88 protein-coding genes, 1 tRNA gene, 1 pseudogene and 1 riboswitch (1 of these 91 cut by a window edge) are annotated in these 96176 nt (G+C 64.5%); of the genes and pseudogenes, 36 read left to right on the forward strand and 54 right to left on the reverse strand.

The annotated features are described in order from the left end of the window. Nucleotides 1–803 carry the beginning of a heavy metal translocating P-type ATPase gene (locus V1261_RS03380; RefSeq protein ID WP_329770030.1) on the reverse strand. The gene continues 1540 nt to the left of window position 1, outside the view, so only the first 803 of its 2343 coding nucleotides appear in the window; its start codon is at nt 801–803; the stop codon falls past the left edge of the window. Between the two features lie 370 nt (nt 804–1173). Between V1261_RS03380 and V1261_RS03385 the strand changes: the two genes are divergently transcribed. Beyond that, on the forward strand, nt 1174–2370 hold the full coding sequence (locus tag V1261_RS03385; protein WP_329770031.1) for a YbfB/YjiJ family MFS transporter: 1197 nt from the start codon (nt 1174–1176) through the stop codon (nt 2368–2370). A gap of 12 nt (nt 2371–2382) precedes the next feature. On the opposite strand, the gene V1261_RS03390 is transcribed toward V1261_RS03385, so the two are convergent. Continuing rightward, a complete protein-coding gene (locus V1261_RS03390; RefSeq protein WP_329770032.1) occupies nt 2383–2694 on the reverse strand; it encodes a monooxygenase in 312 nt (103 codons plus the stop codon). 145 nt (nt 2695–2839) lie between these two features. On the opposite strand from V1261_RS03390, the gene V1261_RS03395 reads away from it, so the two are divergent. Beyond that, nucleotides 2840–3319 carry a DUF411 domain-containing protein gene (locus V1261_RS03395; protein WP_329770033.1) on the forward strand — a complete coding sequence of 160 codons (480 nt, stop codon included), beginning with the start codon at nt 2840–2842 and terminating at the stop codon, nt 3317–3319. 4 nt (nt 3320–3323) lie between these two features. Here V1261_RS03395 and arsB read toward each other — a convergent pair whose 3' ends face one another. From arsB to V1261_RS03410, 3 genes are all read right to left on the reverse strand, one after another. Beyond that, nucleotides 3324–4346 carry an ACR3 family arsenite efflux transporter gene (arsB, locus tag V1261_RS03400; protein WP_329770034.1) on the reverse strand — a complete coding sequence of 341 codons (1023 nt, stop codon included), beginning with the start codon at nt 4344–4346 and terminating at the stop codon, nt 3324–3326. A gap of 83 nt (nt 4347–4429) precedes the next feature. Next, entirely contained in the window at nt 4430–4960 is a 531-nt protein-coding gene (locus tag V1261_RS03405) for an arsenate reductase ArsC (protein WP_329770035.1), read from the reverse strand. 123 nt (nt 4961–5083) lie between these two features. Beyond that, the gene (locus tag V1261_RS03410; RefSeq protein WP_329770036.1) at nt 5084–5431 is read right to left on the reverse strand and encodes an ArsR/SmtB family transcription factor; all 348 of its coding nucleotides are present in this window, start codon (nt 5429–5431) and stop codon (nt 5084–5086) included. 210 nt (nt 5432–5641) lie between these two features. Between V1261_RS03410 and V1261_RS03415 the strand changes: the two genes are divergently transcribed. Then, entirely contained in the window at nt 5642–8386 is a 2745-nt protein-coding gene (locus V1261_RS03415) for a cation-transporting P-type ATPase (RefSeq protein WP_329770037.1), read from the forward strand. A gap of 23 nt (nt 8387–8409) precedes the next feature. Here V1261_RS03415 and V1261_RS03420 read toward each other — a convergent pair whose 3' ends face one another. From V1261_RS03420 to pilM, 12 genes are all read right to left on the reverse strand, one after another. Beyond that, nucleotides 8410–8682 carry a DUF2789 domain-containing protein gene (locus V1261_RS03420; RefSeq protein WP_329770039.1) on the reverse strand — a complete coding sequence of 91 codons (273 nt, stop codon included), beginning with the start codon at nt 8680–8682 and terminating at the stop codon, nt 8410–8412. 102 nt (nt 8683–8784) lie between these two features. Then, complete coding sequence (locus tag V1261_RS03425) at nt 8785–9645, reverse strand: class I SAM-dependent methyltransferase (protein ID WP_329770127.1); 861 nt, start codon at nt 9643–9645, stop codon at nt 8785–8787. 40 nt (nt 9646–9685) lie between these two features. Beyond that, nucleotides 9686–10360, reverse strand: coding sequence for a DUF1415 domain-containing protein (locus tag V1261_RS03430; protein ID WP_405198024.1), 675 nt, complete (start codon nt 10358–10360; stop codon nt 9686–9688). Nucleotides 10361–10376: 16 nt separating this feature from the next. After that, nucleotides 10377–11582: an MFS transporter gene (locus V1261_RS03435; RefSeq protein ID WP_329770041.1), complete on the reverse strand. Its 1206-nt coding sequence runs from the start codon at nt 11580–11582 to the stop codon at nt 10377–10379. Continuing rightward, a complete protein-coding gene (locus tag V1261_RS03440) occupies nt 11582–12760 on the reverse strand; it encodes a deoxyguanosinetriphosphate triphosphohydrolase (RefSeq protein WP_329770042.1) in 1179 nt (392 codons plus the stop codon). Before V1261_RS03440 ends, V1261_RS03435 begins: the two co-directional genes overlap by 1 nt. 1 nt (nt 12761) lies before the next feature. Further along, nucleotides 12762–13937: a 3-dehydroquinate synthase gene (aroB, locus tag V1261_RS03445; RefSeq protein ID WP_329770043.1), complete on the reverse strand. Its 1176-nt coding sequence runs from the start codon at nt 13935–13937 to the stop codon at nt 12762–12764. A gap of 62 nt (nt 13938–13999) precedes the next feature. Next, nucleotides 14000–14581: a shikimate kinase gene (locus tag V1261_RS03450; protein WP_329770044.1), complete on the reverse strand. Its 582-nt coding sequence runs from the start codon at nt 14579–14581 to the stop codon at nt 14000–14002. Between the two features lie 19 nt (nt 14582–14600). Continuing rightward, nucleotides 14601–16151 carry a type IV pilus secretin PilQ gene (locus V1261_RS03455; protein ID WP_329770045.1) on the reverse strand — a complete coding sequence of 517 codons (1551 nt, stop codon included), beginning with the start codon at nt 16149–16151 and terminating at the stop codon, nt 14601–14603. Continuing rightward, nucleotides 16148–16642 carry a pilus assembly protein PilP gene (locus V1261_RS03460; protein WP_329770046.1) on the reverse strand — a complete coding sequence of 165 codons (495 nt, stop codon included), beginning with the start codon at nt 16640–16642 and terminating at the stop codon, nt 16148–16150. The genes V1261_RS03455 and V1261_RS03460 overlap by 4 nt, the downstream gene beginning before the upstream one ends. Next, nucleotides 16639–17295 carry a type 4a pilus biogenesis protein PilO gene (pilO, locus tag V1261_RS03465; RefSeq protein ID WP_329770047.1) on the reverse strand — a complete coding sequence of 219 codons (657 nt, stop codon included), beginning with the start codon at nt 17293–17295 and terminating at the stop codon, nt 16639–16641. Before pilO ends, V1261_RS03460 begins: the two co-directional genes overlap by 4 nt. Next, nucleotides 17292–17909, reverse strand: a complete 618-nt coding sequence (locus tag V1261_RS03470) for a hypothetical protein (protein ID WP_329770048.1) — start codon at nt 17907–17909, stop codon at nt 17292–17294. Before V1261_RS03470 ends, pilO begins: the two co-directional genes overlap by 4 nt. Continuing rightward, nucleotides 17897–18817, reverse strand: a complete 921-nt coding sequence (gene pilM / locus V1261_RS03475) for a pilus assembly protein PilM (protein WP_329770049.1) — start codon at nt 18815–18817, stop codon at nt 17897–17899. Before pilM ends, V1261_RS03470 begins: the two co-directional genes overlap by 13 nt. Nucleotides 18818–19009: 192 nt before the next feature. Here pilM and V1261_RS03480 point away from each other — a divergent pair, with 192 nt between their 5' ends. Further along, a complete protein-coding gene (locus tag V1261_RS03480) occupies nt 19010–21409 on the forward strand; it encodes a penicillin-binding protein 1A (protein ID WP_329770128.1) in 2400 nt (799 codons plus the stop codon). Between the two features lie 45 nt (nt 21410–21454). On the opposite strand, the gene cyaY is transcribed toward V1261_RS03480, so the two are convergent. Beyond that, on the reverse strand, nt 21455–21781 hold the full coding sequence (gene cyaY / locus V1261_RS03485) for an iron donor protein CyaY (protein ID WP_329770050.1): 327 nt from the start codon (nt 21779–21781) through the stop codon (nt 21455–21457). Nucleotides 21782–21794: 13 nt separating this feature from the next. Between cyaY and lptM the strand changes: the two genes are divergently transcribed. Beyond that, nucleotides 21795–22058: an LPS translocon maturation chaperone LptM gene (gene lptM / locus V1261_RS03490; RefSeq protein ID WP_329770051.1), complete on the forward strand. Its 264-nt coding sequence runs from the start codon at nt 21795–21797 to the stop codon at nt 22056–22058. Nucleotides 22059–22078: 20 nt separating this feature from the next. Next, on the forward strand, nt 22079–23356 hold the full coding sequence (lysA, locus tag V1261_RS03495; RefSeq protein WP_436231782.1) for a diaminopimelate decarboxylase: 1278 nt from the start codon (nt 22079–22081) through the stop codon (nt 23354–23356). Between the two features lie 66 nt (nt 23357–23422). Here lysA and V1261_RS03500 read toward each other — a convergent pair whose 3' ends face one another. The 5 genes from V1261_RS03500 to V1261_RS03520 all read right to left on the reverse strand — a co-directional run bounded on the left by V1261_RS03500 (nt 23423) and on the right by V1261_RS03520 (nt 29558). Further along, nucleotides 23423–24049 carry a protein-methionine-sulfoxide reductase heme-binding subunit MsrQ gene (locus V1261_RS03500; RefSeq protein ID WP_329770053.1) on the reverse strand — a complete coding sequence of 209 codons (627 nt, stop codon included), beginning with the start codon at nt 24047–24049 and terminating at the stop codon, nt 23423–23425. A 33-nt stretch (nt 24050–24082) separates the two neighbouring features. Next, nucleotides 24083–25078 (reverse strand): protein-methionine-sulfoxide reductase catalytic subunit MsrP, encoded by a 996-nt coding sequence (gene msrP / locus V1261_RS03505; RefSeq protein ID WP_329770054.1) that lies wholly within the window; start codon nt 25076–25078, stop codon nt 24083–24085. A 140-nt stretch (nt 25079–25218) separates the two neighbouring features. Then, nucleotides 25219–26580 carry a c-type cytochrome biogenesis protein CcsB gene (gene ccsB / locus V1261_RS03510; protein WP_442877944.1) on the reverse strand — a complete coding sequence of 454 codons (1362 nt, stop codon included), beginning with the start codon at nt 26578–26580 and terminating at the stop codon, nt 25219–25221. An 8-nt stretch (nt 26581–26588) separates the two neighbouring features. After that, on the reverse strand, nt 26589–28751 hold the full coding sequence (locus tag V1261_RS03515; protein ID WP_329770056.1) for a cytochrome c biogenesis protein ResB: 2163 nt from the start codon (nt 28749–28751) through the stop codon (nt 26589–26591). Nucleotides 28752–28922: 171 nt separating this feature from the next. Continuing rightward, complete coding sequence (locus V1261_RS03520; RefSeq protein ID WP_329770057.1) at nt 28923–29558, reverse strand: c-type cytochrome; 636 nt, start codon at nt 29556–29558, stop codon at nt 28923–28925. Nucleotides 29559–29751: 193 nt separating this feature from the next. Between V1261_RS03520 and yihA the strand changes: the two genes are divergently transcribed. Further along, the gene (gene yihA, locus V1261_RS03525) at nt 29752–30510 is read left to right on the forward strand and encodes a ribosome biogenesis GTP-binding protein YihA/YsxC (protein WP_442877945.1); all 759 of its coding nucleotides are present in this window, start codon (nt 29752–29754) and stop codon (nt 30508–30510) included. On the opposite strand, the gene V1261_RS03530 is transcribed toward yihA, so the two are convergent. Both V1261_RS03530 and V1261_RS03535 read right to left on the reverse strand, forming a co-directional pair. Next, the gene (locus V1261_RS03530; protein WP_329770130.1) at nt 30473–31309 is read right to left on the reverse strand and encodes a lysophospholipid acyltransferase family protein; all 837 of its coding nucleotides are present in this window, start codon (nt 31307–31309) and stop codon (nt 30473–30475) included. The two genes, yihA and V1261_RS03530, sit on opposite strands and share 38 nt — an antisense overlap. Before the next feature lie 83 nt (nt 31310–31392). Continuing rightward, complete coding sequence (locus V1261_RS03535; protein WP_329770058.1) at nt 31393–32265, reverse strand: lysophospholipid acyltransferase family protein; 873 nt, start codon at nt 32263–32265, stop codon at nt 31393–31395. A gap of 250 nt (nt 32266–32515) precedes the next feature. On the opposite strand from V1261_RS03535, the gene metK reads away from it, so the two are divergent. After that, nucleotides 32516–33697 carry a methionine adenosyltransferase gene (gene metK / locus V1261_RS03540; RefSeq protein ID WP_329770059.1) on the forward strand — a complete coding sequence of 394 codons (1182 nt, stop codon included), beginning with the start codon at nt 32516–32518 and terminating at the stop codon, nt 33695–33697. Between the two features lie 125 nt (nt 33698–33822). On the opposite strand, the gene V1261_RS03545 is transcribed toward metK, so the two are convergent. Next, nucleotides 33823–35223, reverse strand: a complete 1401-nt coding sequence (locus V1261_RS03545) for an OmpP1/FadL family transporter (RefSeq protein WP_329770060.1) — start codon at nt 35221–35223, stop codon at nt 33823–33825. Nucleotides 35224–35533: 310 nt separating this feature from the next. Continuing rightward, nucleotides 35534–36550: a porin gene (locus tag V1261_RS03550; protein ID WP_329770061.1), complete on the reverse strand. Its 1017-nt coding sequence runs from the start codon at nt 36548–36550 to the stop codon at nt 35534–35536. Nucleotides 36551–37093: 543 nt separating this feature from the next. On the opposite strand from V1261_RS03550, the gene coq7 reads away from it, so the two are divergent. After that, nucleotides 37094–37750 (forward strand): 2-polyprenyl-3-methyl-6-methoxy-1,4-benzoquinone monooxygenase, encoded by a 657-nt coding sequence (gene coq7 / locus V1261_RS03555; RefSeq protein WP_329770062.1) that lies wholly within the window; start codon nt 37094–37096, stop codon nt 37748–37750. A gap of 102 nt (nt 37751–37852) precedes the next feature. Here coq7 and V1261_RS03560 read toward each other — a convergent pair whose 3' ends face one another. The 7 genes from V1261_RS03560 to V1261_RS03590 form a co-directional block, all read right to left on the reverse strand. After that, on the reverse strand, nt 37853–39049 hold the full coding sequence (locus tag V1261_RS03560) for an acetyl-CoA C-acyltransferase (protein ID WP_329770063.1): 1197 nt from the start codon (nt 39047–39049) through the stop codon (nt 37853–37855). A 20-nt stretch (nt 39050–39069) separates the two neighbouring features. Further along, nucleotides 39070–41469, reverse strand: a complete 2400-nt coding sequence (locus V1261_RS03565; RefSeq protein ID WP_329770064.1) for a 3-hydroxyacyl-CoA dehydrogenase/enoyl-CoA hydratase family protein — start codon at nt 41467–41469, stop codon at nt 39070–39072. A 54-nt stretch (nt 41470–41523) separates the two neighbouring features. Further along, nucleotides 41524–41964, reverse strand: coding sequence for a DUF2147 domain-containing protein (locus V1261_RS03570; RefSeq protein ID WP_329770065.1), 441 nt, complete (start codon nt 41962–41964; stop codon nt 41524–41526). Between the two features lie 33 nt (nt 41965–41997). Continuing rightward, nucleotides 41998–43791 (reverse strand): acyl-CoA dehydrogenase C-terminal domain-containing protein, encoded by a 1794-nt coding sequence (locus V1261_RS03575; protein ID WP_329770066.1) that lies wholly within the window; start codon nt 43789–43791, stop codon nt 41998–42000. Nucleotides 43792–43847: 56 nt separating this feature from the next. Next, nucleotides 43848–44525 (reverse strand): TetR/AcrR family transcriptional regulator, encoded by a 678-nt coding sequence (locus V1261_RS03580; RefSeq protein WP_329770067.1) that lies wholly within the window; start codon nt 44523–44525, stop codon nt 43848–43850. A gap of 195 nt (nt 44526–44720) precedes the next feature. After that, nucleotides 44721–46391, reverse strand: coding sequence for a sensor histidine kinase (locus tag V1261_RS03585; RefSeq protein WP_329770068.1), 1671 nt, complete (start codon nt 46389–46391; stop codon nt 44721–44723). Next, nucleotides 46388–47062: a response regulator gene (locus V1261_RS03590; protein ID WP_329770069.1), complete on the reverse strand. Its 675-nt coding sequence runs from the start codon at nt 47060–47062 to the stop codon at nt 46388–46390. Before V1261_RS03590 ends, V1261_RS03585 begins: the two co-directional genes overlap by 4 nt. Nucleotides 47063–47191: 129 nt before the next feature. On the opposite strand from V1261_RS03590, the gene V1261_RS03595 reads away from it, so the two are divergent. Continuing rightward, nucleotides 47192–47644 carry an OsmC family protein gene (locus V1261_RS03595; protein ID WP_329770070.1) on the forward strand — a complete coding sequence of 151 codons (453 nt, stop codon included), beginning with the start codon at nt 47192–47194 and terminating at the stop codon, nt 47642–47644. Between the two features lie 271 nt (nt 47645–47915). On the opposite strand, the gene V1261_RS03600 is transcribed toward V1261_RS03595, so the two are convergent. From V1261_RS03600 to clpS, 4 genes are all read right to left on the reverse strand, one after another. Beyond that, nucleotides 47916–48215 carry an addiction module antidote protein gene (locus V1261_RS03600; protein WP_329770071.1) on the reverse strand — a complete coding sequence of 100 codons (300 nt, stop codon included), beginning with the start codon at nt 48213–48215 and terminating at the stop codon, nt 47916–47918. Next, nucleotides 48212–48451: a type II toxin-antitoxin system RelE/ParE family toxin gene (locus V1261_RS03605; protein ID WP_329770072.1), complete on the reverse strand. Its 240-nt coding sequence runs from the start codon at nt 48449–48451 to the stop codon at nt 48212–48214. The genes V1261_RS03600 and V1261_RS03605 overlap by 4 nt, the downstream gene beginning before the upstream one ends. Nucleotides 48452–48747: 296 nt before the next feature. After that, entirely contained in the window at nt 48748–51087 is a 2340-nt protein-coding gene (gene clpA / locus V1261_RS03610) for an ATP-dependent Clp protease ATP-binding subunit ClpA (protein ID WP_329770073.1), read from the reverse strand. Between the two features lie 89 nt (nt 51088–51176). Next, nucleotides 51177–51533 (reverse strand): ATP-dependent Clp protease adapter ClpS, encoded by a 357-nt coding sequence (clpS, locus tag V1261_RS03615; protein ID WP_329770074.1) that lies wholly within the window; start codon nt 51531–51533, stop codon nt 51177–51179. Between the two features lie 240 nt (nt 51534–51773). On the opposite strand from clpS, the gene V1261_RS03620 reads away from it, so the two are divergent. Next, nucleotides 51774–52109 (forward strand): cold-shock protein, encoded by a 336-nt coding sequence (locus V1261_RS03620; protein WP_329770075.1) that lies wholly within the window; start codon nt 51774–51776, stop codon nt 52107–52109. 121 nt (nt 52110–52230) lie between these two features. On the opposite strand, the gene icd is transcribed toward V1261_RS03620, so the two are convergent. Beyond that, nucleotides 52231–53487 (reverse strand): NADP-dependent isocitrate dehydrogenase, encoded by a 1257-nt coding sequence (gene icd, locus V1261_RS03625; RefSeq protein WP_329770076.1) that lies wholly within the window; start codon nt 53485–53487, stop codon nt 52231–52233. Nucleotides 53488–53676: 189 nt separating this feature from the next. Here icd and V1261_RS03630 point away from each other — a divergent pair, with 189 nt between their 5' ends. Next, nucleotides 53677–54165 (forward strand): DUF192 domain-containing protein, encoded by a 489-nt coding sequence (locus V1261_RS03630; RefSeq protein WP_329770077.1) that lies wholly within the window; start codon nt 53677–53679, stop codon nt 54163–54165. 96 nt (nt 54166–54261) lie between these two features. Here the strand turns inward: V1261_RS03630 and V1261_RS03635 are convergent, their stop codons facing one another. Together V1261_RS03635 and xseA are read right to left on the reverse strand one after the other, a co-directional pair. Beyond that, the gene (locus V1261_RS03635) at nt 54262–54843 is read right to left on the reverse strand and encodes a superoxide dismutase (RefSeq protein WP_329770078.1); all 582 of its coding nucleotides are present in this window, start codon (nt 54841–54843) and stop codon (nt 54262–54264) included. A 185-nt stretch (nt 54844–55028) separates the two neighbouring features. After that, nucleotides 55029–56474, reverse strand: a complete 1446-nt coding sequence (gene xseA / locus V1261_RS03640) for an exodeoxyribonuclease VII large subunit (RefSeq protein WP_329770079.1) — start codon at nt 56472–56474, stop codon at nt 55029–55031. A gap of 405 nt (nt 56475–56879) precedes the next feature. Between xseA and lpxK the strand changes: the two genes are divergently transcribed. Genes lpxK through kdsB form a run of 3 tightly spaced genes read left to right on the forward strand, consistent with a single transcriptional unit; the run spans nt 56880 to nt 59025 of the window. Next, nucleotides 56880–57992 carry a tetraacyldisaccharide 4'-kinase gene (gene lpxK, locus V1261_RS03645; RefSeq protein WP_329770080.1) on the forward strand — a complete coding sequence of 371 codons (1113 nt, stop codon included), beginning with the start codon at nt 56880–56882 and terminating at the stop codon, nt 57990–57992. A gap of 47 nt (nt 57993–58039) precedes the next feature. Further along, a complete protein-coding gene (locus V1261_RS03650) occupies nt 58040–58252 on the forward strand; it encodes a Trm112 family protein (RefSeq protein WP_329770081.1) in 213 nt (70 codons plus the stop codon). Beyond that, nucleotides 58249–59025 carry a 3-deoxy-manno-octulosonate cytidylyltransferase gene (gene kdsB / locus V1261_RS03655; RefSeq protein ID WP_329770082.1) on the forward strand — a complete coding sequence of 259 codons (777 nt, stop codon included), beginning with the start codon at nt 58249–58251 and terminating at the stop codon, nt 59023–59025. Before V1261_RS03650 ends, kdsB begins: the two co-directional genes overlap by 4 nt. A 4-nt stretch (nt 59026–59029) precedes the next feature. On the opposite strand, the gene V1261_RS03660 is transcribed toward kdsB, so the two are convergent. Both V1261_RS03660 and alaS read right to left on the reverse strand, forming a co-directional pair. Continuing rightward, on the reverse strand, nt 59030–59758 hold the full coding sequence (locus tag V1261_RS03660) for a hypothetical protein (protein ID WP_329770083.1): 729 nt from the start codon (nt 59756–59758) through the stop codon (nt 59030–59032). Nucleotides 59759–59886: 128 nt separating this feature from the next. Beyond that, the gene (alaS, locus tag V1261_RS03665; RefSeq protein WP_442877947.1) at nt 59887–62520 is read right to left on the reverse strand and encodes an alanine--tRNA ligase; all 2634 of its coding nucleotides are present in this window, start codon (nt 62518–62520) and stop codon (nt 59887–59889) included. 119 nt (nt 62521–62639) lie between these two features. Continuing rightward, nucleotides 62640–62851: riboswitch (cobalamin riboswitch) on the forward strand. Nucleotides 62852–63000: 149 nt separating this feature from the next. Between alaS and V1261_RS03670 the strand changes: the two genes are divergently transcribed. The 14 genes from V1261_RS03670 to V1261_RS03735 all read left to right on the forward strand — a co-directional run bounded on the left by V1261_RS03670 (nt 63001) and on the right by V1261_RS03735 (nt 75089). Further along, a complete protein-coding gene (locus V1261_RS03670; RefSeq protein WP_329770085.1) occupies nt 63001–63642 on the forward strand; it encodes an energy-coupling factor ABC transporter permease in 642 nt (213 codons plus the stop codon). A gap of 76 nt (nt 63643–63718) precedes the next feature. Continuing rightward, nucleotides 63719–64543, forward strand: coding sequence for a precorrin-4 C(11)-methyltransferase (cobM, locus tag V1261_RS03675; protein ID WP_329770086.1), 825 nt, complete (start codon nt 63719–63721; stop codon nt 64541–64543). Next, nucleotides 64540–65439: a sirohydrochlorin chelatase gene (locus V1261_RS03680; RefSeq protein ID WP_329770087.1), complete on the forward strand. Its 900-nt coding sequence runs from the start codon at nt 64540–64542 to the stop codon at nt 65437–65439. Before cobM ends, V1261_RS03680 begins: the two co-directional genes overlap by 4 nt. Nucleotides 65440–65442: 3 nt before the next feature. Then, nucleotides 65443–66117 carry a precorrin-8X methylmutase gene (locus V1261_RS03685; RefSeq protein ID WP_329770088.1) on the forward strand — a complete coding sequence of 225 codons (675 nt, stop codon included), beginning with the start codon at nt 65443–65445 and terminating at the stop codon, nt 66115–66117. A 3-nt stretch (nt 66118–66120) separates the two neighbouring features. Continuing rightward, nucleotides 66121–67332 (forward strand): cobalt-precorrin-5B (C(1))-methyltransferase, encoded by a 1212-nt coding sequence (locus V1261_RS03690; protein ID WP_442877946.1) that lies wholly within the window; start codon nt 66121–66123, stop codon nt 67330–67332. A 2-nt stretch (nt 67333–67334) separates the two neighbouring features. Continuing rightward, nucleotides 67335–68639 (forward strand): precorrin-6y C5,15-methyltransferase (decarboxylating) subunit CbiE, encoded by a 1305-nt coding sequence (gene cbiE / locus V1261_RS03695; RefSeq protein WP_329770090.1) that lies wholly within the window; start codon nt 67335–67337, stop codon nt 68637–68639. Next, nucleotides 68636–69433, forward strand: a complete 798-nt coding sequence (gene cobI, locus V1261_RS03700; protein WP_329770091.1) for a precorrin-2 C(20)-methyltransferase — start codon at nt 68636–68638, stop codon at nt 69431–69433. The genes cbiE and cobI overlap by 4 nt, the downstream gene beginning before the upstream one ends. After that, complete coding sequence (locus V1261_RS03705) at nt 69426–70235, forward strand: cobalamin biosynthesis central domain-containing protein (RefSeq protein ID WP_329770092.1); 810 nt, start codon at nt 69426–69428, stop codon at nt 70233–70235. Before cobI ends, V1261_RS03705 begins: the two co-directional genes overlap by 8 nt. After that, a complete protein-coding gene (locus V1261_RS03710; RefSeq protein WP_329770093.1) occupies nt 70228–70662 on the forward strand; it encodes a cobalamin biosynthesis protein in 435 nt (144 codons plus the stop codon). The genes V1261_RS03705 and V1261_RS03710 overlap by 8 nt, the downstream gene beginning before the upstream one ends. Nucleotides 70663–70683: 21 nt before the next feature. Next, a complete protein-coding gene (gene cobJ / locus V1261_RS03715) occupies nt 70684–71712 on the forward strand; it encodes a precorrin-3B C(17)-methyltransferase (protein ID WP_329770094.1) in 1029 nt (342 codons plus the stop codon). Next, nucleotides 71709–72077, forward strand: a complete 369-nt coding sequence (locus tag V1261_RS03720; protein WP_329770095.1) for a (2Fe-2S) ferredoxin domain-containing protein — start codon at nt 71709–71711, stop codon at nt 72075–72077. The genes cobJ and V1261_RS03720 overlap by 4 nt, the downstream gene beginning before the upstream one ends. Then, nucleotides 72074–73411 (forward strand): cobyrinate a,c-diamide synthase, encoded by a 1338-nt coding sequence (locus V1261_RS03725; protein ID WP_329770096.1) that lies wholly within the window; start codon nt 72074–72076, stop codon nt 73409–73411. The genes V1261_RS03720 and V1261_RS03725 overlap by 4 nt, the downstream gene beginning before the upstream one ends. A 112-nt stretch (nt 73412–73523) precedes the next feature. After that, nucleotides 73524–74990, forward strand: a complete 1467-nt coding sequence (locus V1261_RS03730; RefSeq protein WP_329770097.1) for an NAD-dependent succinate-semialdehyde dehydrogenase — start codon at nt 73524–73526, stop codon at nt 74988–74990. 25 nt (nt 74991–75015) lie between these two features. Continuing rightward, nucleotides 75016–75089, forward strand: a tRNA-Gly gene (locus tag V1261_RS03735). Between the two features lie 49 nt (nt 75090–75138). Here the strand turns inward: V1261_RS03735 and V1261_RS03740 are convergent. The 5 genes from V1261_RS03740 to V1261_RS03760 form a co-directional block, all read right to left on the reverse strand. Then, entirely contained in the window at nt 75139–76095 is a 957-nt protein-coding gene (locus tag V1261_RS03740) for an alpha/beta hydrolase family protein (RefSeq protein WP_329770098.1), read from the reverse strand. Nucleotides 76096–76213: 118 nt separating this feature from the next. Further along, entirely contained in the window at nt 76214–77530 is a 1317-nt protein-coding gene (locus V1261_RS03745; protein ID WP_329770099.1) for an MFS transporter, read from the reverse strand. Nucleotides 77531–77872: 342 nt separating this feature from the next. Further along, nucleotides 77873–79378: an efflux transporter outer membrane subunit gene (locus V1261_RS03750; protein ID WP_329770100.1), complete on the reverse strand. Its 1506-nt coding sequence runs from the start codon at nt 79376–79378 to the stop codon at nt 77873–77875. Then, nucleotides 79371–82625 carry an efflux RND transporter permease subunit gene (locus tag V1261_RS03755; protein ID WP_329770101.1) on the reverse strand — a complete coding sequence of 1085 codons (3255 nt, stop codon included), beginning with the start codon at nt 82623–82625 and terminating at the stop codon, nt 79371–79373. The genes V1261_RS03750 and V1261_RS03755 overlap by 8 nt, the downstream gene beginning before the upstream one ends. Before the next feature lie 12 nt (nt 82626–82637). Further along, nucleotides 82638–83927: an efflux RND transporter periplasmic adaptor subunit gene (locus V1261_RS03760; protein WP_329770102.1), complete on the reverse strand. Its 1290-nt coding sequence runs from the start codon at nt 83925–83927 to the stop codon at nt 82638–82640. Between the two features lie 308 nt (nt 83928–84235). On the opposite strand from V1261_RS03760, the gene V1261_RS03765 reads away from it, so the two are divergent. The 3 genes from V1261_RS03765 to panC all read left to right on the forward strand — a co-directional run bounded on the left by V1261_RS03765 (nt 84236) and on the right by panC (nt 86623). After that, complete coding sequence (locus V1261_RS03765) at nt 84236–84865, forward strand: TetR family transcriptional regulator (protein WP_329770103.1); 630 nt, start codon at nt 84236–84238, stop codon at nt 84863–84865. Between the two features lie 99 nt (nt 84866–84964). After that, a complete protein-coding gene (panB, locus tag V1261_RS03770; protein WP_329770104.1) occupies nt 84965–85753 on the forward strand; it encodes a 3-methyl-2-oxobutanoate hydroxymethyltransferase in 789 nt (262 codons plus the stop codon). Between the two features lie 21 nt (nt 85754–85774). Next, nucleotides 85775–86623 carry a pantoate--beta-alanine ligase gene (gene panC / locus V1261_RS03775; protein WP_018715396.1) on the forward strand — a complete coding sequence of 283 codons (849 nt, stop codon included), beginning with the start codon at nt 85775–85777 and terminating at the stop codon, nt 86621–86623. 84 nt (nt 86624–86707) lie between these two features. Here the strand turns inward: panC and V1261_RS03780 are convergent, their stop codons facing one another. From V1261_RS03780 to V1261_RS03800, 5 genes are all read right to left on the reverse strand, one after another. Continuing rightward, a complete protein-coding gene (locus V1261_RS03780) occupies nt 86708–86866 on the reverse strand; it encodes a hypothetical protein (protein WP_018715397.1) in 159 nt (52 codons plus the stop codon). An 85-nt stretch (nt 86867–86951) separates the two neighbouring features. Next, a complete protein-coding gene (locus V1261_RS03785) occupies nt 86952–87941 on the reverse strand; it encodes a DedA family protein/thiosulfate sulfurtransferase GlpE (protein ID WP_329770105.1) in 990 nt (329 codons plus the stop codon). 123 nt (nt 87942–88064) lie between these two features. Then, nucleotides 88065–89597 carry a catalase gene (locus V1261_RS03790; RefSeq protein ID WP_329770106.1) on the reverse strand — a complete coding sequence of 511 codons (1533 nt, stop codon included), beginning with the start codon at nt 89595–89597 and terminating at the stop codon, nt 88065–88067. A 203-nt stretch (nt 89598–89800) separates the two neighbouring features. Then, entirely contained in the window at nt 89801–90442 is a 642-nt protein-coding gene (locus V1261_RS03795) for a CoA transferase subunit B (protein WP_329770107.1), read from the reverse strand. Nucleotides 90443–90463: 21 nt separating this feature from the next. Continuing rightward, nucleotides 90464–91165 carry a CoA transferase subunit A gene (locus V1261_RS03800; protein ID WP_329770108.1) on the reverse strand — a complete coding sequence of 234 codons (702 nt, stop codon included), beginning with the start codon at nt 91163–91165 and terminating at the stop codon, nt 90464–90466. 81 nt (nt 91166–91246) lie between these two features. Between V1261_RS03800 and V1261_RS03805 the strand changes: the two genes are divergently transcribed. Together V1261_RS03805 and V1261_RS03810 are read left to right on the forward strand one after the other, a co-directional pair. Beyond that, entirely contained in the window at nt 91247–91849 is a 603-nt protein-coding gene (locus V1261_RS03805; RefSeq protein WP_329770109.1) for a PAS and helix-turn-helix domain-containing protein, read from the forward strand. An 86-nt stretch (nt 91850–91935) separates the two neighbouring features. Beyond that, nucleotides 91936–92532, forward strand: a complete 597-nt coding sequence (locus V1261_RS03810; RefSeq protein WP_329770110.1) for a peroxidase-related enzyme — start codon at nt 91936–91938, stop codon at nt 92530–92532. Between the two features lie 13 nt (nt 92533–92545). Here the strand turns inward: V1261_RS03810 and V1261_RS03815 are convergent, their stop codons facing one another. After that, a complete protein-coding gene (locus V1261_RS03815; RefSeq protein WP_329770111.1) occupies nt 92546–92983 on the reverse strand; it encodes an acyl-CoA thioesterase in 438 nt (145 codons plus the stop codon). Between the two features lie 176 nt (nt 92984–93159). On the opposite strand from V1261_RS03815, the gene V1261_RS03820 reads away from it, so the two are divergent. Then, on the forward strand, nt 93160–94851 hold the full coding sequence (locus tag V1261_RS03820) for an electron transfer flavoprotein-ubiquinone oxidoreductase (protein WP_329770112.1): 1692 nt from the start codon (nt 93160–93162) through the stop codon (nt 94849–94851). Nucleotides 94852–95195: 344 nt separating this feature from the next. Beyond that, nucleotides 95196–96176 (forward strand): annotated as a pseudogene (locus tag V1261_RS03825) (IS3 family transposase); the annotation flags it as partial.

Raw genomic sequence — 96176 nt, forward strand, 5'->3', positions numbered from 1 at the left:
TCGAGCAGGCTCTTGATAGCGTTGCGCGCCCGGTCTACCGCACGCACCTCGATCAGCTCGGCCATCGCATACAGCGCCATCACCATCGCGGCTTCCGCCCACTGGCCGATAAGGAAGGCGCCGGTCACGGCCACCGTCATCAACGCCGTGATGTTGAGCTGGCCACGCAGCAGCGATGCCAGCCCCTTGCGGTAGACGGCAAAGCCGGACAGCGCAATCGCCAGCGCCGCCACGGCCATGCTGGCGATCTCCCAGGTCAGCGTCTCCGGCGCGAAGAAGTGGATCAGCTCGGCCCCCAGGGCCAGCACCAGCGCCGCGCCCAGCTTGACCATCTCGCGCTGCTGGCGCTGCTGCGTGTGCTCAGCCGGGATAGCCTGGCTCAGACGCTCGGTCTTCAGCCCCGCCGCCTGGATCGCCTGCTCGATTCCGTCCCAGGCGCTTTCTGCGGCCTGCACCGTCACCGTGCGTGCCGACAGGTCAAAACGCAGGCTGCCTACCGCCATGCCATCGAGCGCGCGGCGGATCATCGCTTCCTCGCTCGGGCAATCCATGTCCGGTACACGCAGCAGGAGACCGCCTTGCGCCACGCGCTCGGTCTTCAGGCCGGCGGCTTCGATCGCCTGCACGATGGCCGCATGGGCACTGTCATCGGCCTGCAACGTCAGCGTGCGCCCGCCCAGGTCAAAGCGCATACTGCCCACCGCCATGCCCTCAAGCGCACGGCGGATCATCGCTTCCTCGCTCGGGCAATCCATATCGGGAATGCGCAGCTGCAAGGTGCTGGCTGCACTGCCCAGCGGCATCGGGCTTGCGCAGGCGCTGCTACCGCAGCTGCTGTCAGGCGCCTCTTGCGGGATGCAGCCGCCACAGCAGTCACTTCCGGACTGCGCTGGCACCTCAGGAGTGGCATCGCAGCAGCTGTCCTTGTCAGCCGAAGCCGCCGGACCGCAGCAGCCACTTGCTGCCTTCACCGGCGCTTGCGGCACCGATGCTGAACAGCCACAGCCGTGGCTCTGGCCGTCTTCAACAACATCATGGGAATGGGAATCGTGCTTCATGTCTGTCATGATGAACCCTGAAGTCACTACAAGGTCAAACCCCTGTGATCATCAGGGTTGTCATACCGGCCCTGGCGTCTGGCATGATCGTTGCGATTCCGTTTCAGGAGACCCCATGCCCCGCAGTTCCCGGCCCGCTTCCACCCTGCCCGATTGGCTTATTCTCGTGCTCGGCGCGATGGCGCTGGCGCTGGCCATGGGCATTGGGCGATTCGCCTTTACCCCGCTGATGCCGCTGATGCTCCGCGACGGCACCCTGACTGCCGCCCAGGGAGCGGAATGGGCCACGCTCAACTATGTCGGCTACCTGTTGGGCGCGCTGACGGCGGCCTGGTTTTCGGCGCAGCCCTTGCGCGGCCTGCGGCTGGCGCTGTATGGCGTGGCGGCTACCACGCTGGCGGTAGCCTGGGTCGGTGACGGCCTGCCAGCCTGGTCTGGCGCGCTGCTGCGCACCGTGGCTGGCGTGTTCAGCGCCTGGGCGCTGGTCTGCACCAGCAGCTGGTGCCTGGGTGAAATGGCGCGACGGCACCTGTCGCACCGCGGTGCCTGGATTTATGTCGGCGTCGGCAAGGGCATTGCACTGGCCGGCGTGGTCGCCTGGATCGGCGGCCACCAGAGCGCGCAGGCGCTGTGGCTGGAGTTTGGCGTGGTGACGCTGATCGGAGCGTTGCTGCTGCATGTGCTGGCCCAACCCGGTCCTGCGACAGCCGCTGCCAGCAGCACGCCGGCCGGCCAGCAGCCAGACGCGCCTCCCAGGACGCTGGGCCTGATCGTCTGCTACGGCATTTTCGGCTTTGGCTACATCATGCCGGCCACCTTTCTGCCCACCCTGGCGCGCCAGCAGATCAGCGATCCCATGGTATTCGGCCTGACCTGGCCGCTATTCGGGGCGGCTGCCGCCGTCTCGGTGGCGGCAGCCGCGCTGTGGATGTCCAACTGGAGCCGGCATCGCCTGTGGGCAGTGGCACAAGGCATCATGGCAATCGGCACGCTGATGCCGCTGCTGAACCCGGCGCTGTGGTCGCTGGCGCTATCGGCGGTGCTGGTGGGTGGCACCTTCCTGCTCACCACCATGGGCGGCCTGCAGCTGGCGCGCGCCTACGCGCCCGACAATCCGACGCCGCTGCTGGCGCGCATGACGGTGGCCTTTGCCGCCGGCCAGATCCTCGGCCCCTTGCTGGTACGCGCGATTGGCGACCAGCGCTGGCTCGGCTGGGACGCCCTGGCCTGGGGCCATGCCTCGGCGACCGTGCTGCTGCTGATCACCGCCGCCTGGCTGTGGCAGGCCTCGCGCAAGCCGGGTGCGGCCTGATCGTGCAATGGCTCAGTCGGTCTCGATCTGCCCAGTCAGGTTGTTGACCGATACCGGTACCTCGTAGAACTGGATTTCTGGCGGCGCGCCATACTTGGCCGTGACCATCGCCTTCCAGTCATCGGTGTAGCAGGCATCGGCCGCGGCGCGGCTGTCCCAGAAATAGATGCCTCCTGCGCGATCGCCCTGCTCGGACACGTAGTAGTGCTTGCGCTTCAGGCCGGCCAGGCCAACATACTTGGGCGCGGTGGACTGGAACACGGCAGCGGCCTGCTCCACACTCCAGGGTTCGGACAGTCGGAAAGTGACGATGGACACCAGCATGGCTTTCTCCTCGGATCAGTTCGGTGGTGCTGCCATCCTAGCGCGCCTGTGGCTGCGGCAGCCGTCATTTGCAAAATACCGCAGTTGATAGGCTATTCGACTCATGGCAATGTAGCGCCTTCCTTGCGAACCAGAAGATACCACCATGACCGCACCAGCCTCCCGTCGTCACCTCCTGCGCCTGCTGTCTGCCGGCGCTGCCGCCAGCCTGGCCAGCCCGCTATGGGCGCGCCCCGCCGCCAACGCTACCCCGGTCACGGTCTGGAAAGACGCCAGCTGCGGCTGCTGCAAGGACTGGATCGCACACATGGAAGCCAACGGCTTCCGCGTTACCAGCTACGACACCGGCAACAACGCGGTGCGCGCCCGCCTCGGCCTGGCCCAGCGCTACGCCTCCTGCCACACCGCAGTGGTCGGCAGCTACGTGATCGAGGGCCATGTGCATGCCAACGAGATCCGCCGCCTGCTGCGCGACAAGCCGAAGGCGCTCGGTCTGGCCGTGCCCGGCATGCCGATCGGCTCCCCGGGCATGGACGGCCCGGTCTATGGTGGCCGCCGCGACCGCTACGCCACGCTGCTGGTGCAGCGCGATGGCAGCAGCAGCGTGTTCCAGCGTCACGGCTAAACCATCAAGCCGCCGCCAGCCGCTTCTGCTCCATGCGGTTCAGCATGGCGCACAGCGACAGCATCACCGGCACTTCCACGAGCACGCCAACCACCGTGGCCAGTGCCGCACCTGACTGCAGACCAAACAGCGAAATCGCCACAGCCACCGCCAGTTCGAAGAAGTTGGAGGTGCCGATCAGGCAGGCCGGTCCGGCCACGTTGTGCGGCAGCTTGAGCAGGCGCGCACCCAGCAGGCTGATAAAAAAGATGCCGTAGGTCTGCAGCAGCAGCGGAATCGCGATCAGCACGATCACCAGCGGCTTGGCCACAATCGTCTGCGCCTGGAATCCGAACAGCAGCACCACGGTGCCAATCAGGCCGAACATGGACCAGGGCTTGAGCCGCGCCGTGAATTCCGCCACCGCGGCAGGCGAGCGGCGCAGCAGCGCACGGCGCGTCAGCACGCCGGCGATCAGCGGCAGCACCACGTACAGCACGGTCGACAGCAGCAGTGTTTCCCACGGCACCGTCACATTCGTCACGCCGAGCAGAAAGGCGGCAATCGGCGCAAACGCCACGATCATGATCAGGTCGTTCACCGATACCTGCACCAGCGTATAGCTGGCATCGCCCTTGACCAGCTGGCTCCAGACAAACACCATGGCGGTACACGGTGCCACGCCGAGCAGGATCATGCCGGCGATGTATTCGGTCGCCGACTGTGGATCCACCCAGGGCGCAAAAATGTAGTGGAAGAACAGCACGCCCAGCGCTGCCATGGTGAAGGGCTTGATCAGCCAGTTCACCACCAGCGTCAGCAACAGGCCCCTGGGCCGCTTGCCCACGTCCTTGACCGAGCTCCAGTCCACCTGGATCATCATCGGGTAGATCATCACCCAGATCAGCACGGCCACCACCAGGTTCACGTGCGCCAGTTCCAGTGCCGCAATTGCCTCGAACACGCCGGGCATGGCCAGCCCCAGCGCCACGCCGGCGGCAATGCCCAGCCCTACCCATACCGTCAGGTAACGTTCAAATAATCCCATGATGCTGCTTTCTGTACTGTCGTGAAGTGATGAAAAATCGCGCTGCCCACCCCCTTGGTGGTGCAGCGCGACAGGGGCCGGATTCAGGCCTGGCCGCGGCGGTCGGTCGGGTCGATCGTCTGCTGGCCGATCTTGTCCAGCTCGTGCTTCAGCGCCAGCGCATCCAGCGAGGCCAGCGGCAGGCTGGAAAACTCGCGGATGCGGTTGGCCAGGCCATGCAGCGTGTTGTTGAAGGCACGGCGCTTGTCGGCCTCGCTGCCCTCTACCGCAGCCGGGTCCGGAAAGCCCCAGTGGGCGCTCACCGGCGAACCGGGCCAGTACGGGCAGACTTCGCCCGCGGCCTGGTCGCACACGGTGATGATGAAATCCATCTTCGGTGCATCTGCGCCGGCAAACTCGTCCCAGCTCTTGCTGCGCAGGCCATCTACCGGCAGGTGCGAGGCCTGCAGCAGCTCCAGCGCAAACGGGTTGACCTGGCCAGCCGGGTGGCTGCCGGCGCTGTAGGCCTTGAACTTGCCCTTGCCGATAAAGTTGAACAGTGCCTCGCCCATGATGCTGCGGGCCGAGTTGCCGGTGCACAGCACCAGCACATTGAAAACACGGTTGTTGTCCATTGTTCTACCCTCCTGTTTGCTGGGAACATCAGGCCAGTCTGGCCACCACGGTCACCGGTTCGTCATTAATTTGACATTAAATGAATGATTCAAATATCAGCACAAAAAAAGCCGCCCTGCTGCTCACGCCTGATCGGCGGGTGACGCACCCACAGGCACGTCACACAGGCCGGCACATTGTTCCGGATGCCCGTCACAACATTCTTTCACAAGGTAGTCGATCAGGTCCAGCATCAGCGGCATATGGGCACGGTAACGCTGGAAACGCCCTTCCTGCTCCACCGTCAGCAGGCCCGATTGCACCAGCGCCTTGAAATGGAAGGACAGGTTGGCTGGCGGCAGCTGCAGCTCCGTGGCGATTTCCCCCGCCACCATGCCTTCTGCGCCACGCTTGACCAGCAGCCGGTAGATATCCAGGCGCACGGCAGACGAGAGCGATTCGAAGATGGCCAGGGCGGCAGTCTGTTGCATGATTTGATTCTACAACAAAACTTCAAATGTCACGCGGCAGTCAGATTACGTGGATATTTCCTGCCAACCCCATCTGGCTGTCCAACCGGCAGGACACGCCGGCCTGTCTGGCTAGAATGCAGTGATCCCCTCGCCCCCTGCGGGCCATTCCCCCTACCTGTACCCACCCGCTGCGGACTCCCGCCAGCGGGCGGCGCAGCCTGCACCGGCATGACAGAGACACCCTCCCAGGCCCCCTCCCCCGCTCCCCGTGCCCACTGGCACACCCTTTCCACCGACCAGACCGGCACCCGGCTCGACAGCAGCACGCAAGGTCTGGACAGCCAGCAGGCCGATCAGCGCCTGCAGCTGTACGGCCCCAACCGCCTTGCCGCCGCCCGAAAGCGCAGTGCGCTGCAGCGCTTCCTGCTGCAGTTCCACAACATCCTGCTCTACGTGATGATGGGATCGGCCGTGATCACCGCCAGCCTGGGCTACTGGGTCGATACCGGCGTATTGATGGGGGCCGTGCTGATCAACGCCATCATTGGCTACCTGCAGGAAGGCAAGGCAGAAAAGGCGCTGGACGCAATCCGCAACATGCTGTCTCCGCGCTGCATCGTGTTGCGTGACGGCAGCTACCGCGAGCTCGATGCCGACCAGCTGGTACCCGGCGATGTGGTGCTACTGGCCTCCGGCGACCGGGTGCCGGCCGACCTGCGCCTGCTGTCAGTGCACGAGCTGCGCGTGGAAGAAGCCGCGCTCACCGGCGAATCGCTGCCAGTCGACAAGGGCATCGATCCGGTGGCGCACGATGCGCCACTCGGCGACCGCTTCTGCATGGCCTATGCCGGCACGCTGGTGCTCTACGGCCAGGCCACCGGCATGGTGGTCGCCACCGCTGGCCAGACCGAACTGGGCCGCATCAACCAGCTGCTGGGCAGCATGGCCGCCCAGACCACGCCGCTGCTGCGCCAGATCGACCGCTTTGGCAAGACACTGGCGATCGGCGTACTGTCGATTTCGGCGCTGACCTTTGCCATGGGCACGCTGTGGCGCGGCCATCCGGCTGCCGACATGTTCATGATGGTGGTGGCGCTCACCGCCTCGGCGATTCCCGAAGGCCTGCCAGCCATCATCACCGTGGCGCTGGCGCTCGGCGTGCAGCGCATGGCGCGGCGCAAGGCCATCGTGCGCCGCTTGCCGGCGGTCGAGGCGCTGGGCGCGGTCAGCGTGATCTGCTCCGACAAGACCGGCACCCTGACGCGCAACGAGATGACGGTGCAGCGCGTGGTCTGCGCCAACCACGAGGTGATCGAGGTCAGCGGCATCGGCTATGCCCCGGTCGGCGAGCTGCTGCTGAACCGCGAGCGTGTGCAGCAGGCGGACTATCCGGCCCTGCAACTGGCGATACGCGCCAGCGTGCTGTGCAACGATGCCAGCCTGCACCAGGAGGATGGCCAGTGGCTGGTCAGCGGCGACCCGACCGAGGGCGCGCTGCTGGCGCTGGGCGGCAAGACCGGCCTCACGCAGCTGGCTGCACGCGCTGATTGGCCGCGCATGGATGCCATCCCCTTTGAATCGGAACACCGCTACATGGCCAGCTACCACGAGGACGCCCAGGGCAAACCGTGGATCTTCGTCAAGGGCGCGCCCGAACGCATTCTCGACATGTGCGGCCAGCAGATGCGCCTGGACGGCGGTCTGGAGCCGCTGGACGTGGACAACTGGCGCCGCATGGCTACCGATACCGCCGCCCACGGCCTGCGCCTGCTGGCGCTGGCCGTACGCCGCCAGCGGCCGCGACAGGAGCGCCTGGCACACGCCGATCTGGCCGATGGCGACTTCGTCATGCTGGCACTGGTCGGCATCATTGATCCGCCGCGCGAGGAAGCGATCCGCGCCGTGGCGCAATGCCACCAGGCCGGCATCCGCGTCAAGATGATCACCGGCGACCATGCCGAAACCGCCCGCGCCATCGGCGCGCAACTGGCAATCGGCATCGGCAAGCCCACGCTCACCGGCAACGAGGTCGCGCTGCTGGACGACCGGGAACTGCGCCGCGTGGTGCAGGAAGTGGATATCTTTGCGCGCGCCAGCCCGGAACACAAGCTGCGACTGGTGCAGGCGCTGCAGGACTGCGGCGAAGTCGTGGCCATGACTGGCGACGGTGTGAACGATGCGCCGGCACTCAAGCGCGCCGATGTCGGCGTTGCCATGGGCCTGAAAGGCACCGAAGCCGCCAAGGACGCCTCCGACATGGTGCTGGCCGACGACCACTTTGCCACCATTGCAGCTGCCGTGCGCGAAGGCCGCGCCGTCTACGACAACATCCGCAAATTCATCCTGTTCATGCTGCCAACCAATGGTGGCGAGGCGCTGGTGGTCATCGCCGCCATCCTGTTCCAGCTCGCCCTGCCGCTGACACCGGCACAGGTACTGTGGATCAATATGGTGACCTCGAGTGCACTTGGCATGGCACTGGCCTTCGAGCCGGCCGAGCCCGGCATCATGCAGCGGCCACCGCGCCGCGCGCATGAAGCCTTGCTGTCCGGCTTCTTCATCTGGCGCCTGCTGCTGGTCTCGCTGCTGTTCATGCTGTCCACGCTTGGCCTGTTCCTGTGGGAGTTGCGCTCGGGCACCAGCCTGGAGGTGGCACGCACCATGGCAGTCAATACCGTGGTCGCCTGCGAGGTGTTCTACCTGCTCAACAGCCGGCATATCCTGAAGCCGGTGCTGACGCGCGAGGGACTGACCGGCAACTGGTATGTGCCGGCGGCCATGCTGGCCTGCGTGCCGCTGCAACTGGCCTATACCTACCTGCCGTGGATGCAGGAGCTGTTCGGCTCTGCCGGCCTGAGCCTGTACGAATGGCTCAAGGTGCTGGCGGCCGGCCTGCTGGTATTCGTGGTGGCGGAAATCGAGAAATGGGTACTGCGTGCCAGCGGGCTGGCACGCCGTTTCAGGCTGGGCTGACTTCCCTCAGCCCAGGATCGGGATCAGTTCGAGACCGGGCAAACCTCCGGCGGCTCACCCTGCAGGCGTGCGGCCAGGTCATCGACCACCACCGCCCAGTTGGCATCGCGCTCCAGTTCTTCCTTCAGGAAGCGTGCCTGGCTCTCGTTCCAGAACGGTGCATCGCACAGATTGACGCAACTGGCATCCAGACGGTTGTTCTGCACAAAATCCCGGATCGCCTGCTCGTCGCTGGGCAGGCCGAGCTGGCTGAACAGGTCCTCCATGGTGTAGCCGGAAGTGGGGTACATGGACATGGCATTCTCCTTATGGTCTGGCGCAAGCGGGAGGCCTGCACATCAATACCCATTGTCGAGTCTGCCAGCGGGCCCGTCTGTAGGACTAAACCCGGACCGGCCTCACCCGGCGCGCTCGGCCATATCGGCCACCAGTGGATAGCGCAGCGCCAGCAGCTCCTGCAGGCCAAACTCCTCGGCCATGGCGTGCATGCGCTGGGCCGCGCTGCGCTTCTTCTGGCCGGTGTACTGCGCCAGGATCAGCTCGTTCTTCATGCTGTGTTCCCAGCCCACCAACTCGGTCACGGTCACACTGTAACCCTGCGATTCCAGGTACAGGCAGCGCAGCACGTTGGTGATCTGGCTGCCCATCTCGCGCGTGTGCAGCGGGTGGCGCCACAGTTCGGCCAGCGGCGTGCGCGACAGGTTGAAGGCCTTGTTCTGGCGCAGGAAACTGGCCGTCTCGGCCTGGCAGCATGGCACCAGCACCATGTGGCCGGCCTGCTTCTGCAGGCCAAAGGCGATCGCATCGTCGGTGGCGGTATCGCAGGCGTGCAGCGCCGTCACCACGTCGATGCGCTCCGGCAGCTCCGTGCTGCTGGCCGACTGCTGCACCGTCAGCGGCAGAAAGCGCATGCGCGCAAAACCGAGCTGCTGCGCCAGCGCACGCGAGCGCTGCACCAGTTCCTCGCGCGTCTCGATGCCGTAAATCGTGCCGCCCTCGCGCTGCTGGAAGAACAGGTCGTAGATGATGAAGCCCAGGTAGGACTTGCCGGCACCGTGGTCGGCCAGCGTGATCGCGCTGTTGCCAGCAGCTTCCAGCTCCAGCAGGATCTTCTCGATAAAGCCGAACAGGTGGTAGACCTGCTTGAGCTTGCGGCGCGAATCCTGGTTCAGTGCGCCATCGCGCGTCAGGATATGCAGCTCCTTCAGCAACTCGACCGACTGGCCGGGACGGATCGCTTCCTGCACCTGCTGTGCCATCAGCTCGGCCTTGGACGGGCCGCGTGCCGGCTTGCGCGGCTTATTCGCCGCCGTCGCCATCGCCACCCTCGTCATCACGCTGGTCACCGTCACCGGGCGGCTGCTTGCGCTGGCCGTGCGCCGGGCAGGCACGCACCCAGTCATCGCCGCTGACGCGGGTCTGGATGCCGAGCTTTTCCCAACCGCTGCGGCCCATGGCCTCGAGGCGCTCGATGTTGTTGGCGGGGATATCGTCCACATCCGGGTAGTTCTCGACGGCACGGTCGATGCTGGCTTCGCGCAGCAGGTGCAGCGTCGGGTACGGCGCCCAGTTGGTGGCATTGCTGATGTCGTCCGGCTCGGTATCGGCAAACTGGTAGCGCGGGTGGAAGCTGGCAATCTGCAGCTCGCCTTCCAGGCCCAGGTCGGCCAGGATGTCCTCCGCGGCACCGGCAAAATCGTTGAAGTAGAGGAAATCGTCAAACATCGCCGGGAACAGCAGCAGCGTGGTCTCGCGCTCGTCCATCGGCAGTTCGGCCAGCGCCACCAGCTCGTCATGCACGGCCTGCAGCGCCTCGTCTTCGGTCAGCGCACCGGACACCGCATAGTGGACCAGTTCCTTGGTGTAGGTCGCCTTGGCAAACGGGCACAGGTTGAGGCCGATCACGGCCTGTTCCAGCCAGTGGCGGGTATCGGCCACAACGGTATTTTGGAGATCGGTAGTCATGCGCGCCATTGTGCCACGCAGCGTCTCAGCGGGCTACGGCGGGCGGGGTGCGCAGGCGCGCAAATTGCAGCGCCAGCAGGCAGCCCAGCACGCAGGCACTGCCGGTGGCCGCCCAGGTCCAGTGCCAGCCGCCGACCACGCCCGATAGCCAGGCCACGGCCGGCGGACCGGCAAACTGCCCCAGCGAGGAGCCCTGCAACATCCAGCCCACGGTGCTGGCAATCAGGCTGCTGTCCGGCGCCAGCCGCGGCACCAGCGCAAACAGCGTGCCCGGAATCAGGCCACCAAACAGCGAGAACAGCAGCATGCCGACATAGCGCACCGCCGGCGGCAGTTCCAATCCGGTAAACGCCAGCCAGGACCCCAGCGCCATCACGACAAAACCGATGATCAGCAGCGTGCCCGGCTCCGTGCCGCGGTGCAGGCGCTGGCCTGCCACCACGTTGCCGATGATGTTCATCGCCGGCACCAGCGCCATCAGCAGGCCCAGCGTCCAGCCGCTCACGCCGGCCTGCGCATAAATCGTCGGCAGAAAGCCGATCACCGCCATCCACTGGGAGGAGTAGACGCAAAAGGTCAGGAACAGCAGCCAGGGTCCGCGGCTGGACAGCGTCAGGTGCAACTGGCCGGTCCAGCCACCGGCCACGGCCGCTGCCGGGCGTGGCGGATCGGCCGGCACCCAGCGTCGCACGGCCAGCAAGCAGAGCGCGCACAGCAAGCCAATCAACCACCACCAGCCGGCCCAGCCGACTGCCAGGATCACGGCCGGCCCGAGCAGCATCGCCAGCGCCGTGCCAAACGGCACATAAGCCCCCCAGACGCCCATCACCTGCGTCACCCGCTGCGGCGGCACCAGCCGGCGCAGCACCGCCGGCGCCGACAGCGAGGTCAGCAAGAAGCCGAGTCCTTCAAAGGCGCGCAATACCAGCAGCGCGGTCACGCTCTCGACCCAGCCGCCGGCAAAACTGGCCAGACTCATCAGCGCCAGGCCAGCCAGCATGGAGCGGCGCAGGCCAATACGCTCGCTCGCCAGCCCGAGAAACAGGCCCAAACTGAGCGATGCCACCTGCACCAGTGACAGCAGAAAGCCGGCCTGCACCAGCGTCACGCCCAGCTCCTGCTGCAGCGCGGGTACCGCCGGCGGCAGCTTGCCAATGATCATGGCCGCACACACACCCGTGACCAGCACGACCCAGATGGCGCGCATGCCGCCCTGCTTGTCCGGAGCCATCACATCAAGACCTGCTGGCCAGTCAGGCGTACATGCTCACGCAAGGCGAAGCGGTCGGTCATGCCGGCAATATAGTCGGCCACGGCGCGCTCGGTATCGGCACGCGTGGCGAAATCGGGTTTCATCTGCTGCGGCTGCTGCAGGTAGATGGCAAACAATTCGCGTACCACCTGCTGCGCCACGTCCATCGTCTGCATCACCTGCGGATGGCGGTAGAGCGCCTTCAGCAGCAGCTGCTTGAGTTGCAGCGATTCATCGCGCATGGTGGCGCTGAAACCGACCAGCGGCGGGCACTGGCGCACCGCGTCCACGCTGTCCGGCCGGTGCTGTTCCAGCGCGGCGCGCGTGGCAGCGATCACGTCGTAGACCTGCTCGCTCAGCATGCGGCGGATGGTTTCGTAGATCACGCGGCGGCCGCTGAGCTGTGGCCAGTCACGCAGCGTGCTGGCATGGTGGCGCGCCACCAGCGGCACGCTCAGCACCTGCTCCCACTGCAGCAGGCCGGAGCGCAAGCCGTCATCGATATCGTGCGCGTTGTAGGCAATCTCGTCGGCGATATTGCACAGCTGCGCCTCCAGGCCCGGCTGCTGCCCGAGCAGGAAGCGCTGGCCCACACCGCCCGGCTCCTGCTGTTCCAGCCAGCGCGCGTTGCGCGCCGAACAGTGCTTGAGGATGCCCTCACGCGTCTCGAAACACAGGTTCAGGCCGTCAAACGCCGGATAACGCTGCTCCAGCACATCCACCACGCGCAGGCTCTGCAGGTTGTGCTCGAAACCGCCATGCTGCTGCATGCAGCCGTTGAGCGCATCCTGCCCGGCATGGCCAAACGGCGTGTGACCCAGATCGTGCGCCAGCGCAATCGCTTCCACCAGATCCTCGTCCAGCCCCAGCGCACGCGCCACGCTGCAACCGAGCTGCGCCACTTCCAGCGAATGCGTCAGCCGGGTGCGGTACAAATCCCCCTCGTGGTTCAGGAACACCTGCGTCTTGTAGACCAGCCGGCGGAACGCCGAGCTGTGCACGATGCGGTCACGGTCGCGCTGGAAGGCGCCGCGCGTTGGCGCATCGGCTTCTGCATGGCGGCGCCCGCGCGACTGCCAGGGCAAGGCAGCCCAGGCGGCATGGCTGTGCTGGCCGCTGTCCGGAACGCCTGGCAGCGGCGCGCTGTAGATCGCCATCTCAGGCCTGGCTGCAGACGTGGATCACGTCGGCCACCAGGCTGTCCGGCGCCTTGGCCAGCGCCGCCTCGCCCGGCTGTGCGATCACGACAAAACGGATCTCGCCGGCCTCGGCCTTCTTGTCCACGCGCATATGGTGCAGCCATTCCTCGACGTTGGCAGCATCCTCCTCGGCCAGACGCGGTGCCACCACCGGCAGGCCGGCGCGCTGCACCAGCGTGCGCACGCGCTGCACGAAAGCCGCATCCACCAGGCCAAGCCGCGCCGACAGCTCGGACGCCATCACCATGCCGCAACCCACTGCCTCGCCGTGCAGCCAGGTGCCAAAGCCCAGGCCAGCCTCAATCGCGTGACCAAAGGTATGGCCATAGTTCAGGATCGCGCGCATGCCGCTTTCCTGCTCGTCCTGGCCCACCACCCAGGCCTTGATCTGGCAACTGCGGCGCACCGCCACTGCCAGCGCCTGCGGGTCACGCGCACGCAAGGCATCGATATGCTGCTCCAGCCAATCAAAAAAGCCCATGTCGGCAATCGGACCGTACTTGATCACCTCGGCCAGACCGGCACTGAGTTCGCGATCCGGCAGCGTGGCAAAGGTGTCCATGTCGCAAATCACGCGGCGCGGCTGGTAGAAGGCGCCGATCATGTTCTTGCCCAGCGGGTGGTTGATGGCAGTCTTGCCGCCGACCGAGGAGTCGACCTGCGCCAGCAGCGTGGTCGGCACCTGTACAAAAGGCACGCCACGCATGTAGCAGGCCGCGGCAAAACCGGTCATGTCACCGATCACGCCGCCCCCCAGCGCATACAGCACCGTCTTGCGGTCGCACTGCTGGCCCAGCAGGCCATCAAAAATCAGGTTCAGCGATTCCCAGGTCTTGTATTCCTCGCCATCGGGCAAGGCCACCACATGCACCTTCGGGTACAGCGGCTGCAGCGCCTGCAGCAACTGCGCGGCATACAGCGGCTGCACCGTGGTGTTGGTCACGATCACGGCACTACGCGCGGCCGGCAGGCCCTGCCAGCTGGCCGCCTTTGCCAGCAAGCCACTGCCGATATGGATGTCGTAGCTGCGCGTATCTAGCGCAATGGAAACGCGCTCCTCGCCGGCCGCAGGCACGGCATCGAACGGCGTCAGGGGAGCGGTGATATCGAATCGGGTCAGGGCTGTGGCGTTCATGCCCCTATTGTCGCGCAAGTCGAAAACCCGAACCGGCTGCAGGCCCGCTTGCCGGCCCGGTTTCAGCCGCGTGAGCGTCGACCCTGCGGCCCCGGTGCTCTGGGTGGCCTGGGCGGCGTTTCGCCCTGCGGCACCAGACCGGCCATTTCCAGCTGCATCGCGATATGGCTGACCAGCATCTGGATCGAGGAACGGCCGGTATCGATCACGTAATGCGCGGTTTTCAGGTAGAGCGGATCACGCGCCTGGAACAGCTCCTGCAGCTTCTGGCGCGGATCGGCCACCTGCAGCAGCGGGCGCTTGGTGTCGTGGCGCAGGCGGCGGTAGATTTCTTCGGGCGAAGCGCGCAGGTAGAGCACGGTGCCGTGCTGGCGCAAGATGTCACGGTTTTCCTCGCGCAGCAGCGCACCGCCACCGGTCGAGAGCACGATCTGCTCGCTGCTTTCAGCGACGCGGCGCAACAGCGCCGTTTCCAGGTCACGGAAGGCCTGTTCGCCCTGCGTCTCGAAGTATTCGCGGATGCTCATGCCGATCTGCTGCTCGATCTCGTGGTCACTGTCCACGAAGGGCAAGCCGAAACGGCGCGCCACCTGCCGCCCTGCCGACGATTTGCCCGAACCGGGCATGCCTACCAATACGATCACCTTGCTGTCTCCTGTCTGCTCAGCGCCGGGCCAGGCGCTGGCTTTCCACGATTGTAGGCGTGATGAAGACCAGCATCTCCTTCTTTTCCGTCACCTGGCTGCGCGAGCGGAACAGCCCACCCAGATACGGGATGTCGCCAAGCAGTGGCACCTTGGTCACATCCTCGCGCTCGCTGATCTCGAAAATCCCGCCAATCACCAGCGTGCCGCCGTTTTCCACCAGCACATTGGTCTGGATATGCTTGGTGTCAATGGCAAAGCCGTTCAGCGTGGTGCGGCCGACCGAATCCTTGTTCACGTCCAGATCCAGCACGATCTGGCCTTCGGGCGTGATCTGCGGCGTCACCTCCAGCTTCAGGTTGGCCTTGCGGAACGCTAGCGAGGTCGCGCCACTGGCCGTCGCCACCTGGTAGGGCAGCTCGGTACCCTGCTCGATCAGCGCGCGCGTCTGGTCTGCCGTCACCACGCGCGGGCTGGACACCAGCTTACCCTTGCCATCGGCCTGCAGCGCCGAGATTTCCAGCGTGACAAAACGCGAGGCACCGGCACTGAACAGCGACAGGCCCAGCGCGGCCGGGGCAAAGCCGTTCTGCCCCAGCGCCGGCAACTGGTACAGCGGTGTCGCCGCCTGCCCCGGCACCGAGGCCACGCCGAGCCGGCGGCCATCGCCCAGGTCCATGCCCGAGGCCCCATTCGGCTGCCCCAGCACCGACAGCCGCGCGCCCAGCGACTGACCCCAGTTCTCGCCCGCCTCGACAATGCGCGCCTCGATCATCACCTGCCGCACCGGGATATCCAGCTGTTCGATCAGCTGCTGGATCTGCGCCTGCACCGCCGCCACATCCTGCACCACCAGCTGGTTGGTGCGCGCATCGGCAAAGGCCGAACCACGCGCACTCAGCAGGCGCGCGGCCTGGCCACCCCCGCCATGCACCTGCTGCGCCAGCTCACCGGCGCGCGCATAGTTGAGCCGGTAGCTGCGCGATTCCAGCACGCCGTCAGCCGGTGCGGATTGCGCCTGCTGTTGCAAACTGGCCAGTTCCTGCTGCGGCGCCACCCAGATCACCTGGCCATTGCGCTGCATCGCCAGCCCGCGCGTCTGCAGGATCACCTCCAGCGCCTGCTCCCAGGGCACCTCCTTCAGCCGCAGGCTCATGCGCCCCTGCACGCTATCGGCCGCAACGATATTGATGCCGGTGAAATCGGCCAGCACCTGCAGCAGCGCACGCACCTCGATGTCCTGGAACTGCAGCGACAGGCGCTTGCCCCGGTAGCGTGCCGGGTTGCGCGGGACAGGCGCTCCCGGCTGGGCGTAGCGGCTGGCCCCGCTGCCAGCCTGCACCGCTGTCGGCTTCAACGACTCGGCAGAAGTCACCGCTGCTGCTGTCGCCGTTCCCGGCAGCACGGTGGCCAGACGCTGCGGCGGAATCACGGCATCACCCGCCGTCGCTACCAGTGCGCCAGTCTGCGGGGGCGGCATGGCCGGTGCCGGTTGCAGGGCCTGTGCCCCCACCAGCGCCGGCCAGAGCAGCCATGCCAGCGGCCAGCCACGGATCAGGTGCACGCTCATGGCTGGCCCTCCTGCAACGCCAGCCGCTGTACGCCAGTGGCATCCGGCAGGCGCAGCAACAGCTGCGTATCGTCCATGGACAGCACCCGGCCCCGCTCCGCGCCCAGCGCTTCGCCTGAGTGCACCAGCAACAGCTGGCCGCCTGCCCGCACCAGCGCCACCCGCTGCGCCTCCTGCTGCATCCAGCCCTGGTAGCGCATCTGCTCCAGCGGCATCTGTTGCGGATCAACGGATAGCGCCGCCGCACTGCCCGCCAGCGGCTGAAACGGATCGCGCCCGGCTATCGGGTGCATGGCCTCCGGCTCCGTCGTGGCCGGCCCGGCCTGCAGCAATTCGGCATATTGCTGCTCCGGCTCCTGCGCCGCCAAGCCACCCGCCACCATGCCTGTGCTGGCCGGCAACTGTGGCAACTCCCCGGCCACCGGTTCGCCACAGCCCTGCAGGCACAACACCAGCAGCGCCCCACTCCATCCTGTCTGCATCACTTTCATGCTGCCTCTCCCTGGCTGCGCCTGCCTTTGCCGCGCTTGCCTTGTGCCTGTTCCTGCGCATTGGCCAGCCGGTAGCCGACAATGCGCGCCTTCAGCCGCAACTCGCCTGTGACTGATTTCCCCTTGCGCGTCTCCGCGGTCAGCTGCCAGCGCCGCACCAGCGTGACCGGCTCCAGTTGCGACAGCGCCACCGCCAGCGCCTGCATCGCGGCAAAACTGCCGCTGCACTCCAGCTCCACCGGCTGTTCCATCAGACCGCCCTCGAGCCGTTTCGGCTTCATCGGCTTGAAGCGCCGCACCTGCAACCCCGGCACGGCAAATTGCAGCCGCGCCTGCCAGACCGGTTCCTGCCAGTCCTGCGGCAGCTCGCGCTGCAACTGTTCCTGCAGCCCGGCCAGCTGCTGCCGGATCCGGACGAGCTCGGGCTGGCGCTGCAATTGCTGCTGCAAGAGCGCCTGCTGCTGCCGCACGCTGGCCTGCTGCTGCAGCGCTTCCTGTCGCTGCTGTTCCAGCGGCTGCAACAGCAGCAGCCAGGCCAGTCCACCCGCCAGCATCGCCGCCAGCAGGCAGGACAGCAGACGCAGCTGCCAGGGCCAGTCCTGTGGCGCACGCGAGCGCAAGCCGGCCCAATCGATGACCCTCAGGCGGCTCATGGCGCATCCTCCACGGCAGCCGAGGCCGCTGCACCGGCAGGCATCGCCGCCGGCAGTGGTCGCAGATCAGGCACCATGCTGGCACCCCACTCCCAGCGCAACAGCAAGGCACCGGTGGCGGCCTGCCCCGGCATCAGCGCATGCTCTTTCTGCAGCAGACGCCCGTCGAGCCCGGCTTCAGTCACGGCATCGGTCAACGCCATTACGGCATCGGCGCTGGCGGCCTGGCCCTGCAGCGTCCAGCCCGCCTCCTGCCATTCCAGCTGTTGCAGCTGCACGCCAGCAGGGAAGCCGCTTGCCAGCCATTGCATCAGCGTCGCCGGCCAGTCCCGCAACGGCTGCAAGGCCTGGCTCCAGCGCCATTGCTGCTGCAGCTGCCGCAGCGCCGCCTCCTCGGTACGTAGCTGCTGCATCGCCGCCTGTGCCTGCTGCAATTGTTGCCGCTCTTGCGCCAGACGCGCCTGTTCGGCCTGCACCTCCTGCTGCAGTCCCAGATACACCACGCCACTCGCCACCAGCGCGCCCAGCACGGCCACCGCCAGTCCCAGCTGCCAATGGCGCAAGCGCCGCTGCCGTGCCTGTGCACGCCAGGGCAGGAAATTCAGCGCGTCCATGCACCCTCCTGCTGCCAGGCCAGACCACAGGCAACCAGCATGCCGGCCGTCATGCCGGGCGCAGGCTCCAGGCAGCGCCATGGCCGGCCAGTCTGTGCCTGCAAGGTCGCCGATACCAGTTCCGCATCCGCTCCCACGCCTGCGACCCAGGCCTCCGCCGCCAGCAGCCAACCCGGATCGGGCAGCGCCGACAACAATTCCGGCACCAGCGCCAGCCAGTCCTGGCCAGCCGCCGCACGCTTTTCCGGCAGCTGATACCGCCACCACGGCCGCCCCTGCTGCAGGATCTGCAGGCATAGCTGGCCCGATCCCGCATGCAGCACCAGCAATTGCAGCCCGGCTGGCTGCCGCTGCAGGCAGCGCAAGGCCGCCCGGTGCGCCGCGTGCAAGGCCGCATCGACCGATAACAGTTGCAATCCCGCCACACGCACCGCCTGTTGCAGCTGCTCCAGCCGCTGCCCATCTGCCGCCACCGCCAGCACCTCCTGCCGCGTCGCACCCGGCTCCGCCGGCAGGCAGCGGAAATCCAGTGCCGGCAGCGCCATCGCATCGGCACCGGCCTGGCGCTGCCACTCGGCCTGCACCAGTGCTTCCAGTTCGGCCTCATCCAGACCGGCCGGCAGGCGCAGGCTGCGTCGCTGCAACATGCTCTCCGGCAGGGCAGCACGTACCCGGCGCTGTCTCACGCCCGCCTGCTGCCAGAGCTGCTGCAGGCTTTCTGCCAGCAGCTGCACGCCATCACCGTCCAGTGGCACACCAGTGCTCGGCCACGCCAGCTGCGCCTGAACTAGCGCTCCATCGGCGCTCAGCTGTATCAGCCGTAGGCCATCATCGGCCCAGTCGAGTCCGACATCAGCCGCTGCACGACGACCTGCCAAAGGCCAGGAAAAGAAAAAGGAATGTCGCATGATTGAGTATTTTAGTATTAATTCATGCATTTCCATCGCCCTATGGCACGATCCCGCCATACAGCCTTGTTACAGCCTTTGCCACACCGGATGTACCCGCAGGCACCGCCTTGATGCACAATGCGGGATGACTTTTTTGGGGCAAGGGGGTGCTGCGCCTGCAGTCCGTCCATGTCCGCAACCGTGTACGCCATGAGCCAATCCAACGATTCTTCCCAGACCCCTGCCCAGCCGCCCAGGCAGAAACGCCACTGGCTGGTCCGCCTGTTCCTGTGGCTGATCGGCCTGATCGTCGCCGGTGCCGCCACCGTCGCCCTGCTGGCCGCCGTGGCCTTGTCGGTGGCCTATCCCAATCTGCCAGACGTCTCCAGCCTGCAGAACTACCAGCCCAAGCTGCCGCTGCGCATCTATTCGTCCGAAGGTAATCTGATCAACGAATTCGGTGAAGAACGCCGCAGTTACGTGCCGTTCGACGAAATTCCGGCCATCATGAAGAATGCCGTGCTGGCCATCGAGGATGCGCGCTTCTACGAGCACAACGGCATCGACTATGTCGGCGTGATGCGCGCCGGCATGGCCAACTTCAGCAAGGCGCGCAGCCAGGGTGCTTCCACCATCACCATGCAGGTGGCGCGCAACGTCTATCTGTCGTCCGAAAAGACCTTCACGCGCAAGATCTACGAGATGATGCTGGCGTTCAAGCTGGAGCGGAACCTGAGCAAGGACCAGATCCTCGAGATCTACATGAACCAGATCTTCCTGGGCAACCGCGCCTATGGCTTTGCCGCCGCCTCCGAAGCCTATTTCGGCAAGCCGCTGCAACAGATCAACCTGGCCGAAGCCGCCATGCTGGCCGGCCTGCCCAAGGCCCCCTCGCTCTACAACCCGATCGTGAACCCGAGCCGGGCCCGCGTGCGCCAGCTCTACATCCTGGACCGCATGGTCGAGACCGGCTTCATCACGCAGCAACAGGCTGACGAAGCCAAAAACACCGAACTCGTGCTGCAGCGCGCCACCTACGGTGACAACGTGCACGCCGAATACGTGGGTGAAATGGTGCGCCAGCTGATTTATGACCAGTACGGTGCCGATACCTACACGCGCGGCCTGAACGTCTATACCACCATCTCCACCGAAGAGCAGCACGCCGCCTACAAGGCGGTGCGCACCGGCATCCTGAACTACGATACACGCCGCAGCTACCGTGGCCCCGAGCACTTCATCACCCTGCCGACCGATCCGGACCTGCTCGAGGAAGCGATTTCCGATGCGCTGATCGAATACCCGGATGCCGGTGAAATGAAGGCCGCCGTCGTCACCGAGGCCTCGCCTCGCAAGGTCGTGGTACGCCGCAGCGACAACGATCCCATCAGCATCACCGGCAACGGCCTGCGCTTCGTCAGCTTCTCGCTGTCGAACAAGGCCAACGACAAGCAGAAGATCCGCCCCGGTGCCATCGTGCGCGTGGTCGAGAACAAGGGCGCCTGGAGCATCCGCCAACTGCCTGAAGTGGAAGCCGCGCTGGTGTCCCTGGATCCGCAAAGCGGTGCCATCAAGGCCCTGGTCGGCGGTTTCGACTTCAACAAGAGCAAGTTCAACCACGTGACGCAGGCCTTCCGCCAGCCGGGCTCCAGCTTCAAGCCCTTCATCTACTCGGCCGGTCTGGAAGAAGGCATCATGCCGAGCACCGTGGTGAGCGACTCCGAGCTGGTGTTCGATTCCAGCGTCACCGGTGGCAAGCCCTGGTCGCCGAAAAACTATGATGGCCGCTTCGGCCCGCCGCTGACGGTACGCCAGGCCCTGGCCAAGTCGCGCAACATGGTCTCGATCCGCATCCTGCAGTCGGTCGGCACCCAGAAGACCCAGGACTGGGTGGGCCGCTTCGGCTTCCCGGCAGACCGCACACCGCCCTATCTGACGATGGCGCTCGGCGCCAACTCCACCACACCGCTGGAAATGGCGGTCGGCATGTCGGTGTTCGCCAATGGCGGTCATGGTGTCAGCCCCTACGTGATCTCGATGATCAAGGACCAGCGCGGCAACGTGCTGTCCGAGGTGCAGCCGGCCGAGCTGACCGAGCAGCGCCGCGTGATCCCGGCGCGCAACGCCTTCATCATGAACAGCCTGCTGAACGAGGTCACCACCACCGGTACCGCGGCCAAGGCCAGTGGCCAGCTCGGCCGCCGTGACCTGTTCGGCAAGACCGGTACCACCAACGACTCCAAGGACGCCTGGTTCGCCGGCTACCAGCCGACCCGCACCGCCGTGGCCTGGATGGGCTTCGACAACCCGCGCAACCTGGGCGACCGCGAAACCGGTGGCGGCCTGAGCCTGCCGATCTGGATCGATTACATGAAGGTCGCACTCAAGGGCGTGCCGCTGGCCAAGGCGCCCAACCCGCCGGAAGGCGTGACGCGCCAGGGCGACTGGGTCTACACCGAATATGCCGGTGGTCGCGGCATTGCACGCATTGGCGTGGCCAGCAACTACAGCGCGGCACCGGCAGCACGCAGGAACGGCGGCAGCGACAGCGCTCCGCCACCTGCCGACAATGTCGGCGCACACTCCACCGATCCGTTCGGCGGCAACTAAACGTCATCAGCGGCAGGCATCCCCTGCCGCTGCCGGTTTTCAGGGTCAGGCAAACTGCAGTGGCAGACCGGACTGCTCGCTGGCCAGCTGGCTCAGGTGGGCAAAGAACTCGCCATGGCCCTTGGTGTCCTGCCAGACCTGGCCATCAAAGGTATAGTGGTAACCACCCGCCTTGGCCGCCATCCAGATTTCGTGCAGGGGTTTTTGCAGGTTGATCACGATCTGGCTGCGGTTCGGAAACACCAGCGTGATCATGCCGCCCACGCGCTGGTTGTCGATATCGGCATCGGTCTCGTCATTGATACGGTCGCAGCAGGCCTCGACGCGGCGCAATACCTGCTCGGCAGCCTCAAGATATTCCAGGTCAGTCATTACAATTCCAGCTATGGTGAAAGTCCGAAACATTGTACGCATCGCCCTGTTGCCCTTGACTGCAGCAGTGCTATCGGCCTGCGGCCAGACCGGCGATCTCTACCTGCCCACGGAACCCGGGGCAGCGCAGCGCGCACGCCTGCATGAGCTGATCATTCCGGGCCTGAAACGCGCCCCGGCAGACAGTGCCCCTGACGCCACGCCGCCTGCACCGCCACCGGTTCCTGCCGCTGACGCCCGCATCCGCAACACCATTCCCTCCACTCCCGGCCTGTAAAGCGGCTGGCAACGTCTCTCCTGACCATGACCTCCCTCCCCGGATCCCCTTTCCTGGCCCGTGATGCGGCCGGCGCCCTGACGGTTGACGGCGTCTCCGTTGCCGATCTGGCACGCGAACACGCGACCCCGCTGTTCGTCTACTCCAAGGCCGCCATGCTGCATGCACTGGCCGCCTACCAGCGCGGCTTCGCCGGCCGCAACGCCCAGATCTGCTACGCCATGAAGGCCAACTCCACGCTGGCCGTGCTGCAGGTGTTTGCCCAGGCCGGCTGCGGTTTCGACATCGTCTCCGGCGGCGAGCTGGAACGCGCGCTGGCCGCTGGCGGCGATCCGGCCAAGATCATCTTCTCCGGCGTCGGCAAGACACGCGCCGAAATGCGCCAGGCGCTGCAGGCCGGCATCGGCTGCTTCAACGTCGAAAGCCTGCCCGAACTCGATGTATTGTCGGAAGTCGCTGCCGGCATGGGCCTGCGCGCCCCGATCAGCATCCGCGTCAATCCCAACGTCGACGCCAGGACCCATCCGTACATCTCCACCGGTCTCAAGGGCAACAAGTTCGGCATCGCGCACGAGCAGGCGCTGCAGGCCTACCAGCACGCTGCCAGCCTGCCCGGCCTGCGCGTGGTCGGCATCGACTGCCATATCGGCTCGCAGATCACCGAGATCGATCCCTACCTGGATGCCATGGAACGCATGCTGGACCTGTTCCAGCAGATCGAGGCCGCCGGCATCCCGCTGGAGCATTTCGATTTCGGCGGTGGCCTGGGCATCACCTACACCGACGAGCAACCGCCGTCTGCCGATGCGCTCTGGCAGCAGCTGCTGGCGCGCATGGACGCCCGCGGCCTGGGCCAGCGCAAGCTGATGATCGAACCGGGTCGCTCGCTGGTCGGCAACGCCGGCATCTGCCTGACCGAGGTGCTCTACCTGAAAGATGGCGAAGAAAAGAACTTCTGCATCGTCGATGCCGCCATGAATGACCTGCCACGTCCCGCCATGTACGAGGCCTTCCACCAGATCGTACCGGTGCAGCAATCCGATGCCAGCCCGGCCAGCTATGACGTGGTCGGCCCGATCTGCGAAAGCGGTGACTGGCTGGGCCGCGACCGCGAACTTGCCGTGCAGCCCGGTGACCTGCTCGCCGTGCTGTCTGCCGGTGCCTACTGCATGAGCATGTCCAGCACCTACAACAGCCGCGGCCGCGCCGCCGAAGTGCTGATCGCCGACGGCCAGCCGCACCTGGTGGCACCACGCGAATCGGTCAAGGAGATCTACCAGCGCGAGCGCCTGCTGTAAGCACCGCCCTGCCTGGCTCCCAGGCAAAGGAAAGGGCTGCCGATGGGCAGCCCTTTGCATCTGCGCTCAGTGGCTACAAGAGCCTCCCGATGAGCCCCGGTTCCAGTGCCAGAGTCGCCAGGCCATCAACGCGGTCAGGATCAGCGCGTAGATCCAGACCTCCAGCACATCGTTCTTGGTGCCGCGCATCCAGAGAAAGTGCACGATGGCAAATCCGGCCACCAGGTACACCAGCCGGTGCAAGGCCTGCCAGTTGGCCCCCCGCATGCGGCGGATCGCGGCATTGTTCGAGGTCAGGGCCAGCGGCAGCAGCAAGGCATAGGCCAGCACGCCCATCAGGATGAAGGCGCGGTCCGCCACATCGGCCAGCAGCTCGGACAGGTTGAAGCCCATCTGCAGCCAGACATAGAGCAGCAGGTGCACGCTGGCATAGAGGAACACCGACAGGCCCAACACGCGGCGGAAGCGCAGCAGCTGCGGCAATTGGAAGGTCACGCGCACCGGTGTCACCGCCAGCGTCAGGCACAGCATGCGCAAGGCCCAGTCTCCGGCGCCGCGTACCAGCGCCTCTTCCGGGTTCACGTACGCGCCGGTACTGGCCTGCCACCAGAGCCAGGCCAGCGGCAACAGGCACAATAGCCACACCAGCGGTTTCATCCAGGCTTGTACCAGCAGTCGTTTCAGCGATTCCATCGTGTTTCCCGTTGCGCCCCACTGGGCGGATTATCAGTAATGCGTAGCCAGATCCATGCCCTGGTACAGGCTGGCCACCTGTTCGCCATAGCCGTTGAACAGCTCCGTCGGACGACGCGGGCTGCGCAGGCTGTCACCGATGCGGCGCTCGTTCGCCTGGCTCCAGCGCGGGTGCGCCACCTGCGGGTTGACGTTGGCATAAAAGCCGTATTCGCGCGGCACTGCCCGCATCCAGGCCGATACCGGCATCGCTTCGGTCAGGCGAATACGCACCAGTGACTTGGCGCTCTTGAAACCGTATTTCCACGGCACCACCAGGCGCAGCGGTGCGCCGCTCTGCTTCGGCAAAACCTCGTCGTACATGCCAAAGGCCAGCAGCGTCAGCGGGTGCATCGCCTCATCCAGCCGCAGGCCTTCCACATAGGGCCAGTCCAGCATCTGGCTGCGCACGCCGCGCATCTGTTCCGCATCGGCCAGCGTCGTGAACTCGACAAAACGGGCGCTGCCGGTCGGCTCCACCTGCTTCAGCAGCGCCGACAGCGAATAGCCGATCCACGGAATCACCATGCTCCAGCCTTCGACGCAGCGCAGCCGGTAGATGCGCTGCTCCAGCGGGGCCAGTTGCAGCAGCTCTTCCAGTCCCAGCGTCAGCGGCTTGTGGACCGCGCCTTCGATGCGAACCGTCCACGGCGTGGTCTGCAGCGCACCTGCATACTCGACCGGATCACTCTTGCCCGGACCAAATTCGTAGAAGTTGTTGTAATGGGTGGCGTCGTGCTGCGTCGTCAGCGCCTCGCGGCTGATGGCACCGGGCACGCTGGATGGCACGGAGGCCAGCGCCACACCCGCCTGCGCCGGCGCTGGGGGCTGCTGCCAGCGCCGGTACAGCGGCAGCGCGGCCGCCCCCGCTGCGCCCACCGCAGCCAACCCCATCAGCTGCAGCCAGCGCCGCCGTGCCGCATAGGCCTGCGGCGGCGTGATCTCGCTCGGGGTCGGATGCTGGTATCCGCGATCGCGGTGGTAATGCATGGCACTTGTCTCTGCTGGCGAATGCCAGCGTCTGCAACGATCCTAACGCAAAGTGCATACCCGTATCCCGCCAGGTGCCACCCACGAAAAAGGCGCAGGGCCGCTGGGCCATGCGCCTTCTGATGCCGATCTGCCGGGGATCAGAGCGTGCCGTAGCTGTGCAGGCCGCTCAGGAACATGTTCACGCCGATAAAGGCGAAGGTGGTGATGGCCAGGCCAACCAGCGCCCACCAGGCCGACACGGTGCCGCGCAGGCCCTTCATCAGGCGCATGTGCAGCCAGGCCGCGTAGTTCAGCCAGACGATCAGCGCCCAGGTCTCCTTCGGGTCCCAGCTCCAGTAGCCACCCCAGGCCTCGGCCGCCCACAGCGCGCCCAGCACGGTGGCAATGGTAAAGAAGGCAAAGCCGACAGCGATCGACTTGTACATCACGTCATCCAGCACCTCAAGCGCCGGCAGGCGCGCCGCAATCGTCTTGCGGCCCAGGATAATGGCCGCCACGATCAGCGCCGACACGCCAAAGTAGACCGCCCAGTAGCTGCTCATGCCGCTGACGCTGCTGCGGAACACGATCGGCTCAAAGCACAGCACGATGCCCAGCAGCCACAGCGGCGCCAGCTTGTACCATTTGGTCTCGGCAGCCTGCTTCTTGATCAGGTAGGCAAAGGCCACCATCGCCGCCAGCGCAAACGTGCCGTAGCCAATGAAGTTGGCTGGCACGTGCAGCTTCATCCACCAGCTCTGCAGCGCCGGCACCAGCGGCTGGATTGCCTGCGCCTCGCGCACCAGCGTGTACCAGAGCAGGAAGCCGACTGCCGCGCTCACCACCAGCATCACGAAGGCACCCAGCGCACGCGTGCGGTACTGCATCTCGTAGTAGAGGTAGAACAGCGCCGTCATCCAGCAGAACATGACGAACACTTCGTACAGGTTGCTGACCGGGATATGGCCAATGCCAGCGCCAATGTGGTGGCTCTCGTACCAGCGCACCATGGTGCCGATCAACGCCAGCGCCACGCCAGCCCAGGCCATGCGCGAGCCCAGCAGCTCCAGCGCGTTGCTGCTGTAGCGGTCCGTCTCGCCCTTGCCGCCGGTAAACATGCCGATCCAGTAGAACAGCGTGCTCATGAAGAACAGCATGCACATCCACAGGATGGCCGACTGGCTCGAGATGAAATACTTGAGCAGGAACACCTCGTCAGCACGTTTCAGGTCACCGCCATAGAGCCAGAGCGCCAGCAGCGATACCGCTGCCACCACCAGCATCAGGCGTGCCGCCGGTCGCCAGAACCAGCCCAGCCAGATCACGGCGGGAATGGTGCCGATCAGGATCGCCTTTTCGTAGACGTCCATGGCGTGGTCGTAATACAGGAAGGCGTAAATCCCGCCAGCCACGGCCAGCAGCGCAAACAGCCAGTCAAACAGGTTACGGCGGCTGAAAAAGCCCCCGTTCAGGGTAATCGTCTGCACCTCTTGCGGGGGCAGCTTGGTGGTGGAACTCATGGAGGTGCTCATGACTGGTGCTCTCCCAGCAGGTACTGCTTCAATGTGTCAAATTCCTTGTCGCTGTCCAGGTTGCGACGATTGCTCGAAAGCGCCATGGTAGCGCCCGAGGCGGCTTCCTGTCCATCCTGGGCGGCCGGACGCACCCAGACCCAGACACGGCGCTCGGTGATGTACAGCATGGCAAACACGCCCAGGATCAGGAACAGGCAGCCCAGGTAGACCACCCACTTGCCCGGCGCGCGCGTTACCTGGAACACGCTGGCCTGCACCTGGGTGAAATTCTCGAGCTGGAACAGCACCGGCTCCGGATAGAGCGGTGCATCGCTCAGCGCCACCACCGCCTGGGCCAGCCAGGCGCGGTGCTTCTGCTCGTTCATGTCCAGTGCCGGCAACTTGGCGCGCTCGCGCGACAGCTGCAGCAGCTCGACCATGGAGCCATTCAGCATGCGCAGCAGCACATCGCCAAAGCGCTGCTGGTCTTCAGCGGGAATCGTCTGCTCGATGAAACGGGCGATGGCCTGCAGGCCGAAGCTGCGTGCTGCCTCGCTGTTGCTGTCGCGGCGCGCGGCGTCCAGATTCGCCGGGTCACCGGCAAACAGGTCCATGACGCGGCTGGCCGACAGCGCCAGCTGCTCCTGCACCTGCTGGTTCTGCACGCCGGTGGACTGCGCCACATAGCGGCGTACCGCCTCGGCGCGCAGCGCCGGATCATTCAGGGCGTGGCGCAGGCGCTGGAATTCCTCCAGGGAATTGTTGTCATCGGCCGGAATGCGCAGGTAGCGGAAATTCTCTGCCGTGTCATTGCGCACGCCAAACAGGAATTCGGGCGGGCCGCCTTCGCCAGTCATCACCGGCAGCATGTAGTTGGAAAACTCGCGCGCCTGTCCGGCACTGTCACGCAGCTTGTAGATCACGCTCGGACCGACGTTGCGCAGCTCGTGGTCCTTGCGGTTCTGGGCCGAGCCCAGGTTGTCCTGCAGCGTCTGGCGCAGATCCACGCTGCGCACATCGACCGGGCCGGAGCTCATGTTGCCAAAGTTTTCGACGTTGATGGTGCGCAGATCCGTCACTTCCAGCGTGCGCTTGTCCTCGCCATTGGTGATCTCCACCGCACGGCCCACGGCGGTATCGACCGAGAACGGCGCCACCTCGCTGCCCATGCCCACCGCCTTCAGCTTGACCGGCGAGCCGCCATCCTCGAAGCTGGACTGGTAGATCTGGATGCCCTTGTAGCTGGCCGGATGGTTGACCTCGATGCGCTGCGGAATCGCCTCGCCGGTCTCGCGGTCGTGGATCACCACCTCGCTGGCAAACACGCGCGGCATGCCGGTGGGGTAATACTCGACGATGAACTTCTTCAGCTCCAGGGCAAACGGCAGCTCCTGGATCAGCACGCCGTCCTTCTGCAGCAGGATGGCGGTATCGACCGTGCTGCCTTCGGGCACGAACAGGTTGCCCCGGAAGGTCGGGTTGCTGGTGCTCAGGCGGTGCTGCGGCGGCACGTCGGCAATCATGCCGGCGCCATTGAAGGGCTGCTTGCCATTGAACCAGGTCTGCATGCGCACCATCAGGTCGCCATCCAGCAGGCCTCCCAGACAGATCAGCACGATGGCGCTGTGCGCTGCCAGGTAGCCGATCTTGTTGGCACCGCCCTTCTTGGCCGCCACCATCCAGCCGCCCCGGTCGCCTTGGCGCTGTTGCAGTTTTACTTTCCAGCCCTTGCCAGCCAGTTTTTCACCCAGGCTGCGCGCCGCCTGTGCCGGTTCCTGCGGCAGCACGGCTTCGGCCTTGTAGCCAAAGGCCTGCAGCGCACGCACGTGGATGTTTTCCTTGTAGCTTTTCAGGTCCGCCAGGATCTTGGGTGTATGGCGCGCAATGCACAGCGAGGTACTGATCACCAGGAACGCCAAGATCAGCAGAAACCACCAGGCACTGTAGACCGAATAGAGGTTCAGCGTCTCGAACACGCGCGCCCAGAACGGCCCGAACTGGTTGACGTAGTTGTTGAACGGCTGATGCTGGGTGATGACCGTGCCGATCACCGAGGCAATGCAGATGACTGTCAGCAGCGCAATGGCAAAGCGCATGGAAGACAGCAGTTCGATGGCGGAGCGCAACCAGCGGCTGCCCTGGCGAACCTCGTAACCTTGTGTGGAAATTGTTGTCATGCAGGATGTGCCCGTCCTAGGGGTGACTGATGCGGAGGCGTGATCGACCAGGCATCTGGAAACAGGTGTGCGCCATCATAACGCGCACAAAAAAGGCGGGTACGCAACCCGCCTTTTCTGGTACCGTCCGGGCGGCAGCGCAAACTGGCAAGCTGCAGCCCGGTGGCAGGATCAGCGCAGACCCTGGATGAAATCAGACACGGCCTTGATCTGGGCGTCGTTCATGCCGTTGACGACATGCGGCATGACCAGATCATTCTTGCGGACGCCGTCACGGAAATCCTTGAGCTGCAGCTCGGTGTAGTCGGCCTTCTGGCCAGCCAGACGCGGGTACTTGACCGGCATGCCGGCACCGTTGGGTGCGTGGCAGGCGGCACAGGCCGGCACGGCACGGCTGGCAATGCCACCACGCCAGATCTTCTCGCCCAGCGCCAGGGTTTCCTGGTTGGTAGCGGCCAGCTTGTTGGCCTTCTGGGAAGCGAAGTAGTAGGAAACGTCCACCATGTCCTGGTCGCTCAGGGCGGCAGCGTAGCCGTTCATGACAGTACCCTTGCGGGCATTGCTCTTGAAGTCCTTGAGCTGCTTGATCATGTATTCGGGATGCTGCTGCGCCACCACCGGATAACCGGCGATCACGGAGTTGCCATCGGCGTTGTGACAGGCGATACACACGCTGTTGACGATGGCCTTGCCCTTGTTCAGGTCAGGAACCGGCTTGGCTGCCGGCGTGGCCGCTACGGCAGAACCTGCTGCCGTGAACAGCAGAGCGGAAATCAGGGAAGCGGCAAGAGTGGATACAGGCTTCATAGTCGGCATCAGTCTGGAGTGAACGGGACAACCGGTGCTGTGCAATCCGGGTAAACTTGACCATTCTACATCGACCCGTAACCAAAATTGACAGATTCACCGTAACTGTCGCGGATCGTAGTCAACAATTGGCCGGATTTCCCCTGCACTGGCTGCTGCCACGGCAAGAACCGGCCCCTGCCCGAGACCCGCCATGGCCGCGTCCAAACGCCCTCCCCGCAAGCCTGCTGCCGCACCGGCCAAGCCGCCCAAGACCCCGACGCCACTCGGCTGGATGCACACCGCCCGCTTTCTGACCACCGCCGCCCAGCTCGACCAGCTGCCGGCGCTGGACGTACCGGAAATCGCCTTTGTCGGCCGCTCCAACGCCGGCAAGTCCACCTGCATCAACACCCTGACGCAGCAGCGCCAACTGGCCTTTGCCTCCAAGACACCGGGCCGAACCCAGCACATCAACCTGTTTGCCCTGGGTCGCCAGAACCAGACCGATGCCGTGCTGGCCGACCTGCCCGGCTACGGTTACGCCCAGGTGCCGCTGGCCGACAAGCTGCGCTGGCAGCGCGTCATGGCCAACTACCTGATGACGCGCGAGAACCTGGTCGGCGTGGTGCTGCTGTGCGACCCGCGCCACGGCCTCACCGAGCTGGATGAACTGCTGTTGGAAGCGATCCGCCCACGCGTGGAAGACGGCCTGGAGTTCCTGCTGCTGCTGACCAAGTCCGACAAGCTGACGCGCGCCGAGGGCGCCAAGGCGCTGTCCATCGCACGGCTGAATGCCGGCGGCGGCGAAGCCATGCTGTTCTCGGCGCTCAAGAAACAGGGCATGGAACAGGTGGCGCAACTCCTGTGGGACTGGACCCACCCGCCGCAGGAAGACACTGCTGCAGACGATGCCGAAGCGGCAGACGACGGCCTCAGTACACCTCCGGCAAGCCCTCCGGACGCGTCTTGAAGCGCTTGTGCACCCAGAAATACTCCTCGGGGCGGCGCGCCACCCAGCCTTCGAGGTAGTCGTTCATGCGCTGGGTGTCGGCCACCACATCCTCGGTCGGGAAATCCTGCCACGGGCCTTCCACATGCAGGGTGTAGCCATGCGATTCCATATAGGTGATGGTGGTCACCACCTGCGCGCGACCCAGTCGGGCAAAGCGTGACAGCGAGGGCACGGTGGCTGCCGGCACACCAAAAAAGGTGACAAAAATCGATTCCTGCGGGCCAAAGTTCATGTCCGGCAGCAGGTAGAGCAGGCCCTGCTTGCGCAGCTTGGCAATGATGGGCTTGACGCCATCGCGCCGCCACACCACCTGCGCGTTCGGAAAGCGCGTACGGCCACGGCGCACCCAGGCATCAATCGTCTTGTTGCTCTGCGGCGTGTAAATGGAAATGAAGATGCGCTCCAGCAATTGGCCAGACAAGGCCATGCCGCCGGCATCGAGTCCGACAAAGTGCGGTGCAAACAGGATGGTCGACTTGCCGTCCCGGAGCGCATCAACATCGCCCACCATGCGCAGGCGCTTGCGCAACAGCGCCGGGCTGCCATGCCAGATCCAGATGCGATCCAGGAAAGTCTGCATGAAACGCACGAAATGCAGGCGCGCGATGCGCTCGCGCTCGGCCTCGGTCTTGTCCGGGAAGCACAGCCGCAGGTTGACCAGCGCCACATGGCGACGACGCGGCACCAGCTGCCAGGCCAGCTTGCCCAGCAGCCAGCCCAGGCCACGCCAGACCCACAGCGGCAGCCAGGCCAGCATGCCAAACACGAGGTTGATCAGGCGCACCTGCCAGCTCCATGCCTCATCCGCATGTGCTGTCGTGTTGTCCGGGGTGTTCTCGCTCACGGTGCCGATTCCTCCTGTGCCGCCTGTTTGGCCACGTAATCTTTCCAGCCATACGGCTCACGGTAGCGCGCATAGCCCCACATGTACTGCTGCGGACAGCTCAGGATCACGCGCTCCATCTCGCGGTTGATTTGCGCCACGGCGGGTTCCAGCTCTGGCGGTAGCGGCGCACTTAGCGGACTGCAGTGCAGCCGGTAGCCACGGCCCCAGGACAGGCGCTCGCCCCAGATCACGATCACGGTTGCCTGCGTCTGGTGCATCAGCTTGGCCGCCAGCGTCATGGTGTAGGCGTCCTTGCCGAAGAACGGCACCCAGACGCCCTGCCCCGGTGGCGGCACATGGTCGGGCAGCAGGCCAACGGCCTCGTTGTTGCGCAAGGCCTTGATCATCTGGCGAATGCCGCTGATATTGGTGGGCACGGAGCGCAGGCCGGGGCGCTCACGCACGGTCTCCATCATCTCGGCCAGCCAGGGCTGGCTGGCGGGACGGTAGAGCACGGTCAGGTTGCCATACTGCTGGTGAAAGCGCTCCGCCATGGCCTGTGCCGTGATCTCGAAACAGCCCATGTGCGGCGTCAGGAAGATGATGCCCTTGCCCGCGCCATAAGCCTGCTCCACGTGCTCCAGGCCGCGCCACTCGCAATGCACCGGCTTGCCCAGCCACAGGCGTGGCAGCTCGGACAGCATGCGGCCATTGTGGGCGATGGACGGGCGCACATCGGCCAGCGTCAGACCGGCCAGCGCAGCGTTGTCACGCACGCGGCGGCGATAGGACGCAGCAGCGAACCAGCCCAGCCAGCCCAGCACGGCACCCATGCCATGCAGCAGCCAGAGCGGGAACCAGGAAAGGATTCGGAACAGGAATGCCATTGACACAAGGTAAATGGTGTCTCTCGGCCCGGCTTGGGCAGATTTGACAGAATTGCTACAATGTACGAATCGCCGAGTTAAACGAGCAACTTGCAGGGCGATACCTTCATGCGATTGTCGCATGGATGTGGCGTATTCACCACGAATACCCGGACGGGCCGCCTTTCTGGCACACCGGCTCCACTGCTAAAGCGTTCGCCATCGTTCTTTTGGCAACGCGTTCCGTGCCACTACAAGGACTTTTACAAGCATGGCGAACGATTACCTCTTCACCTCCGAATCCGTTTCCGAAGGCCACCCCGACAAGGTGTCCGACCAGATCTCCGATGCCATCCTGGACGCCTGCCTGGCGCAGGATCCGCTCAGCCGTGTGGCCGCCGAAACCCTGACCAACACCGGTCTGGTGGTGCTGGCCGGCGAGATCACCTCCAATGCCACGGTGGATTACATCGACGTGGCGCGCGAGACCATCAAGCGCATCGGCTACGACAATTCCGAGTTCGGCATTGACCACAAGGGTTGTGCCGTGCTGGTGGCCTACGACAAGCAGAGCCAGGATATTGCCCAGGGCGTGGATGCCGCCTTTGACGACCCGCTGAACATCGGTGCCGGCGACCAGGGCCTGATGTTCGGCTTTGCCTGCGACGAAACGCCCGAGCTGATGCCCGCCCCAATCCACTACGCGCACCGCCTGATGGAGCGCCAGGCCCAGCTGCGCAAGAGCGGCAAGCTGCCCTTTCTGCGCCCGGACGCCAAGGCCCAGGTCACCATGCGCTATGTGGACGGCAAGCCGACCACGGTGCAGACCGTGGTCGTATCCAGCCAGCACAGCCCCGAGATGAGCCTGGACGAGAAGACCATGAAGCCGGCCTTTATCGAGGCGGTGATCGAGGAAATCATCAAGCCGGTGATTCCGGCCGAGCTGCTGCAGGGCACCGAGTACCTGATCAACCCGACCGGCCGCTTTGTCGTGGGTGGCCCGCAGGGCGACTGCGGCCTGACCGGCCGCAAGATCATTGTCGATACCTACGGCGGCGCCTGCCCGCACGGCGGCGGCGCCTTCAGCGGCAAGGACCCGACCAAGGTCGACCGCTCTGCCGCCTACGCGGCACGCTACGTGGCCAAGAACATCGTGGCGGCTGGCCTGGCCAGCACCTGCGAGGTGCAAGTGTCCTACGCGATTGGCGTAGCACGCCCGATCAACATCACGGTCTACACCAAGGGCACCGGCGTGATCGACGACCACCGCATCGAGGCACTGGTGCAGGAGCACTTTGACCTGCGTCCGCGCGGCATCATCCAGATGCTGGACCTGCAGCGCCCGATCTACGCCAAGACCGCCGCCTACGGCCACTTTGGCCGCAATGAGCCGGAGTTCAGCTGGGAGCAGACTGATCGCGCGGCGGTGCTGCGTGCGGCGGCTGGGCTGTAAGCTGACGGGCTAACCCAACAAGACAGAGGAGCGCTGCGGCGCTCCTTTTTTGTGGGTCCATTGCCTGTCGCACAACAACAAGGGGGCGCCGAAGCGCCCCCTGCTGACTCACACTGACTTGACGATCAGAAGCGGTAGCCCACTTTCACGCCGACGGCCACGGCGTTGTTATCCTTGAAGTCGCCGTCATAGTCGGGGGTGCCCATCTTGGAGCTGACCTGGGCCTTGGCATCACCCAGCCACAGGTACTTGGCACCAGCGGACACGTAGAAGTTCTTGGTCGGGCTGTACTGCACACCGGCACCGATGTTCCAGTTGCCATCGACCGGACCCAGGGTAGTGGCGTATTCGCCGGTACCACTATCCCAGCCCAGGGACACGTTGCCGGCCCACTTGTCGTTGAACTTGCGGCCCACACCTACGGTAGCACTGTACTGGTCCTTGTTGTAGCTGACCAGATCAAAGCCATTGGGCTTGCCGACTAACGGCCCCACGTCCTTGGCGATGGCACCGAACTGGCCCGGACGAATGGCGAATTCGGACCAGTCCACCCAGCGCAGGTTGGCAAAGGCCAGCGTGTTGGGCGCAATACCGCTTTGCACATCCAGGTTGATCGACTGCGGCGTCTTGATCTTGGTCGTTCCATCGGTGCCTGCAGCACCGCCCATGGCCTGGTACTTGGCAAAGTTCTCCGTTGTCTTGACATCATGCGTGATGGCCGAACGGTAGGTCAACGCAGCGCGGAAAGCAATATCGGGAATCTGATAGGCCGCGCCGGCCAACAAGCCCCAGTCGCCGGTCGTATGGAACTGGGCATCATAGCCATTGAATACAGAGTAAGCCGAGCCACGCAGATGGACATCGCCCTTGATCGTCTGGTATACCGGGCCGCCGTAGACCGTCCATTGTTCAGTAGGCTGATACGCTGCCAGCAAGGAGAAACTTTGAGACGTCACGGTTACGTTGGTTCCCAGGGAAGCATCTGGCGTAGCGGTATATTTTTGAATCGCACCCTGCCCTTGCGGGGTAGCTGCTGCCTGCTGGATGGCCCCGGGCAATACCGTTGGCAGCGCAGCAGCAATCTGCGCATCCGTCATGCCGGCCTGCTTCATATTGGCGGTTACCACTGCCCTTGTCTGTGCAGCCAGGGGAATCATGCGTGCCTGCTGCAGCTCAGCGGCATTGGTCGTGAAATTGTTGTTGCCACTATACTGGGCGGCAGCACCAAACGGGTGGTCATACAACAGTGCAAACGACAGCTTGTCATTGGCCTGGTACTTGATCGCCGCAGACGGGAAGTCGTAGCTGCTGCCCATGTCCGGAATGTGGCGACCTGCTGTACCGGCAGCCGTGCGCTCGGTGCCTTCCATCGTAGGGCTGATCCAGGTATAGCCAAATTCCACCAGATTGCCTGGCTGAAACAGGGGCGATACGGGCTGGCCGGAACGGTCCAGGGCTGCAGCAAAAGCGCCAGTGGCCGGCAGCATGGCCAGAAGCACGGCAGTGCTGATCAGTTTGCGTTTCATCTTGTCTCCTGAAATTATGCGAATGGCGCATCGGGCGATACGTTCTTGCTGATTGTAAAAAGTGCTTCAGCATCCCACATAGGGACAATCCCGAACGGTCGTTCTATTTGTCGTATTCCTGCATCACATCCACTGAAATTCGTTTGTTTGTCACAGCCTGCATGCAGGCACTGTTGCCGTAGAGCAACACAAGCATGCGCCAATGGTGCTGCCACCACCACCCCGCCTCCGTGCAACAGACGCAAAAAAGCCACCCCGAAGGGTGGCTTTGCTTAAGTACTAAGCCGTACTGGCAGATGCCAGCGCCGGATTAGAACTTGTGACGCAGACCAACAGCGTACTTGGTGGTCTCAGCATCATTGCCAGCATCGTAATCGAAGCTGTTCACGCGAGCAGCGCGGACATAGGCGTCAGTGCGCTTGCTGAAAGCGTAGTTGGCGCCGACGTTGTAGTCGATACCGTCGTAGTTGTCGCCGTCGTTGTAGCCAACTTCAGCCACCAGGGAAGCAGCACCGAACGGCACCTTCACGCCCAGGTTAGCTTCCTTGTCCTTGGAGTTCTTCAGGTCATTGTCAGACACCATGTAGTTGGCGAACACCTTGGCAGCGGTGAAGTCGTAGGTACCACCGATACCGTAGCTGGTCACATCCTTGGTCTTCACGCCGTTAGCCGGAGTCTTCTCAACCTGATCTTGCTCACCAGCGATGCCAACCATGAACGGACCGGTAGCGTAGCTCAGGCCCAGGCCGTAAGTGGTTTTTTGCTGATCATGCCCACCGGCGGTCGGGTAATCTTCACGGTCGTAACCAGCGGCTGCGGAGATGCCCACGCCGCCGAAGTTACCGGCGTAATGCACACCATTGGTGCGCTTGGCACCCTGCAGGTTGGTGGTGGAGAAGTCGGAGATGCTGTCAGCAGACGTATCTTCAGCCAGGCGATACAGCGGCAGCTTGTCGCGGCCCAGCAGCACGGAGCCGAAGCCACCCTGCAGACCCACCACGGCGCGGCGAGCTTCACCACCGGCGAAAGCGCCGTTGGCAGAGTTGAAGCCGTGCTCGTAGTTGAACACTGCCTTCAGGCCGTTGCCCAGGTCTTCAGAACCCTTGATACCCACGCGGGATTGCTGCAGGTTGGCCTTGTTGAAGCCGGTAGAGCGCTGATTACCATAGCTGGTGATATTGCCAGCGCTATCTTTAACATCCGCGTAGCCTTCACGCTCAACAACACCAGCGGAGATGTCAGCGATACCGTACAGGGTCACGGAAGATTGAGCGGAAGCAGCACCCACAGCAGCCAGAGCGGCCAGTGCGATCAGAGATTTTTTCATTGCAAGTTTCTCCAAGGTTAAACATGGGGCGCCGGTGAGTGGGTTGGCGTCGGCTTTGAGCCTTGTTGTGCCAGCCCCCGGTTCCCCGGGCCAACCTCCTTTTCGGAAGTTGTCTCTATTGCACCAGAGCTTGGACCGGTCTGCAAAGGGAAAGCGGTTTTTATCTTGGTTTTGTAGCGCATTCGCCACAAACCTGTTGCGATCAGGCCACAAAACCACGGACCCTCCCCCTGCCAGGGCCCGCTGGTGCGCCTGCTGCCAACTGGCTGGCAACGCGTTGGCCAAGTCCAGTTGTCAGCGCTTGCCGGGTGCAGTTGAGAAACTACTTGAAGTTGTACCGGCTGTTGCATGGCAGCTACAGGCCCGATGCATCTGTTGCATGCACACCACTCCAGCCCTGCCAACCGCGCTGGCCAGACCGATTCAGACGATGCCGGCGAAGGCCGCAACTTCTGCGCTGGCGCAAGGCCGGCAAAATGCGGCTGGCTACAATGCCCCATGGCCCTGCTGCCGCCTGGCGCAGGGAACTTGTCAGGAGAAACTATGCGTACCCCTTCCCTGCTGGACGCCTGGATCGAGGCGGCCGACAACACCTTGCGCACGCTGTTTGCGCCCACGCATGCGAGCCAGCCCTCGCCGGCGAGCCGCCTGGGCCACGCGCAAATCGCCATCGATGATGCGGCCCTGACGGCAGAAGAAAAGAAACTGTCGGGCGCGCTGATGCGCGTGAACCATGTGGGCGAGATTTGCGCCCAGGCGCTGTACCAGTCGCAGGCGCTGGCCACGCGCGATGCGCAGCTGCGCGCCCATTTCGAGGAAGCTGCGCGCGAGGAAATCGATCATCTGGCCTGGACCGCCGAGCGCCTGAAGGAGCTGGGGGACCGGACTTCGCTGCTGAACCCGTTCTGGTATGCCGGTTCGTTTGCGCTGGGCCTGGCCATGGGCCGCGTGAGCGACAGCAATAGCCTGGGCTTTGTGGTGGAAACCGAGCGCCAGGTCGAATCGCACCTGCAAGAGCATCTGGGCCGGCTGCCGCTGGCGGATCAGGCATCGCGCCTGATCGTGGCACAGATGAAGGCGGATGAAGACCGCCATGCCAACAACGCGCTGGAAGCCGGTGCCACGCCGCTGCCGCCGCCGGTACAGGGCCTGATGCGCCTGATGGCGAAGGTGATGACCACGGTGGCGCACCGGATTTGACGCGCCTTGGTGCACGACAAACGTGAAACAGGGGCCATAGCGGCCCCTGTTCTGTTTTTGCACGTTACGCCTGCCTGGACAGGCGTAGCCGTTCCGAAACGCTCAGACGCGCTCGAAAATGCCCGCAGCGCCCTGCCCCATGCCCACGCACATGGTGACCATGCCGTATTTCAGGTTGTGGCGGCGCAATGCATGCACCACGGTGGCGGAACGGATGGCACCGGTAGCGCCCAGCGGGTGGCCCAGCGCAATCGCACCGCCCATCGGGTTGATCTTGCTCTGGTCCAGGCCCAGCGTATTGACCACGGCGAGTGATTGCGCGGCAAAGGCCTCGTTCAGCTCGTACCAGTCGATATCTTCCTGCTTCAGGCCGGCGTAACGCAGCGCGGCCGGAATCGCCTCGATCGGGCCGATGCCCATGATGGCCGGCGGTACGCCCTTGCTGGCGAAGCTGACGAAGCGCGCCAGCGGCTGCAGGTTGTACTTCTTGATCGCGGCTTCGCTGGCCAGGATCAGCGCACCGGCGCCATCACTGGTCTGCGAGCTGTTGCCGGCGGTGACGGAGCCACGCGCGGCAAACACGGTGCGCAGCCTGGCCAGGCCTTCCATGGTGGTGTCCGGGCGGGCACCCTCGTCCAGATCGACGATGCGCTTGCTGATGTTGACCTTGCCGGTCTCCAGGTCCAGCTGGCGTTCCTCGATCTCGACCGGGGTGATCTCGTCCTTGAACTCGCCGGCCTGCATGGCGGCAATGGCGCGGCGGTGCGATTCGACGGCGAAAGCATCTTGCGCCTCGCGGCTGACCTTCCACTGCTGCGCGACCTTTTCGGCGGTCAGGCCCATGCCGTAGGCGATGCCCACGTCCTGGTTGCCGCTGAAGATGTCGGGGTGCAGCGAGGGATTGTTGCCCATCATGGGCACCATGCTCATGCTTTCCACGCCGGCGGCGATCATGATGTCGGCTTCACCGACACGGATGCGGTCTGCTGCCATGGCGACCGCGCTGATGCCGGAGGCACAGAAGCGGTTGACGGTGATGCCGCCGACGCTGTTGGGCAGGCCGGCCAGCACGGCACCAATGCGCGCCACGTTCAGGCCCTGCTGGGCCTCAGGGATGGCACAGCCACAGATCACGTCCTCGATCGCCTGCGGATCCAGGCCGGGAGCCTGGGCCATGGCCGACTGGATCGCCTTGACCAGCAGGGTCTCGGGGCGGGTGTGCTTGAAAAAGCCCTTGTGCGAGCGCCCGATCGGGGTGCGGGTCGCGGCAACAATGTAGGCGTCTTGCAGTTGTTTCATGAATCGGTGTCCTTCCGTCCTCAGTTGCGCAGCGGCTTGCCGGTGTTCATCATGTGCAGCAGGCGATCCTGCGTCTTGGGATGCGCGACCAGCGCGGTGAAGGCTTCACGTTCCAGCTGCATCAGGTACTCTTCGCTGACCAGCGTGCCGGGATCGACATCACCGCCACAGGCAATGTGGGCGATATGGCTGGCAATATCAAAGTCGTGCGCGCTGATGAAGCCGCCATCGCGCATGTTCACCAGCGAACCCTGGATGGTGGCCTTGCCGTCACGGCCGGCCACCGGGAACAGGCGGCGCAGCGGCGGACGGTAGCCGCACTGGAACATGGCACGGGCGCGCTGGATGGCGACATACAGCAACTCGTCCTTGTTGGCGACGATGGTGTCGCTGTGCAGGATGTAGTCCAGGTCACGGCTTTCCAGTGCGCTGGTGCCGACCTTGGCCATGGCCGCGGCGGTAAAGCCTTCGGTCAGGAAAGGCAGCAGATCGGTACCGGTGCTGTAGGAAGCCTTTTCGGCAGCGCGACGGGCGATGTAGGTCATGCCGCCGCCGCCGGGGATCACGCCCACACCCATTTCGACCAGGCCGATATAGCTTTCCATGGCTGCCACGCGGGCGCTGCAGTAGACCGACAGCTCGCAGCCACCGCCGAGTGCCAGGCCACGGATGGCGGCAATCGTCGGCACCTGGGCGTAGCGCAGGCGCAGCATCAGCATCTGCAATTCTTCTTCCATGCCGCCCACAGTGATGGCACCGCCTGCGACAAAGCCCTGCATCACGGTCTGCAGATCGGCACCAGCGCTGAACCACTCGTCGTTGGACCAGATCACCAGGCCCTGGAAATCGCGCTCGGCCAGATCGACCGCGTGCATCAGGCCCTCACCCACGGCCGGGCTGATGGTGTGCATCTTGGTCTTGATGCTGGCGATCAGCACCTCGTTGTCCAGCGTCCACAGGCGCACGCCGTCGTCTTCGTAGACGGTGGTGCCAGCGGTGGCGGGATCGGGAGCCTGGCTGCCCAGCACATCCTCGCGGAAGTACTGGCGCTGGTAGACCGGCAGATTGGACAGTGCCTCGAACTGGCCGGTGGTCGGGTTGAACGAGCCCTGCGGCGTGTGCACGCCACCGGCTTCGGCCACCGGGCCGTTGAAGACCCAATCGGGCAGCGGTGCGCTGCTCAGGGCTTCGCCCTTGTCGATGTCTTCCTGGATCATCTTCGCCACGTCGAGCCAGCCGGCTTCCTGCCACAGCTCGAACGGGCCCTGCTTGCTGCCGTAGCCCCAGCGCATGGCAAAGTCCACGTCGCGGGCGGTATGGGCAATGTCCTTCAGGTGGACGGCAGCATAGTGCATCTGGTCACGCAGCACCGCCCAGACGAAGCGGCCCTGCGCGCCCTGGCTGTCGCGCAGCAGGCGCAGGCGCTCGGCGGCGGGACGCTTGAGCATGCGGCCGTAGACGTCGTCGGACTTCTGGCCGGCCGGCACGTACTCGTCGCTTTCCAGCTCGTAGCGCATGATGTCGCGGCCCACCTTCTTGTAGAAGCCGGCCTTGGTCTTCTGGCCGAGTTGACCTTTCTCGATCAGGCGTGCCACCACCGGCGGCGTGGCAAAGTGCGGGTAGAACGGATCGGTCTCGACCGACAGGTTCTCCTGCATGGTGCGGATCACGTGGGCCATGGTGTCCAGGCCCACCACATCGGCGGTGCGGAAGGTGCCGGAGCTGGCACGGCCCAGCTTCTTGCCGGTCAGGTCATCGACCACATCGAAAGTCAGGCCGAACTTGTCGGCTTCGACCATGGTCGCCAGCATGCCGGCAATGCCGATGCGGTTGGCGATGAAGTTCGGCGTGTCCTTGGCGCGCACCACGCCCTTGCCCAGCACGCTGACGGCAAAGGTTTCGAGGTCGTCCAGGATCTGCGGCTGCGTTGCCGGCGTGGCAATCAGCTCCACCAGATACATGTAGCGCGGCGGATTGAAGAAGTGGATGCCGCAGAAGCGCGGGCGCAGCTGCTCGGGCAGCGCTTCGCTGAGCTTGGTGATGCTCAGGCCGGAGGTGTTGGAGGCCAGGATGGCGTGCGGCGCCACGTGAGCGGCGATCTTGTGGTACAGATCGGATTTCCAGTCCATGCGCTCGGCAATGGCCTCGATCACCAGATCGCACTCCTTGAGCAGATGCAGGTGTTCTTCGTAGTTGGCCGGCTGGATCAGCTCGGCGTCACGCGTGGTGCCCAGCGGCGAGGGCTTGAGCTTTTTCAGGTTGTCGATGGCCTTGAGCGCGATACCGCTCTTGGGGCCTTCTTTCGCCGGCAGGTCGAACAATACGACCGGCACCTTGACGTTCACCAGATGCGCGGCAATCTGCGCACCCATGACGCCAGCGCCCAGCACGGCGACTTTCTTCACTTGGAATCGGGACATGGTGGTCTCTATGCAGGGCTGGCCCGCAGGCCAGCCGGGTTGGAGAGGATGTGCTTACTGCACGCGGACCCAGGTCTGGGTGCGGCCAATGCCCATGACAGAACCGCGCACTTCCAGCTTGCTGCCGTTGGCGACCGGCGTCAGGCGCAGGGTGTAGTTGCGGCCGCTCTCGGGATCGAGAATCTTGCCGCCCTCCCAGACGTCCTTGCCGTCCACCTTCTTGGCGCCACGGATGATTTCCAGGCCGACCATCGGCTTGCCCTTGCGGTCATCGGAACACTTGTCGCAGACGGCGGCCGGATCGGCGCCCTTGCGCAGCAGCTTCTCGATGCGGCCGTTCAAGGCACCACCGCGTTCGCTGATGACGATCTGCGCCTTGGCCTGGCCAGTCGCGTCGTCGATGCTGCGCCAGGTACCTACCGGGCTCATGTTGGCAGCCAGCGTGCTGCCCGCCATCAGCAGGCCCAGACCCAGGATGCTCAGTTGCTTGTTCATGGGATTGTCTCCTCGTCAGGTGGGGTTGTGGAATCAGGCCAGGGCGGCGTCGGTGTCCAGCAGGACCTTGACACCGTTGCGCGCCGTCTTCATCAGCGTCAGGGTTTCGGGGAACAGCTTGGCAAAGTAGAAGCGCGCGGTCTGCAGCTTGCCCAGGTAGAACGGGTCATTGCTGCCTTCGGCGATCTTCTGCTGCGCCACTTGCGCCATGCGGGCGAACATGTAGGCAAACACCAGATGGCCGGCGACCTTCATGTAGTCGAAGGCGGCAGCGCCGACTTCATCCGGGTTCTGGAAGCCGCGGAAGCCGAGTTCGGTGGTGAACTTGGTCATCTGGTCGGCCAGCATCGCCAGCGGGTTGATGAATTCGGCCATCTGCTCGTTCACGCCTTCGGCGGCGATGAAGGTGGCGATTTCCTTGCCGAACTTTTTCAGCGTGGCACCCTGGTTGCCCAGCACCTTGCGGCCCAGCAGGTCCAGCGCCTGCACCGTGTTGGTGCCTTCGTAAATCATGTTGATGCGGGCATCGCGCACGAACTGCTCCATGCCCCATTCCTTGATGTAGCCGTGGCCACCAAACACCTGCTGGCACTCGACCGTGGCCTTGAAGCCGTTTTCGGTCAGGAAGGCCTTCACGATCGGGGTCAGCAGCGCCAGGATCTCGCCGGATTCCTTGCGCACCTGCTCGTCCGGGTGGTTGTGTTCCTTGTCCAGCAGCAGGCCGGCGTAGACGCTCAGCGCGCGACCGCCTTCGGCATAGGCCTTGGCCGTCAGCAGCATGCGGCGCACGTCCGGGTGCACGATGATCGGATCGGCCGGCTTGTCCTTGGCCTTGACGCCGGACAGGCTGCGCATCTGCAGGCGTTCCTTGGCGTAGGCCAGCGCGTTCTGATAGGCCACTTCGGTCAGGCCGAGCGACTGGTTGCCGACGCCCAGGCGGGCGGCGTTCATCATCACGAACATCGCCTGCAGGCCCTTGTTCGGCTGGCCGATCAGGGTGCCGCGCGCCTTGTCCAGCACCAGCTGGGCGGTGGCGTTGGAGTGGATACCCATCTTGTGCTCGAGGCCACCGCAGTAGATGCCGTTGCGCTCGCCAATGTTGCCGTCGGCATCGACATTGAACTTGGGCACGGCAAACAGGCTGATGCCCTTGCTGCCGGCCGGTGCGTCAGGCAGGCGTGCCAGCACCAGGTGCACGATGTTGTCCACCATGTTGTGCTCGCCGGCGCTGATGAAGATCTTCTCGCCGCTGATCAGGTAACTGTCGCCGTCCGGCTCGGCCTTGCTGCGCAGCAGGCCCAGGTCGGTACCGCAGTGCGGCTCGGTCAGGCACATGGTGCCGGTCCATTCACCGCTCACCAGCTTGGGCAGATAGACCTTCTTCTGCCAGTCGGTGCCGTGAGCCGCCAGGGCCTCGTAGGCGCCATGGCTCAGGCCGGGGTACATGGTCCAGGCCTGGTTGGCAGCGTTCAGCATTTCGTAGAAGCAGCCGTTGATGGTGGCGGGCAGGCCCTGGCCACCAAACTCGGGATCGCAGCTCAGCGCCGGCCAGCCGCCTTCGATGTACTGCTGGTAGGCTTCCTTGTAGCCCTTGGGCGGGGTCACCTCGTGCGTGCTCTTGTCCAGCGTGCAGCCCTCGGTATCACCGCTGACGTTCAGCGGCTGGATCACCTCGGCGGCGAACTTGCCGCCCTCTTCCAGGATCGCGTCGATGGTGGCGCGATCCACATCGGCATGGGCCGGCATCTGGCTGAAAGCGCTGGTCACATCGAACACTTCGTGCAGCACGAACTGCATGTCGCGCAGCGGCGGGGTGTAGCTGGGCATGAAACGTCTCCTAGGTTATTGCCGGCGGCTCGGGCCGCACAAGGTTTGGCGGGGGTTCAGGAAGCGCCCGGCGTGCTGCCGGACGGGGTCTTGTAAAACGAGAGCACGCGCTCGAAGCTGGTATGGATGCGTTCGATCGCCTGCGGCTTGTGCAGGAAGCGCGCCTCGTAGTGCACGGACAGGATCAGTCCGTGGATCTCGAAAATCATCTGGTGGGCATCGGTGCCGGGCTCGAGATGCCCTTCCGCACGCGCCTGCTCCACGGCCCGCTCCAGCGCTGCCATCCAGGTCTGGATCGCCTTGCGCAGGGCGTCGCTGACCGGGCCTTCCCGGTCGTCGTATTCGACCGCGCCACTGATGAAGATGCAGCCCGAGTGGACTTCCTCTTCGGTGACACGGCGAATCCAGTTTTCGAACATGGCGCGCAGGCGCGGCAGGCCGCGCGGCTGCGCCAGCGCCGGGTGGAACACCTCGCGCTCGAAACGCTGGTAGTACTCGTCAATGATGGCAATCTGCAGGTCTTCACGCGAGCCGAAATGGGCAAACACGCCGGACTTGCTCATGCTGACGATGTCGGCCAGGGCACCAATGGTGATACCCTCCAGCCCGAAACGGCTGGCCAGCCCCAGACCAGCATCCAGCAGGACGGCACGCGTGTGCTGTCCCTTGTGCAGGTTGCGGCGACCCTTGCCGGCAGGGGCGTTGGCGGAGGATGGGCTGGTGGTGGCAGACATGGTGCGGACTATAGCAAAATATATCGAACGGTCGTTCTATTTTTTCAATAAAACGGGAAAGATTCCGGGTAAATCCCGATAAGCGTCGCCTGGATGACAAGCGTAACAAGACCCGGATGCTCGCATGGTAACGTCCGAACGTGCGTGCAGATACTGGTGCATACCCATAACACCAGTTCCAGGGATCAGGCTACTTCAGAGCGAGACGTCGGGTGCGGGAGCGTCCCTGACGGCGCTGCTGCGCCAGGGCGATGGCGCACTGCCGGGTTGCAGCAGCAGTTGCGGCGCCAGCAGCAGCGTCACGCGCAGGCCACAGCCCTGGCCATCGGCATGCGGCACGCCATCAGACAGGATCAGCTGGCTCTGGTGGCGGTGCGCGATTTCGCGTGCAATCGCCAGCCCCAGGCCGGTGCCCTCGCCCTTGGTGCCGGGCATGCGGTAGAAGCGCTCGAACACCTGCTCACGATGGTCAGGCGCAATACCGGGGCCGTTGTCCTCGACTTCGACAAAGGCCTGTGGCAAGGCCCGATCGGCACCGCTGGCCGGCCAGCGTGGGCGTGGCGGCTGGCGGATGCCGCAGCGCAGCGTGATCTCGCCGCCTTCGGGCGTGTAGTGCAGCGCATTGCCGATCAGGTTGGCCAGCAGCTCGCGCAGCCAGAGCGCATGCGCCTGCACCGTGACCGGCTGCTGCAGGTCCAGCCCCAGATCGATATGGCGATCCAGCGCGGCATCGATGTATTGCTCGAGCAGGCTTTCACACAGGTCCTGCAGGTCCACCGGTGCCAGATGGCTGGCATCCATCGCATCGGAATCGGCACGCGACAGGGACAGCAGCTGGTGCACCAGCTGCGAAGTGCGGCGCGTGGCGGCGCGCAGGCGGTAGAAATCGTGCAAGGGCAGTTGCACCATCTCCTTTTGCAGCGCCTCGTTCCAGACCAGTTGCGCGTGGTTACCGGACAGCACATCGGCCGGTTGCAGTGCGCCCTGCCCGGCCGCCAGCGGCTTGCCAGCGGACGGTGACGGCCTGATCGATTCGCTCCAGGCATCGATCTGCGCCTGCAGGCCGGCCAGCGGCGTACGCAGCTGGTGCGCGGCATCGGCGATAAAGCGGCGCTGCGTTTCGGCCTGCGTGTTGACCAGCCCGAACAGGCGGTTGAGCGCCTTCACCAATGGGCGGATTTCCTCGGGCGTGCTGCGCACATCGATGCTGCTGAGGTCACGCGGGGAACGCTTCTCGACCGCCATGATGAGCAGGCGCAGCGGCCGGAAGGCGCGCCGTACCGCCCAGCTGATCAGTAGCGAGAACAGCACGATCAGCACCAGGTTGGGAAACACCACCTTGAAGAACACCTGCGACAGCCAGCGCCGGAACGGGTTGGAGGCATCGGCCACCTCGACGATGACGTCACCGGCCACGCTGGGCACACGCTGTGCCACGATGCGGTAGCTGATGCCGTTGACTTCCTGGTTGAAGAACTCGGGCGCCTGCGTCAGCGGCATGACGGACGGCAGATTGTCATTGCCGTGCAGCAGCCGGCGCTGCGGCGTGAAGATCTTGTAGGTCACCAGGCCTTCGCGCTCGCGCAGGAACTCCTCGACCGGCGCCGCCAGCACCAGCACCGGCGGGTCATCGGAATGCACGCCCACGGCAATGATGGAGTCAGCCAGCAGCGGCACCAGCCGCAACAGCTGCTGGTCCTGCTCGCCGGCCAGGCTGTCGGCCGAGCGGTAATCGACCCAGGCGTTGAGCAGCCCGAGCAGCACCAGCGGCACGATCAGCATGTAGAGCAGACGGCGCTGGATGCGGACGGTATCGACCTTGACCAGTCCTTCCTGCGCCGGCAGCCAGCGGGTTTTCCAGTTCATTCAGGGCGCTGTTCGATGCGGTAGCCAAAACCCCGGATGGAGCGCAAGGCGATGCCATAGGGATCGAGCTTGGCACGCAGGCGCGAGATATAGACCTCGACCGCGTTGAGCGTGATTTCCTTGTCCCAGCCGGTGAGCGCCTGCAACAGCTTGTCCTTGCTGACCGGCTTGGGCGCGTGCAGCATCAGATACTGCAGCACGGTCCATTCGCGCGGACCGACATCGAGCGGCTGCTCGTCGGCCATGACCTGGCGCGCGGCGGTGTCAAGCGAGATGCGGCCGAGTGTCAGCACCGAGCTGGTCGCTGCCTGCGAACGGCGCAGCAGTGCGCGCAGGCGCGCCAGCAATTCGGGCAGCTCGAAGGGCTTGACCATGTAGTCGTCAGCGCCGGCATCCAGGCCCTGCACCCGGTCGTCGAGCGAATCACGCGCCGTCAGCATCAGCACCGGAATCGACAGGCCGCGTTCGCGCATGCGCTCGGTCAGCGCCATGCCGTCCATCTGTGGCAGGCCAACGTCGATGATGGCGGCATCAAAGGTATCGGAGGTGAGCGCGTCCAGCGCCGATTCGGCACTGCCCACGGCATCGACCACATAGCCGCCAGCCGAGGTCAGGCCCTGCTTGATGCCGTCGGCCAGCATCTGATCATCTTCTACCAGTAACAATCGCATGGGGATGGGCTCCGTATGGCTGCAGGAACAGGCTTCCATTGTGCCTGCACCCGGAAAGACCGGCACCGGCAGCAAGGAGATGTATTCTGCTCCTACAATCTGCCAGATTTACCCAGGGGAGGCAAGACTATGGAATGTACCGTCAGCTGGACCGGCGGACTCGATACCCGCTCAAGCATGGGCTTTGTGGCCGAAACCGGCAGTGGCCATGTGGTGATGATGGATGGTGCGCCTGACGCCGCCAAGCCGGAAAACGGCGGCCGCAACCTGGCACCGCGCCCGATGGAACTGCTGCTGAGCGGTCTGGGCGGCTGTGCCGCCTACGATGTAGTGCTGATCCTGAAACGCGGCCGCCACCAGGTGGAAGGCTGCAGCGTGGCGATCGAGGCCGAACGCGCCGAGACCGATCCCAAGGTGTTCACGCGCATCCACATGCAGTTCACCATTCGTGGCAAGGACATTCCGGCCAGCGCCGCCGAGCGCGCGATTGCCATGAGCCACGACAAGTACTGCTCGGCCAGCCAGATGCTGGGCAAGACCGCGACTATCACGACCGGCCTGACGCTAGCCGAAAGCGCATGAATTCGCCATGACAAAATAGTGAAAAACGCGACTTTTTAACGTTACATGGCGTCAATACGTTGCCATTTGCAGACAAAACCCTGCGAATCGTGATTTTTTGACGCATTGCAGCAAACTTCTTGCGAACGCCCGTGCACAAAACTGCAATTGTGGCTACACTCGAGTCGTTGCATATTCAGTTTCATGCAATAGTTGTCTCCTCCACCCTCTTATCAGGTGGATTCACCCCAAGTCTTCGGACTTGGGGTTTTTTTGGTCTGGCAAAGCTTGATCAGCTGGCGCGCTGCGCCGGTTCAATCGTCAATCTGAGCCCCAGTGCCGCGATTACCTTGAACAGGGTCTCGGAGCTGGGTGCACGCTCTCCACTCAGGCTCTTGTACAGGCTTTCGCGAGACAAGCCGGTTGCCTTGGCCAGTTGCGTCATTCCGCGTGCACGCGCCACGTCTCCCAAAGCTGCAGCCAGCTCCAGCGGATCATTGTCTTCCAGCACCTGTCGCAGGTATTCGGCCACCTCGTCATCGTTGGTGAGGTAGTTGGCCATGTCAAAGGGCCGGGTCTTGCTGTTGCTCATGAGGTGATCTCCCTGGCCATGGCTTGTGCCGCGGCGATATCCAGCGCCTGGCTGGACTTGTCACCACCGCCCAGCATGATGATCAGCACGTTGCCGCGCTGCGTGTAGTACATGCGCCAGCCGGGACCGAAGAATTCGCGCATCTCCCAGACGCCGTCTCCAACCGGTTTCACGTCACCGAGATTGCCATTCTTGGCACGGTTGACGCGCCGGCGCAGGCGGATACGTGTGGACATATCGCGAATGGAGTCTACCCAACTGGCGAACGCCTCGGTTTCCAGGACGGTGTACATGGATGATTGTATCCCTGAGGCTACATGTGCACAAGAAGCCATTCCTTTTCACTTGCTTCTTTGTGTGACTACGGATGAGGAAAGATGCTGCTCACGTCACCTTCTTCTACGTCTTTACTAGAATAATTTTAATACCTTTTTATTATTTTGTTTTCAGATATCAACGAGTCGCTGACGAAAAAAAAGCCAGCCCCTTTCAGGACTGGCCCCTGCGCGTTCAAACGCTGGTTAGCAGGCTATCAGTTCGCCTCAGCCGGCTCTGCCTTGCCAGCCTTGGGTTCCTTCTTCAGCGGCGGCTGGATGTCCAGCACGATGCCGCTGTTCTCTTCCTGCTTTTCGTCGTAGTCCACCGTCAGGCGGCCAGCTTCGGTCAGGCGGCCGAACAGCAGTTCGTCAGCCAGCGCCTTGCGGATGGTGTCCTGGATCAGGCGCTGCATCGGGCGCGCGCCCATCAGCGGATCAAAGCCCTTCTTGGCGAGGTGCTTGCGCAGCACGTCGGTGAAGGTGGCCTCGACCTTCTTCTCCATCAGCTGCTGTTCCAGCTGCAGCAGGAACTTGTCCACCACGCGCAGGATGACCTGCTCGTCCAGCGGCTTGAAGCTGACCATGGCGTCCAGCCGGTTGCGGAACTCGGGTGTGAACAGGCGCTTGATGTCGGCCATTTCATCCCCGCTCTCGCGCTTGGTGGTAAAGCCGATGGTGCTCTTGTTCATGGCCTCGGCGCCGGCGTTGGTAGTCATGATGATCACCACGTTGCGGAAGTCGGCCTTGCGCCCGTTGTTGTCGGTCAGCGTACCGTGGTCCATCACCTGCAGCAGCACGTTGAAGATGTCCGGGTGTGCCTTCTCGATCTCGTCGAGTAGCAGCACGCAGTGCGGTTTCTTGCTGATCTGTTCGGTCAGCAGGCCACCCTGGTCAAAGCCGACGTAGCCCGGCGGCGCACCGATCAGGCGACTGACCGCGTGGCGCTCCATGTACTCGGACATGTCAAAACGCACCAGATCCACGCCCATGATGTAGGCGAGCTGCTTGGCGGCTTCGGTCTTGCCGACACCGGTGGGGCCGCTGAACAGGAAGGCACCAATCGGCTTGTCCTGCTTGCCCAGGCCGGAGCGTGCCATCTTGACACTGGCGGCCAGCACCTCGAGCGCCTTGTCCTGGCCGAACACCACACTCTTCAGGTCACGCTCCAGCGTGGCCAGCTTGCTGCGGTCATCGCTGCTGACGCTGGCCGGCGGGATGCGCGCGATCTTGGCCACGATGTCCTCGATCTCGTTCTTGCCGATGGTCTTCTTGCGCTTGCTGGCCACCAGCACACGCTGGGCCGCACCGGCTTCGTCGATCACGTCGATCGCCTTGTCGGGCAGCTGGCGGTCGTTGATGTACTTGGCCGACAGCTCGGCCGCCGCCTGCAGCGCCGCTTGCGCGTACTTGACGTTGTGGTGCTCCTCGAAGCGCGACTTCAGGCCCTTGAGGATGTCCACCGTCTGCTCCACGGTCGGCTCCACCACTTCCACCTTCTGGAAACGGCGTGACAGCGCCGCATCCTTCTCGAAGATGCCGCGGTACTCGGTAAAGGTGGTCGCGCCGATGCACTTGAGCTGGCCGCTGGACAACGCCGGCTTGAGCAGGTTGGAGGCATCCATGGTGCCACCGGAAGCGGCACCGGCACCGATCAGGGTGTGGATCTCGTCGATGAACAGGATCGCGTCCGGCTTTTCCTTCAGCGACTTGAGCACGCCCTTGAGGCGCTGCTCGAAATCGCCGCGGTACTTGGTGCCGGCCAGCAGCGCGCCCATGTCGAGCGCGTAGACTTCGCCATTTGCCAGCACCTCGGGCACCGTGCCCTGGGTGATGCGCCAGGCCAGGCCTTCGGCGATGGCCGTCTTGCCGACGCCAGCCTCGCCGACCAGCAACGGGTTGTTCTTGCGGCGGCGGCACAGGATCTGGATCACGCGCTCGACTTCAAAGTCGCGGCCGATCAGCGGATCGATCTTGCCTTCCTTGGCAGCCTGGTTCAGGTTGTTGGTGAACTGGTCCAGCGGCGAGCCTTTTTCGCCGCGCTCGCTGGAGGCCGGCTCTTCGCCAGCGCCTTCGCCCGGGCTGCCCTCATCGGGCTTGTGCGATTCCTCGGATTCGCCACTTTTGCGGATGCCGTGCGCGATGTAGTTGACGACGTCGAGACGCGTCACGCCCTGCTGGTGCAGGTAGTACACGGCATGCGAATCCTTTTCGCCGAAGATGGCGACCAGCACGTTGGCGCCGGTGACTTCCTTCTTGCCATTGCCGGTGCTTTGCACGTGCATGATGGCGCGCTGGATGACGCGCTGGAAGCCCAGCGTCGGCTGGGTGTCGACCTCATCGGTGCCCGGCAGCTGCGGGCTGTGGTCCTGGATGAAGTTGGCGAGCGAAGTGCGCAAGTCGTCCACGTTGGCGGCGCAGGCGTGCAGTACTTCGGAGGCACTCGGGTTGTCCAGCAGTGCCAGCAGCAGATGTTCCACGGTGAGGAATTCGTGCCGCTGTTGCCGTGCCTCGACAAACGCCATGTGCAGTGTCACTTCAAGTTCTTGAGCGATCATTTCGGGTTCCTTTCACACAGCATTCGGAAGCCCCATGTTAACCGGAATCTCCCATGCTGCCTTGGGCAGAACATGGGGCTTTCCAGCAGTTATTCAACCGGCTCGCTCACACATTGCAACGGATGGCCAGAGGAGCGCGCCGCCTCCATCACCTGCTCGACCTTGGTCTGGGCGATATCGCGCGTGTAGACGCCGCAGATGCCGCGACCTTCCATGTGCACCTTCAGCATGATGCTGGTGGCCGTCTCGCGGTCCTTGTTGAAGAACTCCTGCAGCACCAGCACCACGAACTCCATCGGCGTGAAGTCGTCATTGAGCAGCACCACCTGGTGCATGGCAGGCGGCCTGGTCGGCTGCAGGCGCGGCTTGGCGACCACGACGGCATCGCCCTGGCGTTGCGGGGTGGCGGGAGGCTGGTTGGGTTGCTTGGGAGTCTTGCTGGCCATAGTAGGGAGATTGTCGCCGAATCGCCGCCGGCTTGCAGCAGGTCGACTCGGAGACGCGTCAATCCGATTGGCTTTGCCGGACTGGCGGACGCCTGCAGTTGCGCCGGACGCACATCGGCAGAACAACCCATTGACACGGCCGCTTGTCTATTCGTAACATTCCGCTCCAAATGCTGCATCCATTCGGATAGTACGCAGGTAACAAGAAAACCAACATCCCGGATACGGGGAGACAGGCATATGGCAACAGGGACAGTCAAGTGGTTTAGCGACGCCAAGGGCTACGGCTTTATCGAGCCGGACGGTGAAGCCGGCAAGGATATCTTTGCGCACTTTTCCGCGATCCAGATGGAGGGCTTTCGCACCCTGCGCATGGGCTCGCGCGTGAGCTACGAGTTGCATGATGGTCCCAAGGGGCCGCACGCCCTGAACATTGCCCCGCTGCCCGGCGAAGAGCAGCCAGAACCCCCGGCCAGTACGCGCGAGGACAGCGGCCCGGTGGTACTGGATCCCGCCGGCGACCGCCCGGCCATGCGCGATCCCGTGGAAGAAGGCGTGAAACCGCTGCAGTTCTGATGTCGGTCGACCGGGACTGACCTGCTCATCCATTCCCGCAGGCACAAAAAACCCGGCGCCTCCAAAGAAGCGCCGGGCATCATGCTGTCTGCCTGGGCCGCAGCGACGGCCCGGATGCAGATTACATGTTGTCGATCATCACCTGGCCAAAGCCGGAGCAACTGACCTGGGTTGCACCTTCCATCAGGCGGGCGAAGTCGTAGGTCACCTTCTTGCTCTTGATGGACTTGCCCATGGAGCTGATGATCAGGTCGGCGGCTTCGGTCCAGCCCATGTGGCGCAGCATCATTTCGGCGGACAGGATTTCGGAACCGGGGTTCACGTAGTCCTTGCCGGCGTACTTGGGCGCGGTGCCGTGGGTGGCTTCGAACATGGCCACGCTGTCAGACAGGTTGGCACCCGGAGCGATACCGATACCGCCGACCTGGGCTGCCAGGGCGTCGGACACGTAGTCGCCGTTCAGGTTCAGGGTGGCGATCACGCTGTACTCTGCGGGGCGCAGCAGGATCTGCTGCAGGAAGGCGTCAGCAATGCTGTCCTTGATGACGATCTCGTTGCCGTTCTTCGGGTTCTTGATCTTCATCCACGGACCGCCGTCGATCAGCTCGCCGCCGAATTCGGTCTGGGCCAGTTCGTAGGACCAGTCACGGAAGCCACCTTCGGTGAACTTCATGATGTTGCCCTTGTGCACGATGGTGACGGAGGGCTTGTCGTTGTCGATGGCATACTGGATGGCCTTGCGCACCAGACGCTGCGTGCCTTCCTTGGACACCGGCTTGACACCGATACCGGAAGTTTCCGGGAAGCGGATCTTGGTCACGCCGAATTCTTCCTGCAGGATCTTGATCAGCTTCTTGGCCTTGTCGGACTGGGCTTCGAATTCGATGCCGGCGTAGATGTCTTCGCTGTTCTCGCGGAAGATCACCATGTTGGTCTTCTGCGGCTCTTTCACCGGAGACGGCACGCCTTCAAAGTACTGGATCGGGCGCAGGCAGACGTACAGGTCCAGCTCCTGGCGCAGGGCCACGTTCAGGGAGCGGATACCACCGCCAACGGGGGTAGTCAGCGGGCCCTTGATGGACACCACGTAGTCCTTGATGGCGTGCAGGGTTTCTTCCGGCAGCCAGACGTCGGGGCCGTACACCTTGGTGGACTTTTCACCGGCGTAGACTTCCATCCAGTGGATCTTGCGCTTGCCGCCGTAGGCCTTGGCCACGGCAGCGTCAACCACCTTCAGCATCACGGGCGTGATGTCAAAACCAGTACCGTCGCCCTCGATGTAGGGAATGATGGGCTGATCCGGCACGTTCAGGGACATGTCGGCGTTGACGGTAATTTTCTCGCCCTCGGTGGGCACCTTGATATGCTGGTAAGACATAGTCGCTCCGTATTGGTTATTCGCAATGTGAGACACATACCGGTTCGTCGGGGCATGGGTCATGCCACGCCTGCACGGTGTGTGGCTCCATTTTAAGGCCAAATGTCACACATGAGGTCCTGCGGGGTTTCCATGGGAACTTCGGCGCTGCCTACAATTCCAAACTGGATCATCCCGAGAAAAGCCACCATGAAACTGCGTCCCCTGCTGCTGTCCTGCGCCCTGCTGCTGCCCCTGTCCTTGCCCATGGCACAGGCGCAAAGCCCGTTCCTGAACCAGCCCCAGCTGGACCTGCCGCGCGCCACGCTGCAGGCCGGCCGCCAGCAGATCAGCGTACAGCTGGCGGAAACACCGCTGCAGCGCCAGATCGGCCTGATGCACCGCCGCCAGATGCCGAAGCACGAGGGCATGCTGTTCGTGTTCGAGCAGCCCGGCGTGCAGTGCTTCTGGATGAAGAACACGCTGTTGCCGCTGACCGCCGCCTTTCTTGACGATGCCGGCCGCATCGTGAACCTGGCCGACATGCAGCCGCAATCCGAACAGCAGCATTGCTCGGCCAAGCCGGTGCGCTATGTGCTGGAGATGAACCAGGGCTGGTTCCGCCAGCAGGGACTGCGTGCCGGCATGCGGCTGAAGCACCCAGTGTTTGATGCCGCGCTGACACCCGCCAGGCGCTGATCCTTTTCATGCGCCCATGAAAAACGGCCTGCCGGAAATTCCGGTCAGGCCGTTATTGCTGGTGCCAGCCTGTCAGATAACAGGCAGCTCAGGGCATCAGGCGAAGTTTTCTTCGGCGAACTTCCAGTTGGCCAGCTTGTTCAGGAAGGCTTCCACGAACTTGGGGCGGGCGTTGCGGTAGTCGATGTAGTAGGCGTGCTCCCAGACGTCAACCGTCAGCAGGGCCTTGTCGTCGGTCGTCAGCGGCGTGCCGGCCGGGCCGGTGTTGACGATGTCCACGCTGCCATCAGCCTTCTTCACCAGCCAGGTCCAGCCGGAACCGAAGTTGCCCACGGCAGACTTGGTGAAGGCTTCCTTGAAGGCATCGAAGCTGCCCCACTTGGCGTTGATGGCATCCGCCAGGGCGCCGGACGGCTGGCCGCCGCCGTTGGGCGTCAGGCAGTTCCAGAAGAAGGTGTGGTTCCAGATCTGGGCAGCGTTGTTGTAGATGCCACCGGAAGACTTCTTCACGATCTCTTCGAGTTCCATGTTCTCGAACTCGGTGCCCTTTTGCAGGTTGTTCAGGTTGTCCACATAGGCCTTGTGGTGCTTGCCGTGGTGGTATTCCAGGGTTTCCTTGGAATAGTCAGGCTCCAGGGCGTCAATGGCAAACGGCAGGGCGGGCAGTTGGTGTTCCATGCTAGTGTCCTTGTCAGATGTGGTGTGGGTATTCGCTGTCTCCTGCCGCGCAGCCGGGGCAGGAGCCGGCACGCCAGACTGGCAGCCGGGTACCGCTGCCTGCCGCAAGACGGCTGGTCAGTGGTCCGGATCATTGTCGCACAAAGGCCGGATTCCATTTCCGGCACAAGGGATATGGATTTGCCCTAGTCGGCAGTGGCCGGACGCAGCTCGACCTGGCCATCGTGCATCGTGGCGCGGATGCGGTCGGCCTGGCGCAGCTGCTGTGCGCTGCCGAGCACCTGGCCGGCCTCGTCCTGCAGCAGGGCGTAGCCGCGCTGCAGCACCAGCGCGGGATCGAGCAGGCGCAGCGCCTGGTCGGCGCGGGCCAGCCGGCTGGCGGATTGCTGCAGCGCCTGCTGGCTCCCCTGGTGCAGATCCTGCTGCAGGCCTTGCAGCTGCTGGCCGGCATCGCGCAGATCGCGCTGCGCCAGCGCCTGTAGCCGCTGTTGCAGTTGCTGCAGCCGGGCCGACTGTTCGCCCACCGTGCCCTGGCGGTGCACCACCAGATGCAGGCACTGCTGCAGTTGTTGCAAGCGGCTGCGGCGCTGCTCCTGGCCGCGCTGGCGCTGCTGTTGCAGGCGCAGGCCGAGCGCCTGCAGGTGCAGCTGCTGCGCATGCGCACGCTGGCCGCTGCGCGCCAGCCCCCAGCCCAGGCGATCGAGCCGCTGCGCGGCACCATCGAGCTGGCGCTGCACCAGCTGTTGCAGGCGTTGCCTGCGTGCCAGCGCCAGCTGCCAGGCGTCTTCGGCCGGCAGCGCCGCCAGCTCTGCGGCGGCGGTCGGCGTGGGCGCGCGCAGATCGGCACAGAAATCGGCAATCGTGACATCGGTTTCGTGGCCGATACCGCTGATCAGCGGCACCGGGCTTTGCACGATGGTATGCGCCAGCCGCTCGTCGTTGAAGGCCCACAGGTCTTCCAGCGAACCGCCGCCGCGCACCAGCAGGATGGTGTCGATCGGCGGTGCCAGCGTGGCCTCGCCAGCCTGCTGGCGGCGCACCAGGGCGTAGAGCGATTCCAGCGCGTCCACCAGCGTGGCCGGCGCCGCCGCACCCTGCACCAGCGCCGGCACCAGCAGCACCGGCACTTGCGGCGCACGCCGCTGCAGCGCGATTGCCACGTCACGCAGTGCCGCGGCGCCGAGCGAGGTGACCAGGCCGATGCCGCGCGGAAATGCGGTCGGCGTGCGCTTGCGCGCCGGATCGAACAGGCCTTGCGCCTCCAGCGCCGCCTTGCGCCGCAGGAAGTCCTCGTACAACGCGCCCTGGCCGGCACGCTGCATGCGCTCGACGATCAGCTGCAGGTCGCCACGGCCTTCGTACACCGTGATGCGCGCCTGCACCTCGACCAGCTCGCCATCGCGCGGCATCCAGCTCAGCTGGCTGGCAGCGCGGCGGAACAAGGCGCAGCGCAGCTGGCCAGTGCTGTCCTTCAGGCTGAAGTAGCAGTGGCCACTGGCGGCGCGGCTGAAGCCGCTGAGCTCGCCGCGCACCGTGACATAGCCAAAGCGCGCTTCCAGCGTATCAGCCACCGCACGGCATAACGCACCGACCTGCCAGACGCGCTGGCGCGGGATCTCAGCGTGCTCCATGGCACCCCTCCGGCTGCAGGTAGTCCACAGTGTTGCCTGATGTCACGAAGCCTGAACATCCGCCCGCAAGTGCCAATGAGTTCGTCATAACTTGTTGATTTTTATGGAAATTAAACCTGCTCAAAATGTAGTCAACCTGTCACACACACGATGAATCGCGGGTTTGGAGCATTTGTTGGGCCACTATCCACAAAGTTATCCACAGCTTGCGTGGACAATTCCACAGGCCCTGGCGGAGCGCTGCAAATGAAGCGTTTAGCCGGCAATGCTTCAGTGCTACACCCTGCCGTGACACACAGATCGCTACAACCCCGGATGATACCGGCCGCCCCGCCAGCTGCCGGGCAGGTGATAATAGCCGTTGACCTTTTACCCGCTGCCGTACTCCCGCCCTCCTCCCCTGCCATGTGGTCTGATTCCGCCTTTCTGCACCGTACCCTGCCGCGTATCTGGCAGCAACGCGGTCTGGCCTCCATGCTGTTGCGCCCGTTGTCGGCGCTGTACGGCCTGGTCTGGCGCTGGCAGCGCCGGCGCGCCGTGCGCAGCAACCGCACCCGGCTGCCGGTCCCGGTGCTGGTGATCGGCAACGTGGTGGCCGGCGGGGCCGGCAAGACACCGACCACCATCGCCACGGTGCAGCACTTCCAGTCGCTCGGCATTCCGCTGGGCGTCATTTCGCGCGGCTATGGCCGCAGCGCCGATGCCCCGGACTGCGTCTGCATCACGCCCGATATCGATGCCGCCATTGGTGGTGACGAGCCGGTGCTGATTCACCTGCGTACCGGCGTGCCGGTAGTCGTCTGCGCTGACCGCACCCGTGCGGCGCAACAGCTGCTCAAGCTCTACCCGCAGACGCGGCTGATCCTGTGCGATGACGGCCTGCAGCACCATGCGCTGCTGCGCGATGGCGAGATCTGCGTGATCGACGAGCGCGGCATCGGCAACGGCCTGCTGCTGCCGGCCGGTCCGCTGCGCGAGCCCTGGCCGCGCGCGGTCGATATCGTGCTGCTCACCGGCCAGCCTGATCCGCCACTGACGATACCGCCGGGCCAAGCCGCCTACCAGGCCAGCCGTACCTTGCACGACCACGCCATGCGCGCCGATGGCCGCCAGCATGCCCTGGCCGAGTGGGTGCGCCTGCAGCAACCCGTGATCGCGCTGGCCGGCATCGCCCAGCCGGAACGCTTCTTCAGCATGCTCGAAGGCCTGGGCCTGACCGTGGCCGAACGCCATGCGCTGCCCGATCACGCCAACCACGACACCCTGGCCGGCCTGGCACGCGAGCTGCTGTCGCGCCGCATGCCGGTGCTGTGCACCGAAAAGGACGCCGTCAAGCTCTGGGACATGCTGCCGCAGGCCTGGGCGGTGCCGCTGGTGCTGACCCCCGAACGCGCCTACTACGCCGCGCTGTCGGCCTGGTGGCTGCGCCAGGCACGTTTCAACGGCCATCCGGCGGCGATGCATCCGGCACCGGCCGAGCCCGCATTGGCAGAAGCCGGCAGCGCGCCTGCCTCCTGAATCGGCAGCCGTACAATGGCTGCATTCCTACCGAGAAGAGAAATCCCATGGATCCCAAAATGCTGGAACTGCTGGTCTGCCCCGTAACCAAAGGCCCCCTCACCTACCAGGCTGCCACGCAGGAGCTGGTATCGCTCAGCGCGCGCCTGGCCTATCCGGTGCGTGACGGCATCCCGGTGCTGCTGGAGAACGAGGCGCGCACCCTGAGCGACGACGAGATCGACGCCGGCCGCAAGCCCCAGCCCGACACGGCCGCATGAGCGCTCTGCCCTTCACCATCCTGATTCCGGCGCGCATGCAGAGCACGCGTCTGCCGGGCAAGCCGCTGGCCGATATTGCCGGCGTGCCGATGGTGGTGCGCGTGGCGCAGCGTGTGCAGGGCATCAGCGAGCAGGTGCAGGTCGTGGTTGCCGCCGACGATGTGCGCGTGCTGCAGGCCTGCGAGGCGCATGGCGTACAGGCGCTGCTGACGCGCGATGACCATCCCTCCGGCAGCGACCGGCTGGCCGAGGCCGTGACGCTGCTGAACCTGTCTGACGATGCCATCGTCGTCAACGTGCAGGGCGATGAGCCGCTGATCGACCCGGCCTTGCCGGCCGCGATTGCCGCGCTGCTGGCCGCCTCGCCGCAGGCCAGCATGTCCACCGCCGCCCATCCGATCACCGACTGGGCCGACATGCGCAACCCGAACGTGGTCAAGGTGGTCTGCGACGCGCAGCAGCTGGCGCTGTATTTCAGCCGCGCACCGATTCCGTGGTGGCGTGATGGCTATGCCGATGGCGACATACCGGCCGTCCTGTCGGTCGAGCCGCAGCCGCTGCGCCATATCGGCATCTACGCCTATCGCGCCGGCTTCCTGCGCCAGTTCCCGACGCTACCGCAGGCCCCGATCGAGACCTGCGAATCGCTGGAGCAGCTGCGTGCGCTCTGGCACGGCCACCGCATTGCCGTGCACATCACGCCCGATGCGCCCGGTACCGGTGTCGATACGCCGGAAGACCTGGAGCGCGTGCGCGCCCTGCTGGCGGGCTGAGGCCTCAGCGGTCCTCGCGGCCGCCCATGGCCATCCCCATGCCCATGCCGGCACCACCGCCGGCTGCCGCGCCGCCTGCGCCACCTCCTCCGCCGCCACCGCCACGGGCATTGCCCGCTCCGGCACCAGCGCGACCGCCACCCGGGCCACTGCCCGGACGTACCGGCCCCTGATCGGGCACCCGCACATCGGCCGGAATATCTTCCAGATACAGTGCCGATCGGATAAAGGTACGCAGCGAATGCACCAGCGCAGCCAGCCGCACTGGCCGGCCATCGACCATGTCCTGCGCCGCCTTGGCCGCCAGCCGCACCTGTTCTTCCGTGCCCAGCAGGATGATGTCGGACAGCGCCGCCTCGACCGCATCACGCGTGCGACGCCGGCGTTCGGCAATCGTGTCCGGCACCGGGCCCCACTCGTGATCTTGCAGCTCCTCGACCAGATCCAGCTCGCTGCGGACGGCCTGCGGCGCAGCTGCCTGCACCGCATCCTGTTCGCGTTTGTGGCGCGGATCGACCGTCAGGTCACCGGTAAACGAGCCGCCCAGCGTCTTGTAGGCGGCAATCAGGGTGCGCAAGCGTTCGTTGATCTGGCGGTTCTCGCGTTCGCGCTTGCGCTGGATGGTCTGCATGAACACCAGCCGGATGCCGATCATCAGCAGCGTCATCACCAGCAGGCTGATGATGGTGCCGAGAAAGCCCTGCCAGGAACTGAAGTCGATAAAGCTGCGCATGCACGATCCCCGAGTGACAAACGAAAAAGGCGACCGGAAACCGGTCGCCCCCGTGTGCAGGCATCATGCCATGCACGGCGCAGTCAGGCTGTCAGACCAGGCCGCAGCCTGTGCCTGACGCCGCAGGGTCAGGCGCGCTCGCCGACCCAGCCGGCCACGCTCTCCAGCGCTGCCTGCAGGCCAGCCGGGTTGGTACCGCCGGCCATCGCCATGTCGGGCTTGCCGCCCCCCTTGCCACCGACCTGGCTGGCGACAAAGTTGACCAGCTCGCCGGCCTTGATCTTGCCGATGCTGTCCTTGGTGACACCGGCGGCCAACTGCACCTTGTCGCCATCGACCGCGGCCAGCACGATGGCGGCGGTCTTCAGCTTGTCCTTGAGCTTGTCCATGGTCTCGCGCAGGGTCTTGGCATCGGCACCATCGAGCTGGGCGGCCAGCACGCGGATGCCCTTGACCTCGACCGCGCTGTTGGCCAGCTCGTCGCCCTGGCTGGAGGCCAGCTTGCCCTTGAGCGCGGCGATTTCCTTCTCCAGCGTCTTGACCTGGTCTTGCACCTGGCTGATGCGGCCCAGCAGCTCGGCCGGCGGCGTCTTCAGCGCTCCGGCAGCGTGTTCGACAGTCCTTTCCAGATCCTGCAGGTAGGCCAGCGCGTTCTGGCCGGTGACGGCCTCGACGCGGCGCACGCCGGAGGCGACACCGCCTTCAGCGACGATCTTGAACAGGCCGATATCGCCGGTGCGGTGCACATGGGTGCCGCCGCACAGCTCGACCGAGCTGCCGATATCCAGCACGCGGACTTCATCGCCATATTTTTCGCCGAACAGCATCATGGCGCCGGTCTCGCGTGCAGCGTCCATGTCCATCAGGCGCGCCTGGGTGTCGGTGTTGGTCAGGATCTCGGCGTTGACCTTGGCCTCGATAGCGGCGATCTGCTCGTCAGTCAGCGGCGCGTTGTGGGCAAAGTCGAAGCGGGTGCGCTCGGCGTTGACCAGCGAACCCTTCTGCTGCACGTGGCTGCCCAGCACTTCGCGCAGCGCCTTGTGCATGATGTGGGTGACGCTGTGGTTGCGCATGGTGGCTTCACGCAGCGCCGGGTTGACCTGTGCCAGCACGCGGTCGCCAACCTGCAGCTTGCCTTCGGTCATGACGCCGTGGTGGCCGGGCACATCGGTCTTGACCTTCAGCGTGTCCTCGACACGGAAGGCGCCGCGGAAATCGGCTTCGCCAGCGGTGTTAACGGTAGCGAGCACGCCCTGGTCACCGACCTGGCCGCCGCTTTCGGCGTAGAACGGGGTGACGTCGAGTACCACCACGCCGGCCTGGCCTTCTTCCAGCTGCTGCACCGGTTCGCCATCGGCGTAGAGCGCCTGCACCGTGGCCTGGCCCGTCAGGGTGTCGTAACCGGTAAAGGTGCTGGCCGCACCCTGGTAATCCAGCAGCTTGCCCATCTTGAACTTGCCGGCAGCGCGCGCAGTGTCCTTCTGCTCCTGCATGGCTTCGTCAAAGCCGGCTTCATCGACCGTGACGCCGCGCTCGCGGCAGACGTCCTGCGTCAGATCCAGCGGGAAGCCGTAGGTATCGTGCAGCTTGAAGGCGACATGGCCGGGCAGTTCGCGGCGGCCGGCGATCAGGGCGTCGTCCAGGATCTCCATGCCTTTTTCCAGCGTCTCGAAGAAGCGCTCTTCCTCGGTACGCAGCGCATCGGTGATCAGCCGCTGCTGTTCGCGCAGGCGCGGGTAGGCATCGCCCATGAGCTCGACCAGCACCGGCACCAGCTTGTGGAAGAACGGCGTCTTCTGGCCCAGCTTGTAGCCGTGGCGGATGGCGCGGCGGATGATGCGGCGCTGCACGTAGCTGCGGCCCTCGTTGCCGGGCAGCACACCATCGCTGACCAGGAAGGCGGTGGCGCGGATGTGGTCGGCAATGACCTTGAGCGAGGGGTTGGCCAGGTCAGCGCAGCCGGTTTCGCGCGCGGCGGCGCGGATCAGGGCATCGAACAGGTCGATCTCGTAGTTGCTGTGCACGTGCTGCATGATGGCGGCGATGCGCTCCAGGCCCATGCCGGTATCGACGCAGGGAGCCGGCAGCGGCGTCAGGCTGCCGTCCTCGTGCATCTCGAACTGCATGAACACGTGGTTCCAGATCTCGATGAAACGGTCGCCGTCCTCGTCCGGGCTGCCCGGAGGGCCGCCGGGGATATGGTCGCCGTGGTCGTAGAAGATCTCGGAGCACGGGCCGCAGGGACCGGTATCAGCCATCATCCAGAAGTTGTCCGACTTGTACTTGCCACCCTTGTTGTCACCGATGCGGATGATGCGCTCTGCCGGCAGGCCGATGACGTTCTTCCAGATGTCGTAGGCTTCATCGTCGTCCTGGTAGACGGTGGCCAGCAGGCGTTCTGCCGGCAGGCCGTAGACCTGCGTCAGCAGCTCCCAGCCCCACTGGATGCTTTCCTTCTTGAAGTAGTCGCCAAACGACCAGTTGCCCAGCATCTCGAAGAAGGTGTGGTGGCGTGCGGTGTAGCCGACGTTTTCCAGGTCGTTGTGCTTGCCACCGGCACGCAGGCAGGCCTGTACGCTGGCCGCGCGCACGTAGGGGCGCTTGTCCGTGCCCAGGAACACCTCCTTGAACTGCACCATGCCAGAGTTGGTGAACATCAGCGTCGGGTCATTGCCCGGCACCAGCGGGCTGGAAGGCACTACCGTGTGGCCCTTGCTGGCAAAGAAGTCGAGGAAGCTCTTGCGGATTTCCGCAACCGTCATTTTCTGGGGGGAAGTCATGCTTGCGTGCCACCCGGCTGGGGCGGCTGGTAAAAGTGAAAAAATCGCTGTCCAGATTATAGGTGTCGCTGCATTCTGTTGCATGCCGCGGGAGCAGCCTATAATGCCAGTCACGCACAGGTGTCCTGCGGCTGCAATGCCACAGGATGAAACGGGAAACTGGTACGGCTTCGGCCCAGTCCAGTGCTGCCCCCGCAACGGTATGTCAGCCAAGCCTGCCGCAACACGCCACTGGTCCTTGAACCGGGAAGGTGCTGCAGGCCGTCACACGACACTGACAAGCCCGGAGACCGGCCTGCGCGATCCAGGTTTGTCAGCGTTGCGGTGGGCGATGCGGGCGGCAGTGCACGTGCGCGTCCCCGCGTCTTGCGTGCCTCTCTCCCCTCCTTCATCACGACTGTGACAGACAGTCTGCCAGCCCCGCTGGCAACTCTCGTCAAGGCGATGCATCAGGAGGAAACCATGCACATCGAACCCGGCATTCTTGCCGCCACCAAGCTCTCTTTTGCCACCATTGCCGCCAGCGGCATGCTGCTGGCCTACGCCCCGCGCCTGCTGAAGCAGCCCACGCTGCTGCTGCGCACCCTGCTGGCCGCCAGCTTCTTCTCGCTGTTCATGCAGCTGTTCCACATGCCGGTCGGGGCCTCCGAGTTGCACTTTGTCGGCGCCATGCCGATCTACCTGCTGCTGGGTTTCGTGCCGACGCTGTTCGGCTTTGCCTTTGGCCTGCTGCTGCAGGGTCTGCTGTTTGATCCGCAGGATCTGGTGCACCTGGCAGTGAACGCGCTGTCGCTGATGGTGCCGCTGGCCGTGGTGCACTACGGCATTGGCCAGCGCATTGGCCGCCAGTTCAGCGTGGCCAATATCGTCAAGCTGGATGCGCTGTTCTACGCCGGCGTGACGCTGATGGTCGGCTTCTGGCTGCTGCTGGGCGAGCAAGCCACGCCGCTCGCCCACTGGGCGCAGTTTGCCGCCTCCTACATGGCGCTGGTGCTGCTGGAGCCGCTGGTGACGCTGGCCGTGCTGCGCCTGGCCAGCCTGTTCCGTGACAGCAACTGGGCACGCCTGTGCCTGGACGAACGCGTCACCACCACTACCGCCTGATTCCCTGATTGCCGCTTTCTGGCCGGCCTGTTGCTACAGGCCGGGCTGCGGCATGCCCTGTTGACGGATATTTCCCATGCCAACTCCCCCTACCCCGGGCCAGGTCTGCTTCGTCGGTGCCGGCCCTGGCGACCCGGAACTGCTCACGATCAAGGGCCGCGACCTGATCGCCCGGGCCGGCGCCATTCTCTATGCCGGCTCGCTGGTCAGCGAAGCTGCCACGCGCTGGGCACCGCCCGGCTGCACGATTGCCGACAGCAAGGACATGACGCTGGAGCAGATCTGCGCCTGGCTGATCGCGCAGGCCCGGCAGCACGCCACCGTGGTGCGCTTGCAGACCGGCGATCCTTCACTCTACGGCACGCTGATCGAGATGGTGCAGCCCCTCGATACCGCCGGCGTGCCGGTACTGGTGGTACCGGGCGTGACCTCGGCCATGGCGAGCGCGGCCACGGCGGTGGAGAGTTTCACCCTGCCCGAAGTCACGCAGACCGTGATCCTGACCCGCATTGCCGGCCGCACGCCGATGCCCGAGGGCGAAAGCCTGCGCGAGCTGGCGGCGCACCGCTGCACGCTTTGCATCTACCTGTCGATCACGCTGCTGCACACCTTGCAATCCGAGCTGCGCGCCGCCGGCTGGCCGGAAGACGCGCCGATGCTGGTGGTGCACAAGGCGAGCTGGCCAGGCGAGGAAAAAATCCTGCGCGGTACGCTGGCCACGATCAAGGACATCTGCCGCGAGGCCGGTGTCGTCAGCCAGAGCATGGTCATTGCCAGCCCGGCACTGGGTGCGCGCCACTGGCCGGAACTGGCCAAGTCGAAGCTGTACGACGCCAGCTTCAGCCACCGTTTTCGCCGCGCCAGTGCGCCGGCACCCGCTTCCCCGGAGACCCCGACATGACAACCACCCTGCTGCTGGTCGGCCACGGCTCGCGCGATGCCGATGGCAATGCCGAAATCGAACAATTTGCACAACAGTGGCGGCAACGCCAGCCCGGCTGGCACATCGAACTGTGCTTTATCGAGTTTGCCGAGGTGCTGCTGGACACCGGGCTGGACCGCGCGGCCCGGCTGGCACAGGCCGGTAACGGCAAACTGCTGGTGCTGCCGCTGATCCTCAACGCCGCCGGCCATGTGAAAGGCGATATCCCCTACGCCATTGAGCAGGCTCGGCTGCGCCATCCACAGGTGCAGTTCGATTACGCACCGCATCTGGGTGCCGGCGAGGCGGCGTTGGCCATGCTGCAGCGCCAGCTGCGCCAATGCATGCAACGGCTGGACATGCCGGATCCGCGCAACACCGGCGTGATCCTGCTGGGGCGCGGCTCCAGCGACTGCCGGGCCAACGGTGAAGTCGCCAAGCTGGCGCGCTGGCTCTGGGAAAGCGCGCAGCACGAGCTGGTGGACGTGGCCTTTACCGGCATCACCCATCCGCGGCTGGAGCGTGCGGTGCAGCGCCAGGTCATTCTGGGCATGACGCAGGTCGTGATCCTGCCCTACTACCTCTACACCGGCACGCTGGTCAAGCGCATCCAGCGCCAGCTGCAGCACCTGCGTGTGCAGTACCCGCAGATCCGTTTCGCGCTGGGCCATTACCTGGGCTTCGAGCCGGAGATCTTTGCGCTGCTGGAACAGCGCGTGGAGCGCTGGCAGCGCGGTGCACCGCATGCCACGGTGCGCTACGACGTCAGCGGCCATGTGCCGCACCACCATCACGGGCACGACCATGCGCACGAACACGCCCATCACGATCACCACCACGGGCATGCGCATGCTCACGCCGAAACCGCGCACTGAACCATGTCTACCGTCAACACCATCACCGAACAGCTGACGCGCGCCGGCCAGGCGATCGAGCACGACAGCTTTGCCATCATCGACCAGGAAGTCGGCCCGCATGGCTACACGCCGCAGCAGTGGCCGATCGTGCGGCGCATGATCCACGCCAACGCGGATTTCGATTTCAACGGCCTGACGCGTTTCCATCCCGATGCGGTGCGCGCCGGCCTGCAGGCCATGCTGCGCGGCGGCACGCCCATCGTGGCCGATGTGGAGATGATCTGCGTCGGTCTGTCGAAGCCGCGACTGGCGCACTTCGGCATGATGACCCACCAGTTCATCAGCGATGCCGACGTGATCGCGCAGGCGCGCGCCGAGGACACGACGCGTGCGGTGCAGGCGATGCGCAAGGCGCAGCGGCTCGGCCTGCTGGATGGCGCGATCATCGGCATCGGCAATGCGCCGACGGCGCTGATCGAGCTGGTGCGGCTGATCCGCGAGGACGGCGTGCGTCCGGCGCTGGTGGTCGGCATGCCGGTCGGTTTTGTCAGCGCCGCCGAAAGCAAGGCGCTGATGGCCGGGCTGGATAGCGTGCCCTGGATCGTGATCGATGGCCGCAAGGGTGGCTCGACGCTGGTGGTAGCCGCACTGCATGCGCTGCTGGCGCTGGCCGAAGCGCAACAAAAGCAAGGCTGACCGATGGCCATGGCCGACAAGCCCGCCAAGGGCACCCGTACCGGCTTTACCACCGGCGCCTGCTCGGCGGCCGCAGCGCGCGCCTGCGCCATTGGTCTGCTCGACGGCCAGGTGCCGGGCCAGGTCTGCAGCCTGCTGCCGAATGGCGATCGCGTGCGCTTTGCCGTAGGCGATGGCCGGGTCGGCGGCGACGGCCTGCAACGCACGGCACACGCCTACGTCGAGAAGTTTGCCGGCGACGATCCGGACTGCACCGACCGGGCACACCTCACGGTGGATCTGCGCATCCTGCCCGGCTGCGCCGGTGAAGTGCGTTTTCATGCCGGCGCGGGTGTCGGCACCGTCACCATGCCCGGCCTGGGCCTGGACGTGGGCGGCCCGGCGATCAATCCGGTGCCGCGCCAGAACATCGCCGACAACCTGCGCGAAGTGGCCGCGCCGCTGCTGGCGGAGCACGGGCTGGACGTGACGATCAGCGTGCCGGATGGCGAGCAGATGGCGAAAAAGACCACCAATGCGCGACTCGGCATCCTCGGCGGCATCAGCATTCTGGGCACGACCGGCATCGTCAAGCCCTACTCCACCAGCGCCTGGCGTGCCAGCGTGGTGCAGGGCATCCAGGTGGCAGCCACGCTGGACCACGGCGTGGTGGCACTGACCACCGGCGGCCGCACCGAGAGCTTTGCCATGCAGACCTTGCGTCAGGACCAGCCGGATCTGCCGGCGGCCTGCTTTGTGCAGATGGGCGACTTCCTGCGCTATGCACTCGATGAAGTGGTGGCGCAAGGCATTCCGCTGGTGGTACTGGGCGTGATGGTAGGCAAGCTGACCAAGATCGCGCAGGGCGAAACCATCACCCACGCCAATCGCAATGTGGTCGATACCGATCTGGTGGCCGAGATTGGCCGCCGCATCGGTGCCAGCGCCGCTGATTGCGCCGCGATGGCGGCATCGCCCACAGCGCGCTTTGGCGCCGAACTGATGGTGGAACGCGGCCTGGGCGATGCCTTCCACGCCGCACTGGCCCAGGCCGCGATCGACACGCTGACCGCGCCGGAGCGCTACGGCAATGCCTTCCAGCTGCGCGTGCTGGTCTGCGACTTTGCCGGCCAGCAGGTCGCCGACGTGCTGTCGCCGCCCGGCCAGCCGCGCCCGACGGCACGCGGCCGCACCGGCATCGGCCATACCCATTCGGCAGATTTCGATACGGAGTGAGCATGAACAGCCAAGACCCCAACCCCTGCCGCATCATTGGCGTGCTGGATGATGGCGCAGCCAGCCTGAGCGCGACCGCGCTGGCCTATATCCGCAACGCCGATGTACTGATCGGCGGCACACGCACGCTGGCCCTGCTGGCGCATCACGCCAGGGACACGGCCGTGCAGCATGACCTGACTGGCGCACTGGCACAAGTGCCTGGCTGGATCGCGCAGGCACGCGAGGCCGACCAGAGCTGCGTGGTACTGGCCACCGGCGACCCGCTCTGCCACGGCATTGCGCCCTGGCTGGCGCAGCAGCTGTGCATCGAGTCGCTGGAGATCCTGCCCAACCTGAGCACGCTGCAACTGGCCTGCGCCCGCATCGGCCTGGCCTGGCAGGAGGCGAAGATCGTCTCGGTGCACGGCAAGGATGCCGGTGAATGGCAGCGCGGCAGTTTACCCGGCCACGGCCTGTACGCGCTGGCGCAGGCCGTTCGCGCACACGACCGCCTGCTGTTGCTGACCAGCCCGGCCAACACGCCGGCACGCATTGCCCGGCTGCTGCTGGCCGAAGGTCTGGGCGAGGCGTTCCAGCTGGCCGTGGCAGAAAACCTGCTGCAGCCCGATGAGCGCGTCTACGCCCAACTGACTCCGGCCGAAGCCGCGGCGATGGACTTTGCGCCACTCAACGTGGTGCTGCTGTGGCGCAGCCAGCCGCGTCCGAATCCGGTGCTGCTCGGCCGGCCCGACAGCAGCTACCAGCAGCGCCAGCCGGACAAGGGCCTGATCACCAAGCAGGAAGTGCGTGCCGTCTCGCTGGCACGGCTGCAGCTGCGTGCCGACAGCGTGGTCTGGGATATCGGCGCTGGCAGCGGCTCGGTCGGGCTGGAAGCCGCGCGGCTGTGCCAGCAAGGCCATGTCTGCGCGATCGAGAAAAACGCCGCCGATATCGCCATCGTGCAGGCGAATCATGCGGCAGCCGGCATCAGCAACTACAGCCTGTTCCACGGCAAGGCGCCGGAACAGCTGGAGCACTGGCCTGATCCCGATGCCGTCTTCATCGGCGGCAGCGGCGGCGAACTGCCGCAGCTGATCCGCATCGTGCTGCAGCGGCTGCGCCCGGGTGGCCGGCTGGTGATGAATTTCGTCACGCTGGAAAACCTGGCCACGGCCACCGCCACCCTGAGCGAACTGCAGGCCGACTGGGATGTGCTGCAACTCCAGGCAGCGCGCAGCAAGCCCATCCTGCACATGCACCGCATGGCGGCAGAAAACCCGGTCTGGCTGGTCTGCGCCCGCCAGCACGACAAGGAGCATCCATGAACACCCGCACTGGACGCCTGATCGGCGTTTCCCTCGGCCCCGGCGATCCGGGCCTGATCACGCGCGCCGCCTGGGACGCGCTGCAATGCCGCGATGCGGTCTGGACCTACCCGGCACGCAGCGGCAAGACGCCGAGCTACGCGCTCGATATCACCCGCCGTGCCGGCCTGACGCCGCCAGAGCAGCACGCGCTGCTGCTGTTTCCGATGACGCATGACGGCGACAAGCTGGCACGCGCCTGGCTGAAAGCTGCCGACACCGTGCTGCCCTGGCTGCAGGCCGGCCAGGACGTGCTGTTCCTGGTCGAAGGCGATGCCAGCACCTACGCCACCTTCGGCCATCTGGCGCGCACCGTGCGCAGCCTCGATGCACGTATCGCCACGCCGGTGATTGCCGGCGTCAACTCCTTCAGCGCCGCCTGCGCCGATGTCGGCGTGCCGCTGTCCGAACAGGACGACACCATTGCCATCGTGCCTGCCGCCTACGGCGTCAGCGCGATCGACCGGCTGCTGCCCGACTTCGACACGCTGGTGCTGATGAAAATCAAGCCAATCCTGGACGAACTGCTGGACTGGCTGCAGCAGCGCGATCTGCTCGCCAGCAGCCATTTCATCGAGCGCGTCGGTGCCGAGGACGAGCGCACGCTGGGCGGCCAGGATCTGCTGCAGCTGCGCGGCAGCACGGTGAGCTACCTGTCACTGCTGGTGGTGAAGCACCCGCACCGCATCCGTGGCGAACGCATCAAGGGCTGCCTAAAGAAATCCAGCCCGGTACCGGAGGCCAGCCATGTCTGAGGTCAAGCTCTCTGCCGCCGCCGTGCCCGACGAGCAGGTACGCGTCTGCCTGGTAGCGATCACGAAGCACGGTGCCGCGCAGGCGCGCCAGCTGGCCGAATGCTGGCCGCAGCAGCTAGCGCTGCCGCATATCTGCACCAGCCACAAGTTCGGTTCCGTATTCGACGGCCTGGCCAGCACCGTGCACGTCTACCACGGCGCGCTCAAGGACGAGATCGGCCCGCTGTTCGCCAGTTACGACCAGCTGGTCTGCCTGATCTCGCTCGGTGCCGTGGTGCGCCTGATCGCACCGCACCTGAAAGGCAAGGACGAGGATCCCGGCATCATCGTGGTGGACGATGCCGGCCAGTATGTGATTCCGGTGCTGTCCGGCCATGTCGGCGGCGCCAATGCCTGGAGCGAGCGCGTTGCCGATCTGCTCGGCGCCACGCCGGTGCTGACCACGGCGTCCGACGTGGGCCGCACGATTCCGGTCGATATCCTGGGCCGGCACCTCGGCTGGCGTGTGGAAGCGCCCAAGATCAACATCACGCGCGTCTCCGCCGATGTGGTCAATGGCGAGCCGGTCGCGCTGGTGCAGGAGGCCGGCAGCCGCCACTGGTGGACGCGCAGCACGCCGCCGCCAGCCAACGTGGAGCTGCTGGATCGCTTCGACCAGGTACAGCCGGAGCGCCACCGCTCGGTGCTCTGGGTCACGCATGCCGAGCTGGACGATGCCTTCTGGCAGCAATGGACCGAGCGGCTGGTGGTGTATCGCCCGCCGGCCGGCCAGCAGCCGGACGACAGGAGCCACCATGCCTGAGATCCGCATCGCGCTTGGCCTGGGCTGTGACCGCAACACGCCGCTGGAGACGCTGCAGCAGGCCATCGACCAGGCGCTGGCGCAATCCGGCCACACGCGGGCGCAGGTCGCTGCCGTGGCCAGCATCACGCTCAAGGCCGATGAGGCCTGCATGCAGCAACTGGCGGCGCTGCAGGGCTGGCCGATGCGCTTTTTCACGCCGCCACAGCTGGCCGCGGTGCCGGTGCCAAATCCGAGCGACACCGTGCGCCGGTACACCGGCACGCCCTCGGTCAGCGAGGCGGCCGCCCTGCTGGCTGGCGGCCTGTATCTGGGCCGTACGCAAGCCCTGCCCATGCACGCGCTGTGCGTGGAAAAACACAAGTACCGCGGCGCCGATGGCAGGAACGCCACGGTGTCGATCGCGCTGCTGCCCGGCAGCCGCTAACCCTTTTTCTGGAGATTTTTCATGGACATGCCCACTTCTTCCGCTGCCGGCAACGGCAAGATCATGCTGGTCGGCATCGGCCCCGGCGATGCCGGCAACATGACGGCGCGTGCGCGCGCCGCGATTCAGGCAGCCGACACCATCATCGGCTACGTCACCTACATCAAGCTGGTAGCCGACCTGATCGAGGGCAAGGAGATCGTGCGCAAGAGCATGACCGAGGAGCTGGACCGCGCCATCGAGGCACTGGAGCGCGCACGCCAGGGCAAGAAGGTGGCGCTGGTGTCGTCGGGCGATGCCGGCGTCTACGGCATGGCCGGGCCCACGTTCGAGGTGCTGCTGCAGGCCGGCTGGGTGCCGCCGGCACAGCGCGAAGACGGCAGTTACGAGGACGGCATCCAGGTCGAGATCATTCCCGGCGCCTCGGCCATCAACGCCTGCGCGGCGCTGGTCGGCGCGCCGTTGACACATGATTTCTGCGCGATCTCACTGTCGGATCTGCTCACGCCCTGGCCGACGATTGCACGCCGGCTTGATGCCGCTGCTGCCGCCGATTTCGTCGTCGCGCTCTACAACCCCAAGAGCGGCCGCCGCACCCAGCAGATCCTGGAAGCGCAGCGCCTGTTCCTGCGCCACCGCGCACCGGAGACGCCGGTCGCCATCGTCAAGTCCGGCTACCGCCGCCGCCAGCAGATCACCCACACCACGCTGGCCGAGATGACCGATTGCGAGATCGGCATGCTCAGCACCGTGCTGATCGGCAACAGCAACACCTTTGTGCAACACGGCCTGATGGTGACGCCGCGCGGCTACGCCAACAAGTACGCGGTCGAAGGCAGCAAGCAGGCGCTGGCCGGAGAAAAGGCCGGCCGCTCGCTGAGCAGCGGCCTGAACGGCTGGCTGGACACGTTGCAGCAGGCGCATGCCGCCGGCAGCAGCATCGATCAACTGGCACAGGACTGGCGCCTGCCCGCCGACTACATCCGCCAGACGCTGGAACAGCCGCTGCAGGCACCTGCCAGCACCACCACCGAGGAGACCGAGGCATGAGCGACATCGTCCAGCCGAAAATCGGCAACTACCACCGCCACCTGCTGATCTGCACCGGTTCACGCTGCACCGCCGATGGCCAGTCACAGGCGCTGTACGACAGCCTGGGCGAGCGCTTCAAGGCCGCCGGCATCCAGGACGGCGCGCTGCGCGTCAAGCGCAGCCGCGTCAGCTGCTTTGCCGCCTGCAAGGGCGGCCCGATTGTCTGCGTGCAGCCCGATGGCACCTGGTACTACAACGTCACCTCCGACAATATGGACCGCATCATCGAGCAGCATCTGGTTGGCGGCCAGGTGGTGCAGGACCTGGTCTTCCACCAGGGTCCGGGCACTGGCTGCGAGCTGGGTGAGGACGATCCGGCATGAGCCGCTGCGTCGCCCTGCTGGTCGCCGCGCCGGCATCGCGCCAGGGCAAGACCACGCTCACCGCCGCCCTGGCGCGGCTGCACCGGCGCCAGGGCCGGCGCGTGCAAGTGTTCAAGTGCGGGCCGGATTTTCTCGATCCGCACTGGCACCAGCTTGCCAGCGGCCAGCCAGTCTACCAGCTGGACCTGTGGATCAATGGCGAGCCCGATGTGTGCGCGCGCCTGCATCGTGCCGCACAGCACAACGACATCCTGCTGATCGAAGGCGTGATGGGCCTGTACGACGGCCAGCCAAGCGCCGCCGATATCGCCCGCCTGCTCGGCATTCCGGTGCTGTGCATCGTCAGCGCCGCCGCCATGGCTGGCACCTTTGGCGCGCTGGCCCATGGCCTGCAGCACTACCCCGCTACCGATGGCAGCGCATTGCCCTGGGCCGGCGTCATCGCCAACCATGTCGGCAGCGCACGCCACGCGCAGATGCTGGCCGACAGCGTGCCGGACGGCAGTTTCTGGGGCCACCTGCCGCGCGATGCCGGCTTTGCCCTGCCGGAGCGCCACCTGGGCCTGGTGCCGGCGCAGGAACTGGCCGATGCCGACCAGCGCCTCGATGCCGTCGCCGATGCCCTGGCGCGCACGCGGCTCGGCCAGCTGCCCTGGTCAGCCGATGCCGGCTCGCCCAGCTGGCAGGATTGGGCCGTCGACTTTGCCGATCCGCAACTGCCTGCAGCGCCGCCCCTGCTGCAAGGCCAGACCATCGCCATCGCGCGCGATGCCGCGCTGTGCTTTGTCTACCAGGCCAATCTGGACACGCTGCAAGCGATGGGCGCAGAGCTGCGCTTCTTCAGCCCGCTGGCTGACGAGCCCCTGCCCGCCTGCGATGCGCTCTGGCTGCCCGGCGGCTACCCGGAGCTGCATGCCGACACGCTGGCCCGCGCCACGCGCACGCGCGACAGCGTGGCCGCGCATATCGCCGCCGGCAAGCCGGTCTGGGCCGAATGCGGCGGCATGCTGCTGCTGATGGAATCGGTCACGCTGAAGGATGGCAGCCGGCACCCGCTCTGGGGCCTGCTGCCGGGATCGGTCGCCTTGCAGCCACGGCTGGTGGCACTGGGCAGCCAGCAGCTGGACTGGGGCCATGGGATATTGCGCGGCCACACCTTTCACTATTCGCGCTGCGACACGCCGCTGCCGGTGCTGGCGTACAGCACCCGGCCCGACAGCACCGAACCGGTCGAGGCGCTGTATGGCCAGGGCAGCGTACTGGCAAGTTACTACCACGCCTGGTTCGCGTCCTGCCCGCAAGCCACAGCAACCCTGTTCCGGAGTAAGACATAGGACGGATTAGCGGCAAATTATCTTCATTTGCAACAAGTCATGCTAAAAAGCAGACTCCAGCCGGAACTATCGGCTTCATGCCTTGTCCAGCCCCACTTTTATCCGATACACCATGACTGCATCTCCCCTGGACCTGCTGAAAGACTCCTCCCTGCTCAAGACCCAAGGCCACATTGGCGGCCAATGGATAGAGACCAGCCACCACTTCGACGTGACCGATCCCGCTACCGGCGCCACCCTGGCGCGCGTGAGTGATCTTGGCACGGAGCACGCGCAGCAGGCGATTGCCGCCGCCGAAGCCGCCCTGCCCGGCTGGCGCAGCACCTCCGAGAAAAAACGTGCCCAATTGCTGCGCACCTGGTTCGAGCTGATCCTGGCCAACCAGGAAGATCTGGCCCGCATCATGACCGCCGAACAGGGCAAGCCGCTGGCCGAAGCGCGCGGCGAGGTCGCCTACGGGGCCAGCTTCATCGAATGGTATGCCGAAGAAGCCAAGCGCATCAACGGCGAACTGCTGGCCTCTTTCGACGCCAACAAGCGCATGGTCGTGATGCGCCAGCCAATCGGCGTCTGCGCGGCGATCACGCCCTGGAACTTCCCCAACGCCATGATCACGCGCAAGCTGGCTCCGGCGCTGGCCGCCGGCTGCACCGTGGTGCTCAAGCCGGCCGAGCTGACACCGCTGAGCGCGCTGGCCCTGGTCGAACTGGCGCAGCGTGCTGGCATCCCCGCCGGCGTGATCAACATCCTGCCCAGCTCCGACAGCAGCGCCATCGGCAAGGTGCTGTGCGAAAGCCCGGTGGTGCGCCATCTGAGCTTTACCGGTTCCACCGAGGTCGGCCGCATCCTGATGGAGCAGTGCGCCCCCACCATCAAGAAGCTGGCGCTGGAACTGGGTGGCAACGCCCCCTTCATCGTGTTTGACGATGCCGATCTGGGCAGTGCCGTCGATGGCGCCATGGCCAGCAAGTACCGCAACGCCGGCCAGACCTGCGTCTGCGCCAACCGCATCTATGTGCAATCCGGCATCTACGACAGCTTTGTCGAGCGCCTGGCAGAGCGCGTCAAGGCGCTGCAGGTCGGCAACGGCTTCGACGAAGGCGTGCAACAGGGCCCGCTGATCGAGCCGGCCGCGCTGGACAAGGTACGCGAGCATATCGCCGATGCCGTCAGCAAGGGCGGCCGCATCGTGGTGGGCGGCGAAGCGCTGCAGGGCCAGTTCTTCCAGCCGACGCTGATCGCCGACGCCACGCACGACATGCTGTGCGCCCGCGAGGAAACCTTTGGTCCGCTGGCGCCGGTGTTCCGTTTCGAGTCCGAGGATGAGGTCATCCAGCTGGCCAACGCCACGGAGTTTGGCCTGGCCAGCTATTTCTACAGCCGTGACATCGGCCGCGTGTTCCGCGTCAGCGAAGCGCTGGAATACGGCATTGTCGGCGTCAACACCGGCATCATCAGCACTGAACAGGCACCGTTTGGCGGCGTCAAGCAATCCGGCCTCGGCCGCGAAGGCTCGCGCCATGGCCTGGACGAGTATCTGGAGCTGAAGTATGTCTGTCTGGGGGATGCGGATCGCTGAGGCAGGCGTACAATCCGCTTCCAGTGCGGGCGTCGTTCAATGGCAGGACCTGAGCTTCCCAAGCTCAAGACGTGGGTTCGATCCCCATCGCCCGCTCCAGCCTGCAAGCCGTTGATCAACAACGGCTTTTTCTTTTCCCAAGACCGCCTCAGCGCGCCCCCTGCCCCGCCAGAAAGGTCCAGCGCTGCCCCGGCACCGCTTCCACCAGCGTGCCCTCCTGCAGCCACTGCAAGGCCACCGGCCAGAGCGAATCGGCATAACGCGCATGGAAATAGGCAAAGTGGCCAATGCCCTGCCCGTCCAGCTGCGCCGGGTCCAGCCGCAGGTGCTGGCGATTGCTGCCGCGGTAATAGTCCAGCAGCCGGTGCGTGGCCACCTCGGTGCCAAAAGGATCATCGGTCACGGTGAACGCCAGCCAGTCGGCAGCAACACGCCCATACTGCGCCACCAGCGCCTGCTGCTGCTCCGGCGTGCGCAGGCGTGCATCGTTCTTCCAGGTCTGCTCCAGCCGCTCGGTAGCGGCATTCCAGTCCTGCACGATGCCCGTCGGCGTATCTTCCAGCCAGCCGAGGCGCTTGCCCGGAAAATAGCCGAACAGCGCGGTGATGATCGGCATCACGATATGCCAGCGCAGGTACATCGGCACGCGCCGGTTGGCGGCATAGTCCGGCCAGTAGGCAAACTGCGAGCCCATGGCAAACACGCGCTCGATGCGGTGGCTGGACGGTGCCAGGCCCACCAGCAGGCCACCCACGCTGTGCGCCACCAGCTGGATCGGGCTGTCCGGAAACGCCCCGATCACATAGCGCAGCACGCCTTCAAAATCCTGCCCGCCCCAATCCAGCCAGTTGGCCTGGAAATGGCGCAGCTGCTGCGGCCGCGAATCGCCGATACCGCGGTAGTCATAGCAGACGACATGGAAGCCGTGGCTGTGCAGATAGCTGGCAAAGCGGCTGTAGTAGCGGCTCAGCACCGAGGTCGCCGGGTTGATGATCACCACCGGCGCTGCCGCTTCCGACTGCCGCCAGATGCGCGCATGCAGCGGATAGCCGTCCACCGCCGGGATCGTCAGGGTCTGGGAATCGGGGCGCTTGCCCTGGGTCATGCTGAAAAGCTCCTGTCACAACGTGGCAACGCGCATGCGGACCAGCGGTGCCTGCATGGGCGTCTGGGTCCGGTGCAGGACCTGCCTGCACCGCAACCGGTTTCGTCTGCCGATTACATCACGGCATCATCGCGGCGGAACGGCTCTTGTTGGTAAACGCCAGGGCAATCGCACCAATCAGGCCGGCAGCGCCAATCACCAGGAAGTTCTGCTGCAGCGGCAGGTTCATAGACACGATCAGGCCGATCAGCAGCGGCGCGGCAATGGCACCCAGACGGCCGATACCGCCGGACATGCCGATACCGGTGGAGCGGATCGCCGCCGGGTAGTACTGGCCGCAGTAGGCGTAGGCCACGATCTGTGCACCCGTAGTACAGGCACCGACACCAGCCACCACCAGGTACAGCAGGTTGGTCGACAGCTTGAAGGTCATGGCGTACAGGAAGGCGGCACCCAGTGCATACATGATCACCAGCACCCACTTGATGTCGAACTTGTCCGCCAGGCGGCCACCACCCACGGCACCCACGATGGCACCCAGGTTCAGCGCCATGAAGAAGGTCAGCGCGGAACCCAGCGAATAACCGGACATGGCCATCAGCTTGGTCAGCCAGGTGCTCAGGGCATAGACCATGAACAGGCCGGTAAAGAAGGCGATCCAGAACATCACGGTGGTCAGGCCACGGCCGTCCTGGAACAGCTGGCCAACAGAGGCACCGGCCTGCTTCGCATGCTGCGGCACTACCAGCTCATCCTGATCCGTCAGCTTCAGGCTCGGATCCATCGCGCCAACCACCTTGCGCAGTTCCTTGTCCTTGTTCTGGTTGTGCAGCACGGCCATGGATTCCGGCATGAACTTCAGGATAAAGGGAATCAGCAACACCGGCACACCAGCGGCAAAGAACACGATCTGCCAGCCAAAGTCGGCAATGAACTGCTTGCCGATCAGCGCCGCCAGAATGCCGCCAATGGCGTAGCCGGAGAACATGGCGGTGGTCATGAAGCTGCGGATGCGCTTGGGTGCAAACTCGGTCATCTGCGCCACGATGTTGGGCATCACGCCGCCAATGCCGAGGCCGGCAATGAAGCGCATCACGCTGAAGGAATACGGATCGTTGGTCAGGCCGGCAGCGGCAGTGAACACGCTGAACAGGAAAACGCACAGCGCAATCGTCCAGCGACGGCCAATGCGGTCAGCCAGCGCGCCCAGGAAAATGGCACCGAACATCATGCCGAACAAGGCCGAACTGGCCATGAAGCCAGCGGTGGTGGCATCCACGCCCATCTCGCTCATGATGGACGGCAGCGCGGCACCGGAAATGGCGATGTCATAGCCATCGATCACGATGACCAGAAAACACCAGAACAGGACATTGGCATGGAAGCCGTTGAAGCGGGCGCTGTCCGCCACCTGGTTGATATGAATTTGTCGCACGGGAAGAGTCTCCTGATCAAGTTGTCTGTGACGGTTTGTCTTGCGGTCAACCCCCACAGGCCGATGCGGCAAGGGCAGCCTCCAGGCAGTTCCGGTCTGCTACTGGTGCCGTGATTTTTGATTACGTTAACGTCAACGTCAATGATTTGACGTGGGTCAAAATGCATTTCTAGGGATCACCCTGATATGTTGCATGGCTTATCAACCACACACCAGCCCTCAGCGCAGCTCACTTTATCTTCAGGCAAATCAATGACATGGCTGATTTATGCTGCGCCGCACACAAAAAAGCCCTGTCATTGCTGACAGGGCTGGCTGCTCCGGAAATGGATCAGGAATGCATCAGTTGGCGCTGCTGCCGGCCGGCGCCGCTACCGGCACCGAGCCACCGGTGGCCGTGGTCGACGGCACGCCGGTCTGCTCCAGCAGGCCGCCACCCAGCACCTTGTACAGGTCGATGCGGTTGTTCATCACCTGCTGCTGCACGTTGACTAGCTGCTGCTGCTGGGCATAGCTCTGGCGCTGCGCGTCCAGCAGGTCCAGCGAGCTGGAAATGCCGTTCTCGTAGCGCATCGTCACCAGGCGCAGGCGCTCGGATTCGGCACGGTAGCTGCGCTGTTGCGAGGCCAGCTGGTCGGCCAGCGTGCTGCGTGCCACCAGGCCATCGGCCACTTCGCGGAAGGCGTTCTGGATCGACTTTTCGTACTGTGACACGGAGATATGCTTGCGTGCCTCGGCCAGATCCAGGTTCGACTGGTTGCGGCCCCAGTCGAAGATCGGCAGGTAGATCTGCGGCAGGAAGCTCCAGGCGCGGTTCGGGCCATCAAACAGGTTGTCCACCTCGCGGCTGACGCCACCGATATTGCCAGTCAGCGTGATGCGCGGGAAGAACGCGGCACGCGCCGCACCGATGTTGGCGTTGGCGGCCAGTAGCTGGTACTCGCTCTGGCGGATGTCCGGACGGCGCAGCAGCACCTCGGACGCCAGACCGACCGGCAGCGCATTGCGCGCTACCTGCTGGCCCAGCGGCAGTGCCTTGGGCAGGTTGGCCGGAACCGGCTGGCCGATCAGCAGCGCCAGCGCATTGCCGGCCTGCTCGCGCAAGCGCGTCTGCATGGCGTAATCGGCCTTGGCGGCCTCGATCAGCGTCTCGTTCTGGCGCAGGTCAATCGCCGAGGTAACGCCCGCACGGAAACGCAGTTGGGCCAGCTCGTAGGTCTTTTCGCGTGACTTCAGCGCCAGGCTGGAAATGCGCATTTGCTCGCTCGCCGCCTGCTGTGCCACGTAGGCACGCGCCACTTCGGCCACCAGCGCGATATGCGCGGAATCGCGCGCTTCACGCGTGCCCAGGTAGTTGCTCAGCGCCGACGAGGTCAGGTTACGCACGCGACCGAAGAAGTCCAGCTCGTAGCTCGGGATGGTGAGCATGCCGCCGTAAACGCTGCCAGTCACCGCCGCGCCGGTCGGCGATACATCCGCCGAGGTGCGCGAGCGGTTCATTTCCGCACCGGCACCCACGCCAGGCAGCAGATCGGCCCGCTGCAGGCCATACTGCGCGCGCGCTGCCTCGATATTCATCGCCGCCACGCGCAGGTCGCGGTTGTTTTCCAGCGCGATGCCGATCAGTGCCTTCAGGCGCGGGTCGGCGTAGTAGTTCTGCCAGCCGACGTCAGCAGCCGGGGTCTGGTCAATCGCCGCGGCGTTAGCGCTGGCCGCGCCCTGGATCGTCTGCGGCACCGGTGCCGCCGGACGCTCGTAGGTCGGCGCCAGGCTGCAGCCAGCCAAGGCCAGGGCGGCCGCGCCGGCCAGGGCGCTGCTGCGCAGCGCGGGGAAAGTCAGCTTAGTCATGCGAATCACCCTTCTTGTTCGGATTGTCCCTGGAGACGGAATGGGAGGCCGTCCAGGCTTCCTCCAGGGCATGCACGCGCTGGATTTCAGCTTCACCCACGGTGTGCAGCTTCTTCGCCGTCAGCGTTTCGCTGCGCGATGTGTCCTTGAACAGCTTGCGCACCACGATGAAGAAGATCGGCACCAGGAAGATCGACAGGAAGGTACCGATCAGCATGCCCCAGACCACGCCCGTGCCAATGGCACGCTGGCTGGCAGAGCTGGCACCGGAGGCAAAGTACAGCGGCACCACGCCCAGGATAAAGGCCAGCGAGGTCATCAGGATCGGGCGGAAGCGCAGGCGCGCCGCCACCAGGGCCGATTGCACCACGTTCTTGCCAGACGCCTCCAGATCCTTGGCGAATTCCACGATCAGAATCGCGTTCTTCGCTGACAGGCCAATCACCGTGATCAGGCCGACCTGGAAGTAGATGTCGTTCGGCATGCCACGCATCCAGACACCGAACAGCGTACCCAGCACGCCCAGCGGCACCACCAGAATCACCGACAGCGGGATCGTCCAGCTCTCGTACAGCGCTGCCAGGCACAGGAACACCGCCAGGATCGAGAAGGCATACAGGATCATCGAGGAGGAACCGGCCTTCTGCTCGTCCAGCGACTGGCCGGTCCATTCAAAGCCGATACCCTGCTGCAGCTGGCCGGCCATCTTTTCCATTTCGGCCATGGCATCGCCCGAGCTGTAGCCCGGTGCCGCCATGCCGGTGATCTTCATCGCCGGATAGCCGTTGTAGCGCGTCACCTGCATCGGACCGGTAATCCACTCGGCATTCACCAGGTTGGACAGCGGCACCAGTTCACCCCGGTTGTTCGGCACCGTCAGGCGCAGCACGTCGTCGGTGGACATGCGCATGGCAGCATCGGCCTGGATCGTGATGCGCGACAGGAAACCCTTGTTCGGGAAGTCATTCACGTAGCTGGAACCCAGCGACGAGGACAACGTGCTGGCAATCGAGGCCACGCTCACGCCCTGGGCGTAGGCAGCGTCGCGGTCAATCGTCAGCTGCCACTGCGGTGCGTCTTCCACGCCTTCAGGGCGCACACCGGCCAGCATCGGGTTTTGTGCGGCCATGCCGAGCAGCTGGTTGCGCGCCTGCAGCAGGGCATCATGGCCCAGCGCGGCACGGTCCTGCAGACGGAACACGAAACCGTTCGACGAGCCCAGTTCGGGAATCGCCGGCGGCGTCACGGCAATCATGAAGCCATCGCGCACCGCGCTCAGCGCGCCTGTAATGCGACCCGACAGCGACATCGCATCTTCACCCTTGCCGGAGCGCTCGCCCCAGTCCTTCAGCGTGGCAAACGCCAGCGCCATGTTCTGGCCCTGTCCGGAGAAGCTGAAGCCCTGGATCGACACCAGGTCGCTCACTTCCGGCTGCTGCATCACGAACTCGCCCGCCTGGGCCATCACGGCCTGCGTACGCTCCTGGGTCGCACCGGGCGGCAGCTGCGTGTTCAGGATCACCACGCCCTGGTCTTCCACCGGCAGGAAGGAAGTCGGCAGGCGCATGAACAGCAGTGCCACGCAGGCAATCACCGCCACATAAACGCCAACCGAGGCACCAATCTTGCGCACCACGCGCAGCAAGCCCGATTCATAGACCTTGGTGGTCTTGCGGAAGTTGCGGTTGAACCAGTTGAAGAAGGGACCGAACAGGCCGGTCTTGGGCGCATAGCCATGGCCCTTGGGAATCGGCTTGAGCATGGTGCCGCACAAGGCCGGCGTCAGCGTCAGCGCAAAGAAGCCCGAGAACGCGATCGATACCGCCATCACGATGGAGAACTGGCGGTAGATGTTGCCGGTCGCGCCGCTGAAGAAGGCCAGCGGAATGAACACCGACACCAGTACCACGGTAATACCGACCACAGCGCCGGAAATCTGGCTCATCGCCTTGATCGTGGCCTGCATGGGCGGCAAGCCCTCTTCGGCCATGATGCGCTCCACGTTCTCCACCACCACGATGGCGTCGTCCACCACGATACCGATCACCAGCACCATGGCAAACATGCTCAGGATGTTGATCGAGAAGCCGGCGGCCAGCATCACGGCAAAGGTGCCGAGCAGCGCCACGGGCACCACGATGGTCGGGATCAGCGTGTAGCGGAAGTTCTGCAGGAAGATGAACATCACCAGGAACACCAGGCCAATCGCCTCCAGCAGCGTCATCACCACCTTCTGGATGGAGATCTTGACGAAAGTCGAGGTGTCATACGGAATTTTCCACTCCACGCCTTGCGGGAAGAACGGCTGCATCTCGGCCATGCGTTCGCGCACCGCTGTCGCCGTCGCCAGCGCGTTGCCCGACGAGGTCAGCTGCACGCCGATCGCCACCGACGGCTTGCCGTTCATGTTGGAAGAGAAGCTGTAGGTCTCGATACCCACTTCGACGCGGCCGACATCCTTCATGCGCACGGTCGAGCCATCCGGATTGGCGCGCAGCACCATGTTCGCCAGTTCGTCGGCGTTCGTGATCTGGCCCGGCACCACGATGGTGGCGGTCATGGTCTGGCCCGGCGTTGCCGGCAGACCAGCCAGGTCACCACCGGAAATCTGGATGTTCTGGCTCTGGATCGCGTTGCTCACGTCCTGCATCGACAGGCCGTATCCCTGCAGCTTGCCCGGATCGGTCCAGACGCGCAGCGCCCGGCCGGAGGCAAACAGCTGGGCGCTACCCACGCCCTCGATACGCTGCACTTCCGGCAGCACGTTGCGGTTCACGTAGTCGGCCACGTCGTCACGCGTCACGCTCTCCGAGGTCGACTGGAACGCCAGGATCATCAGGAAGTTGGAGCTTGCCTTGTCGACGCGTACGCCAATCTGCTTGACCACCGCCGGCAGCTTGGGCTCGACGCGCGCCAGGCGGTTCTGTACGTCCACCTGGGCCAGGTTCGGGTCAGTGCCCGGCTCGAAGGTGACGTTCAACTCGCCACTGCCGTTGGACTGGGCCGTGTACTCAGTGTACATCAGGCCTTCGGCACCGTTCATTTCGCGCTCGATCACGGCGAGCACGTTCTCGTCCAGCGTCTGCGCCGTGGCACCCGGATAGGTCGCGCTCACACGGATGGTGGGCGGTGCCACCGAGGGGTACTGCGAGATCGGCAGTTGCGTGATCGACACGATTCCCGCCAGCATCACGAAAATCGCGATCACCCACGCGAAAATCGGACGCTCGATAAAAAACTTGGGCATGGAGAGCGCTCCTTAGTTGGCCGATGCGGCAGAGGCGGGCTGGCTGGCTGCAGTGGCGGCCGGCGCTGCAGAAGCGCCAGAGGCGGCCGGCGCAGCGCCGGATGCGGCAGCAGCCGGAGCCGCACCCGGCCCGCTCTTCTCGGTATACGGCACGGCATTCACCTTGGTCACGCCCGGGCGCAGCTTCATCACGCCATCGACGATCACCTGGTCACCGGCATTCAGGCCGCCGGTAATGATCCAGTTGCTGCCCTGGCTCGGGCCAACCTGTACCGGACGCGGGGCAAAGCTGCCGTCAGCAGCCACCACCAGCACGGTATCGCCCTGGCTGTTGCGCGTCACCGCCTGTTGCGGCACCAGCAGCGCATGCTCGAAGCGCGCCTGTTCCAGCTGCACGCGCACGTACAGGCCCGGGAACAGCAGGCGCTCGGGGTTGGGCACTTCGGCGCGCAGCGTCACCTGGCCGGTACTCTCATCGACGCTGACATCGGCAAACATCAGGCGGCCGTTGTGCGCGTAGACGCTGCCATCTTCCAGGATCACCTTCACTTCCGGATTGGTCACGCCACCGGCGGTGCCTTCGCTGAAGGAGCGGCGCAGCTTCATGATCTCGGTCGCCGACTGGGTGAAGTTGACCTTCAGCGTATCCAGCTGCTGGATGGTGGCCAGCAGCGTGCCTTCGGCGGCACGCACCAGCGCACCCTCGGTCGGGTAGCTGCGGCCGATACGGCCGGAGATCGGCGCCGTCACGCGCGCATAACCGACATTGATCTGGGCGCTGCGCACCGCGGCCTGACCGGCCAGCACCTCGGCACGGGCTGCCTGCTCGGCGGCCACGGCGTTATCGAATTCCTGCTTGCTGATGGCGTTGGCCGCCACCAGCGGACGATAGCGCTTCACCGTGGAGCTGGTCTGGCTCAGGTTGGCCTGGGCACGTGCCAGGCTGGCCCTGGCGCTTTGCAGCGCGGCCGCATAGGGTGCGTTGTCGATCTGGAACAGCGGCTGGCCGGCACGCACGTCACTGCCTTCGGCAAAGTAGACCCGCTGCACCACGCCATCCACACGCGCACGTACTTCGGCCACGCGCATCGATTCCAGACGACCCGGCAATTCCACCGTCTGCAGCACGGTGCTCGGCTGCACCGTGATCACGCCCACGGTGGGCGGCTGGTTCTGTGCCGCGCCCGCAGGACCAACTGCGCCCTCCTGCTTGTCGCCACAGGCGGTCAGGCTGAGCGCAGCTGCCACGGCAGCGGCCAGCGCCATGCCGCGCACGCGCTGGTTGGGATGGAAAGACATCATGCGGTTCTCCCTTTGGATCTTGGAATCGGGTTGTATGGGCGCCACGCGGCGCAAGGCTCTGAAAGACAACGGCAAAGCGGCTGCATGCAGCAGCCACTGGTCAAGGACAGGCCCGTGCCGGGCCGTGCGGACATTTTATGTTCCTGCGACCAGCCGATATCGGCGTGGCGCAACAGGACATTCCGCTGGCAGATCCAACATACATTCAAGAATGTATGTATATTGACGGCATCGGGACAAGCGCAAAGTATCGCAAAAAACTGAAGCCCCGCCATTTTTATATGTCTTTCCCAGCCTGAGGAATCGCCGTGAGAAGAACCAAGGAAGAAGCTGAACACACGCGGCAAAACCTGCTGAATGCCGCCATCACGGTATTCAACCAGCGCGGCGTGGCGCGTACCTCGCTGGACCAGATCGCGCGCGCCGCCGGCGTCACGCGCGGCGCCGTCTACTGGCACTTCCGCAACAAGGAACACCTGTTCGAGGCCTTGTGCGAGCGTCACCTGGACCGCATGCACGACGAGATGAACCAGGTGCTGCAGCATGACAGCCCACAGGCCTGGGACGAGCTGCTGGAAACCTATATCCGCTTCCTCGAACAGCTGGCGGTGGATGGGCCGGAGCGCCAGTTCCTGTCCATTCTGCACCTCAAGTGCGAAGACGCCAGCGACATGGAAGACATCACGCTGATCCTGAAGCGCTACCAGCACCTCTGGCACCGGCAGACGCTCCAGGCGCTGCACCTGGGCCAGCGCCATGGCCAACTGCCGGCCACGCTGCAGGTGGAACAGGCCTGCATCCTGCAGATGGCGACGTTTCTCGGCCTGCTCACCAACTGGCTCGGCGCACCTGACAGCCACGACCTGCCCGGCATGGCGCGTGCCATGGTGCACGCCACCATCGACATGATGCGCAGTCCTGCCTTGCAATCGGCCTGATGCCCTCCATCTGGGGCAAATCTGCGCCATTCTGGTGCAGGCATCCTACAATGCGCGCACGTCCGAGAATGTTCGCAGCACCAGCCAAGGAGGCCCTGCATGAAAAAAACCATTTCCGTCCTGCAGAAAATGAAGCAGGAAGGCCAGAAGATGGCCATGCTCACCTGTTATGACGCCAGCTTCGCCAGCGCCATGTCCAGCGCCGGCGTGGACATCCTGCTGGTCGGCGATTCGCTCGGCATGGTCTGCCAGGGCCGCAACTCCACCCTGCCGGTCACGCTGGACGACATGGTCTACCACACGCGCTGCGTGGCGCGCGGCGCCGGCGATGCGCTGGTGCTGTCCGACCTGTCCTTTGGCAGCTACCAGCAGAGCAAGGAGCAGGCGTTTGACAGCGCTGTCGCCCTGATGCAGGCCGGCGCTGAAATGGTCAAGCTCGAAGGCGGCGCCTTCATGGCACCCACAGTCGAATTCCTGGTGGCGCGCGGCATCCCGGTCTGCGCCCACATCGGCCTGACGCCGCAATCGGTGCACACGCTGGGCGGCTACAAGGTTCAGGGCCGTGGCGACCAGGCCGAACGCCTGCTTCAGGACGCACGCGCCCTGTCCGATGCCGGCGCGCAAATGGTGCTGATGGAAATGGTGCCGGCCGAACTCGGCGCCAAGGTCACGCGCAGCATCCCGGCCATCACCATCGGCATTGGTGCCGGCAAGGACACCGACGGCCAGGTGCTGGTGATGCACGACATGCTCGACGTCTTCCCGGGCCGCAAGGCGCGTTTCGTACGCAACTTCATGCAGGACGCCAGTTCCATCCACGAGGCCTTTGCCAACTACGTGCAGGCCGTGCGTGATGGCAGCTACCCGGCACCCGAACACAGCTACTGATTCCCCGAGTTTCCTGATTCCATGCAGATCCTGACCACTGTCGAAGCCCTGCGCGCCTGGCGCAAGCAGGCTGGCACCCTTGCCTTCGTGCCCACCATGGGCAACCTGCACGCCGGCCATATCCAGCTCTGTCACACCGCCATAGAGCGCATGCGCGCCGTGGGCGGCAAGGTGATCGTCTCCATCTTCGTCAACCCGATCCAGTTCGGCCCCGGCGAGGACCTGGACAACTACCCGCGCACCTTCGAGGCCGATTGCGAAAAACTGCAGGCAGCCGGCGTGGACGCGGTGTTCCACCCGTCCGTGCCGGAGCTCTACCCGCAAGGCGAGCAGCAGTATTTCGTCGAACCGCCAGCGATCCAGAACCTGCTCTGCGGCGAGTTCCGTCCCGGCCATTTCCGTGGCGTCGCCACCGTCGTGACCAAGCTGTTCAACCTGGTGCAGCCCGATCTGGCCGTGTTCGGCAAGAAGGACTACCAGCAGCTCAAGGTCATCGAAGGCATGGTGCGCGAACTCAACATGCCGATCGAGATCCTCGGCGTGGACACGCAGCGTGCCGAGGATGGCCTGGCGCTGTCCTCGCGCAACGGCTACCTGAGCGATGCCGAACGCGCCGAAGCGATCCGCCTGCGCCGCACGCTGGAACAGCTGGCCGATGCGATCCGGCAAGGCCGCCGCGACTACCCTGCCCTGTCAGCCGAAGCCCAACAGCTGCTCGACCAGCATGGCTGGCAGACCGACTACATCGCCATCAGCCGCCAGCACGACCTGCAGCCGGCCACGGCCGATGACCGCTCGCTGGTGATCCTGGCCGCCTCGCGCCTGGGCAAGACGCGCCTGATCGACAACCTCGAACTCGACCTGGCCTGATGCCGGCCGCCCACAACGACAAAAGGCTACCTTGCGGTAGCCTTTGCCGGTGGGTGCGCGCGACCGGATAGGCCGACGCCACCATCAACCCTGGTGCGGACGCTTGCCGGGGCGCTTCTTGTTGCGGATGTGGGAGCCGCGCTCCTGGCTGCGACGCTGGCCGTCGCCCTGCTTGATGCGGGGGGCGCCCGGCAGGGGCGGAGTAGCCTTGCGATCGGCTTCGGTAACGATCTTGTTGCCCATTTCTGACTCCTGGTGCAATTGTGGAAAACCGTTGATATTACCGCATGCTGACCGTTCTTGCAGCAGATTCCGCATAAACCGGGGTTTATACGCCACGCTGCAGCACGACATCGGCCTTGTTGCAGCGCGCCGGCAGATATTCCGACACCGGCTGCACGCCATGGCCAGCTTCCAGCCAGCCATCCAGCCCGCCCAGCAACGGCCAGACCTGGCGGAAACCCAGTCCGCGTAGCCGGCGCGCCGCCTGCGCCGCCGAGACATCGCCCGGGCAGTTGCAATACACCACGATCGGGCGCTCGCGCTCCTCGTCGCTCATTTGTGTACGCAGCTGCGCCATGTCCACGCGCTGCGCACCCGGCAGGCCGTCCGGCTCCAGCGCCGTCATCTCGCGTGAGCGCACGTCCAGGATCAGCGGCTGCCAGCCCTGCTGCATGCGCTGCATCAGTTCCTCCGGTGCCATGCGCACGATGGACTGCACCTGCTTCAGGCGGTGCCGCTGCCAGATGCGATAGCCGCCAAACAGCACGACCAGCACGCCCACCAGGCCGAGTGCCAGCCAGGTGGCCTGCTCCATCGCCGCCAGCACCTGCTCGATCTGGTGACGGAACACCAGGCCCAGCAGCAGGTAGGCCAGCGTCCAGACCAACGCCGCCACCGCGTCATAGAACACGAATTGCCAGAACGGCATGCGCATGGCACCGGTCATCGGCGGTGCCACCAGCGACACACCCGGAATGAACTTGGCCAGCACCAGCGAGCCGCCGCCCCAGCGCGTCAGCATGCCTTCACTTTCCAGCACGCAGCTGTCCGGCGACTGCGACACCCGGCACACCAGCCGCATGATGCGGCTGCCATAGTGGCGCCCCGCCGCATACCAGACCCAGTCAGCGATCACGTTGGCCAGCACCGACACCAGCAGCAAATCCAGCAGCGCCATGCGCTGCGTTGCGACCAGGCCGCCTGCCACCACGATCAGCGGTGCCGCCGGCACCGGCAAGCCCACGCGTGAGGCCAGCGTGACCAGAAAAACCAGCAGCAGGCCGTGCTGGTGCAGCAGATTGATCAGTTCTTGCATTCGGGGCAGTCTTGCAGGGAATGGCAGGGAGAAACAGTGGAATCAACAAAACCAGCCCCGCCTGCCGGAGCAGACGGGGCTGGTGCAGACGGAGGTGGTCTCCGTCAAGCCGATCTTACGGCATCAGGCCGGCAGTGCCACCAGCGGGTTGCCAAACATCGGGTCATCCTTCTTGGAGTCCAGGGCCTTCTGCAGGTCCAGACCCAGCGCCTTGGCGACACCAGCGCCGTAGGCCGGATCGGCCGCGTTGCAGTTGCGGATGTGGCGGAACTTGACGAATTCCGGCGCATCGCCCATGGCACGGGCGGTGTTGCCAAACAGCACTTCCTGCTGCTCGGGCGTCATCAGCTGGAACAGCTTGCGCGGCTGCTCGAAGTAGTTGCTGTCGTCCTCGTGGAAGCTCCAGTGCTTGGCGTCACCAGTGATCTTCAGCGGCGGCTCCTCGAACTCGGGCTGTGCCTGCCACTGGCCGAAGCTGTTCGGCTCGTAGTGCGGCAGGCCGCCGTAGTTGCCATCCACACGGCCGATACCGTCGCGGTGGTTGCTGTGCACCGGGCAGCGCGCGGCGTTGACCGGAATCTGCTGGTAGTTGGTGCCCAGGCGGTAGCGCTGTGCATCGGCGTAGTTGAACAGGCGCGACTGCAACATGCGGTCCGGGCTGGCACCAATGCCGGGTACCAGGTTGCCCGGGGCAAACGCACTCTGCTCGACGTCGGCAAAGAAGTTTTCCGGATTGCGGTTGAGCTCGAACTCGCCCACTTCGATCAGCGGATAGTCGCCCTTGTACCAGACCTTGGTCAGGTCGAACGGGTGCAGCGGGTACTTCTCGGCATCGGCCTCGGGCATGATTTGCACGTACATGGTCCACCTCGGGAACTCGCCACGCTCGATCGCCTCGTACAGGTCCTTCTGATGGCTTTCACGGTCCTGGCCCACCAGTTCGGCGGCTTCGGCATCGGTCAGGTTCTTGATGCCCTGCTGGGTGCGGAAGTGCATCTTGACCCAGAAGCGCTCGCCGTCCTTGTTCCAGAAGCTGTAGGTGTGCGAGCTGAAGCCGTGCATGTGGCGGTAGCTGGCCGGAATGCCGCGGTCGCTCATCACGATAGTGACCTGGTGCAGCGCTTCCGGGTTGAGCGTCCACCAGTCCCAGTTGTTGGTGGCAGAGCGCATATTGGTGCGCGGGTCGCGCTTGACCGCCTTGTTCAGGTCGGGGAACTGGCGCGGGTCACGGATGAAGAACACCGGCGTGTTGTTGCCGACCATGTCCCAGTTGCCTTCTTCGGTGTAGAACTTCAGGGCAAAGCCACGGATATCGCGCTCGGCATCGGCCGCACCGCGCTCGCCGGCGACGGTGGTGAAGCGGGCAAACATCTCGGTCTTCTTGCCGACTTCGCTGAAGATGGCGGCGCGGGTGTACTTGGTGATGTCCTTGGTCACGGTAAAGGTACCGAAAGCACCCGAGCCCTTGGCGTGCATGCGGCGCTCCGGAATCACCTCACGCACGAAATTGGCCAGCTTTTCCTGCAGCCAGACATCCTGCGCCAGCAGCGGACCACGTGCGCCGGCGGTCAGGCTGTTGCGGTTGCTGGGCACCGGCGCACCGAAATCGGTGGTCAGATGAGTGACGGGACAGCGGGGCTTGTTGTCGTCTTGCATGGTGGCGCTCCTGGTTGAATAGATAAGGGAAATAGGGCCTGCCGCAGTAGTGTCGAGCAGGTTCATGCATGATGCACGAAACGCCAGAAAAAATGAATTCAATTGAATTTAATAAGGTGATTGTTTTCTTCTAAATGTAACGACAAACAAAAACCGCCTGCGGCCAAGGCTGCAGGCGGTGGTTCAAATGCGCATGCCAGTGCTTACTGGATTAGCGGCACACCCGTCTTCGATTGCACTTCCTCAAAAGTCACTTCCGGCGCCAGTTCCAGCACCTTCAGGCCTTCGGGAGTCACGTCAAACACGCCCAGGTCGGTGATGATCATGTCCACCACGCCCACGCCTGTCAGCGGCAGCGTGCACTCGGGCAGGATCTTCATGTCGGTGGTGCCGTCCTTCTTCTTGGCCACATGCTCCATCAGCACGATCACGCGCTTCACGCCGGCCACCAGGTCCATCGCGCCGCCCATGCCCTTGACCATCTTGCCCGGAATCATCCAGTTGGCCAGGTCACCCTTGGCGGTCACCTGCATGGCGCCCAGAATGGACAGGTTGATCTTGCCGCCACGGATCATGGCGAAGGACTGGTCGCTGCCAAAAATGGACGAGCCCTTGATGGTGGTCACGGTCTGCTTGCCCGCGTTGATCAGGTCGGCGTTCACTTCATCTTCCGTCGGGAACGGGCCGATGCCCAGCATGCCGTTTTCGCTCTGCAGCCAGACTTCCTTGTCGTCCGGTACATGGTTGGCCACCAGCGTCGGAATGCCGATGCCGAGGTTCACGTAGAAGCCGTCCTGCAGCTCCTGGGCTGCGCGCGCAGCCATCTGGTCTTGGGTCCATGCCATGGTGATGTCTCCTGAATCTGTTTACTTGCTCTCGCGGGTGGTGCGCTTCTCGATGCGCTTCTCGGGCGTGGGGTTGTGCACGATGCGGTGCACGTAAATGCCCGGCAGGTGCACGTCATCGGGGGCGATTTCGCCGGTTTCCACGATGCGCTCGACTTCCACGATGCAGATCTTGCCGGCAGTGGCAGCAGCCGGGTTGAAGTTGCGGGCCGTCAGGTTGAAGCGCAGGTTGCCGCTGCGGTCAGCCACATCGGCCTTGACCAGCGCCACCTCGGGGAACAGGCCGTGCTCCATCACATAGGTTTCGCCGTTGAACTCGCGCAGTTCCTTGCCTTCGGCCACCAGCGTACCAACGCCGGTCTTGGTAAAGAAGGCCGGGATGCCGGCGCCGCCAGCACGCAGCTTCTCGGCCAGCGTGCCCTGCGGCGTGAATTCCAGTTCCAGCTCGCCCGCCAGGTACTGGCGCTCGAATTCCTTGTTCTCGCCCACGTAGGAAGAGATCATCTTCTTGATCTGGCGCGTTTCCAGCAGCTTGCCCAGACCAAAACCGTCCACGCCGGCGTTGTTGGAAATCACCGTCAGGTCCTTCACGCCGCTGGCGCACAGGGCGTCGATCAGCGCTTCCGGAATGCCGCACAGGCCGAAGCCGCCCACGGCCAGCAGCTGGCCATCCTTCACCACGCCCTGGAGCGCTTCAGCCGCGCTCGGATAAATCTTGTTCACGCTTGTCTCCTGATAATGTCAAAACAGCTCTACGATACTACGTATTCGTCTACGTAGTATTGCGTAATGGACAACACGCATATGCCATCCAGCCCCATGGAATCGCCCTTCCCCGCCAGCGCCGACTACCGCTGGGCCTTTGACCTGGCGCCCATCGGCCTGATTCTGTCACGCCAGCGCACCATCGTCGACTGCAACCAGAAGGTCTGTGAGCTTTTCTGCGTCGAGCGCGAGGACTTGCTGCAGCAGAGCTTTGCCATCCTCTACCCGAGCCAGGACGAGTTCCAGCGTACCGGCGAGCGCATCGCCCAGCCGCTGATGCACCATGGCAGCTACCGCGACGAGCGCATCATGCGGCGCGTCGGTGGCCGCTTTGCCGGCGAGCTGTTCTGGTGCCGCGTGGCCGGCCGTGCGCTGGACCGCAGTGATCCGCATGCCGCCGGCATCTGGAGCTTCGAGGACATCGATAGCCGCCAGCCGCTCACGCCCGACCGCGCCACGCTCACCCCGCGTGAGCGCGAGGTCGCCAGCCAGCTGCTGACCGGCCTGACTTCCAAGGAAATCGCGCGCGTGCTGAACCTGAGCCACCGCACGGTCGAGGTGCACCGCGCCAGCCTGATGCGCAAGTACGACACCAGCACCACCGCCGCACTGATCCAGAAGCTGATGGCCGGTTCGCCCTGACCGCCAATTCCGTGGAACACCCGATAGGCAGACCGCATCCAGCCGGTCTAGCATGCAAGGCTGTACCTACTTTCCCCCATCACGCCATGACCGACACCCAGCAGCGCTACCCCTTCCCCGCCCTGGAGAATCTGCCCGACGATATCCGCGACACCATCCTGGCGGTGCAGGAAAAGACCGGCTTCGTGCCAAACGTGTTCCTGCAGCTGGCGCGCCGCCCGGCCGAATGGCGCGCCTTCTTCGCCTACCACGATGCCCTGATGCTGCGCGAGGAGAGTTCGCTGACCAAGGCCGAGCGCGAAATGATCATCACCGCCATCAGCGCCCAGAACGAATGCCTGTACTGTGTGCTGGCGCATGGCGCGCTGCTGCGCATCTTCAAGCGCGACCCGCTGATCGCTGACCAGGTCGCCATCAACTACCGCACTGCCCACCTCAGCCCGCGCGAACGCGCCATGCTGGACTTTGCCAGCAAGGTCAATCAGGCCTCGCATACCCTGTGCGATGCCGATTTAGAGACCCTGCGCGCGCACGGCTTCGACGACGAAGACATCTGGGATATCGCCAGCATCACCGGCCTGTTTGGCCTGAGCAACCGCATCGTCGCCTTTACCGGCATGGAGCCGAATCCGGAGTTCTACCTGATGGGGCGCCAGCCGCGCAAGAAGCCGGCCGAAGCCTGAAACACGACAGCGCTTACTGCGCCGGCAGCACCTGCAGGATGCCGTCGCGCAGCCAGTCCGGCAGCGCCACCGCCTTGCCGGCGGCGTAATCGACCCAGACCATGGTGCAGCCACCATCGGCCACGATGGTGTCGGGCTGGCCATCGTGCTCGATCGTCATCCACATGTCGCAGGAGCTGCGGCCCACGCTGTTGACGAACAGGCGGATGCGCAGCTGTGCCGGATATTCGAGCTGGCGGTAGAAGTTGCAGAACACATTGGCCACCACCGGGCCCTCGCCGCTCTCGACCATGGTGCCACGCGCCTCGACCAGCCAGCGCACGCGCGCCTCCTCGAAATAGCGCACATACAGCGTGTTGTTCAAATGGGCAAAGGCATCCATGTCGCCCCAGCGCATGGACAGCACGGTTTCATAAACCTGGTATTTCTCTTGGGGCAAAGGCAGTTTCATGGGATTCGTTTTCGCTAGGTGGAACAAAGGCCATATGGCAGGCGCACATTCGGTCGATTTTGTCAGAAACCGGGCGTGCACTGCACCATTTGTCCCTACAATGTGAAAAATTGTCATGCAGACGCCAGCTTAGGCTCGTGTCTGTGTCCGCTAGCTAGAAACAAGAGGGAGACACCATGACCCCACAGCAAATCCTGGAACAATTCGGTCCGCGTGAATCGATGGAATACGATGTGGTCATCGTTGGCGGCGGTCCCGCCGGCCTGTCCACCGCCATCCGCCTGAAGCAGCTGGCGGCCGAAAAAGAGCAGGAAATCAACGTTGTCGTGCTGGAGAAAGGCTCCGAGCCCGGTGCCCATATCCTGTCCGGCGCCACCTTCGACCCGCGCGCCCTGAGCGAACTGATCCCCGACTGGAAGGAAAAAGGTGCTCCGCTGGACCAGCCGGTCAAGGAAGATGCCTTCCTGACACTGAAGGAAAACTCCGCCAGCCGCCTGCCCAACTTCCTGCTGCCCAAGTGCTTCCACAACGAAGGCAACTACATCATCAGCCTGGCCGACCTGACGCGCTGGCTCGGCCAGCAGGCCGAAGAGCTGGGCGTGGAAATCTTCCCGGGCTTTGCCGCCGCCGAAGTGCTGTACAACGACGACGGCTCGGTCAAGGGCGTTGCCACCGGCAACATGGGTATCGGCAAGGACGGTGAACCCTCCGACGCCTTCCAGCTCGGCATGGAACTGCATGCCAAGTACACCATCTTCGCCGAAGGCTGCCGCGGCCACCTGGGCAAGCAGCTGATCGAGCACTACCAGCTCGACGCCGGCAAGGATCCGCAGGCCTACGGCATCGGCATCAAGGAGCTGTGGGAAGTCGATCCGTCCCGCCACGAACCCGGCCTGGTGCTGCACACCGCCGGCTGGCCGCTGGATGACGATACCTACGGTGGCTCCTTCATGTACCACTTTGGCGACAACAAGGTCGTGGTCGGTTTCGTCGTTGGCCTGGACTACCAGAACCCCTGGCTGAGCCCGTTCGAGGAGTTCCAGCGCTTCAAGACGCACCCCAACATCAAGTGGTACTTCACCGACAAGGACGGCAATGTCAACGCCAAGCGCCTGAGCTATGGCGCGCGCGCCATCACCGCCGGCGGCCTGCTGAGCCTGCCCAAGACGGTGTTCCCGGGCGGCGCCCTGGTCGGTGACGATGCCGGCTACCTGAACGCCAGCCGCATCAAGGGCAGCCACGCCGCCATCAAGACCGGCATGCTGGCCGCCGAAGCCGCCTTCGACGCCATCGTCGCAGGCCGCCAGCACGACGAGCTGAGCGCCTACCCGGCCGCATTTGAATCCAGCTGGCTGTACGACGAGCTGAACAAGGCGCGCAACTTCAAGTACTGGTTCGGCAAGGGCCGCGACAAGGCGACCATCATGACCGGTATCGAGCAGAAGCTGTTCGGCGGCAACATGCCCTGGACCAAGCACCGCACCAAGGCCGACCACGTCAAGCTGAAGCCGGCCGCCGAGTGCCAGAAGATCGAGTATCCCAAGCCCGATGGCAAGCTGACCTTCGACCGCCTGAGCAGCGTGTTCATTGCCAACGTGCACCACGAGGAAAACCAGCCGGCGCACCTGACGCTGAAGGATCCGAACGTGCCGGTCAGCGTCAACCTGGCCAAGTACGGCGGCCCCGAGGCGCGCTACTGCCCGGCGGCGGTGTACGAATTCGTCGCCAACGACGACGGCAGCCAGCGCCTGCAGATCAACGCCGCCAACTGCGTGCACTGCAAGACCTGCGACATCAAGGACCCGACCCAGAACATCGTCTGGGTCACGCCGGAAGGCGGTGGTGGTCCCAACTACGGCAGCATGTAAGTTGCCTGCTTCTTCTGTCGGCAATAGCTGGCAGATGATGCGATACAAGCCCCTGCGTCTGTTGCCGCCGGGGCTTGATTGTTTTCTGCATCAGTCTTTTTTTCGACAGGATTCCTCAATCTATAATTAATACTTAATATCTAAATCATGAGGAAGTCATGTTCCAACATTGCCGGCCATCCGGAGAGTACAGACATCGCAACAACTTGCTAGCCGTATACATCATGTATACAATACAGCCATGATCATCAGTTTCCAGCACAAGGGTCTGGAAGCTTTTTATCTCTCTGGTGACCCGTCCTGCCATAGGTTGACACTTTTCTTCATCAGGAAAGGAAAGAGTCATGGAAACAAGGGTCAAGCGCACACAGCGCGATTACACGCTAGCCTTCAAGTTGGCCGTCGTGGAACAAGTGGAAAAAGGCGAACTGACGTACAGGCAGGCGCAGGCCAGATATGGCATTCAAGGACGTTCAACGGTGTTGACGTGGCTGCGCCGCCATGGTCGCCAGAATTGGGACTCCATGGCATCATCGGCGATCATGCCGATCGACAAACTCTCCACCGAACTTACCCCAGAGCAGCAAATCAAGGCACTGCAAGTGCAGTTGGCCCAAGCACAGGAGAAGGCCAGGTTGTTTGAAGCGGTGCTCGACGTCCTTAAGAAGGATTACGGCGTGCGTGTCGTAAAAAAGCCTTCGGGCAAGTCCTTGAGCAAGGGCTCGTGCAAGGGCTGAGCATCAGCAGGGCCTGCCAGTACATGGGCATGAGCCGGCAAGCGTACTACCAGGGGCGCCAGCGACACACGCAGTGCATGGAGCGTGCACAGACCGTAGTGCAGCTGGTGCGGCAGCAACGTATGCGTCAGCCCCGCGTGGGTACACGCAAGTTGCATCACATGCTGCGCGAGCCCTTGCAAGAGGCGGGCATCAAGATGGGGCGCGACACCTTGTTCGATGTACTGCGCAACGCCCGCCTGCTCGTGCCCCATCGCCGTGCCTATCACAAGACCACTGACAGCCATCACCGGTTCAGACGCCACCCCAACTTGCTCAAGGTTGGAGAGGGGCAAGTACAGGCAACAGGCAGCGAACAGGTATGGGTCGCTGATATCACCTATTTGCCTACAGCAGGCAAGTTCGTCTACTTGAGCCTGGTGACGGATGCGTATTCACGCAAGATTGTGGGCTGGCATGTGCACGAGAGTCTGCAGACCGAGGAGGTTGCGCAGGCGATGAAGATGGCATTGCGCACGCGACAGACGCGCCAGCGGCTGGTACATCATTCGGACAGGGGAATACAGTATTGCGCGACACACTATCAGG

The sequence above is a fragment of the Brachymonas sp. J145 genome (assembly GCF_036312245.1).
Classification (GTDB): Bacteria; Pseudomonadota; Gammaproteobacteria; order Burkholderiales; family Burkholderiaceae_C; genus Brachymonas; species Brachymonas wangyanguii.

Bases quoted from the DNA above. Each gene is read 5' to 3' on its own strand.
- V1261_RS03385 (WP_329770031.1), top strand. From the start codon at position 1,174: ATGCCCCGCAGTTCCCGGCCCGCTTCCACCCTGCCCGATTGGCTTATT.
- V1261_RS03390 (WP_329770032.1), bottom strand. From the start codon at position 2,694: ATGCTGGTGTCCATCGTCACTTTCCGACTGTCCGAACCCTGGAGTGTG.
- V1261_RS03395 (WP_329770033.1), top strand. From the start codon at position 2,840: ATGACCGCACCAGCCTCCCGTCGTCACCTCCTGCGCCTGCTGTCTGCC.
- arsB (WP_329770034.1), bottom strand. From the start codon at position 4,346: ATGGGATTATTTGAACGTTACCTGACGGTATGGGTAGGGCTGGGCATT.
- V1261_RS03405 (WP_329770035.1), bottom strand. From the start codon at position 4,960: ATGGACAACAACCGTGTTTTCAATGTGCTGGTGCTGTGCACCGGCAAC.
- V1261_RS03410 (WP_329770036.1), bottom strand. From the start codon at position 5,431: ATGCAACAGACTGCCGCCCTGGCCATCTTCGAATCGCTCTCGTCTGCC.
- V1261_RS03415 (WP_329770037.1), top strand. From the start codon at position 5,642: ATGACAGAGACACCCTCCCAGGCCCCCTCCCCCGCTCCCCGTGCCCAC.
- V1261_RS03420 (WP_329770039.1), bottom strand. From the start codon at position 8,682: ATGTCCATGTACCCCACTTCCGGCTACACCATGGAGGACCTGTTCAGC.
- V1261_RS03425 (WP_329770127.1), bottom strand. From the start codon at position 9,645: ATGGCACAGCAGGTGCAGGAAGCGATCCGTCCCGGCCAGTCGGTCGAG.
- V1261_RS03430 (WP_405198024.1), bottom strand. From the start codon at position 10,360: ATGGCGCGCATGACTACCGATCTCCAAAATACCGTTGTGGCCGATACC.
- V1261_RS03435 (WP_329770041.1), bottom strand. From the start codon at position 11,582: ATGGCTCCGGACAAGCAGGGCGGCATGCGCGCCATCTGGGTCGTGCTG.
- V1261_RS03440 (WP_329770042.1), bottom strand. From the start codon at position 12,760: ATGGCGATCTACAGCGCGCCGCTGCCAGGCGTTCCGGACAGCGGCCAG.
- aroB (WP_329770043.1), bottom strand. From the start codon at position 13,937: ATGAACGCCACAGCCCTGACCCGATTCGATATCACCGCTCCCCTGACG.
- V1261_RS03455 (WP_329770045.1), bottom strand. From the start codon at position 16,151: ATGAGCGTGCACCTGATCCGTGGCTGGCCGCTGGCATGGCTGCTCTGG.
- V1261_RS03460 (WP_329770046.1), bottom strand. From the start codon at position 16,642: ATGAAAGTGATGCAGACAGGATGGAGTGGGGCGCTGCTGGTGTTGTGC.
- pilO (WP_329770047.1), bottom strand. From the start codon at position 17,295: ATGAGCCGCCTGAGGGTCATCGATTGGGCCGGCTTGCGCTCGCGTGCG.
- V1261_RS03470 (WP_329770048.1), bottom strand. From the start codon at position 17,909: ATGGACGCGCTGAATTTCCTGCCCTGGCGTGCACAGGCACGGCAGCGG.
- pilM (WP_329770049.1), bottom strand. From the start codon at position 18,817: ATGCGACATTCCTTTTTCTTTTCCTGGCCTTTGGCAGGTCGTCGTGCA.
- V1261_RS03480 (WP_329770128.1), top strand. From the start codon at position 19,010: ATGAGCCAATCCAACGATTCTTCCCAGACCCCTGCCCAGCCGCCCAGG.
- cyaY (WP_329770050.1), bottom strand. From the start codon at position 21,781: ATGACTGACCTGGAATATCTTGAGGCTGCCGAGCAGGTATTGCGCCGC.
- lptM (WP_329770051.1), top strand. From the start codon at position 21,795: ATGGTGAAAGTCCGAAACATTGTACGCATCGCCCTGTTGCCCTTGACT.
- V1261_RS03500 (WP_329770053.1), bottom strand. From the start codon at position 24,049: ATGGAATCGCTGAAACGACTGCTGGTACAAGCCTGGATGAAACCGCTG.
- msrP (WP_329770054.1), bottom strand. From the start codon at position 25,078: ATGCATTACCACCGCGATCGCGGATACCAGCATCCGACCCCGAGCGAG.
- ccsB (WP_442877944.1), bottom strand. From the start codon at position 26,580: ATGAGTTCCACCACCAAGCTGCCCCCGCAAGAGGTGCAGACGATTACC.
- V1261_RS03515 (WP_329770056.1), bottom strand. From the start codon at position 28,751: ATGACAACAATTTCCACACAAGGTTACGAGGTTCGCCAGGGCAGCCGC.
- V1261_RS03520 (WP_329770057.1), bottom strand. From the start codon at position 29,558: ATGAAGCCTGTATCCACTCTTGCCGCTTCCCTGATTTCCGCTCTGCTG.
- yihA (WP_442877945.1), top strand. From the start codon at position 29,752: ATGGCCGCGTCCAAACGCCCTCCCCGCAAGCCTGCTGCCGCACCGGCC.
- V1261_RS03530 (WP_329770130.1), bottom strand. From the start codon at position 31,309: ATGCTGGCCTGGCTGCCGCTGTGGGTCTGGCGTGGCCTGGGCTGGCTG.
- V1261_RS03535 (WP_329770058.1), bottom strand. From the start codon at position 32,265: ATGGCATTCCTGTTCCGAATCCTTTCCTGGTTCCCGCTCTGGCTGCTG.
- metK (WP_329770059.1), top strand. From the start codon at position 32,516: ATGGCGAACGATTACCTCTTCACCTCCGAATCCGTTTCCGAAGGCCAC.
- V1261_RS03545 (WP_329770060.1), bottom strand. From the start codon at position 35,223: ATGAAACGCAAACTGATCAGCACTGCCGTGCTTCTGGCCATGCTGCCG.
- V1261_RS03550 (WP_329770061.1), bottom strand. From the start codon at position 36,550: ATGAAAAAATCTCTGATCGCACTGGCCGCTCTGGCTGCTGTGGGTGCT.
- coq7 (WP_329770062.1), top strand. From the start codon at position 37,094: ATGCGTACCCCTTCCCTGCTGGACGCCTGGATCGAGGCGGCCGACAAC.
- V1261_RS03560 (WP_329770063.1), bottom strand. From the start codon at position 39,049: ATGAAACAACTGCAAGACGCCTACATTGTTGCCGCGACCCGCACCCCG.
- V1261_RS03565 (WP_329770064.1), bottom strand. From the start codon at position 41,469: ATGTCCCGATTCCAAGTGAAGAAAGTCGCCGTGCTGGGCGCTGGCGTC.
- V1261_RS03570 (WP_329770065.1), bottom strand. From the start codon at position 41,964: ATGAACAAGCAACTGAGCATCCTGGGTCTGGGCCTGCTGATGGCGGGC.
- V1261_RS03575 (WP_329770066.1), bottom strand. From the start codon at position 43,791: ATGCCCAGCTACACCCCGCCGCTGCGCGACATGCAGTTCGTGCTGCAC.
- V1261_RS03580 (WP_329770067.1), bottom strand. From the start codon at position 44,525: ATGTCTGCCACCACCAGCCCATCCTCCGCCAACGCCCCTGCCGGCAAG.
- V1261_RS03585 (WP_329770068.1), bottom strand. From the start codon at position 46,391: ATGAACTGGAAAACCCGCTGGCTGCCGGCGCAGGAAGGACTGGTCAAG.
- V1261_RS03590 (WP_329770069.1), bottom strand. From the start codon at position 47,062: ATGCGATTGTTACTGGTAGAAGATGATCAGATGCTGGCCGACGGCATC.
- V1261_RS03595 (WP_329770070.1), top strand. From the start codon at position 47,192: ATGGAATGTACCGTCAGCTGGACCGGCGGACTCGATACCCGCTCAAGC.
- V1261_RS03600 (WP_329770071.1), bottom strand. From the start codon at position 48,215: ATGAGCAACAGCAAGACCCGGCCCTTTGACATGGCCAACTACCTCACC.
- V1261_RS03605 (WP_329770072.1), bottom strand. From the start codon at position 48,451: ATGTCCACACGTATCCGCCTGCGCCGGCGCGTCAACCGTGCCAAGAAT.
- clpA (WP_329770073.1), bottom strand. From the start codon at position 51,087: ATGATCGCTCAAGAACTTGAAGTGACACTGCACATGGCGTTTGTCGAG.
- clpS (WP_329770074.1), bottom strand. From the start codon at position 51,533: ATGGCCAGCAAGACTCCCAAGCAACCCAACCAGCCTCCCGCCACCCCG.
- V1261_RS03620 (WP_329770075.1), top strand. From the start codon at position 51,774: ATGGCAACAGGGACAGTCAAGTGGTTTAGCGACGCCAAGGGCTACGGC.
- icd (WP_329770076.1), bottom strand. From the start codon at position 53,487: ATGTCTTACCAGCATATCAAGGTGCCCACCGAGGGCGAGAAAATTACC.
- V1261_RS03630 (WP_329770077.1), top strand. From the start codon at position 53,677: ATGAAACTGCGTCCCCTGCTGCTGTCCTGCGCCCTGCTGCTGCCCCTG.
- V1261_RS03635 (WP_329770078.1), bottom strand. From the start codon at position 54,843: ATGGAACACCAACTGCCCGCCCTGCCGTTTGCCATTGACGCCCTGGAG.
- xseA (WP_329770079.1), bottom strand. From the start codon at position 56,474: ATGGAGCACGCTGAGATCCCGCGCCAGCGCGTCTGGCAGGTCGGTGCG.
- lpxK (WP_329770080.1), top strand. From the start codon at position 56,880: ATGTGGTCTGATTCCGCCTTTCTGCACCGTACCCTGCCGCGTATCTGG.
- V1261_RS03650 (WP_329770081.1), top strand. From the start codon at position 58,040: ATGGATCCCAAAATGCTGGAACTGCTGGTCTGCCCCGTAACCAAAGGC.
- kdsB (WP_329770082.1), top strand. From the start codon at position 58,249: ATGAGCGCTCTGCCCTTCACCATCCTGATTCCGGCGCGCATGCAGAGC.
- V1261_RS03660 (WP_329770083.1), bottom strand. From the start codon at position 59,758: ATGCGCAGCTTTATCGACTTCAGTTCCTGGCAGGGCTTTCTCGGCACC.
- alaS (WP_442877947.1), bottom strand. From the start codon at position 62,520: ATGACGGTTGCGGAAATCCGCAAGAGCTTCCTCGACTTCTTTGCCAGC.
- V1261_RS03670 (WP_329770085.1), top strand. From the start codon at position 63,001: ATGCACATCGAACCCGGCATTCTTGCCGCCACCAAGCTCTCTTTTGCC.
- cobM (WP_329770086.1), top strand. From the start codon at position 63,719: ATGCCAACTCCCCCTACCCCGGGCCAGGTCTGCTTCGTCGGTGCCGGC.
- V1261_RS03680 (WP_329770087.1), top strand. From the start codon at position 64,540: ATGACAACCACCCTGCTGCTGGTCGGCCACGGCTCGCGCGATGCCGAT.
- V1261_RS03685 (WP_329770088.1), top strand. From the start codon at position 65,443: ATGTCTACCGTCAACACCATCACCGAACAGCTGACGCGCGCCGGCCAG.
- V1261_RS03690 (WP_442877946.1), top strand. From the start codon at position 66,121: ATGGCCATGGCCGACAAGCCCGCCAAGGGCACCCGTACCGGCTTTACC.
- cbiE (WP_329770090.1), top strand. From the start codon at position 67,335: ATGAACAGCCAAGACCCCAACCCCTGCCGCATCATTGGCGTGCTGGAT.
- cobI (WP_329770091.1), top strand. From the start codon at position 68,636: ATGAACACCCGCACTGGACGCCTGATCGGCGTTTCCCTCGGCCCCGGC.
- V1261_RS03705 (WP_329770092.1), top strand. From the start codon at position 69,426: ATGTCTGAGGTCAAGCTCTCTGCCGCCGCCGTGCCCGACGAGCAGGTA.
- V1261_RS03710 (WP_329770093.1), top strand. From the start codon at position 70,228: ATGCCTGAGATCCGCATCGCGCTTGGCCTGGGCTGTGACCGCAACACG.
- cobJ (WP_329770094.1), top strand. From the start codon at position 70,684: ATGGACATGCCCACTTCTTCCGCTGCCGGCAACGGCAAGATCATGCTG.
- V1261_RS03720 (WP_329770095.1), top strand. From the start codon at position 71,709: ATGAGCGACATCGTCCAGCCGAAAATCGGCAACTACCACCGCCACCTG.
- V1261_RS03725 (WP_329770096.1), top strand. From the start codon at position 72,074: ATGAGCCGCTGCGTCGCCCTGCTGGTCGCCGCGCCGGCATCGCGCCAG.
- V1261_RS03730 (WP_329770097.1), top strand. From the start codon at position 73,524: ATGACTGCATCTCCCCTGGACCTGCTGAAAGACTCCTCCCTGCTCAAG.
- V1261_RS03740 (WP_329770098.1), bottom strand. From the start codon at position 76,095: ATGACCCAGGGCAAGCGCCCCGATTCCCAGACCCTGACGATCCCGGCG.
- V1261_RS03750 (WP_329770100.1), bottom strand. From the start codon at position 79,378: ATGACTAAGCTGACTTTCCCCGCGCTGCGCAGCAGCGCCCTGGCCGGC.
- V1261_RS03755 (WP_329770101.1), bottom strand. From the start codon at position 82,625: ATGCCCAAGTTTTTTATCGAGCGTCCGATTTTCGCGTGGGTGATCGCG.
- V1261_RS03760 (WP_329770102.1), bottom strand. From the start codon at position 83,927: ATGATGTCTTTCCATCCCAACCAGCGCGTGCGCGGCATGGCGCTGGCC.
- panB (WP_329770104.1), top strand. From the start codon at position 84,965: ATGAAAAAAACCATTTCCGTCCTGCAGAAAATGAAGCAGGAAGGCCAG.
- panC (WP_018715396.1), top strand. From the start codon at position 85,775: ATGCAGATCCTGACCACTGTCGAAGCCCTGCGCGCCTGGCGCAAGCAG.
- V1261_RS03780 (WP_018715397.1), bottom strand. From the start codon at position 86,866: ATGGGCAACAAGATCGTTACCGAAGCCGATCGCAAGGCTACTCCGCCC.
- V1261_RS03785 (WP_329770105.1), bottom strand. From the start codon at position 87,941: ATGCAAGAACTGATCAATCTGCTGCACCAGCACGGCCTGCTGCTGGTT.
- V1261_RS03790 (WP_329770106.1), bottom strand. From the start codon at position 89,597: ATGCAAGACGACAACAAGCCCCGCTGTCCCGTCACTCATCTGACCACC.
- V1261_RS03795 (WP_329770107.1), bottom strand. From the start codon at position 90,442: ATGGCATGGACCCAAGACCAGATGGCTGCGCGCGCAGCCCAGGAGCTG.
- V1261_RS03805 (WP_329770109.1), top strand. From the start codon at position 91,247: ATGCCATCCAGCCCCATGGAATCGCCCTTCCCCGCCAGCGCCGACTAC.
- V1261_RS03810 (WP_329770110.1), top strand. From the start codon at position 91,936: ATGACCGACACCCAGCAGCGCTACCCCTTCCCCGCCCTGGAGAATCTG.
- V1261_RS03815 (WP_329770111.1), bottom strand. From the start codon at position 92,983: ATGAAACTGCCTTTGCCCCAAGAGAAATACCAGGTTTATGAAACCGTG.
- V1261_RS03820 (WP_329770112.1), top strand. From the start codon at position 93,160: ATGACCCCACAGCAAATCCTGGAACAATTCGGTCCGCGTGAATCGATG.